At 70.5% G+C, this 112,590-nt stretch carries 104 protein-coding genes and 1 tRNA gene (2 of these 105 cut by a window edge); 54 read left to right on the top strand and 51 right to left on the bottom strand.

The genetic code is table 11. From position 1 onward, the window contains the following. Positions 1 to 2,560 carry the 3' portion of a TIGR02302 family protein gene (locus MMB17_RS11995; RefSeq protein WP_241102071.1) on the top strand. The gene continues 125 nt to the left of window position 1, outside the view, so 2,560 of the gene's 2,685 nt are visible here — the last part of the coding sequence; its start codon lies off the left edge, out of view; the stop codon is at positions 2,558 to 2,560. A gap of 71 nt (positions 2,561 to 2,631) precedes the next feature. Next, positions 2,632 to 2,817, top strand: a complete 186-nt coding sequence (locus MMB17_RS11990) for a twin transmembrane helix small protein (RefSeq protein WP_241102070.1) — start codon at positions 2,632 to 2,634, stop codon at positions 2,815 to 2,817. 197 nt (positions 2,818 to 3,014) lie between these two features. On the opposite strand, the gene MMB17_RS11985 is transcribed toward MMB17_RS11990, so the two are convergent. The 3 genes from MMB17_RS11985 to MMB17_RS11975 form a co-directional block, all read right to left on the bottom strand. After that, on the bottom strand, positions 3,015 to 3,287 hold the full coding sequence (locus tag MMB17_RS11985) for a sulfurtransferase TusA family protein (RefSeq protein WP_241102069.1): 273 nt from the start codon (positions 3,285 to 3,287) through the stop codon (positions 3,015 to 3,017). Positions 3,288 to 3,361: 74 nt separating this feature from the next. Continuing rightward, positions 3,362 to 3,769 (bottom strand): hypothetical protein, encoded by a 408-nt coding sequence (locus tag MMB17_RS11980; RefSeq protein WP_241102068.1) that lies wholly within the window; start codon positions 3,767 to 3,769, stop codon positions 3,362 to 3,364. 160 nt (positions 3,770 to 3,929) lie between these two features. Further along, the gene (locus tag MMB17_RS11975; protein WP_241102067.1) at positions 3,930 to 5,297 is read right to left on the bottom strand and encodes a glutamate--cysteine ligase; all 1,368 of its coding nucleotides are present in this window, start codon (positions 5,295 to 5,297) and stop codon (positions 3,930 to 3,932) included. 236 nt (positions 5,298 to 5,533) lie between these two features. On the opposite strand from MMB17_RS11975, the gene MMB17_RS11970 reads away from it, so the two are divergent. The 4 genes from MMB17_RS11970 (at position 5,534) to MMB17_RS11955 (ending at position 10,003) form a co-directional block, all read left to right on the top strand. Then, positions 5,534 to 6,859, top strand: a complete 1,326-nt coding sequence (locus MMB17_RS11970; RefSeq protein ID WP_241102066.1) for an APC family permease — start codon at positions 5,534 to 5,536, stop codon at positions 6,857 to 6,859. 151 nt (positions 6,860 to 7,010) lie between these two features. Next, positions 7,011 to 8,780: an N-acetylglutaminylglutamine amidotransferase gene (locus MMB17_RS11965; RefSeq protein WP_241102065.1), complete on the top strand. Its 1,770-nt coding sequence runs from the start codon at positions 7,011 to 7,013 to the stop codon at positions 8,778 to 8,780. A 133-nt stretch (positions 8,781 to 8,913) separates the two neighbouring features. Continuing rightward, positions 8,914 to 9,753, top strand: coding sequence for a class II glutamine amidotransferase (locus MMB17_RS11960; protein WP_241102064.1), 840 nt, complete (start codon positions 8,914 to 8,916; stop codon positions 9,751 to 9,753). 160 nt (positions 9,754 to 9,913) lie between these two features. Next, positions 9,914 to 10,003 (top strand) — tRNA-Ser (locus MMB17_RS11955). A 101-nt stretch (positions 10,004 to 10,104) separates the two neighbouring features. Here MMB17_RS11955 and MMB17_RS11950 read toward each other — a convergent pair. The 10 genes from MMB17_RS11950 to MMB17_RS11905 form a co-directional block, all read right to left on the bottom strand. Next, positions 10,105 to 11,034, bottom strand: coding sequence for a DMT family transporter (locus MMB17_RS11950; RefSeq protein ID WP_238311602.1), 930 nt, complete (start codon positions 11,032 to 11,034; stop codon positions 10,105 to 10,107). A gap of 22 nt (positions 11,035 to 11,056) precedes the next feature. Next, positions 11,057 to 12,328, bottom strand: coding sequence for an arsenic transporter (locus MMB17_RS11945; protein ID WP_241102063.1), 1,272 nt, complete (start codon positions 12,326 to 12,328; stop codon positions 11,057 to 11,059). A 74-nt stretch (positions 12,329 to 12,402) separates the two neighbouring features. Further along, the gene (locus MMB17_RS11940; protein ID WP_241102062.1) at positions 12,403 to 13,695 is read right to left on the bottom strand and encodes a metallophosphoesterase family protein; all 1,293 of its coding nucleotides are present in this window, start codon (positions 13,693 to 13,695) and stop codon (positions 12,403 to 12,405) included. A gap of 395 nt (positions 13,696 to 14,090) precedes the next feature. Beyond that, complete coding sequence (gene mnhG, locus MMB17_RS11935) at positions 14,091 to 14,432, bottom strand: monovalent cation/H(+) antiporter subunit G (protein WP_238311605.1); 342 nt, start codon at positions 14,430 to 14,432, stop codon at positions 14,091 to 14,093. After that, positions 14,429 to 14,713, bottom strand: coding sequence for a K+/H+ antiporter subunit F (locus MMB17_RS11930; protein ID WP_241102061.1), 285 nt, complete (start codon positions 14,711 to 14,713; stop codon positions 14,429 to 14,431). Before MMB17_RS11930 ends, mnhG begins: the two co-directional genes overlap by 4 nt. After that, entirely contained in the window at positions 14,710 to 15,210 is a 501-nt protein-coding gene (locus tag MMB17_RS11925) for a Na+/H+ antiporter subunit E (RefSeq protein ID WP_241102060.1), read from the bottom strand. Before MMB17_RS11925 ends, MMB17_RS11930 begins: the two co-directional genes overlap by 4 nt. Next, on the bottom strand, positions 15,207 to 16,811 hold the full coding sequence (locus MMB17_RS11920; RefSeq protein ID WP_241102059.1) for a monovalent cation/H+ antiporter subunit D: 1,605 nt from the start codon (positions 16,809 to 16,811) through the stop codon (positions 15,207 to 15,209). Before MMB17_RS11920 ends, MMB17_RS11925 begins: the two co-directional genes overlap by 4 nt. Beyond that, a complete protein-coding gene (locus MMB17_RS11915; protein ID WP_241102058.1) occupies positions 16,808 to 17,176 on the bottom strand; it encodes a Na+/H+ antiporter subunit C in 369 nt (122 codons plus the stop codon). The genes MMB17_RS11920 and MMB17_RS11915 overlap by 4 nt, the downstream gene beginning before the upstream one ends. Further along, entirely contained in the window at positions 17,176 to 20,106 is a 2,931-nt protein-coding gene (locus MMB17_RS11910; protein ID WP_241102057.1) for a monovalent cation/H+ antiporter subunit A, read from the bottom strand. The genes MMB17_RS11915 and MMB17_RS11910 overlap by 1 nt, the downstream gene beginning before the upstream one ends. A gap of 476 nt (positions 20,107 to 20,582) precedes the next feature. Continuing rightward, positions 20,583 to 21,038: a cupredoxin domain-containing protein gene (locus MMB17_RS11905; protein ID WP_241102056.1), complete on the bottom strand. Its 456-nt coding sequence runs from the start codon at positions 21,036 to 21,038 to the stop codon at positions 20,583 to 20,585. A gap of 234 nt (positions 21,039 to 21,272) precedes the next feature. Here MMB17_RS11905 and MMB17_RS11900 point away from each other — a divergent pair, with 234 nt between their 5' ends. From MMB17_RS11900 to MMB17_RS11885, 4 genes are all read left to right on the top strand, one after another. Next, complete coding sequence (locus MMB17_RS11900) at positions 21,273 to 21,452, top strand: hypothetical protein (protein WP_241102055.1); 180 nt, start codon at positions 21,273 to 21,275, stop codon at positions 21,450 to 21,452. Between the two features lie 52 nt (positions 21,453 to 21,504). Beyond that, complete coding sequence (locus tag MMB17_RS11895; RefSeq protein ID WP_338041786.1) at positions 21,505 to 22,122, top strand: group III truncated hemoglobin; 618 nt, start codon at positions 21,505 to 21,507, stop codon at positions 22,120 to 22,122. 533 nt (positions 22,123 to 22,655) lie between these two features. Then, positions 22,656 to 22,943 (top strand): hypothetical protein, encoded by a 288-nt coding sequence (locus MMB17_RS11890; protein WP_241102054.1) that lies wholly within the window; start codon positions 22,656 to 22,658, stop codon positions 22,941 to 22,943. A gap of 25 nt (positions 22,944 to 22,968) precedes the next feature. Further along, positions 22,969 to 23,331 (top strand): hypothetical protein, encoded by a 363-nt coding sequence (locus MMB17_RS11885; protein WP_241102053.1) that lies wholly within the window; start codon positions 22,969 to 22,971, stop codon positions 23,329 to 23,331. A gap of 13 nt (positions 23,332 to 23,344) precedes the next feature. Here the strand turns inward: MMB17_RS11885 and MMB17_RS11880 are convergent, their stop codons facing one another. From MMB17_RS11880 to MMB17_RS11750, 27 genes are all read right to left on the bottom strand, one after another. Next, positions 23,345 to 26,881, bottom strand: a complete 3,537-nt coding sequence (locus tag MMB17_RS11880; protein ID WP_241102052.1) for a CheR family methyltransferase — start codon at positions 26,879 to 26,881, stop codon at positions 23,345 to 23,347. A gap of 64 nt (positions 26,882 to 26,945) precedes the next feature. Further along, on the bottom strand, positions 26,946 to 27,956 hold the full coding sequence (locus tag MMB17_RS11875) for a chemotaxis protein CheB (RefSeq protein ID WP_241102051.1): 1,011 nt from the start codon (positions 27,954 to 27,956) through the stop codon (positions 26,946 to 26,948). A 229-nt stretch (positions 27,957 to 28,185) separates the two neighbouring features. Continuing rightward, the gene (locus tag MMB17_RS11870; protein WP_241102050.1) at positions 28,186 to 29,112 is read right to left on the bottom strand and encodes an efflux RND transporter periplasmic adaptor subunit; all 927 of its coding nucleotides are present in this window, start codon (positions 29,110 to 29,112) and stop codon (positions 28,186 to 28,188) included. Positions 29,113 to 29,182: 70 nt separating this feature from the next. Beyond that, the gene (locus MMB17_RS11865; RefSeq protein WP_241102049.1) at positions 29,183 to 29,392 is read right to left on the bottom strand and encodes a DUF1656 domain-containing protein; all 210 of its coding nucleotides are present in this window, start codon (positions 29,390 to 29,392) and stop codon (positions 29,183 to 29,185) included. Continuing rightward, the gene (locus tag MMB17_RS11860; RefSeq protein WP_241102048.1) at positions 29,389 to 31,428 is read right to left on the bottom strand and encodes an FUSC family protein; all 2,040 of its coding nucleotides are present in this window, start codon (positions 31,426 to 31,428) and stop codon (positions 29,389 to 29,391) included. Before MMB17_RS11860 ends, MMB17_RS11865 begins: the two co-directional genes overlap by 4 nt. Continuing rightward, the gene (locus MMB17_RS11855; protein ID WP_241102047.1) at positions 31,425 to 31,895 is read right to left on the bottom strand and encodes a MarR family winged helix-turn-helix transcriptional regulator; all 471 of its coding nucleotides are present in this window, start codon (positions 31,893 to 31,895) and stop codon (positions 31,425 to 31,427) included. Before MMB17_RS11855 ends, MMB17_RS11860 begins: the two co-directional genes overlap by 4 nt. Before the next feature lie 511 nt (positions 31,896 to 32,406). Next, positions 32,407 to 34,215 (bottom strand): lanthanide-dependent methanol dehydrogenase XoxF5, encoded by a 1,809-nt coding sequence (xoxF5, locus tag MMB17_RS11850; protein ID WP_241102046.1) that lies wholly within the window; start codon positions 34,213 to 34,215, stop codon positions 32,407 to 32,409. A gap of 159 nt (positions 34,216 to 34,374) precedes the next feature. Further along, positions 34,375 to 35,025, bottom strand: a complete 651-nt coding sequence (locus MMB17_RS11845) for a response regulator (RefSeq protein WP_241102045.1) — start codon at positions 35,023 to 35,025, stop codon at positions 34,375 to 34,377. Then, entirely contained in the window at positions 35,022 to 36,449 is a 1,428-nt protein-coding gene (locus MMB17_RS11840) for a sensor histidine kinase (RefSeq protein ID WP_241102044.1), read from the bottom strand. Before MMB17_RS11840 ends, MMB17_RS11845 begins: the two co-directional genes overlap by 4 nt. 199 nt (positions 36,450 to 36,648) lie before the next feature. Continuing rightward, entirely contained in the window at positions 36,649 to 40,560 is a 3,912-nt protein-coding gene (locus MMB17_RS11835; protein WP_241102043.1) for an ATP-binding protein, read from the bottom strand. Between the two features lie 168 nt (positions 40,561 to 40,728). After that, the gene (locus MMB17_RS11830) at positions 40,729 to 42,483 is read right to left on the bottom strand and encodes an ATP-binding protein (RefSeq protein WP_241102042.1); all 1,755 of its coding nucleotides are present in this window, start codon (positions 42,481 to 42,483) and stop codon (positions 40,729 to 40,731) included. Continuing rightward, positions 42,473 to 42,802: a circadian clock KaiB family protein gene (locus MMB17_RS11825; protein WP_241102041.1), complete on the bottom strand. Its 330-nt coding sequence runs from the start codon at positions 42,800 to 42,802 to the stop codon at positions 42,473 to 42,475. The genes MMB17_RS11830 and MMB17_RS11825 overlap by 11 nt, the downstream gene beginning before the upstream one ends. Continuing rightward, complete coding sequence (locus MMB17_RS11820) at positions 42,799 to 43,140, bottom strand: circadian clock KaiB family protein (RefSeq protein ID WP_241102040.1); 342 nt, start codon at positions 43,138 to 43,140, stop codon at positions 42,799 to 42,801. Before MMB17_RS11820 ends, MMB17_RS11825 begins: the two co-directional genes overlap by 4 nt. Further along, positions 43,137 to 44,864 carry a circadian clock protein KaiC gene (kaiC, locus tag MMB17_RS11815; RefSeq protein ID WP_241102039.1) on the bottom strand — a complete coding sequence of 576 codons (1,728 nt, stop codon included), beginning with the start codon at positions 44,862 to 44,864 and terminating at the stop codon, positions 43,137 to 43,139. Before kaiC ends, MMB17_RS11820 begins: the two co-directional genes overlap by 4 nt. Positions 44,865 to 45,167: 303 nt before the next feature. Further along, on the bottom strand, positions 45,168 to 46,262 hold the full coding sequence (gene ada / locus MMB17_RS11810) for a bifunctional DNA-binding transcriptional regulator/O6-methylguanine-DNA methyltransferase Ada (RefSeq protein WP_241102038.1): 1,095 nt from the start codon (positions 46,260 to 46,262) through the stop codon (positions 45,168 to 45,170). Positions 46,263 to 46,303: 41 nt separating this feature from the next. Then, complete coding sequence (locus MMB17_RS11805; protein ID WP_241102037.1) at positions 46,304 to 47,287, bottom strand: DNA-3-methyladenine glycosylase family protein; 984 nt, start codon at positions 47,285 to 47,287, stop codon at positions 46,304 to 46,306. Positions 47,288 to 47,316: 29 nt separating this feature from the next. Further along, on the bottom strand, positions 47,317 to 47,568 hold the full coding sequence (locus MMB17_RS11800; protein ID WP_338041785.1) for a DUF3617 domain-containing protein: 252 nt from the start codon (positions 47,566 to 47,568) through the stop codon (positions 47,317 to 47,319). A 229-nt stretch (positions 47,569 to 47,797) separates the two neighbouring features. Continuing rightward, positions 47,798 to 48,295 carry a (2Fe-2S)-binding protein gene (locus MMB17_RS11795; RefSeq protein WP_241102036.1) on the bottom strand — a complete coding sequence of 166 codons (498 nt, stop codon included), beginning with the start codon at positions 48,293 to 48,295 and terminating at the stop codon, positions 47,798 to 47,800. Further along, positions 48,292 to 51,447, bottom strand: a complete 3,156-nt coding sequence (locus MMB17_RS11790) for a molybdopterin cofactor-binding domain-containing protein (RefSeq protein WP_241102035.1) — start codon at positions 51,445 to 51,447, stop codon at positions 48,292 to 48,294. The genes MMB17_RS11795 and MMB17_RS11790 overlap by 4 nt, the downstream gene beginning before the upstream one ends. Before the next feature lie 85 nt (positions 51,448 to 51,532). Further along, the gene (locus MMB17_RS11785; protein ID WP_241102034.1) at positions 51,533 to 52,213 is read right to left on the bottom strand and encodes a flavin reductase family protein; all 681 of its coding nucleotides are present in this window, start codon (positions 52,211 to 52,213) and stop codon (positions 51,533 to 51,535) included. Next, entirely contained in the window at positions 52,210 to 52,710 is a 501-nt protein-coding gene (locus MMB17_RS11780) for a nucleoside deaminase (RefSeq protein WP_241102033.1), read from the bottom strand. The genes MMB17_RS11785 and MMB17_RS11780 overlap by 4 nt, the downstream gene beginning before the upstream one ends. A gap of 26 nt (positions 52,711 to 52,736) precedes the next feature. After that, complete coding sequence (locus MMB17_RS11775; protein ID WP_241102032.1) at positions 52,737 to 53,603, bottom strand: aromatic ring-hydroxylating dioxygenase subunit alpha; 867 nt, start codon at positions 53,601 to 53,603, stop codon at positions 52,737 to 52,739. Between the two features lie 64 nt (positions 53,604 to 53,667). Next, positions 53,668 to 55,089, bottom strand: coding sequence for an amidohydrolase (locus tag MMB17_RS11770; RefSeq protein WP_241102031.1), 1,422 nt, complete (start codon positions 55,087 to 55,089; stop codon positions 53,668 to 53,670). A 221-nt stretch (positions 55,090 to 55,310) separates the two neighbouring features. Continuing rightward, positions 55,311 to 56,246, bottom strand: coding sequence for an ABC transporter permease (locus tag MMB17_RS11765; RefSeq protein WP_238311639.1), 936 nt, complete (start codon positions 56,244 to 56,246; stop codon positions 55,311 to 55,313). Between the two features lie 10 nt (positions 56,247 to 56,256). Then, positions 56,257 to 57,309: an ABC transporter permease gene (locus MMB17_RS11760; RefSeq protein WP_241102030.1), complete on the bottom strand. Its 1,053-nt coding sequence runs from the start codon at positions 57,307 to 57,309 to the stop codon at positions 56,257 to 56,259. Positions 57,310 to 57,324: 15 nt separating this feature from the next. Then, the gene (locus MMB17_RS11755) at positions 57,325 to 58,935 is read right to left on the bottom strand and encodes an ABC transporter ATP-binding protein (RefSeq protein WP_241102029.1); all 1,611 of its coding nucleotides are present in this window, start codon (positions 58,933 to 58,935) and stop codon (positions 57,325 to 57,327) included. A 5-nt stretch (positions 58,936 to 58,940) separates the two neighbouring features. Further along, on the bottom strand, positions 58,941 to 60,053 hold the full coding sequence (locus MMB17_RS11750; protein ID WP_238311642.1) for a BMP family ABC transporter substrate-binding protein: 1,113 nt from the start codon (positions 60,051 to 60,053) through the stop codon (positions 58,941 to 58,943). 195 nt (positions 60,054 to 60,248) lie between these two features. Here MMB17_RS11750 and MMB17_RS11745 point away from each other — a divergent pair, with 195 nt between their 5' ends. From MMB17_RS11745 to MMB17_RS11710, 8 genes are all read left to right on the top strand, one after another. Next, positions 60,249 to 60,488 (top strand): hypothetical protein, encoded by a 240-nt coding sequence (locus tag MMB17_RS11745; protein ID WP_238311643.1) that lies wholly within the window; start codon positions 60,249 to 60,251, stop codon positions 60,486 to 60,488. A gap of 27 nt (positions 60,489 to 60,515) precedes the next feature. Further along, positions 60,516 to 61,166, top strand: a complete 651-nt coding sequence (locus MMB17_RS11740) for a Rieske (2Fe-2S) protein (protein WP_241102028.1) — start codon at positions 60,516 to 60,518, stop codon at positions 61,164 to 61,166. Beyond that, complete coding sequence (locus MMB17_RS11735; RefSeq protein ID WP_241102027.1) at positions 61,163 to 61,792, top strand: glutathione S-transferase family protein; 630 nt, start codon at positions 61,163 to 61,165, stop codon at positions 61,790 to 61,792. The genes MMB17_RS11740 and MMB17_RS11735 overlap by 4 nt, the downstream gene beginning before the upstream one ends. A 27-nt stretch (positions 61,793 to 61,819) precedes the next feature. Continuing rightward, the gene (locus MMB17_RS11730; protein WP_238311646.1) at positions 61,820 to 62,320 is read left to right on the top strand and encodes a thiamine pyrophosphate-binding protein; all 501 of its coding nucleotides are present in this window, start codon (positions 61,820 to 61,822) and stop codon (positions 62,318 to 62,320) included. After that, positions 62,317 to 62,928 carry a thiamine pyrophosphate-dependent enzyme gene (locus MMB17_RS11725; RefSeq protein WP_238311647.1) on the top strand — a complete coding sequence of 204 codons (612 nt, stop codon included), beginning with the start codon at positions 62,317 to 62,319 and terminating at the stop codon, positions 62,926 to 62,928. Before MMB17_RS11730 ends, MMB17_RS11725 begins: the two co-directional genes overlap by 4 nt. After that, positions 62,928 to 64,481: a GMC family oxidoreductase gene (locus MMB17_RS11720; RefSeq protein ID WP_241102026.1), complete on the top strand. Its 1,554-nt coding sequence runs from the start codon at positions 62,928 to 62,930 to the stop codon at positions 64,479 to 64,481. Before MMB17_RS11725 ends, MMB17_RS11720 begins: the two co-directional genes overlap by 1 nt. Before the next feature lie 11 nt (positions 64,482 to 64,492). Continuing rightward, positions 64,493 to 65,875, top strand: a complete 1,383-nt coding sequence (locus MMB17_RS11715) for an amidohydrolase family protein (protein WP_241102025.1) — start codon at positions 64,493 to 64,495, stop codon at positions 65,873 to 65,875. A 67-nt stretch (positions 65,876 to 65,942) separates the two neighbouring features. Then, positions 65,943 to 66,791, top strand: a complete 849-nt coding sequence (locus MMB17_RS11710; protein ID WP_238311650.1) for an aromatic ring-hydroxylating oxygenase subunit alpha — start codon at positions 65,943 to 65,945, stop codon at positions 66,789 to 66,791. Between the two features lie 72 nt (positions 66,792 to 66,863). Here MMB17_RS11710 and MMB17_RS11705 read toward each other — a convergent pair whose 3' ends face one another. Further along, complete coding sequence (locus tag MMB17_RS11705; protein WP_241102024.1) at positions 66,864 to 67,226, bottom strand: hypothetical protein; 363 nt, start codon at positions 67,224 to 67,226, stop codon at positions 66,864 to 66,866. 98 nt (positions 67,227 to 67,324) lie between these two features. On the opposite strand from MMB17_RS11705, the gene MMB17_RS11700 reads away from it, so the two are divergent. The 4 genes from MMB17_RS11700 to MMB17_RS11685 all read left to right on the top strand — a co-directional run bounded on the left by MMB17_RS11700 (position 67,325) and on the right by MMB17_RS11685 (position 70,554). Further along, positions 67,325 to 68,263, top strand: coding sequence for a LysR family transcriptional regulator (locus MMB17_RS11700; protein ID WP_241102023.1), 939 nt, complete (start codon positions 67,325 to 67,327; stop codon positions 68,261 to 68,263). Between the two features lie 137 nt (positions 68,264 to 68,400). Next, positions 68,401 to 68,697, top strand: a complete 297-nt coding sequence (locus tag MMB17_RS11695) for a hypothetical protein (protein ID WP_238311653.1) — start codon at positions 68,401 to 68,403, stop codon at positions 68,695 to 68,697. 40 nt (positions 68,698 to 68,737) lie between these two features. After that, positions 68,738 to 69,376 carry a YidB family protein gene (locus MMB17_RS11690; RefSeq protein ID WP_241102022.1) on the top strand — a complete coding sequence of 213 codons (639 nt, stop codon included), beginning with the start codon at positions 68,738 to 68,740 and terminating at the stop codon, positions 69,374 to 69,376. A gap of 71 nt (positions 69,377 to 69,447) precedes the next feature. Further along, complete coding sequence (locus MMB17_RS11685; protein ID WP_241102021.1) at positions 69,448 to 70,554, top strand: glycosyltransferase 61 family protein; 1,107 nt, start codon at positions 69,448 to 69,450, stop codon at positions 70,552 to 70,554. A gap of 39 nt (positions 70,555 to 70,593) precedes the next feature. Here the strand turns inward: MMB17_RS11685 and MMB17_RS11680 are convergent, their stop codons facing one another. Further along, entirely contained in the window at positions 70,594 to 73,791 is a 3,198-nt protein-coding gene (locus MMB17_RS11680) for a tetratricopeptide repeat protein (protein ID WP_241102020.1), read from the bottom strand. A 265-nt stretch (positions 73,792 to 74,056) separates the two neighbouring features. On the opposite strand from MMB17_RS11680, the gene MMB17_RS11675 reads away from it, so the two are divergent. From MMB17_RS11675 to MMB17_RS11650, 6 genes are all read left to right on the top strand, one after another. Further along, positions 74,057 to 75,835, top strand: a complete 1,779-nt coding sequence (locus MMB17_RS11675; protein WP_238311658.1) for an acyl-CoA dehydrogenase C-terminal domain-containing protein — start codon at positions 74,057 to 74,059, stop codon at positions 75,833 to 75,835. Between the two features lie 178 nt (positions 75,836 to 76,013). Then, positions 76,014 to 77,222, top strand: coding sequence for an acetyl-CoA C-acetyltransferase (locus MMB17_RS11670; protein ID WP_241102019.1), 1,209 nt, complete (start codon positions 76,014 to 76,016; stop codon positions 77,220 to 77,222). Between the two features lie 128 nt (positions 77,223 to 77,350). Beyond that, positions 77,351 to 77,878 carry a hypothetical protein gene (locus tag MMB17_RS11665; RefSeq protein WP_238311660.1) on the top strand — a complete coding sequence of 176 codons (528 nt, stop codon included), beginning with the start codon at positions 77,351 to 77,353 and terminating at the stop codon, positions 77,876 to 77,878. Between the two features lie 114 nt (positions 77,879 to 77,992). Beyond that, positions 77,993 to 80,197: an FAD-dependent oxidoreductase gene (locus tag MMB17_RS11660; RefSeq protein WP_241102018.1), complete on the top strand. Its 2,205-nt coding sequence runs from the start codon at positions 77,993 to 77,995 to the stop codon at positions 80,195 to 80,197. A gap of 102 nt (positions 80,198 to 80,299) precedes the next feature. Then, on the top strand, positions 80,300 to 80,464 hold the full coding sequence (locus MMB17_RS11655) for a YqaE/Pmp3 family membrane protein (protein WP_238311662.1): 165 nt from the start codon (positions 80,300 to 80,302) through the stop codon (positions 80,462 to 80,464). Between the two features lie 167 nt (positions 80,465 to 80,631). Further along, entirely contained in the window at positions 80,632 to 81,837 is a 1,206-nt protein-coding gene (locus tag MMB17_RS11650) for a site-specific DNA-methyltransferase (protein ID WP_276518069.1), read from the top strand. A 55-nt stretch (positions 81,838 to 81,892) separates the two neighbouring features. Here MMB17_RS11650 and mutY read toward each other — a convergent pair whose 3' ends face one another. Beyond that, complete coding sequence (gene mutY, locus MMB17_RS11645) at positions 81,893 to 83,152, bottom strand: A/G-specific adenine glycosylase (RefSeq protein ID WP_241102016.1); 1,260 nt, start codon at positions 83,150 to 83,152, stop codon at positions 81,893 to 81,895. A gap of 143 nt (positions 83,153 to 83,295) precedes the next feature. Between mutY and MMB17_RS11640 the strand changes: the two genes are divergently transcribed. The 10 genes from MMB17_RS11640 to MMB17_RS11595 all read left to right on the top strand — a co-directional run bounded on the left by MMB17_RS11640 (position 83,296) and on the right by MMB17_RS11595 (position 88,808). Continuing rightward, positions 83,296 to 83,649 (top strand): DUF1428 domain-containing protein, encoded by a 354-nt coding sequence (locus MMB17_RS11640; protein WP_241102178.1) that lies wholly within the window; start codon positions 83,296 to 83,298, stop codon positions 83,647 to 83,649. 119 nt (positions 83,650 to 83,768) lie between these two features. Then, a complete protein-coding gene (locus MMB17_RS11635) occupies positions 83,769 to 84,269 on the top strand; it encodes a DUF721 domain-containing protein (protein WP_241102015.1) in 501 nt (166 codons plus the stop codon). A 105-nt stretch (positions 84,270 to 84,374) separates the two neighbouring features. Continuing rightward, entirely contained in the window at positions 84,375 to 85,028 is a 654-nt protein-coding gene (locus MMB17_RS11630) for a DsbA family protein (protein WP_238311761.1), read from the top strand. Positions 85,029 to 85,179: 151 nt separating this feature from the next. Further along, positions 85,180 to 85,545 carry an AtpZ/AtpI family protein gene (locus MMB17_RS11625; protein WP_241102014.1) on the top strand — a complete coding sequence of 122 codons (366 nt, stop codon included), beginning with the start codon at positions 85,180 to 85,182 and terminating at the stop codon, positions 85,543 to 85,545. Between the two features lie 102 nt (positions 85,546 to 85,647). Beyond that, on the top strand, positions 85,648 to 86,403 hold the full coding sequence (locus MMB17_RS11620; RefSeq protein WP_238311668.1) for a F0F1 ATP synthase subunit A: 756 nt from the start codon (positions 85,648 to 85,650) through the stop codon (positions 86,401 to 86,403). 55 nt (positions 86,404 to 86,458) lie between these two features. After that, positions 86,459 to 86,686 (top strand): F0F1 ATP synthase subunit C, encoded by a 228-nt coding sequence (locus MMB17_RS11615; RefSeq protein WP_007566773.1) that lies wholly within the window; start codon positions 86,459 to 86,461, stop codon positions 86,684 to 86,686. A gap of 115 nt (positions 86,687 to 86,801) precedes the next feature. Beyond that, positions 86,802 to 87,398 (top strand): F0F1 ATP synthase subunit B, encoded by a 597-nt coding sequence (locus MMB17_RS11610; RefSeq protein WP_238311669.1) that lies wholly within the window; start codon positions 86,802 to 86,804, stop codon positions 87,396 to 87,398. Between the two features lie 27 nt (positions 87,399 to 87,425). After that, positions 87,426 to 87,911, top strand: a complete 486-nt coding sequence (locus tag MMB17_RS11605) for a F0F1 ATP synthase subunit B family protein (RefSeq protein WP_238311762.1) — start codon at positions 87,426 to 87,428, stop codon at positions 87,909 to 87,911. 232 nt (positions 87,912 to 88,143) lie between these two features. Continuing rightward, positions 88,144 to 88,470, top strand: coding sequence for an EthD family reductase (locus tag MMB17_RS11600; RefSeq protein ID WP_241102013.1), 327 nt, complete (start codon positions 88,144 to 88,146; stop codon positions 88,468 to 88,470). Positions 88,471 to 88,490: 20 nt separating this feature from the next. Next, entirely contained in the window at positions 88,491 to 88,808 is a 318-nt protein-coding gene (locus MMB17_RS11595) for a hypothetical protein (protein WP_241102012.1), read from the top strand. 23 nt (positions 88,809 to 88,831) lie between these two features. Here the strand turns inward: MMB17_RS11595 and pyk are convergent, their stop codons facing one another. Further along, on the bottom strand, positions 88,832 to 90,268 hold the full coding sequence (gene pyk / locus MMB17_RS11590; protein WP_238311672.1) for a pyruvate kinase: 1,437 nt from the start codon (positions 90,266 to 90,268) through the stop codon (positions 88,832 to 88,834). Positions 90,269 to 90,616: 348 nt separating this feature from the next. On the opposite strand from pyk, the gene MMB17_RS11585 reads away from it, so the two are divergent. Then, the gene (locus MMB17_RS11585; RefSeq protein ID WP_238311673.1) at positions 90,617 to 91,465 is read left to right on the top strand and encodes an outer membrane protein; all 849 of its coding nucleotides are present in this window, start codon (positions 90,617 to 90,619) and stop codon (positions 91,463 to 91,465) included. Between the two features lie 107 nt (positions 91,466 to 91,572). Here the strand turns inward: MMB17_RS11585 and MMB17_RS11580 are convergent, their stop codons facing one another. Together MMB17_RS11580 and MMB17_RS11575 are read right to left on the bottom strand one after the other, a co-directional pair. After that, positions 91,573 to 92,073, bottom strand: a complete 501-nt coding sequence (locus MMB17_RS11580; protein ID WP_238311674.1) for a DUF1036 domain-containing protein — start codon at positions 92,071 to 92,073, stop codon at positions 91,573 to 91,575. Further along, on the bottom strand, positions 92,039 to 93,352 hold the full coding sequence (locus MMB17_RS11575; RefSeq protein WP_241102011.1) for a glycerate kinase type-2 family protein: 1,314 nt from the start codon (positions 93,350 to 93,352) through the stop codon (positions 92,039 to 92,041). Before MMB17_RS11575 ends, MMB17_RS11580 begins: the two co-directional genes overlap by 35 nt. A gap of 198 nt (positions 93,353 to 93,550) precedes the next feature. Here MMB17_RS11575 and MMB17_RS11570 point away from each other — a divergent pair, with 198 nt between their 5' ends. The 3 genes from MMB17_RS11570 to MMB17_RS11560 all read left to right on the top strand — a co-directional run bounded on the left by MMB17_RS11570 (position 93,551) and on the right by MMB17_RS11560 (position 95,085). Beyond that, positions 93,551 to 94,333 (top strand): N-formylglutamate amidohydrolase, encoded by a 783-nt coding sequence (locus MMB17_RS11570; protein ID WP_241102010.1) that lies wholly within the window; start codon positions 93,551 to 93,553, stop codon positions 94,331 to 94,333. Between the two features lie 60 nt (positions 94,334 to 94,393). Then, positions 94,394 to 94,708 carry a DUF1244 domain-containing protein gene (locus MMB17_RS11565; RefSeq protein ID WP_238311677.1) on the top strand — a complete coding sequence of 105 codons (315 nt, stop codon included), beginning with the start codon at positions 94,394 to 94,396 and terminating at the stop codon, positions 94,706 to 94,708. Positions 94,709 to 94,818: 110 nt separating this feature from the next. Beyond that, the gene (locus MMB17_RS11560; protein WP_238311678.1) at positions 94,819 to 95,085 is read left to right on the top strand and encodes a DUF2312 domain-containing protein; all 267 of its coding nucleotides are present in this window, start codon (positions 94,819 to 94,821) and stop codon (positions 95,083 to 95,085) included. 69 nt (positions 95,086 to 95,154) lie between these two features. Here the strand turns inward: MMB17_RS11560 and MMB17_RS11555 are convergent, their stop codons facing one another. Next, positions 95,155 to 96,420, bottom strand: a complete 1,266-nt coding sequence (locus tag MMB17_RS11555) for a D-amino acid dehydrogenase (RefSeq protein WP_238311679.1) — start codon at positions 96,418 to 96,420, stop codon at positions 95,155 to 95,157. 11 nt (positions 96,421 to 96,431) lie between these two features. After that, a complete protein-coding gene (alr, locus tag MMB17_RS11550) occupies positions 96,432 to 97,541 on the bottom strand; it encodes an alanine racemase (RefSeq protein ID WP_241102009.1) in 1,110 nt (369 codons plus the stop codon). Positions 97,542 to 97,709: 168 nt separating this feature from the next. On the opposite strand from alr, the gene MMB17_RS11545 reads away from it, so the two are divergent. Next, entirely contained in the window at positions 97,710 to 98,165 is a 456-nt protein-coding gene (locus MMB17_RS11545; protein WP_241102008.1) for an Lrp/AsnC family transcriptional regulator, read from the top strand. 193 nt (positions 98,166 to 98,358) lie between these two features. Here MMB17_RS11545 and trpB read toward each other — a convergent pair whose 3' ends face one another. Then, positions 98,359 to 99,600, bottom strand: coding sequence for a tryptophan synthase subunit beta (gene trpB, locus MMB17_RS11540; protein WP_238311682.1), 1,242 nt, complete (start codon positions 99,598 to 99,600; stop codon positions 98,359 to 98,361). 162 nt (positions 99,601 to 99,762) lie between these two features. Between trpB and MMB17_RS11535 the strand changes: the two genes are divergently transcribed. Next, positions 99,763 to 99,951: a hypothetical protein gene (locus MMB17_RS11535; protein ID WP_241102007.1), complete on the top strand. Its 189-nt coding sequence runs from the start codon at positions 99,763 to 99,765 to the stop codon at positions 99,949 to 99,951. A 41-nt stretch (positions 99,952 to 99,992) separates the two neighbouring features. Here the strand turns inward: MMB17_RS11535 and MMB17_RS11530 are convergent, their stop codons facing one another. Continuing rightward, positions 99,993 to 100,886, bottom strand: coding sequence for a LysR family transcriptional regulator (locus MMB17_RS11530; RefSeq protein WP_238311684.1), 894 nt, complete (start codon positions 100,884 to 100,886; stop codon positions 99,993 to 99,995). Positions 100,887 to 101,038: 152 nt separating this feature from the next. On the opposite strand from MMB17_RS11530, the gene atzF reads away from it, so the two are divergent. The 7 genes from atzF to MMB17_RS11495 all read left to right on the top strand — a co-directional run bounded on the left by atzF (position 101,039) and on the right by MMB17_RS11495 (position 109,624). After that, positions 101,039 to 102,838 carry an allophanate hydrolase gene (atzF, locus tag MMB17_RS11525; RefSeq protein ID WP_241102006.1) on the top strand — a complete coding sequence of 600 codons (1,800 nt, stop codon included), beginning with the start codon at positions 101,039 to 101,041 and terminating at the stop codon, positions 102,836 to 102,838. A 151-nt stretch (positions 102,839 to 102,989) separates the two neighbouring features. Beyond that, on the top strand, positions 102,990 to 104,084 hold the full coding sequence (locus tag MMB17_RS11520) for a BMP family ABC transporter substrate-binding protein (RefSeq protein ID WP_238311686.1): 1,095 nt from the start codon (positions 102,990 to 102,992) through the stop codon (positions 104,082 to 104,084). A gap of 128 nt (positions 104,085 to 104,212) precedes the next feature. Then, positions 104,213 to 105,325, top strand: a complete 1,113-nt coding sequence (locus tag MMB17_RS11515; protein ID WP_241102177.1) for an ABC transporter permease — start codon at positions 104,213 to 104,215, stop codon at positions 105,323 to 105,325. Positions 105,326 to 105,332: 7 nt separating this feature from the next. Beyond that, positions 105,333 to 106,256, top strand: coding sequence for an ABC transporter permease (locus tag MMB17_RS11510; protein ID WP_238311687.1), 924 nt, complete (start codon positions 105,333 to 105,335; stop codon positions 106,254 to 106,256). Positions 106,257 to 106,281: 25 nt separating this feature from the next. Continuing rightward, entirely contained in the window at positions 106,282 to 107,310 is a 1,029-nt protein-coding gene (locus tag MMB17_RS11505; RefSeq protein WP_241102005.1) for a formamidase, read from the top strand. Further along, positions 107,307 to 108,026 carry a biuret amidohydrolase gene (biuH, locus tag MMB17_RS11500; RefSeq protein WP_241102004.1) on the top strand — a complete coding sequence of 240 codons (720 nt, stop codon included), beginning with the start codon at positions 107,307 to 107,309 and terminating at the stop codon, positions 108,024 to 108,026. The genes MMB17_RS11505 and biuH overlap by 4 nt, the downstream gene beginning before the upstream one ends. A 56-nt stretch (positions 108,027 to 108,082) precedes the next feature. Next, positions 108,083 to 109,624, top strand: coding sequence for an ABC transporter ATP-binding protein (locus tag MMB17_RS11495; RefSeq protein ID WP_241102003.1), 1,542 nt, complete (start codon positions 108,083 to 108,085; stop codon positions 109,622 to 109,624). A 15-nt stretch (positions 109,625 to 109,639) separates the two neighbouring features. Here the strand turns inward: MMB17_RS11495 and MMB17_RS11490 are convergent, their stop codons facing one another. Next, positions 109,640 to 109,849: a hypothetical protein gene (locus MMB17_RS11490; RefSeq protein WP_238311691.1), complete on the bottom strand. Its 210-nt coding sequence runs from the start codon at positions 109,847 to 109,849 to the stop codon at positions 109,640 to 109,642. A gap of 546 nt (positions 109,850 to 110,395) precedes the next feature. Here MMB17_RS11490 and MMB17_RS11485 point away from each other — a divergent pair. The 3 genes in view from MMB17_RS11485 to MMB17_RS11475 are tightly spaced (at most 14 nt apart) and all read left to right on the top strand, a layout consistent with a single transcriptional unit that may run on beyond the window. Next, positions 110,396 to 111,142, top strand: a complete 747-nt coding sequence (locus MMB17_RS11485; RefSeq protein ID WP_241102002.1) for an ABC transporter ATP-binding protein — start codon at positions 110,396 to 110,398, stop codon at positions 111,140 to 111,142. A gap of 14 nt (positions 111,143 to 111,156) precedes the next feature. Next, complete coding sequence (locus MMB17_RS11480; protein ID WP_241102001.1) at positions 111,157 to 112,383, top strand: ABC transporter substrate-binding protein; 1,227 nt, start codon at positions 111,157 to 111,159, stop codon at positions 112,381 to 112,383. Beyond that, on the top strand, positions 112,380 to 112,590 hold the beginning of the coding sequence (locus MMB17_RS11475; RefSeq protein WP_241102000.1) for an ABC transporter permease. It continues 629 nt past the right edge of the window; 211 of the gene's 840 nt are visible here — the first part of the coding sequence; the start codon lies at positions 112,380 to 112,382; its stop codon lies beyond the right edge, outside the window. The genes MMB17_RS11480 and MMB17_RS11475 overlap by 4 nt, the downstream gene beginning before the upstream one ends.

The following is a 112,590-nucleotide window of genomic DNA, read 5'->3' as shown; positions in this document are numbered from 1 at the left end:
GCGCAGCCTCGGGGTGCTGCTCCTGTTCCTGGCCTGCTCCTGGCTCGGGCTCTGGCTCGATCTCGGGCCGAGCGCCCGGATCGCCGGGCTTGCCCTCTTCGCCCTGTTCCTCGCCGCCGCCGCCCTGCCGCTCCTGCGGGTCGGGCGCCCCGACCGGCGCGAGGCGCTGGCCCGCCTCGACCGGGAGGCGGCGCGCGCAGGCGGCCTGTCCCACGATCCGGCCTCGACCCTGGAGGACACCCTCGCCGTAGGCCAGACGGACCCGGCGACGCGGGCCCTGTGGGCGCTCCACCAGCGCCGCGCCGCGGCGCGGATCGCGCGGCTGAGGGTCGGCCCGCCTCGACCGGACATGCCCCGCCACGATCCGGTGGCTTTGCGCGCGGGCGTCATCGTGGCGGCTTTCGCCGCCTTCTTCGTGGCCGGCCCGGAATGGCGCGAACGCGTCGGCGCGGCCTTCGACTGGCGCGCTCCGCCGCCCTCCGCCCCGAATTTCCGCATCGACGGCTGGATCGACCCGCCGCTCTATACCCGGCTGCCGCCGCTCATCGTCACCATGAGCGGCGCGGCCGCCGAGACCGAGCAGCGCCTGCGCGCGCCGGTCAATTCCACCCTGATCGTGCGCATCGCCGGGCATGGCGAGGCGACCCTGACCCCGAACGCCGCCCTGATACCGGTGACCCGGGAGGGGAACGGCAAGGAGAAGGACGCCAAGGGGGCGGCCTCCGCCCCCGCCGGATCCGGTCGTGTGCCGGCCCCGAGCGAGGCGCGCTCGGACCTGCGTGAGGAGCGTTTCCGGCTCTCCGGCGGCCTCGCCGAGCTCTCCGTGGCCACGCCCGGCGCCGCACCACGGCGCCTCGTGATCGAGGCGATCCCCGACAAGCCGCCGGAGGTACGCCAGATCGGCGGCCTGGAGGCGAATGGCCGAGGCACTTTCAACCTGACCTACCGCGCCAAGGACGATTACGGCATCGCCTCCGCGGAAGGGATCGTGGAGCCGCTGAAGGGCACCCGTTCCCTGGTGCCGCCGCCGCATCTGTCCCTGGCCCTGCCCGGCGATCCCTCGGGCGAGGCGGACGTGAAAACGCTGATCGACCTCACCGACAATCCCTGGTCCGGGGCGCGGGTGCGGCTCTCCCTGGTGGTGAAGGACGAGGCCGGCCAGGAGGGGCGCACCGCCCCCACCGAGGTCGTGTTGCCCGAGCGGCCCTTCACCCAGCCCCTGGCCCGCGCGCTGGCCGAGGAGCGCCGGCGGCTGGTCACGGCGCCGGACGAGGACCGCAAGCGGGTGCAGACGGCCCTCGATGCCCTGCTGATCGCCCCCGACCGCTTCACGCCGCAGCCGAGCGTGTTCCTCGGCCTCAAGACCGCGACCCGGCGCCTACGCGCCGCCGACGAGGATGCCGACCTGATCGAAGTGGCCGACCTGCTCTGGGAGATGGCCCTCAAGATCGAGGACGGGGATCTCTCCGACGCCGAGAAGGCCCTGCGGGCGGCCCAGGACCGCCTCAAGGAGGCGATCGAGCGCGGCGCTTCCGACGAGGAGATCGCCAAGCTGACCCAGGATCTGAAGCAGGCGCTGGACAAGTTCATGAAGGAGTTCGCCGACAAGCAGCGGCAGAACCCGCAATCGCAGCGCCAGCAGCAGGCCGAGCAGAATCAGCGCAACGCCAAGACAGTGACCCCCGACGACCTGCAGAAGATGCTCAAGGACATGCAGGAGGCCATGCGCCGGGGCGACACCGCGGAGGCGCAGCGCCTGCTCGAGGAATTGCGCAACGTGCTGGAGAATCTGCAGAGCGCCCAGAACGGCCAGCGCCAGAACCAGTCCAGCGCCGAGATGAACCGCCAGATGCAGGAGCTCGACCAGATGTCGCGCGACCAGCAGGAGCTGCGCGACCAGACCTTCAAGGAAGGCCAGGAGCGGCGGGACGGCCAGCAGCGCCAGGGGCAGCCGCGCCGGAGCCAGGGCCGGACCCAGGGCCAGCCGGAGCAGCAGCAGGGCCAGAACGGCCAGGGCGAGCAGGGCCAACAGCAGGGCAACGGCCCATCGCAGCAGGGCCAGCAGGGGTCGGGGCAGCGCCAGCAGGCCCTGCGCCAGCGCCTGGAAGACCTTCAGCGCCGCATGAAGGAACAGGGCCTGCAGGGCGAGCAGGGCCTCTCCGATGCCGAGGACGCCATGCGCGAGGCGGAGGATGCGCTGGGCAAAGGCCAAGACGGCCGCGCCGTCGACGCCCAGGGCCGCGCCCTCGAAGGCCTCAAGAAGGGCGCCGAGGGCATGCAGCAGCAGATGCAACAGATGGCCGAGGGCGAGGGGCAGGAAGGCCAGCAGCCCAGCGACAATCCCGGCCAGCAGGGCCAGTCGAGCTCCTCCGAGGACGATCCCCTCGGCCGCCCGACCAAGGGGCGGGACATGAACGGCCGGGTGCGCGTGCCCAACGCCGACGAATCCGCCGTGCAGCGCGCCCGCCGGATCATGGACGAGCTGCGGCGCAAGCTCGGCGACCCGACCCGGCCCCAGGAGGAGCTCGATTATTTCGAGCGCCTGCTGCGCCGGAACTGACGCGCTCCTGCCCTTCGCCGCCGCGCATGGCATAAGCGCGGCCGCCTCCACCGCGAGAGATCCGACTCCCGATGTCTGCCGACACCCTCGTCCTGATCGCCTGCCTCGCGGTGGCCATCGTGCTGCTCTTCGGCCTCGTCAACATGTTGCGCGGGGGCAGCGCGAATCTCTCGCAGAAACTGATGCGCCTGCGCGTGCTGCTTCAGTTCTTCGCCATCCTGTTCATCATGGGCGTCATCTGGTGGCGGGGCGCCTGAGGCAGGGGCATCGACAGATCCGCGCGTTTTTCACGCTTGTGGCATGGCGCGAGGAACCGCTCACGAGGGGTGACGCGGTGCGGTGCGAAGCAGCCGGCGCCTCCCTTCGTCGGGCACGGCAATGCAGCGATGAGGAGGGTGTCCGCACGCCGATCCATCCTCGCCGCGCGATGACAAGGGAGCCGGTGGCTGCGCATTCAGGCGGCGGGGTGGCTCGCCTCGCCCGGACGGGGAAGCCGCAGGAGGAGGAAGCGGAAGACGGCCCCCTCACGGGATTGGTCCTCGACCCGATCCCCCTCCTCCCGGACGGCGTTGGGGATATCAAGGCCGGCCAGGGGATCGCTGGCGCGGACGACGAGGCGCTGGCCCGGCCTCAACCCCCGCAAGGCCTTGCGGGTGCGCAGCGCCGGCAGGGGGCAGCGCAGGCCGACGAGGTCGAGTTCGAGGGCGGGGGCGTCAGCCGAGGGCATGCCGGCCCGATAGCATGAAAACGCCCCGCCGCCTCGAGGGCAACGGGGCGCGATCGAAGCGTCCGTAGGGCGGCTCAGTAGCCCCAGCCGTAATAGCCCGGATAGCCGCCGTAGTAGCCGTAGCCCACCGGGCGCCCGTAGTAGCCGTAGCCGACGGGACGGCCGTAATAGCCGTAACCATAGGCCGGGTAGCCGTAGCCGCCGTAATAATAGTCCCGGCGGGCGGCGCTCGCCGCGAGGGCGCCGCCGATCAGGCCGAGGGCAGCGCCGGCGAAGAGAGCGCCACCGACGTTGCCGCGGCGATAGCCGTAGCCGCCGTAATAGCCCCGGCGCCAATGGACTTGGTCCACGGTGCCGTTGGCGCCGCCAACGAGACCCTTGCCCGCGGCGGGAAGCGGCGCAGCCTGGGCGGGGACGAGGGTGGTGAAGGTCATCGCCGCGACGCCGAGGCCGGCGACGGCGAAGGTGCGAATGCGCGACATGGGAGCAGAACTCCGTCAGTGAATCTTCCACCCCACAAACGATAACCTATGACAAACCGTTCCTGTGTTTGCGCCTGCCTCACGCGCGGGCGCGCGGTTCCGGTGCCGAACCGCACATGACGGGCAGGCGGGAGGGGAGGAAAAGGGACGGAAGCGCGCCTCAGAACGTGCAGGTGTCGAAGGCCGGATCGACGGAGCGCTCCCAGGGTCCCTCGTAGGAGGCGAGCAGATCCTCCGCATGGCTGCGGCCGGCGGCGACGATCTCTTCCAAGGGCTGAAGGTAGATTGTCTCGTCGCGACCGGAGGCGTCGCGGCGCGACCGCGCCTGCAGGCCCCGCCGGGCGATGGCGATGGCCTCTGCCGCGACCGTACCGAGGCAGCGCCCGTCGATACAGACTTTGAAGCCGAGGCGAGGCACTCCGGAGCGCATCGCCTCTCGCTCCGAAGCGCTCCAGCCCTTCACTAGATCCCAGGCCGCGTCGAGGGCCGCCTTGTCGTAGAGCAGGCCGGTCCAGAAGGCGGCCTGAGCCGCGATCATCCCCGCGTCGCCGACATCGGCCCCGCGCATCTCCAGGAAGCGCTTGAGCCGCACCTCCGGGAACACCGTGGAGGCGTGATTCGCCCAGTCCGAGACCGTGGCGCGCTCGCCGGGCAATTGCGCCAGCCGGCCGGCCATCAGGTCGCGGAAAGAAGCGCCGGCCACGTCGTGATAGGTCTCGCCGCGCTTCACGAAATACATCGGCACGTCGAGCAGCCAGTCGACATAGGCCTCGTAGCCGAAGCCCTCGTCGAAGGCGAAGGCGAGCATGCCGGTGCGGTCGGCATCGGTGTCGCGCCAGATCTCCGAGCGGCGGGAGAGGAAGCCGTTGGGGCGCCCGTCGGTGAAGGGCGAGTTGGCGAAGAGCGCGGTGGCGATCGGCTGCAGGGCGAGGCTGACGCGCATCTTGCGGGCCATGTCGGCCTCGCTGCAAAAATCGACGTTCACCTGCACGGTGGCGGTGCGCAGCATCATGTCGAGGCCGAGGCTGCCGACTTTCGGCATGTAGGCATGCATGATGCGATAACGGCTCTTCGGCATCAGCGGGGTCTCTTCCCGCGTCCATTTCGGGCTCATGCCGAGATCGAGGAAACCGATACCGAGGGGATCGGCGGCGCGCTTCACCGCGGCGAGATGCTCGGAAAGTTCGGCCACGGTGGCGTGCACGTCGGGGAGCGGCGCGCCGGAGAGCTCGAACTGACCGCCGGGCTCGATGGAGATCGCGCCGCCTTCGGCGCCTGCGAGCCCGATGATGTTGCCCGCATCGAGGATCGGCTCCCAGCCGGTCTCGCGGCCGAGCCCTTCGAGCAGGGCGCGGATGCCGGTGTCGCCGCCATAGGGCACCGGCTGTCGGGTCGCGCGATAGAACGGGACCTTCTCGTGCTCGGTGCCGATGGCGAACGAATCCGCGGGTTTTTCCCCGGCGGAGAACCACTCGATCAGCTCGTCCCGCGTGGTGAGCGGGGTGGTGTCGGACGTATCGCGCGCCATGCGCTGCCTCGCCGGGAAACGTCGATCGTTGAAGACGGACGCGCCGGAGCCCGCCTCCGGGCGGTGACCGGCGGCGGCCGCTCGGAATGTCGTGTCCATAGAGGAGGCTTCAAGTGCGGACAACGCGGCCGCGCTTCGCATAGGTGAACGACACCGGAAGCATGGCTCCAAGGACACGCCTCGCAGGCTCCCGGCAGGGGGTGACATCGGGCGCCCACGCGACAACCCTCGATCGCATGAGGCAGTTTCGGCGCACCCTGACCGGCTTCCAGGCCTTCGCGCTCTCCCTGGCGATCATCGCGCCGACACTCGCCATGGCCTTCAACGTCTCCCTGTCGGTGCAGGCAGCGGGACAGGCGGCGCCGCTCGCCTTCCTCGTCGGCGGGGCGGCGATGGGGCTGATCGGCCTCTCCTTCGTCGCTTTCAGCCGCCGGATCGCGAGCGCCGGATCGGCCCAGGCCTATGTCGGCGCCGTATTCGGCCGGCGCTGGGGGTTCGTGGCGGGGTGGGGACTGCTGCTCGCCTATCTTGCCTTCCTCGCCTCTGCGACCTCGCTGATCGGCGGCTTCCTCGCGGTGGGGCTCGCGCATCTGGGCCTCAGCCATCCCTGGCTCTGGCTCGCCATCGCGCTCTCCGGGGGCACCCTGGTGATCGTGCTGGGCGGCCGGGAGATCCGGCAGGCCACGGCGGTGATGCTCGCCATCGAAGTGGCGGCGGTGCTGGCGATCGTGGTTCTGGCCGGGGTGATCCTGGCGAGCGTGCCGCTGACGGCCGAGCCGTTCCGGCCCGATCCGGCGCGCGGTCTCTCCGGGCTCGGCTTCGGCATGGTCTTCGCCGTGCTCTCGCTCGCCGGCTTCGAAGGCGCGGCGACGGTCGCCGAAGAGACCCGCGACCCGCATCGGGCGATTCCCCGCGCAATCCTCGGCTCGCTGATCGCAGCGACGCTGCTCTACGCGCTCGTCTCCTACGCGCAGGTGCTCGGCTACGGGCGCATGGGCATCGAAGCCCTCGGCACGGCGCCCGCACCGCTCGACACGCTGTCCGAGCGTTACCTCTCCCGGAGCTACGGCATCTTCCTCGACCTCGCCGCGGGCGTCAGCTCGCTGGCCTGCGCGCTGGGCACGGCGACCGCGGCAGCCCGCATCCTCTACGCGCTGGGCGGGGCCGGCCTCGGGGCCCGTTTCGCCGAGATCGATCCCGCCCACGGGGCGCCGCGAACCGCGATCCGATTCGTCGGCGGCCTCAACCTGCTCCTGCTGATCGTCTTCGGGAGCTTCGCCGGATCGCGGGCCTTCAGCGAGGCCTGTGCCACCACCGCCACCCTGGTGCTCATTCTTGTCTACGTGGCCGTGGGCCTCGCCCAGGGCGTGCTGGCGGCGCGGGAGCGGCGCTGGGGCTGGAGCGTGACGGGTTTTGCGGGGAGTCTGCTCCTGGCTTGGCCGCTCCTCAACAGCCTCTACCCACCGCCCGCCTGGCCCGGCCCGCTCTGGCCGCTCCTGGTGCTTGCCTGGATGGGCGCCGGCCTCGCCCTCGTCCGCCGCGCGACACCGCGCGAAGCCTAGAAACCGGCCTGAACGGGCGGGCAGGCCCGGACATCGCGCGGGCGATCCCATGCCGGGGCAATCGCGGACGGATGGGAACACCCGGCGCGCGCTCCCGTTCTGCCGGTCGAGGTTCGTCCCTTCGGGCGGCCACCGAAGGCGAGCGTGAGCGATGTGCGGCATCTGCGGAGAGATCAGCTTCGACGGCGCGGCCGATCCCTCGGCGATCCGCGCGATGATGCGGGAGCTGCACCCGCGCGGGCCGGATGCCGGAGGGATCCACGGCCAGGGCGGGGTGCTTTTCGGCCATTGCCGCCTGAAGATCATCGACCTGTCGGAGGCGGGTCAGCAGCCGATGGTCGATCCCGAACTCGGGCTCGCCATCGTCTTCAACGGCTGCATCTACAACTACCCGGCCCTGCGCGAGGCGCTGACGGCGATCGGCTACCGCTTCTTCTCGACCAGCGACACGGAGGTGGTGCTCAAGGCCTATCATGCCTGGGGCAAGGATTGCGTGACGCGCTTCCTCGGCATGTTCGCCTTCGCCGTGCACGAGCGCGATTCCGGCCGCGTCGTGCTTGCCCGCGACCGGCTCGGCATCAAGCCGCTCTATTACAGCGAGGCGCGCAAGCGCTTCCGCTTCGCTTCCTCGCTGCCCGCACTCCTGGCGGCCGGCGACGTCGACACCGCGATCGACCCGCGCGCGCTCCACCACTACATGAGCTGGCACGCGGGCGTGCCGGCGCCGCTCACCATCCTGAAGGGCGTGCGCAAGCTGCATCCGGCCACCATCCTGACGATCGAGCCCAACGGCGAACGCCGGGAAGAGACCTACTGGACGCTCACCATCGGCCCCCGCGACGCGGACCGCGGGATGAGCGAGGCCGATTGGCGCGACGCGGTGCTCGACTCCCTCGGTACGGCGGTGGAGCGCCGCCAGATCGCCGACGTGCCGACCGGCGTGCTGCTCTCGGGCGGCCTCGATTCCTCGATCATCGTGGCCCTGCTGGCGAAGAAGGGGCAGACCGGCCTGAAGACGTTTTCGGTCGGCTTCGACGCCGTGAACGGCGTCGAGGGCGACGAGTTCAAGTATTCCGACATCATCGCCCGGGAATTCGAGACCGACCATACCAAGCTCGTTGTCGATGGCGCCCGCACCCTCGACGCCCTGCCGCTCGCGATCCACGCCATGGCCGAGCCGCAGATGAGCCACGACGCCGTCGCCTTCCTGCTGCTCTCGCAGGAAGTATCGAAGCACGTGAAGGTGATCCAAAGCGGCCAGGGCGCCGACGAGGTCTTCGGCGGCTATCACTGGTATCCGAAACTGATGGGCTCGACCGATCCGGTCGGCGACTACGCGAAAGCCTATTTCGACCGCGACCACGCGGAGATGAAGCAGGCGCTCGCCCCGGACTTCGTGAACGGCGATGATAGCCGCGACTACATCGCGGCGTTCTTCGCCGCCTCGAACAGCCGGAGCGCCATCGACAAGACCCTGGAGCTCGATCAGCGCATCATGCTCGTCGACGATCCGGTCAAGCGGGTCGACAACATGACCATGGCCTGCGGGCTCGAGGCGCGGGTGCCCTTCCTCGACCACGAGCTGGTGGAACTCGCCGCCCGAATCCCGGCGGAGCTGAAGGTGAAGGGCGAGGGCAAGCACATCCTGAAGGAGGCGGCCCGGGCGGTGGTGCCCGCAGAGGTGATCGACCGGAAGAAGGGCTATTTTCCCGTTCCCGCCCTCAAGCACATCCGCGGCCCGTTCCTGGACTACGTGCGCGACGTGCTCGACGAGCCGGCGGCCCGGCAGCGGGGGCTGTTCAACCGCGCCTATGTCGACCACCTGCTGGCCGACCCGGACGGGACCCTGACACCGAAGGGCAATTCCAAGCTCTGGCAGGTCGCGCTGCTGGAGGCCTGGCTGCAGAGCCACGGCATCTGATCCTGCACCGACCGCGTTGCCCCGGCAGGCAGGCCGCCCGGGGAAATCGCCCGCGCTCAAGCTGACGCGGTTTCTCCACGATCGTCGCCGAAGGGCGGCGGCCTGAGGCCGGACGACGAGGGAATCGACCCGCATGTGCCGCTGGATCGCCTATCGGGGCCGCACCATCCCGCTGGAGCATTACGTCACCGAGCCGGCCCATTCCCTCGTCTCGCAGAGCATCAAGGCGCTCGAATCGACGGCGGCGACCAACGGCGACGGCTTCGGGCTGGGCTGGTACGGCGACCATTCGGAGCCGGGCCGCTATCGCGAGGTGCAGCCGGCCTGGTCGGACGACAACCTGCGCTCCCTGTGCCGCCACCTGCATTCGCACTTGTTCTTCGCCCATGTGCGGGCGGCCACCGGCACGCCGATCACCCGGCCGAACTGCCATCCCTTCGCCTGCGGGCCCTGGCTGTTCATGCATAACGGCTACATCGCCGACTGGGCCCGTCTGCGACGGCCGATCGAAGCGCTGATCCCGGACGAGCTCTATCCGGCCCGTGCCGGCTCCACGGATTCGGAGGCGATGTTCCTCGCCCTGCTCGGCAGCGGGCTGATGGGGCCGGAGCCCCACCACGACCCCGTCGAGGCCACCGTGCGGATGCTCTCCGCCCTGACGGAACTGGTGGGCGGCAGCGATGGCGGCCTGCCCTTCCGCTTCACCGCGGCGCTCGCCGACGGCCGCGACCTGTACGCCTTCCGCTACGCCGCCAACGAACCCGCCAACAGCCTGTATTACCGCCAGTCCGAGGACGGCGTGGTGGTGGCCTCCGAGCCCCTCGACCAGGACCACGCCACCTGGGTCCCCGTGCCGGGCAACAGCGTGCTGATCGCCCGCAAGGACGAGCGGGTCGAGATCGTCGGCCTGCAGGATTATGGCCTCGCCCCCCGAGCCGGCCTGCCCCGCCTGCAGCTTCAGGCGAGCGCCTGAGCGCGTCGGCCTGCCGGAAGCGCTTATGCAATCCCATTCGGAAGGCCGATCACGGCTTGCAAGCGGCGCCGCCCGCCTGTAGACGCACCGGATCCGCCGCCCGGTTCGCAGCGAGGCTCAGCCCCAAAAGGCCGCCAGCCCCCGACCGGCCTTCGGATCAGGAGGGGTGGCCGAGTGGTTGAAGGCGCACGCCTGGAAAGTGTGTATACCGGCAACGGTATCGCGGGTTCGAATCCCGCTCCCTCCGCCAGATCTTCTTCCCATCGCAACGTCATTCCCCCTCGATGACATGAGCCCCCGAGCCCGTCACGGCCTTCGGGATACGGGCCGATCCGCATCGCCTCCGGCTCGTCAGAAGAGCGAAATGAGGACGATACCGGCCACCATCAGCGCGGCGCCGCCGAGCCGCGACGGGCCGGCCCGCACCTGCTTCATGCCGACCCAGCCGAAATGGTCGAGCGCCACCGAGGTCAGGAGGTTCGCGGTGATCAGGAGGCCATTGAAGGCGCCGGCGCCAACCTTGTCGACGAAGAGCAGGCCGGCGAACACCGCCACCGCGCCGGTGAGACCGGCGAGCGGCATCCACCAGCGCACACCCTCGATGTCGCTTCGCTGCGGCAGCGGCTTCGGGCGCAGCAGGAAGACCAGCACGAAGACGAACACCACGGGCAGGAACGAGACGAGCGCCGCGAGCCACGGGTTCACCAGGGCACCGCGCAGCTGCGCGTTCCAGACGACGCCGATGGCCTGGAGCGCGCCCGCGACGACGATGAAGGGGTAGAGCAGCCTCGGGTTCAGGCCATGGCCGGCCTCCTTCGCAGCTCCCTTGTCGGGGGTGACCCGGGCGATGAAGGTCACGCCCACAGCCATGAGCAGGCCCCCGAGCCAGGGCATGAGCTTGAAGCCGCCGCCCTGCAGACCGAAGAGGCCGAGGGAATCCATCGCCAGCGAAGTCAGGATGTTGGCGGTCAGCGTCAGACCGTTGAAGGGGCCGGCGCCGACCTTGTCGACGAAGGCGAGGCCGCCGAACACCGCCACCGCGCCCGCCACGCCGCCGAGCGGCGCGTACCACGGCATGGCCGCGAGGCTGTTGAGGCTCGGCAGCGGCGTCGGCATCAGCAGGAACAGCGTCGCGAAGACGAAGACGATGGGCAGGAAGGAGACGGAGGCCGCCAGGAACGGGTTGACCAGGCGCCCACGCAGCTGTGCGTTCATGGAATTGCCGAGCGCCTGGAGGGCGCCCGCCACGATGATGAAGGGATAGAGCAGGGCGGCGGTCACGCGGGCACTCTCCGGGGCGGAATCAGACGAGGATCAAAGCGGCGAGTGCCAGGGCGAGGGCCGGCGGCATCACGAGGAATCCGAGCTTCAGGAAGGCGAAGGCCGACACGTCCTCGCCCTCGCGGCGGATCGCGGTGAGCCAGAGGATGGTCGCCAGGGAGCCGGTGACCGAGAGGTTCGGCCCGAGATCGACGCCGATCAGGATCGCCCCGGCGACCTTTTCCTGCACATGGGCCGCCTGAACCGCCGCACCCGCCAGGAGGCCCGCGGGCAGGTTGTTCACGAGGTTGGAGCCGAAGGCGACGATGGCCCCGCCGGCCCAGGCGGTCGCGTCGGGATCGCCCTGCGCGGCCCGCTGCAACAGGTCGGCAAGCATTTTGAGGACGCCGGTCTTCTCCAGCGCCTCGACAAGCACGAACAGGCCCGCCACCAGCGGCAGCACGCTCCAGGACACGTCCTTCACGACCTCCACCAGGCCGCCGCGGTTGATCAGGAGGACGACGAGGCTGGTGGCGAGGCCGGCGATGAAGGTCGGCAGGCCGAGCTCGAGACCCGCCGCGGAGGCGCCGATCAGCGCCGCGCCGGTGGCGACGATGCCGAAGGCGGCGACCTTGCCGCCGAGCACGAGGCCGGGTGTCTCGACGTCGGTGGCGACCGTCTCGCCCTTGAGCCGCGCGCTCTGGGTGAGGCGCAGGGCGACATAGGTCGCCACGATGGCCAGCACGGAGGGAAGGGTGAAGGTCGCGAGCCAGCGCCCGAGAGGGGGCATGTGTTCCGCGAACACGACGAGGTTGGCGGGGTTGGAGATCGGCAGCACGAAGCTGGCGGCGTTCGCGATGAAGGCGCAGACGAACAGGTAGGGCAGCGGCTCCTTGACCCCGGCCGCCTTGGTGGCGGCGAAGACGGCGGGCGTCAGCACCACGGCGCAAGCGTCGTTCGACAGGAACACCGTCACCACCGTGCCGACGGCGTAGACGAGCAGGAACAGCCGGGTCGCCGAGCCCTTAGCGGCCCGCACAGCATGGGCGGCGAGCCAGTCGAACAGCCCCTCCTTCCGGGCGATCTCCGAGAGCAGCATCATGCCGACGAGGAACAGGTAGACGTCGGTACCCTTGGCGACGCCCTGCAGGGCCACCTGCCAGGGCATCAGGCCGAGGACGACGAGCAGGAGGGCGCCCAAGGCCGCCCAGATCGCCTCGGGCCAGGAAAAGGGGCGCAAGATCACGCCGAGGGTCGCCAGTGCGGCGATGATCCAGGTCGTCAGGTGGAGGGGAAGCCCCCAGGCGGCAGCCACGATCGTCGTCTCTCGTCATCGGGAAGGGTGAGTGGCCGGCGCATGGCCGGCGCGGGTGTCTCGGAGCGTGCCGCTTACCATTGGCGTCCGGCCCGGTTGGGGCCGAGCTGGTCGCCGCGCACGCCCTTCTGAAGCCAGGCCCGGATCCGGAAAGCATCGCTGCCCGGCCGGTCGGGGATGGGCGGCTCACCCAGGGGACAGGCGGCCATGTCGGGCGGCTCGATCACGTCGGTGTCGACGAAATCCGGCCCGTGTCCAGACCAGCGCGCGTCCGCCGCCTCGACCTGGAGGCTTCTCGCGCCCGGAGGCCAGGGGATCCGGGCCTCGAAGCTGCGGGCCGAGACGCGCTTCATCGGAACCCAGGCCCCCCTGTCGACACGGCAGCGGCAGACGAGCGGCTCCCGGTCGGAGAGCACGAGAGCACGCACACGGATGCGTCCCCGTGCATCACGGGTCATTCCACTGCTCAGCGGCGTGGCCGGCCGGGTCGCGAGCCGGCAGTCGGCGGGGCTGGTGATCAGGACGAAGGGCGGCGTCCGGTCCAGCGCCCGGAAGCGCCAGCTCGTCACGGGGCCGTCGATGGCCAGGACCGCGTAGCCGACCGAGCCGTCCTCATTCTGGCCGACGGAGCGCGCCGCCGCGTAGAGGGTGCGCCCGTCATGCGCCAACTCGTTGTAATGGGTGTGGCCCATCTCCACGAGGCGCACCCGGCCCTCCCAGATCAGCCCGGCAACGTCCAGTCGATCCCCCAGCACGCGCAGGTCGTCAGGATAGGTGTGCATGAACACGGCGCAGGGCTGCCCACGATCGGCCGCGGCCGTGATCTCGTCCGAGAGCCAGTCGGTTTGCGGGCAGCCGAGGCGGAAGTCGAGGCCGATGCCTTTGCGGCCGAAGCCGGCGCTGACCATGTCCAGGAACAGGCAGCGCACGCCCGAGAATGTCTCGGCATAGTAGTATTGCGAAACGTCCTGCTCGACCTCAGGCTGGGGGAGGACGTTGATGACCGGATCGTGCCGGCCGCCCTGTCGGCTTCCCGCGACGGCCAGGAACAGCTCGTGAAACGCGCTCATCGAACCGTGCTGGCGGTCGTGATCGCCCGGAATCAACCGGATGGGCAGAGCCGGATGACTCCTCAGGGCCGCCTGTAGAACCGCGTATTGGCCAGCCCGCCCGTCTTCCGCGATGTCGCCGGGAAAATAGACGAAGTCGAAGGCGTCGCGGGGCGCGATCCCCGCGATCTGGTCGAGGATGGCAGCGAGGTCACGGGCATTGGCCTGATTGCGGCCCGTCAGGTGAAGGTCGCCGACATGCAGGGCGACGAAGGGATCGCGTCCTTTCGCTTTCGCCTTCGGGCTCGCGGTGGCCATCTCAGGCACCCGAGCTCACGACGGTGCACACGAACAGGCTGCCGGAGGCCGGACAGGGGCTCCGCTTTTCCATCTCGCAGGCTCCGTCGTTGATTGCCCCGGCCCTGCCGGGACGCAGCGCTACGATGCGCAGCCGCGGCTCAAGTTGCGGCCGCCGGCCTCGTTCCCGAACGATCCATCACAAATCTGTGATCGCAAACGAAATAAAGAATATAGCCTCGAAACCAGCAACACCGGAGAGATCGCAAAAGAATTGGCGGATCCATCTACTTGAAATCGCTGATACCGGGCGTGCTTGCGCCGCAGGGCCTCCAGTCGGCCTCCCCTCAATCGGATGGCGAGAGCATCGCGCCGTCATCGCAGAGCTGAAACCGAAACCGTCGGCGGAACGGGCCTCACACCTCCGGCGGGGCGCCGGCATTGCCCTCGTGCCGATCCCGATGTGCGGCGGCGCGGGCGAGCAGCAGCAGGGTGACCGGCGTCGTGACCGTGAGGAACACGCCGATCAGGGCATCGCGCAGAACGATGCGCCCCTCGATCAGCGACAGGAGCAGCATCGAGGCGCACAGGATCAGGGCCATGCCCAACGTCGCCCCGAGCGTCGGGGCATGGACGCGCTCGTAGAATGTCTTCAGGCGGATGAGGCCGAAGGCCCCCGTCAGCGAGAAGCCGGCGCCAGTGAGCGCAAGCAGGACCACGAGCCAGGCGGCCCAGGCAGGCAGTTCGGCACCGCTCACTGGATCACCTCGCCCTGCATCAGGAACTTGGCCAGCGCCACGGTGGCGGTGAAGCCGATCATGCCGATGATCAAAGCCGCCTCGAAATAGAGGCTGCTGCCGGTGCGCATGCCGTGGACCACGATCGCGAGCATGCCGTTGAGGTAGAAGGTATCGAGGCCGAGGATGCGGTCCTGGGCGCGGGGGCCGCGCAGCATCCGCCAAGCGGCGAGAGCCATCGCCAGGACCAGCATCCCCTGAGCGAGGCCGAGGCCCCAGTCGAGCACGGTCGCGGCGCTCATGCCAGAACTCCTGCGAAGATCGCCATCAGGGGACGCTCGTAGCGGTCCTTCACCCGGCGGACCCATTGGTCTTTGTCGGTATCGTCGAGCACGTGCATGAGCAGGCACCCGGTGTCGGAATCGTACTGGACCCAGAGCGTGCCGGGCGTGGCGGTCAGGATGATCGCCAGCGCCGTGAGGCCGAAGGGCTCGCGCATGTCGAGGGGGATGGTGATGAAGCCGGTGCGCCGCTCGCCGCGGCGCAGGCCGAGGATGATCCGGGCGACGTCGATATTGGAGCGGACCATGTCGTAGAGGACGGTCACCAGCAGCCTCACCGCCGTGCCCGGCGCGCGCAGCCGCGCGGTTCGGGGGCGCAGCGCCCGCATCACCGCGGGGACGGCGAGGCCGACGAGGAGCGCGAGCAGCACGCCGCCGCGTGTGGGCGGGGCGTTCAGCAGCAGCCATGTCAGGGCGAGCCCGGCCGACAGGAACGGATAGGGCAGGATGCGGCTCATGATCCGCCTCCCTCCGGGCCGCCGAGGACGGCACGGACATAGTCCCCCGGCTGGGTAAGCCAGCGCACGGTCTCGTCGGCATAGGCCAGGGCCGGGCCGCCCCACAGGGCGAGCGCCACGCAAGCGCCGAGCAGCCCGGCCAGGGCGATGAATTCAGGCGCGCGCAGTAACGGCGGCGGGTCGTCGCTCGGCACCCAGAGGCTGAAGATGCCCAGCCGCACCAGGGGCATCAGCGTGCCCAAGCTGGACAAGGTGAGGGCTGCGATCAGCCCCCAGGCCGAAGCGGTCATGGTTCCGGTGGCAAGGCCTGAAAACATCGCCAGCTTGCCGACGAAGCCCGCGAGCGGCGGAACCCCGGCAAGCATCAGCGTGCAGAGCAGGAAGCTCACGCCGAGGATCGCCACCGCGGCGGGAATGGCGCGGCCGATCTCGGTGGCGCCGGCATCGTCGAAGGGGTCGCGGTACTCGTCGGCGAAGACGGGCTGGACGGCCTCCGCCGGGTCGCGGCCCCGCTGAAGGACCTCGGCGAGCAGAAACAAGGCCCCGGCGGCAAGCGTCGAGCCGACGAGGTAGTACAGGGCCCCCGAAAGCGCCCCACCGCTGCCGGTGCCCAGGGCCGCGAGCACCGTTCCCGAGGAGATCATCACCCCATAGCCAGCCGCTCGGGTGAGGTCCCGCGCGGCAAGGATGCCGATGGTGCCGTAGGCGATGGTGGCGAGCCCGGCGGCGAGGATCCAGCTTAGCCCGAAGCCCTCGGACAGGCCCGTCCCGAACAGGAGCCGGCTCAGACGCAGCACGACGTAGACGCCGACCTTGCTCAGGATCGCCAGCACCGCCGCCGCCGGTGCGCTCGCCGCCGCGTAGGTGGTCGGCAGCCAGAAGCCGAGGGGCCAGGCGCTGCCCTTGATCAGGAAGGCGATACCCAGAATCGCGCAGCCGACTTCGAACAATGCAAGGTCGCCCGCGGACGGTGCCGTGAGCCGCCGGGCGAGGTCAGCCATGTTGAGGGTGCCGAGGGTCCCGTAGATCAGGCTGACGCCGATCAGGAAGAACAGCGAGGCGACGAGGTTGACCGCGATGTAGCCGAGCCCCGCCCGGATCCGCGTCTCGCCCGAGCCGTGCAGGACGAGCCCGTAGGAAGCCGCCAGCATCACCTCGAAGAACACGAACAGGTTGAACAGGTCGCCGGTGAGGAAAGCGCCGTTCACTCCCATCAGCAGCAACAGGAACAGGCCGTGGAAGCGCGGCCCCGCCCGGCCCCAGCGGGCGAAGGAGAAGACGAGGGCAAAGAGCCCGAGGGTCGCGGCAAGCGCCAGCATCATTGCCGAGAGCCGGTCCGCCACCAGCACGATGCCGTAGGGCGCGGCCCAGTTGCCGAGGCGGTAGACCTCCGGCGCGTGGCCCGCCCGGCCGACGAGGACGAGGGCGACGCCGAGCAGGACCAGGACCGTAGCGAGGCTCAGGCCCGCTTTCAGGCGATGCCGGCGCTCGTCCAGGAGGAACATCGCCCCGGCGACCGCGATCGGCAGCACGATCGGCAGGACAACGAGGTGCTCCGACCAATGGCTCACGACGGCCGCGTTCATCGCGGAGGCGTTCATGGATGCGGATTCCCGGGATGCGGCTCCGCTTGGTGCGGCTCGCGGCCATCCACATGGTCGCTCCCGGTGACGCCGCGGGCGGCGAGCAGAACGACGAGGAACAGTGCGGTCAGCGCGAAGCCGATCACCAGCGCGGTAAGGACCAGGGTCTGCGGCACCGGATCGTCGACGGAAACGATGTCGGCGCCGGCGCCGAGTACCGGCGGGGCGCCGACCGTCAGCCGGCCCATGGCGAAGATGAAGAGGTTGACGGCGTAGCTCAGCAGCGAGAGCCCGAGCACGACCTGGAAGGTGCGTGGGCGCAGCATCAGCCAGACGCCGGCAGCGGCGAAGACGCCGATGCCGAGGGACAGCACGAGTTCCATCAGGCGTGCTCCTTGCTGGCAGCCCGCTCCATCTCGGCCTCCGTGGCGCGGGTGCGGCGCAGGGACTGGTGGGCGAGCGCCACCAGCATCAGCGCGCTCGCCCCCACCACCAGCACCATGATGCCGAGATCGAACAGCAGGGCGCTCGCCACCGGGACCTTGCCGATCAGCGGCAACTCCCAATAGGCGAAGTAGGCGGTGAGGAAGGGGCGCCCGAACAGCCAGGAGGCCGCACCCGCCGATACCGCGACCAGCAGGCCGACACCGATCCAGGCGATCGGCTGGATGCGCAGGCGCTCCTCCACCCACTGCGCACCGCAGGCCATGTATTGCAGGATGAAGGCGACGGTGAGCGCGATGCCCGCCGCGAAGCCGCCGCCGGGCAAGTCGTGCCCGCGCAGGAACAGGTGCAGCGCGAGCAGGACGATGAAGGGGAACAGCCACGTCATCACCATCCGCGGCACCAGGAGGGCATCAGCGGTGGTGTGGCCCGGCTCGCGGCCCTCCCGAGCACGGTCGTAGGCGTCATGGCGCAGTTGCTGGGCCGGCCGCTCCAGGCTGTCGGGGGCCGGGCGGAACCGGCGCAGCAGCGCGAAGACGGTTAGGCCGACGATACCGAGCACACAGATCTCGCCCATCGTGTCGAAGGCCCGGAAATCCACCAAAAGCACGTTGACGACGTTGCGCCCGCCCGCCTGCGGATAGGCCTCCTCCACGAACCAGCGGCTGATGCCGTCCACCGCCGGCCGGGTCATGACCGCGTAAGCGAGGCCAGCGAGGCCGAAGCCGGCAAAGATCGCGATGCCGAGGTCGACGAGGCGACGGCGGCGCGCCCGCGCCTTCTCGGAGGCCGGGGCGGGAATGGCCTCGTCGCGCTTGGGCAGCCAACGCAGACCGAGCAGCAGCAGCACCGTTGTGACGATCTCGACGAGGATCTGCGTCACCGCGAGATCGGGCGCCGAGAGCCACAGGAAGGTGAGGCTGCTCACGAGACCCGCCCCGCCGACGAAGATGGCCGCGGACAGCCGGTGGTATTTCGCCCGTTCCGCAGCGCCGACCGCGCAGGCCGCGCCGACCAACCACATGAGGGCGAAGGCGGGATCGAAATCGGTGACCCGGCCGGGGGCGAACAGGTCCAGCCCGCGTGCGACGCCCGCCGCGATCGCCGCCAGCAGGGCGGCGAGGAACAGGATGCGCAGTTGCGGCTGCAGGCGCTCCGCGCCGAGCTGAGCCTCCAGAGCACGGGCCGCCTTGACGAGGCCGGTCATGCCCCGCTCGAACAGCCACCCGCCGTCAAGCCGGTCCATCAGCCAGGGCCCGCCGCGGGGATTGGTGTTGATGCGCCGCCCGAACACCCCATAGAGGGCGACCCCGCCGACCAAAGCCACGATGCTCATGACGAGCGGCGCGTTGAAGCCGTGCCAGATCGCAAGATCGTAGTCCGGCATCCGGGCGCCGAGCACCGCGTGCGCCGCGCCGGCGAGCACCGGCCCGATCGTGAGGTTCGGAACGAGGCCGATGGCGATGCAGGCCAGGACGAGCAGCTCGATCGGGATGCGCATCCAGCGCACCGGCTCGTGGGGCGCGTGCGGCAGATCGTGCGGGGCCAGCCCGAAGAAGGTCTGGCGGATGAAGCGCAGGGAGTAGAGAACGGTGAAGGCGGAGGCCAGCGTCGCCAGGAACGGTAAGGCAAGGTTGAGCTGGTGCCCACCCGCATTGTCCGCCGCCTCCGCCAGGAACATCTCCTTGGACAGGAACCCGTTGAGGAGCGGCACGCCCGCCATGGCCGCAGCGGCAACCATGGCCAGGGTGCCGGTGTAGGGCATCGCCCGCCACAGACCACTGAGGCGGCGCATGTCCCGCGTCCCGGTCTCGTGGTCGATGATCCCGGCCGCCATGAACAGCGACGCCTTGAAGGTCGCGTGGTTCACCGTGTGGAAGATCGCCGCCACGACGGCCAGCGGCGTGTCGAGGCCGAGCAGCAGGGTGATCAGCCCGAGATGGCTGATGGTCGAGTAGGCGAGCAGGCCCTTCAGGTCGTGCTGGAAGATCGCGCTCCAGGCGCCCACCAGCATCGTCGCCATGCCGGCGCTGCCGACGATCCAGTACCATTCGTCGGTGCCCGAGAGCACCGGGAAAAGCCGGATCATCAGGAAGATGCCGGCCTTCACCATGGTGGCCGAATGCAGATAGGCGCTGATCGGCGTCGGCGCCGCCATGGCCCGCGGCAGCCAGATGTGGAACGGGAACTGCGCCGACTTGGTCAGCGCCCCGGCGAGGATCAGGATCAGAGCCGGCGTATAGAGTGGGCTCGCGCGGATCGAATCGCCCGCAGCCAGCACGGCGTCGAGGTCGTAGCTGCCGGCGATGCGACCGAGGAGCACCGCGCCGACGAGCAGGCAGAGGCCACCGGCCGCGGTGATGGTGAGCGACATCCGCGCGCCGTCCCGGGCGGAGGCGTTGTCGGACCAGTAGCCGATCAGCAGGAACGAGACGATGCTGGTCAGCTCCCAGAACACCACGAGCTGGATCAGGTTGCCGGAGAGCACGATGCCGAGCATCGCGCCGACGAAGGCGAGGAAGTAGCAGAACAGCCGCGGCACCGGGTCCGCCGCGGCCATGTAGTAGCGGGCATAGAGCACCACGAGCGCGCCGATCCCGAGCACCAGCATCGCGAAGAGCCAGGACAGCCCGTCGAGGCGCAGGACGAAGCGCACGCCCAATGTCGGCAACCATTCGACCACCCAGGTGACGGGACCGCCGTGGGCAATCGCGGGATAGAGCAGCCCGATGCAGGCGAGGCTCACCAGCGTCACGCCTCCCGCGACGCTCGCGGCAACGTTGCGCGCCTGTCGCGGCAGGCAGATCGCGACGAGGCTGCCGAGGAAGGGCAGGATCGCAGCAGTGGCGAGGAGCAGCTGAGGCGGCATCAAATCCGGCGAGAACGGCGGCGGGCGGGCATGGACAGGGGGACATGGACAACGCCTTCCTCGGGCGGGACCGATGTCCAATGGGTGCGGAAGCGCTTCGGACGGAGCGACGCCCGGGTCGGACCACGGATGCCGCGCCTAAGGTATAGGGACGAGCAGGCGTGACGGCGAGGGAAGCGGGCCCGGTTTCATGGGGGCAGCGGCCCATTTGGCGCCGTAGACCTCAGAAGCGGGGCGACACCGGCCGGGACGTCCGATCCGGTCCCTTCTGGCGCGAAGCACCCGTTTGCGCGCCCTGCTTAGGGGCAACGCGTGTCGCGGACTGATTCCCGCCGCGGTCATACGCCGGTTGTCCGGCTCGGCCCGAAGGCCGTGCGCAGGACCGGCCATTTGTCCTTCGGGATGTGACATGGCGCGCAGAGCCATGTCGGGTGCCGGCATTCAACCGGCAGAAGATGGGACTGGCAGTGCGGCCTTCAGCCGGAGGGCGGCGTGAGGATCAGCCTGCCGCAAAAAACGTCTTTCTGATCGTTGATGCTCGCGCAGCCATAGTCCTGCTCCCCCGCCTTCAAGGTCCGCAGGCACAACACCCCCCTGCCGTTCTGCTTGACGGTGTAGCCGTCACCGCTGGCGACGTGGGCGAGATCGCCATTGTGGTGGAGCACCTGATCGTTCTTGAATTGGTTCGGCGATGTGATGATCACCGGCGACTTGGCGTGGCTCGAGATGTTGATCGTGACGTTCGTGTCTGCCGGCAGGCGCAACTCGGCCGGCGCGCAGACCGCCTTCCCATCCTTGTCGCTGATCATCAGGTCCACGGACGGCATGGATGCGCTGGCGGGCGGCGTGTCCGGCTTGCCCTGAGCCGCCGCCGGGCTCACGGACAGGATCGCCGCCGCGAAGCCCATTCCGAACAATCCGACCTTCGGCATCTCAATCTCCCGGACCACGCGACACGCAGGGTGGGAAGGCCGATGGCGAAGCCCGAGTTCCTGCCCGCGACGTCCTGCCCGCGCCCCTCCTCGGCGCATCATCCGAGCCCGGAGCAGGCCGCCGCGAAATCGCCGCTCCACCGGAACGGTCGCGGTGGAAGCCGGCATTCCCTGCGAGAGGCGCGGAGGCCGATACACCGCCGGAACCGTCGTCACGTCGAGCGGAGGCACGACATGGACGTTCAGAACATGCTTCGGAACGCGATCACGGCCGAGCTGAAGCGTCAGGCCGAGATCGATGGAGAGGCGCTTTCCGTCGGGGCCGTAGAGCCCGGCTTCCTCACCGGCGACCGGCCCATCGATCTCGACGCACTCATCATGGTCATCACCGGCGCCGTGGCCGGCGGCTCATGATCCAGCCCGCAGGGACCCGCACGATCCGATCCGAAGGTGTCAGGCTGGCGGCTTGGGCACGCTTGTCCCGCTCAACCGCACCACCGACATGCAGGATCGGATCGCACCCGGCACGGAAAGCGCGCCCACGCCCGGCGCTGACCTCGGATGCGCGTCCGCGTCGGACCACGAGCGACGGAAAGCCATGTCTTCCAGAAAATTGAGGGTGACCGGGAGCAGCCCGGAACGCCGGCCGGAGATTTCCGCCGAGATTGCCGCGCGTACGGGCATCGACGACTCTCTGATCGAGAGGCTCGTGCGCGCCTTCTACGGCCGGGCCGCAAAGGACCCGCTCCTCGGCCCGATCTTCGATCGCCACGTCGCAGACTGGGAGGCCCATATCACCAAGCTCTGCGACTTCTGGTCATCGGTCGCGCTGATGACCGGGCGCTATCAGGGCACGCCCATGACGACGCACATGCCCCTGCCGCTCACCCCGGAAGCCTTCGACCGTTGGCTGAACCTGTTCTCACAAGCCGCGCGGGAGGTGTGCCCGGAGGTCGCCGCGAACCACTTCATCGAGCGCGCGCACCGCATCGCCAGCAGCCTGGAAATGGGCGCCGCGACCCGGCGCGGCGAGCTCGTCGCGCCCCGCCAGCCGCCCGGAGCCGTTACCGCACGGGATCCGTGAGGCGGAAACCTCGCCATGTCCGCCTCCCTGCTCGTGGCGCGAGGCCGAGCGGGAGGATTCAGCGCCGGAGCACGCCGCCCGAGCGTGTGACCGTTCCGTCGGGCGCTCCCTCGCGCCGGTACTGGGCGATGGCCGCATCCACGATCTGCTCCTGATGGGCAGCGAAGAGCGTCATAACGTTGCCGCTCGGATCGCCGGCGAGGGCGTGAATGGCTTCCAGGGGTCAGCCTGCGATCATCCGTGATCGAGAAGGACACGTGATCATGCATCGCCTTGTCGATCCCCGCTTCAAATCCGGATATTCGCATGCACCTTGATCCATTCTCGTGGCTTTCCACGGGAAGCCACGAGGATAGGCAAGGTTTGGTCAGGCCAAAGCGCGAGCCTCGGCATCGCCTGATGCGTCGGGAGGACAGCGGACAAGGGGCCGCATCAGAGAAACTTGGCGGCAGCACACGGAATTGATCCAGCATCGCACATGCCGGTCTGATTTCAGGATCAGCCGAAGAACATTCGCCAGGAAAGATAGGTCAATGCACCGCGTGGTTCTCAGCGTCACCGCCCTCGTTTGCCTGCTCTCGGGCGCCGCGAGCGCCCAGACGCCGCCGCCGGGCATCCCGGGCAGACCCTATCCGCCGGGCACCATTATCCAGCGCCAGACCAACACTACGGGCAACAGCGTCGACTACGTCATTGCCCCCGGCGCGACAGGCGCCGACACGATCACCACCAACTCGGCAGCCGGCGGCAATGCCGGACAGCCCGAGCGGGCGATCCCGCAGGGCAGCGGAGGAGGCGGCACCGGCGGCAGCAGCCGCTGACGCCGCGCCGCGGAGGAGCTCCCCGATGTCATTGCGCTCCGAGACGCCGCCCCCGCCGGCCAACCGTATTCCGGAAGCTCCGCCTCCCTCCGAGCGCCCGACCGCCGCGCAGTTGAAGGAGGCGATCGATGCGGGGCGTACCGGGGACAAGATCCCGGCCCACGATCCGGGATTGTCGCCGCTCGGAACCGACGACGAGGCGGCCGGTGCGCCGCCGAGCCCGTCCCGCGTCGCCCTGGCACGGGAGGAGGAGAGCAGCCCGCGGCGCCGACGCGCCGCGCGGATGCAGACGGGCCACGGCCGCAACCGGGGCGTCCTTCTCGCCTATGCCGGCATCATCCTGGCCATCGCGATCATCCTGGGGTTGGCCTTCTGGCTCCTGTCTTAGCGGGCGTGGCCCGCTAAACCTGCCCACCGCCCCCACGCCGGCCGAGGGGCAGATCGACCACGCAGCGCAAGCGGGACGCATCCAGCTCAAAGCTGGTCTTGGCACCGAGGGCGTAGGGCAGCGCCTGCTCGATCAGTTCGCGCCCATAACCGCCATGCGCCAGGGGCGCCTGCCGGTCCGGAAGCTGTTCGAGGCCGGTCTCCAGCCATTCCAGCCTGAGCCGTTGGCCATCCTCCTCCTCGCGCACCGTCCAGGTGACGTCGAGCCGCCCCTGCTCCGCACCGAGCGCGCCGTATTTCCGCGCATTCGTCGCGAGTTCGTGGATGGCGAGTGCCAGGGTCTGCACTGTGGAGTTCCGCAGCCGTGCCTCGGGCCCTTCGAGGCGAATGCGGTCACCCATCGCGTGGGCGCCCAGGGCCTCCAGTTCCGAACGCAGGAGACTGCTGATGGTGATGCGCTCTTCATCGGCCCGCGAGAGGAGCCCCTGCACGCGGGACAGCGCTTCCAGGCGCTCGTTGAAGGCTTCGTGAAAGCCTTCCAGGTCAGTGCTGGACGCTCGGGTCTGCCGCGCGATCGAGCGCACCACCGCGATCAGGTTGCGGGTGCGATGCTGCAGCTCGGCCACCATCACCTCCTGCCGCTCTCGCAGCCGGCGCAGGTCGTCGATGTCGGTCGAGGTGCCCAACCATTCGAGGATGCGCCCCGCTTCGTCGCGCAACGGCATGGCGCGTGTCTGGAACCAGCGGTAGCGGTCCTCCTCCGCGTGGCGGATGCGGCCTTCCATCTCCAGTCGCCCCGTCTTTTCGGCGGTCGACCAGAAGGCCAGGGCGGCTTCGCGATCGTCCGGATGGAGGGCCTTGAGCCAGCCCATCCCCCGGCTCTCCTCGGCCGCCTGGCCGGTGAAGGCGTTCCATTGCGGGCTCGTCCAGGTCCAGTGGCCCTCCCCGTTCGCCCGCCAGATGAGCTGTGGAACCCCTTCGATCAGGGCGCGCAGACGCGTCTCGCTCTCCCGCAGCGCTTCCTCGGCACGCTTCCAAGCGGTCACGTCGACGAAGGTCATCACGACGCCGGCGATGTAGTTGTCGATGCTGCGATAGGGCAGCACCCGTACCATATAGCGCGCGTCGGTCTCCGGGTTGCCGACCTCGCGCTCGACCAGGTTGAGCGTGCGCAGGACGCGCCGGGCGTCCTCCAACAACTCCTCGTAGGTCACGCGCGCCTTGATGTGGCTGATCGGCCGGCCCTCGTCGGAGCCGATCAGGTGGAAGATCTCGGCAGCCGCCGGGGTGAAGCTCGCGATCTTCAGATCGTTGTCGAGAAAGACGCTCGCGATCTGGGTGCTCTCGATCAAGTTCTTCAGATCGCTGTTGGCCCGCGAAAGCTCGTGCACCCGGTGGCCCAGCTCGCCGTTGACGGTCGTTAGTTCCTCGTTGATCGATTGCAGTTCCTCCTTGGAGGTCTGCAGCTCCTCGTTGGCGGCCTGGAGCTCCTCGTTGAGGGCCTGGTATTCCTCGTTGGAGGCCTTCAGCTCCTCGTTGGTGGTCTCGAGCTCCTCGTTGGTCGCCTGCAGCCTGTCCTTGGTGGTGCGCAGCTCCGCCTCGAGCCGCTGGGTGTGGTCGGCCTGTTCCGCCGAAGCGTTGGCGCCGATCCCGGCCTGCAAGAGGCGCGGGCCGTCCCGGAACAGCACGAAGAAGCCCCGCGGCGAGCCCGGTCCTTCCTGCACCGCCTCGACCACAAGATCGACGATGAGGCTCCCCCCGTTCTGGCCCACGCGCAGGTCTTCGACATGCACGGTGCCCCCCTCCCCCGCCGCCTTGGCGAGGGCGGTGCGCAGCTCGAGCCGCAGGTCCGGATGCGCGAGCTGCAAGACATTCAGGCTTGCCGCGCCGCCGGCAGGATCGATGAAGCGTCCCAGGCGGCCGGAAAAGTGGAGGACGTTGTAGCCCTCGTCGACGATGACGTAGGCCGGCGCATAGCGCTCCGCGAAGCGTTCGGCCCGCCGCGTCAGGGATGCGCCGGCGACGAGCGGCGGTTCGGACCCTGTGCTGGGAACGCTGGGTGGGAGCTGGCCGGCGGTCGGAAACGGAAAATTCGGCAGCGTCCGCGTCGCGCTTTCCTGGCGGCGGAAGATGCGGGAGCGGTGGCCGACGGGGGCGAAGAGCTTCGGGTGGCGCGAGACATTCTCGGAACTTCCGAGGAAGAGGTACCCCTGCGGCTTCAAGGCGAAGTGCAGGAGCGGAATGACCTGGCTTTGAAGCTCGGCATCGAGATAGATCAGCAGGTTGCGGCAGGAGACGAGGTCGATCCGGGAGAAGGGCGCGTCCTTCACGATGGAATGCTGCGAGAAGATGCACATCTCCCGCAGCTCCTTGACCACGCAGTAGGTGTTCCCCTCGCGCACGAACCAGCGGGCGAGCCGCTCCGGCGTCAGGTCCTGGGCGATGCTCTCCGGGTAGCGCGCGGCCCGCGAGGCGGCGAGCGCCCGCCCGTCGAGGTCGGTGGCGAAGATCTGGATCTGCGGCACCACCTCCAGGCTCGCCATGTGCTCGCGCAGGAGGATGCCGAGGGAATAGGCCTCCTCCCCCGTGGAGCAGCCGATCACCCAGACGCGCAGCTGGTCGCCCCGCCCCTTGCCGGCGAACAGCTTCGGGATGACCTCCCGTTCCAGAAGCGCGAATTCCTCCGGGTCGCGGAAGAAGCGGGTGACGCCGATCAGCAGGTCGTTGAAGAGCTGCTGCACCTCCTCCGCCTTGGTGCGCAGCACCTCCAGATAGACATGCACGTCGTCGACCTGGACGACCTGCATCCGGCGCTGCACGCGGCGGATGAAGGTGCCCGGCTTGTATCCGTGGAAGTCGTGGCCGGTGCGGTTGCGCAGGATCGCGGCGATGGACGACAGCGCCGAGGCGACGTCGTAGTCGGCGGCCGGGTGCAACGAGCTCACGCCGCCGCGGGCGAGATCGGCGACATAGGCCGTGATGCGCTCGGCGAGCCCTTCGACGGTGAGCACCATGTCGGCGAGGGCGGCCGGGTCGGTGCTGACGGCGAGATGATGCGTCCGGCTGTCCTCCGTCTCCTCCGCCAGGGCGAGGCCGCCCGCATTCTTGATCGCCTTGGCGCCGAGCGTTCCCTCGGAGGCGGTGCCCGCGAAGATGACGGCGAGGCTTTGCGCCTCCTCGACCTCCGCGAGCGAGGTCAGGAAGCTGTCGATGGTGCCCCGCTCCCCGACCTGCTGCTGGGCGGGCCTCGTGCGGAACAGGCCGTCCCGCAGCGTCACGATGACGTTGGCCTCCGGCAGGTAGGTGCGGCCGTGCTCGATCGGCGTGCCGTCCGCGATCGGGGTCAGCGTGCGGCCGCTCTCCTGCGCGACGCGGGCGAAGCGCTCCTCGTCCAGGGCCTCGCGATGCTGGAGGATGATGGCGACGGCCGCATCCTCCTGGGGCGGCAGCAGGGTCAGCAGCGTCTCGAGCGAGCGGGTGCTCGCGCCGGAGGCGCAGAGGGCGATGAAGACCGTGGCCCCGTCCAGGCGGACATTCTCCGTGGGCGGCATCCCTGTCATCGTGTCTCCATCCCCTCGCCCGCTTCGGCCGTGAAAGCACCGGGCCGGCGCCGCGTCACGAGGCTTCGTCGGCGGTGCCCGCGGGCCGCAACGAATGCAGGACGGCACGGCGAAGCGTCTCGGCATAATCGCGATACTCGCTGGCGCGGGCCTCGTACATCTCCGCCACTGCGCGCCGGCCGGTCCGACGGCCGTCCTCGGCCATGCGTTGAACCAATTCCGCCCGCTCCTCGATGATCCGCAGAGCGACGCGCAGGGCTTCGTCCACGCGATCCTCCTTCTCATAGGCGAGCGCCTCGGCCGTGAAGGCGTGGCCGACCTGGCAGCGGAAGCGGAGCGGCTCGCCCGCCTTGACCTGCGAGAGCACCCCGCCGCAATCGGGGCAGGTGAGAGCGGCGGGGTCCGCGATCCGCGCCAGCCGCGCCGTGTCAATGCGCCCCCCGGTGGCGATGTCGATCTCCATGCGCAGCTCGTCCGGCACGGGGACCTGCGCCCCGGCGCTCTCGTGCACGAGATCGACGACGGTGGGGCCGATCTTGGCGCTCGGCACGCAGAGATCGACGGTGGTCGCCTCCATGGCGCGCCGGGGCATCTCGTCCGCCGTCGCCTCTTGGGGATCCTGCACCACGGTGAAGCCGCCGCAGCGGCGGACGGCGTTCAGGCCCGCGGCGCCGTCCGAGAGGAGGCCGCTCAGGATGATGCCGATGACGCGGGGCCCGTAATGCACCGCGGCGGAGCGGAACAGGGGATCGATGGCCGGACGCGACAGGTTCTCGCGCGGGCCGCGCCCGAGCCGGAGATGGCCGTCATGGAGGAGGAGATGGGTGTCCGGCGCGGCGACATAAACCGTCCCGGGCTCGACGGGCATGCCCTCCTCCGCCTGCCGGACCGGCAGGGCGCAGGTGCCGGTCGCCAGAGAGGCCAGCATGCTGCTGCCCAGCGTCGGCATGTGGACGACGACGAGAACGGCCGCCGGCAGGTCGGCCGGCAGGCTGCCCAGGATGGCGCGCAGCGGCGCGAGCGCTCCGCTCGATCCCCCGATCACGATGATGTCGCGGTTGGTCATGAACGGCCTCGCCGATCCGGGCGGTCGTAGGCGAAACCGGAGGGGGAGATGGGTGTTCCTCTTCGTGGGACGCCGGGTCGCGCCCTCAGCTGGTCCGGCGGCGCAGCTCCTGGCGCGCGATCCCGGCGAGAGGCAAGCTTCGCGCGGGCCGACCCGGGAGCACAGCCGCACGTCGATTCTTGCGGGCCGGATCCACGACGGCGCGGATCCGCGTGCGGCGGCGCGGACTCTAGCGATCCGCGGCCGTCCTCCGCCAGAGCGCGAGCGGGTCGAAGGCGCGGTCCCGGCCGCCGGCCTCGACCGCGACGGTCGCCGTGCGGCCGGCGACGAGGCGCAGGCCCTCCGGCAGGGGATCCAGGGCGATCCGCACCGGCACGCGCTGGGCGAGGCGCACCCAGGCGAAGGTCGGGTTCACGTTGGCGAGCAGATTGGAACCCGCCGTGCGCTCCCGGTCCTCGATGCCGCCGGCGATGCTCTCGACCCGCCCGGTCAGGAGGGCGTCCTCGCCCATCAGCCGGATGCGGACCCGGTCGCCGACATGGATGCGCGGCAGCTTGGTCTCCTCGAAATAGCCCTCGACCCGCAGGGTGTCCCCGTCGATCAGCGCCATCACGCCCCGCCCGGTGGTGACGTAGGTGCCCGGCCGCAGCTCCATGTTGGTGATGCGGCCGTCGACGGAAGCCTTCACCGCCGAGCGTTCGAGATTGAGCTTGGCGAGGTCGCGGTCGGCCAGGGCCTGGTCATAGGCGGCCTTCGCCTCCAGATCCGCGGCGCGGGCCGCCTCGACCTTCTGCTGGGACACGGCGGCGTCGCTCAGCTTGCTGTAGCGGGCATAGTCGGCGGCGGCCTGCTCCGCGCTGGCGCGCCGGCCCTCGACCGTCGCCTCCGCCTGACGCAGGGCCAGGGTGAAGCGTTCCGGGTCGATCCGGAACAGCACGTCGCCGCGCGTCACCAGCTGGTTGTCCTCGACCAGAACCTGGGTGACGAGGCCCGAGACGTCGGGCGCCACCGCGACCACATCGGCCCGCACCCGCCCGTCCCGGGTCCAGGGCGCCTCCATGTAGTAGTCCCACAGGCCGAGCCCGACCACGAGGGCGAGGGCGACCATCGCCAGGGTGACGAGGAGGCGGGACGCGAGGGCGAGAAACCGTGTCATGGGAGGCGCCGGGATGGGAGGGACCGGGACGGCGTAGGACGGGGAAAGCCGGGACGGGCGGGTGCGGGGCTCACGGGAGCAGCGGGCGGGCGAGGGCGACGACGACGCCGAGCAGCACGACGGAGAGGGCGAGATCGAAGAGCGGCCGGTGCCAGACCAGCCGGTAGAAGCCGAGCCGGGCCAGCCGCCGCCGCAGGAGCAGGCTCGCCAGGAAGGCGATCAGCATCCAGGCCGCGAGGCTCGGGACGAAGACGCCGTAGAGGTCGAGTTCGCCCGTCATGCCGCGAGCCCCGGTTCGGTGAAGGAGGCGCTCGGCCGGTAGGGCGGCGCTTCGGGAAACAGCCCGCGGCGGATGCCGACGAGCCCCAGCAGCCCTGCGCGATGGGCAGCCTCGCGCGGGGCGGCCGCCGCCGCGTCGATCGCCCCGTCGATGGTGGCGAGCAGGTCCTCCGGCGGCCGGGCGGCGGTGCCGTGGAAATGCCGGGCCAGGGCGGCCAGCAGGCGCTCGACCGCCGCACGCGCCTCCGGGGCGAGGTTGCGGCGGTCCCGGCGCAGCTCCACGACGTTGATGCCGACCCGCACCTCGGCGACGAGGTCGGCGGTCCATTCCGCATCCTCCGCCGGCAGGGCCGCCAGGCGCGGCGCGATCAGCCCGACCCGGTCGAGCATGATCGCCGCGAGTTCGAGCCCGTTCTGCGCCCCCTGCCGCTCGGCCGCCCGGGCGAGGCTGCGGCGGTTCACGGCGCGCAGGCGGCGGGCGGTCCATCCGGCCCCGACCGACCGGACGAGGCGGGTGACGAGGGCCGCGATCCACATCCCCGCCACCACCGCGACGGCCGAATTGGTGAAGGCGGCGAAATCGCCCGTGTAGCTGCCCTGGAGCGCGATCATGGCCGAGCCGTTGACCGCCGCACCCAGCGCCAGGGGCGCCGTCCGCGGCTGGGTCATGAAGACGCCGCACAGGATGAGGCCGGGTGCCAGGGCGAGGGCCAGCATCTCGAAATTCGTCGCCAGCGGCAGCACGCCGAACAGGTAGAGGCCGGCCGCGACGCCGCCGACCAGGGCGGAATTCGCGAAATCGACGATGAAGGGGGCCGGGTCGTCCTGGGCGGCGAAGAAGCAGCAGCCGACCGCCGCCATCATCGGCGCGCCCGCGCCGTCCGGCCAGCCGGTCGCGATCCAGATCGCGCAGGTGATCACGATCGAGACAAACACGCCGATGGCCGACATCAGCGCCATGCCGTGGTCGCGGTGGCGGATGGTGCGCGCCTGCGCCGTGTAGCGGAAGGCCAGCGCCTCGGTGACCGGGCTCCCCTCGGCGACGTGCCGCTGCAGCAGCCGGGCGTCCTGGCGCAGATCGATGAAGTCCTTCAGGCGGGCGACGAGGCTCGCCACGACGAGATCCGTCCAGGACGGGGACTCTTGCAAGGCGGGCGAAGCCGCCTCCGCCGCCGCGCGCAGGCGCGCCGCCACGGCCGGCTCCGTGCTGCCCGAGGCAAGCCAGGCGGCCATGTCGTCGAGGAGGGCGCGCAGGCGCGGCGGCAGCGCCCGGGCCTGCTCCAGGGCCGCGATGCGGTCCGCCACCGCGGAGACGATGGGCAGGAACATCAGCATGTGCTGGCGCAGGGTCGCCATGGCCTCCGCCGAGCGCTCGGCGCCGGTCCGGTCGTAGCGCAGCGGCGTGGCCAGCGCGTCGAGGGCGACGGCGTCGGAGGCGAGGCGCAGGCGCCTGGCCATCGTGTCCCCGCCGGCGCCGGCCCGGCCGAACACCTCGGCGACCCAGGCCCGGGCCTCGCGCAGCCAGAGATCGAGCCGCGCGGCGATCGCGGGGGCGACGGAGCGGGGCAGCACCACCGTGTTGACCAGGCTGGCGCAGAGGATCCCGAGGGTGATCTCCTCCGCCCGGGCCACCGCCGTGTCGAACATGGTGCCGGGCTCGCCCACCGCCGGGAAGCCGATCAGCGCCGCCGTGTAGCCGCCGAGCATCATCAGGTAGCTGCGCGGCGTCCGGTCGAGCAGGGAGAAGTAGAGGCAGATCGCCACCCAGAGGGCGATGGCGAGGGTCAGGAGCTCCGGCGCGTCGGCGAGGTTCGGCACCAGCACGACGCTCACCGCCGCGCCGAGCAGCGTGCCGCAGACGCGGTAGAGCGCCTTGGAGCGGGTCGCCCCCGCCAGGACCTGGCTGGTGATGTAGACCGTGCCGAGGGCCCAGTAGGGCCGCGGCAGGTCGATCCACATCGCCAGGTAGAGGGCCAGCATCGCCGCCCCGAAGGTCTTGAGGGCGAAGACCCAGTCGCGCCCGCCGGGAAGGGTCATTCGGCCCCCTCCCCGCGGGACAGGCCGGTCTCCCGGGCGTAGCGCTGGACGGCCCGGAACACCCGCAGGCTCGCCTCGAGATCCGCCTCGCTCACCCCGGCGAAGACCGCCGCGCGCAGGCGGGCGAGATCGGCCTCCATCGTCGCGACCACCCGGCGCCCGGCCGGGGTGAGGCTGAGCACCTTGGCCCGGCGGTCGGTCGGGTCCTCCTTGCGCAGGACCAGCCCGGCCGCGCAGAGCTGGTCGAGCAGGCGCACCAGGGACGGCCCCTCGATGCCCACGGCCTCGGCGAGGGCGTTCTGGCGGGGCTCGCCCGCCATGCGGCCGATCAGCAGCAGCGGCAGCGCCGTCGCGTCGGAGATCCCGTGCGGCTGCACCGCGCTGTCGGCCACGCGCCGCCATTGCCGCCCGGCGAGCAGCAGGGCGTGCGTGTAGGTCTGGCGAAGCAGGACCGGATCCTCGGACATTCGGCTCTCCGCACGGGATCCGGATCGGGCGGAGCGCCGTGAACGGCGATTAGATAGGCTTCTATCTATTATCTTGCAATCGGCTTGTGCGGGGGCCGGCTCAGGGTCGTGCCGGTACAGCAGGAGGGCCGCGCGGCCGAGGCCGAACAGGCCCGAGCATCGTGGCGCTCTGCGCCACATGCGGGCCGCCCTCGGCGCCGAGCGTTCCCGTCAGGTCCGGCGGCGCGTCCTGCCCGGACGGCCTCCGGCGTCCGCAGCGGCGGCGCGGGCAAAAAAAAGCGGCGAGTTCACGAGGAACTCGCCGTGTCCGTGTTCTCCGATAAACGAGGGGCGGAGGAATGGCACCGGAGAAGGGTTACGGAACAGTCTGTCGCAAACATCCCCTCAAGCTCTGGAGGCGCACCGGAGGGCACGCCGGGTTTTCGTGTTGAGACGAAAGCCCTGGGTCACATCACGACCGGCACCGGAGCGCCGGCCGCTTCCTCGTCACTCGGCTCCGTGGAGCGCGAGATCAGTTCGGCAGCGCGAAGGCCGTCACCTGGCCGCCGAGATTGGTGTACTGGGACAGGCCGGCATAGCCGCCCACCGCGCCGAGGCCGGCATTCGGGTCGGTCAGGCCGGCCGCGAGGCCGATGCCCGCCCAGCCGCCGACACCCGACAGAAGGGCGATGTACTGCTTGCCCTTGTGCTCGTAGGTCATCACGTTGCCGATGATGCCCGACGGGGTCTTGAACTTGTAGAGTTCCTTGCCCGTCTTGGCGTCGACGGCCTTCAGGTAGCCCTCGAGGGTGCCGTAGAAGACCACGTCACCGGCGGTGGCGAGCGCACCCGACCACACCGAGAAGGCCTCCGGGTTCGACCACTTGATCTTCCCGTTGATGTTGTCCCAGGCGATGAAGTTGCCCATGCCGCCATGGCTGTTCGGCGCGGGATACATCGACAGGGTGGCGCCGACATAGGGCTGGCCCGGGGTGTAGCTCACCCGGAAGGGCTCGTAGTCCATGCAGACGTGGTTCGTCGGCACGTAGAACAGCTGCGTCCGCGGCGAATACGAGGCCGGCTGCTGGTCCTTGGTGCCGAGGGCGGTCGGGCAGATGCCCTTGGTGTTGGTGTCCTCGCCGTTCTGCTCGGTCGAGTACTTGGACACGACCAGCGGGCGACCATAGGTCTTGGAGCCCTTGTCCTGATCGATCTTGGTAGCCCAGTTCACCGCCGGGTCGTACTTCTCGGCGACGAGCAGCTCGCCGGTGGCGCGATCGAGGGTGTAGCCGAAGCCGTTGCGGTCGAAGTGGGTCAGGAGCGGACGCTCCTTGCCGTCAACCTTCTGATCCGTGAGGATCATCTCGTTGATGCCGTCGTAGTCCCACTCGTCGTGGGGGGTCATCTGGTAGACCCACTTGGCCACGCCCGTATCCGGGTTACGCGCCCACACCGTCATCGACCACTTGTTGTCGCCCGGGCGCTGGGCCGGGTTCCAGGTCGAAGGGTTGCCCGAGCCGTAGTAGAACAGGTCGAGCTTCGGATCGTAGGAGAACCAGCCCCAGGTGCAGCCGCCGCCGGTCTTCCACTGATCGCCTTCCCAGGTCTTCAGCGAAGAGTCCTTGCCGATCGGCTTGCCGAGCTGCGTCGTCTTCTCGGGGTCGACGAGGAGCTGGTCGTCGGGACCAACCGAATAGCCGCGCCAGATGCGCTTGCCGTCCTTGAGACTGTAGGCGGTGACGTGGCACTGCACGCCGTATTCGCCGCCCGCGATGCCGACGATGACCTTGTCCTTCACCGGCATGACGGTGGCGGTGTTGGTCTCGCCCTTGGACGGGTCGCCGTTCTTGACCGACCAGTTGACCTTGCCGGTCTTGGCATCGAGCGAGACCAGCGTCGTGTCCGCCTGGTGCAGCAGGATGGCGCCGTCGGCATAGGCCAGGCCGCGATTGACCGTGTCGCAGCACATGACCGGGATCACGGACGGATCCTGCTTCGGCTCGTACTTCCAGATGATCCGCGCCTCGTTGTCGAGGTCGAGGGCATAGACGATGTTCGGGAAGGGGGTGTGAACGTACATGATGTTGCCGACGACGAGCGGGGAGCCCTCGTGGCCGCGCAGCACACCGGTGGAGAAGGTCCAGGCGACCTGGAGCTTCTTCACGTTGCCGGCGTTGATCTGGTCGAGCTTGGAATAGCGGGTGTTGGCGTAGTCGACGGTCTGGAGCACCTGCTCCGCCGGATTGGCCGTGTGCTTGAGAACGTCCTCATTGGCGAATGCCGCCGTGTCCAGCAGCAGGCCGGCGCCGAGGCCGACAGCCAGCAGTGAAGCGTGCTTCATCTTTCCTCCCGGGATGTCCATCGTCGCCCTCGGCCGTTGAACCGAGCCGTATCGATGCTTGCCCCGGGATCTCATTAAGTTCTTAGGACATTCGCGGCGTAGGGAGGACTTCCCGAAAACGACTGGGAAGATTTCCCGAGATATCCGCCGTGCACAGCCTCATTCGAAGGGCTGGCGCTGAAGCAGGCCCGCCGCGACCGCGATCCAGACGAGATCGGCGTCCGTGTGCACGCTCAGCTTGGACTTGATCGCCGAGTGGTAGTTCTGGACCGTCTTGAGGCTGAGCGAGAGCGACTGCGAGATCGCCTCCGAGGTGCGCCCCGAGGCGATGAGCCGGAGGATCTCCAGCTCGCGCGGCCCCAGATCCTCGACCGGGGAGCGGCGCCCGGACAGGCGCTCGGCCCCGAGCTCGCGGGCGATGTCGTCGCTCAGCGCCCGCTCCCCGCGTGCGACGGCGGCCACCGCCGCGATCAGCTCCTCGGGCTCGCTGCTCTTGGTCACGTAGCCGGAGGCGCCGGCCTCGAAGGCCTTCGAGGCGAAAGCCGTGCTCTGGTGCATCGTGAAGACGAGGATGCGGGCGTTCCGGTCGAAGCCGCGGATCAGACGGATCGCCTCGATCCCGCTGGCGCCGGGCAGGCTCAGATCCATCACGACGATGTCGGGGGTGACCTTGCGGTAGAGGCGGTAGGCCTCCGCCGCGTTCTCCGCCTCGGCCGTGATCGTGTAGTGGCCCTGCCGCTCCAGGAGCTTGCGATAGCCGGCGCGCACGACCGGATGATCGTCCACGAGCAGGATGGTGATGCCGTTCACGCCAGACTCTCCGCCGAGGCGACCGGGATGCTCGGCCCGAGGGGGATGAGCGCGGCGATGCGCAGGCCCGCTCGGGCGCGCCCGATCGCCAGGCTGCCGCCGAGCGCGGTGATCCGCTCCCGGATGCCGAGGATGCCGTGGCCGGAGACGGAATTGAGCTGGTCGGGCGCCCCGCCCCCGTCATCCTCGACGGTGAGGCGGAGGATGCGCGCCGGATCCGTCTCGCATTCGACCCGGACGAGGACCTCCGTCGCGGCGGTGTGGCGGGCCACGTTGGTCAGGCATTCCTGCGTGACGCGGTAGATGCTCAGGGCGGCGGCCGTCGGGACGGCGACGAGGCTCCCGGCGATGTCGAGGCGGATCGTCGGCGCGCGCGGCTCCTCGGCGGCCTGGCCGGACCGGCTCAGGGTGCGCGCGTTCCAGGAGGCGACGAGCTGGTTCAGGCTGCCTTCGAGGCCCAGCTCGTCGAATTCCGGCGGCCGCAGGCGGGAGAGCGCGCCGCGCAACGTGCCCATCATCCGCTTGGCGAGGAGCCCCAGCTCCCGGGCATCCTCGGCGATGTCCGGGCGATCCTTATGCGTTCCCTTGACGATCGCCGCCGAGAGCGCACCGGCGGCGGTCAGGCATTGGCCGAACTCGTCGTGGAGATCGCGGGCCAGCGCCCGCCGCTCCTCCTCCTGCACCATGAAGAGGCGGCGCGTCAGGTTCGCCCGCTCGGCGGTGGTACGGGCCAGGCGCTCGCTCAGATCGTTGAAGGCCCGGCCGATCAGGTTGAATTCCCGCGCCGAGAAGGGCGGAAGCCGCGCGGACAGGTCCCCGAGTTCCAGACGCCGCAAGCCCCTGAGGATGACGCCGGCCGGGCGCAGGGCATTCCCGATCACCAGCGTCACGAGCAGCCCGATCCCGGCCGCCATGGCCGCGGCGACGCCGATGACGACGCTGACCTGGTGCCACGCGGCCTGGAGCGCGGCGACGGGATCGGCCTCGACGGTCACCGTGCCGAAGGTGCGCCCGTTCAGGGTGAGCTCCTGCGCCACCGGGGGCGCCGCGCCGAACACCCCGTCATAGAGCCGGGCGAACCAGACGGGCGAGGCCGCCTCCGCATCGGCGCCGCGGCCGCACAGGCGCTGGGGCGCCTCCTCGGCCCAGGCGAGGCTCACGCAGTAGCCGGGGCTGATCACCCGCAGCACGTCGGCGCTGCGCCAGTCGGGAAAGGCGTATTTCGCGTCGCGCCCGGCGCTGCCGCGCCAGGTCAGCTCGCGCCAGCTCAAGGCCTTGACCTGCTTGATGACCCGCAGCGCCGAGTGACGCGCCTCGGTCTCGATGCTCCGCTTGGAATCGAACATCACCCAGGCGGCGGCCACCGTCAGGCAGAGCAGCACGGCGGCGGCCACCTGCAGGACGAGGCTGAGCAGGAGGCGCATCGATCCGTTGTTCCTGCCCTCGACCGTGAAGTCCCCGGGCGGCGTCCAGCAACCCGGCCAGCAACGCTCCCTTAGCGGAAGCACAGCGGCGGCACCTATTCGTTTATCCTCTTCCTGAGCTGCATCGGGCGCGCACGGAGCCTCCGATCGGGGCCCAAGAGACGCTTTCCCGCGCCGACGACATGGCTCCGGCACCGGCTCAGAAGGCGGGACGGCCGCGGCGCTGGCGCCGCTTCCGGACCGTGGTTCTGATCACCCGGGCCAGCTCCTCGGCCGAGTAGGGCTTGCGCAGGAGCTCGAAGCCATGGGTGTCGTCCTGAGCCAGGACGTGGCTGTAGCCCGAGGTCAGCACCACCGGCAGGGCGGGCTGCCGCGCCCGGATGAAGCGGGCGAGCTCGATGCCGCCCATACCGGGCATCACCACGTCCGAGAACACCGCGTCGAACCGGTCGAGATCCTTCTGCCACTCTGCGAGCGCTGCTTCCGCGTTCTCGGCCCAGACCGGCGTGTGGCCGAGATCCTCCAGGATCTGCGTGCAGAAGCGGCCGACCTCCAGATTGTCCTCCACCACCAGGATGCACAGGCCGGTTTCCTCGCCCGGCCCCGCCTCTTCGATGCGGGGCGCGGCTTCCGCAGCGGGCGCGGGCGCCTGGGGCAGGTAGAGGGTGAAGGCGGTCCCCTCCCCCACCGCGCTCTGCACGCTGACATCCCCGCCGGATTGCTTGGCGAAGCCGATCACCTGGCTCAGGCCGAGGCCGGTCCCCTTGCCGACCTCCTTGGTCGTGAAGAAGGGCTCGAAGATGCGCGCGAGGTTGCCCGGCGCGATGCCCGATCCCGTGTCGATCACCGAGACCGCGATGAAGGGGCCTGCCGCGCCCGCATGGCCGCGGATCGGCGGCATCGGGCCGCCGGCCTCGAGGCGCAGGGTGAGGGTGCCCTCCCCGTCCATGGCGTCGCGGGCGTTCACCGCCATGTTCACGAGCGCCGTCTCGAACTGGCTGGCATCGGCGCGCACGAAGCAGGGCGCCTCCGGCAGTTCGGTGACCACGCGGATGCGGGCTCCGGTGACCGAGTCCAGCATGTCGGAGATGCTGTCGAGCCGGTCGCCCACATCGAACACCTCCGGCTTGAGGGCCTGGCGGCGGGCGAAGGCGAGGAGCTGGCCCGTGAGCTTGGCCGCCCGGTCGATCGTGTTGGAGACCGCGTCGAGGTAGCGCCGGCGCCGCTCCTCGTCGAGGTCCGGCCGCCGCAGGAACTCGACGGAGGAGCGGATGATGGTGAGCAGGTTGTTGAAATCGTGCGCCACGCCGCCGGTGAGCTGGCCCACCGCCTCCATCTTCTGCGCCTGGCGCAGCGCTTCCTCGGCCACGGCGCGCTCGGCCACCTCCTCGGCGACCCGCTGCTCCAGATGGTCGTTCAGGGCCTGGAGCTGCCGCTCGACATGCCGCTGCCCCGTGACGTCGATGATGACGCCGGCCAGCCGCTTGCTCCCGCCCGGCATCTCGGAGGGCTTGCCCTGGGCGAGCACGATCCGCTCCTGCCCGCTGCCGATGACGCGGTATTCCGCGCGATAGGGCGTGCCCTCGGCGATGGCCTGAGCGATGGCCTCCTTCACCCGGCCGCGATCCTCCGCATGGATCCCCGCCAGGAAGGGGGCGAGGGGCAGGCCCGCGGCCTCGGCCCGCTGCCGGTCGACGCCGTAGATCTCGGCGATGGGGCCGAGCACGGCGACCTTGTCGGCGTCGATCTCCCATTCGAACACGCCGACGCCCCCCGTCGACAGCGCGATCGAGAGCCGGTCCTGCGTGATGCGGAAGCGCTGCTCGCTGGCCCAGATGGCGCGGCTGGCCTCGCGGCGGACATCGGCCATGCGGATGTTGGCGTTGATCCGGGCGAGCAACTCGCGGGCGGCGAAGGGCTTCACCAGATAGTCGTCGGCCCCGGCATCGAGGCCCTCGACCTTGGCCTCCTCGCCCGCCCGGGCGGAGAGCATGATGACCGGGACGCCCGCGGTGGCGGGATCCTGGCGGATGGCGCGGAGCAGGCCGAAGCCGTCGAGCTTCGGCATCATCACGTCCGTGAGCAGCATGTCGGGCGGGGACCGCCGGGCCGCCGCCAGCGCCGCCTCGCCGTCGCCGACGGCGGTGACGCGATAGCCCTGGTTCTCGAGGAGCCGCGCCACGTAGGCCCGCATGTCGGCATTGTCGTCGGCGAGGAGGATGTGTTTGCCGACATCCGTCCGCGCGGTGCCGTCGGCCGCCATCGCCCCGAGATCCGCCGTGGCGAGTTCGCCCGCGGCCTCGAGGCCCGAGGCCGTCTCCGGCAGCCATTGCAGGGCCTCTTCGAGATAGGCCTGCGCCCAGGTCGCGGCCCTCGTCCCGTCGCCCGTTTCGCGAACCTGCGCGGCCGGGAGATGGGCCTGCCCGAGCGGCAGCGTGATCGCGAAGGTGGTCCCCCGGCCGACCTCGCTCTCGACGGCGATCTCGGCCCCGTGCAGCCGGACGAGCTCCTGCACCAGCGCGAGGCCGATCCCGCTCCCTTCGAAGCTGCGCCCCTGCGCGCCCGCGACCCGGTAGAAGCGCTCGAACAGCTTCGGCAGCTCGGTGGCGGGGATGCCGATCCCCGTATCGGCGACCGAGACCCTGGCGCACCGCGGCTCCGCCACGGCCTGCACGGTCACGGTGATGCCTCCGGTCATCGTGAACTTGAAGGCATTGGAGAGCAGGTTGAGAACGATCTTCTCCCACATCTCCCGGTCGACGAAGGCGATCAGGGAGGCGGGATCGCAGCGGATCTCCAGGGAAAGGCCGGCCCGCTCGAGGGCCGAGCGGAAGCTCGAGGCGATCTCGCCGGTGAAATGGCAGAGATCGACCGGCTCGTAGACGGCCTGGACCCGCCCCGCCTCGATCCGCGAGAAATCCAGCAGGCTGTTCACGAGGCGCAGCAGGCGGATGCCGTTGCGATAGGCCAGCGCCACCTGCGTGCGGACCGTCTCCGGCAGGGGCTCCCCGGACAGGACCTCTTCGAGCGGCCCCAGCATCAGAGTCAGCGGGGTCCGGAACTCGTGGCTGACATTGGAGAAGAACGCCGTCTTGGCGCGGTCGAGCTCCGCCAGGGCCTCGGCGCGGCGGCGCTCCTCCTCGTAGGCGTCGGCGCTGGCGATGGCCGCCGCGATCTGCCCCGTGACGAGGCCGAGGAAGGAGCGGTAATCCGCGTCGAACAGGCGATAGGGATTGAGGCCGACGATCAGGACGCCGCCGCGGCCGGTATCGCTGCTCGCCGGCAGGGGCAGCAGGGCGGCCTGACGCGTCGGGCGCTCCCAGACCCCGCCCGCATCCGTGAGCCCGTCCGCGTCGCGTCGCCCGAGCAGACGGATTTCGCCTTCGCGCATGACCGCGCCGATGGGCCAGGGGTCGTCCTCGCCGAGCCCGATCCGGTCCGGTGCGAGGGCCGATCCGGGCGCGAGCCCGATCGTGCCCGCGCATTCGGCGATCTCCTGCCCGGGCTCCAGGAGGTAGAGAAGCGCGAAGGTAATGTCGTACGGATCCCGGGCCAGCGCGCCCATGCTCCGCTCGCAGGCCTCCCGCCAGGAGCGCGCCACCACGGTCTCGGCCGCGAGGTCGCGCAGCAGCGCGAGCTGCCGGTCGCCGATGACCCGGTGGGTGTCCTCGCTGTTGGCGCAGATGATGCCGCCCGGCTCGCCGTCGTCGCCGGGGATCGGGCTGTAGGAAAACGTGTAGTAGGTCTCTTCCGGATAGCCGTTGCGCTCCATGACCAGGAGCTGCTCTTCGACGTAGGTCCCCTCGATCCCGCCCATGGCCGTGGCGAGGAGCGGGCCGATCTCGCTCCAGATCTCGCTCCAGACCTCCGCCGTGGGCCGGCCCAGCGCCCAGGGATGCTTGCCGCCGATGATCGACTGATAGGCGTCGTTGTAGAGAAAGGTGAGCGCGCTCCCCCAGCCGATCCAGATGGGCTGGCGGGACATGAGCATGATGCCGACCGCCGTCTTCAGGCTCTGAGGCCAGGCATGGGCCGGTCCGAGGGGCGTCGCGGCCCAGTCCTGCGCACGAATGAGCGCGCCCAGCTCGCCGCCGCCTGCCAGGAAACGCAAAGCCGGATCTTGCCCGGGGAGCACACGATCATCCACTGCGGGTATCAAGCGGTTGGAGTCCGGAGGCCTGAACGGTCACGCGCACGCGCGTGCGGATGGAAGCGGGTCGACAAGGCTCAAACCCACGGGCGGAGCGGCCCGGTTCCGTCGCGCGCTCGAAGTGCCGCGTCATGTCCGGGCACGCCGCCCCTCCGCGATGACGCGGCCGAGGACGCGGGCGAGCTGCTCGACGGAATAGGGCTTGTGCAGCAACTCGAAGCCGTGCGTGCCGTCCCGGGCCAGCACGTGGCTGTAACCGCTGGTCAGGACGATGGGCAGGGACGGCAGCCGGCCGCGGATCTCGTTGGCGAGATCGACCCCGTCCCGGCCGGGCATGACCACGTCCGAGAAGACCACGTCGAAGCGGAAGGGGATCTTCTCCAGTTCGTCGAGGGCGGCCTCGGCATCGCGGACCCAGATCGTCGCGTAGCCGAGCTCCTGGAGCGTGTGCGTCGCGAAGCTGCCGACCTCCGCATTGTCCTCGACCACCAGCACGCAGATGCCGCGGCCGTCGACGGGAATCTGGGACGGATCCTCCTCGGACCTCGACGGGACGTCCGGTGTCTCGGCACGCGGCAGGTAGAGCGTGAAGGTCGTGCCGCGCCCCACCTCGCTCTGCACCAGCACCTCGCCGCCCGATTGCTTGGCGAAGCCGAAGACCTGGCTCAGCCCGAGGCCCGTGCCCTGGCCGATCCCCTTGGTCGTGAAGAACGGCTCGAAGATCCGCTCCAGGATGGCGGGCGGGATGCCGGAGCCGGTGTCGCCGATTTCCACGGCCACGAAGGTGCCCGGCACCGCCGCCTGGCTCAGCGTCGCCGGGATTCCGTCCACCGAGCGCACCGAGATCGCCAGCTCGCCCTCGCCATCCATGGCGTCGCGGGCGTTGACGGCGATGTTGACGATGGCGGTGTCGAACTGGCTCGGATCGGCATGGATGCAGCAGGGCCGTTCGGGCAGCCGGGTCACCACGCGGATCCGCGCCCCGGTGAGGGTGGCGACCATGTCGCCGATCGCGGCGACGCTCGCCCCGGCGTCGAAGGTCTCCGGCTTGAGCGCCTGCCGGCGGGCGAAGGCGAGGAGCTGGCCCGTCAGCTTCGCCGCGCGGTCGACCGTGTCGGAGATCGCCTGGACGTAGCGGCTCCTGCGCTCCTCCGGCAGATCCCGCCGCTTCAGGAGGTCGGTCGAGGACTTGATGACCGTCAGGAGGTTGTTGAAGTCGTGGGCCACGCCGCCGGTCAGCTGCCCCACCGCCTCCAGCTTCTGGGATTGGCGCAGGGCGTCCTCGATCCGCTCCCGCTCCGAGATCTCGGCCCGCAGGCGCGCATTGGCCTCGGCGAGCTCGTACATGCGGCTGCGCTCCTCGCTCAGATCGGTGAGAACGCCGCAGATCAGGGTGCCCTCCCCGTCCCGCTCCAGCCGGTTGAGCGAGAGGTAGACCGGCCGCAGCGCGCCCGCGCCGTTATGAAGCGCGATCTCGCCGCGAACCGGCGCGCGCACCGCCTCCGCGAGCAGGCGGGCGAGCGCCGCTTCGTGGCCGGGCTCGACGAAGGCGCGCAACGAACGGCCGATCAGGGTCTCCTGACGGAGGCCGAGGATCTCAGCGAAGCGCCGGTTGCAGTAGAGAACCATGGCATCCGCGTTGAGGGTGAAGGCCCCCTCCTGAATCTGCTCGATCAGCACGCGGTAGGGCCGGTCGGCATTCTCCAGGGTGTAGACCAGCTGCTCGCCGCCGGCGCCTTCCACCACGACGGCGTCGAAATCGCCGCGCCGGATCGCTGCCAGAGTCTCCTCGCTCTCCTCGAGGCGGCCCTCCAGCTCGCGGATACGAGCCCGATAGGCGGCCGGATCCGGCCCGTCCGGCGGGATGAAGGTCTCAGCGCTCATCGGCATCGTCCGTCGGCGAAGCGTCGAGACCGAGCCCCTTCAGGATGCGCTGCACGTCGGAGAGGTCGCCGGCGATACGCCGCACGGGCCCCGGGCGGATCCGCACCAGGGTCGGCGCGGCCAGGATGCGATCCGCCTCGGCCAGTTGCTGCTGCTGGTAGATATCGACGATCTCCAGGTCGTAGGCGTCGGTCAGCCGCGCGTCGCAGGCCTGGCGGACCGCCTCGATCACCTGCTGCGACCGCAGCGAGGTGCCGGCGATGAACAGGCGCAGGAGGTAGCGGCCCCCGGTCTCGGTGGACGGGGTTGGGGTGCTCAAGGCAGGTCCGCCTTCGGCCGGATGTCCAGGCCAACGAGCACCTTCTCCGTGTTGGACAGATCGCCGATGATGCGCTTCAGCGGCGAGGGCAGGCGGCGCACGAGCGTCGGGATCGCGAGGATCTGATCCCCGGCGGCGAGTTGGGGAGTCTTCATCAGGTCGATGACCTCGATGTCGTAGCGGCCGGCCAGATGCTCCTCGCAGAACCGTTTCAGGTTCGACATGGCAGCGAGCGACTTGGCGGTCTGTCCGGCAACGTACAGGCGCAGGTGATAGTGCCCCGGATCGAGATCCGCCTCGGACACGGCGTCGTTCACGTCGGGCATCTCGTCACTCATCGGGCCGCACTCCGTCGCGCGCGCATGTCGCGACGCTCTGTCTCGAGTTGCACCTCGCGGGTCTCGCTCTCGGCGCGCAGAAGGCTTTCCTCTTCCTCCGCGGCCGCCAGCCCCGCATGAAGCTCGGCGATCTGGCGCTCGATGGATTGGCGCCGCCGCACCAGGTCCCGCTGCCGGCGCTCGTTCTCCTGCTGGCGCCGGAGATCGGCGGCCCGCTCCTCGGCCTCCCGGGCCGCGCGGGCGGTGCCGGTGAGGACGCCGGCCGGGCCGATATAGGCGTCGACCAGCTGCACGCCTTCTCCGGACATCAGGAACTCGCGGACCTGATGCGAGTGGCTCATGCCGCGCGACTTGATGACGTAGAGGGTCCGCGTGCGCTCGCCGTTCGCCTCGACGTTGAGCAGCTTCACCCAGGAATCCATCAGGGATGAAACGCCCAAATCGTCGGTCTGGTCCATGCCCCCGTCGTCGCGCAGGCTCGTGAACACCGCCGTGATGCCGCGGCTCTTGAGCAGATCGACCATGCGCAGGATGGTCGCCTGCATCTCGTTCAGCGGCCCGCGCAGGGCCGAGAGCGGATCGATCGCGACGAGGCTCGGCTGGAAGCGGTCGATGTCGCGGTGCATGCGCGCGAGATGCATCTCGAGGCCGAACAGGGCCGGCCGTGCCGCCTCGAAGCGCAGGAGACCCGCCTCGACGTGCCGCTTCAGGTCGAGGCCGATCGAACGGGCGTTCCGGCAGATCTGCGCGCCGCTCTCCTCGAAGACGAAGGACATGCAGCGCTCGCCCCGGCGGCAGGCCGCATCGACGATGCTGGCGCTGATCGTGGTCTTGCCGGTGCCGGCCTCGCCCGAGATCAGGATGCTCGACCCGCGATAGAACCCGCCGGGCTCCAGCATCTGGTCGAGGCCGGCGATGCCCGTCGAGACGATGCCGCCGGGGGGCGTGTAGTTGAGATCCGCCGAGGTGACCGGCAGGACGCTGATCCCCTCCGCGTCGATCAGGAACGGGTACTCGTTCGTGCCGTGGGCGGAGCCGCGATACTTCACCACCCGCAGGCGGCGCGTGGTGATCTGCTCCTCGACGCGGTTGTCGAGGAGCACCACGCAATCCGAGACGTATTCCTCGAGACCCTGGCGGGTCAGCGCGCCGTCGCCGCGCTCGCCCGTGATGATGGCGGTCAGGCCGCGATCCTTGATCCAGCCGAACAGCCGGCGCAGCTCGGAGCGCAGGATGGTCTCGTTGCTGAAACCGGAGAACAGGGTCTCGATGGTGTCGAGGACCACGCGCTTGGCCTTGACCGAGTCGACGGCGAAGCCGAGGCGGATGAAGAGGCCGTCGAGGTCGTATTCCCCGGTCTCCTCGATCTCGCTGCGCTCGACACGGACATGGTCGATGGCGAGCCTGCCCTCCGCGACCAGGCCGTCGAGGTCGTAACCGAGGGAGGCGACGTTGGCGGCGAGGTCCTCCGCCCGCTCCTCGAAGCTCACGAACACCCCCGGCTCGTCGAACTGCGTGGCGCCGTTGACGAGGAAAGTCGTCGCGAACAGCGTCTTGCCGCATCCGGCCGCGCCGCAGATCAGGGTCGGCCGCCCCGCCGGCAGGCCGCCGAAGGTGATCTCGTCGAAGCCGGCGATGCCGGTCTTCACCTTCCGCAACGGGGGGAGCAAGTCAGGTTCGCGTGCCACGATGGATGTCTCTGCGGTCACTGGCCCCTCGAACATAGCGCGGCGGTCCGATCCGGCGCGGCAGCGCGGGCCGGCTTCGCTGCAGCCGGTGAAGGAGCGGCTTTCCGGGACGGGGTAGTGTCGGGTCGCAGCGATGGCGTCGGCAGGCGCCTTCGAGGCTTCTTCCGCCGAGTCCGCCCCGCGATTCAACTAAGAATTGCAAAAACCGTGAGGAATACAATACCGGCGCGATCGCGACGGGCCTCCTCGATGGCGTCCGGGGATCTCGCCGTGCTGCTCTCGGGACCGAAGCTGGCTTCGGGCGCTCTCCTCACGACGTGGCGGGCGCGGCGGCGGCGCTCATCGGGCCACCCCTTCCCGGGCCAGGAGGTCGCGCTTGCGCTCGACGCCCCAGCGGTAGCCGGAGAGGGCGCCGTCCGAGCGCACCACCCGGTGACAAGGGATCGCCACGGCCAGCGTGTTGGCACCGCAGGCCATCGCCACCGCCCGCACCGCCGCGGGCTCGCCGATGGCGCGGGCGATCTCCGCATAGGTCGCGGTCCGGCCCACGGGGATCGCGCGCAGGGCCGCCCAGACTCGCTGCTGGAAGGCGGTGCCGCCGATGTCGAGGGGGAGGTCGAGCCCCCGGGCCGGCGCCTCGACGAAGCCGATCACCTCCGCCACCCAGCGCTCGAAGTCCGTATCCCCGCCGGTCAGCTCCGCCTTCGGGAAGCGGTCCTGCAGGTCGCGGACCAGGGCGTCGGGATCGTCGCCGAGCAGGATCGCGCAGAGGCCCTTCTCCGTGGCCGCGACCAGGATGGCGCCGAGGGCGCAGGCGCCCACCGCGAAGCGGATGCGCGCGCCGAGGCCGCCCTTGCGGTAGGCGGTGGGGCTCATGCCGAGCCGCTCGGAGGCCTCGGCATAGAACCGGCTCGGCGCGTTGTAGCCGGCCTCGTAGACGGCCTGCGTCACGGAACCCGCCCCCCGCAAGCCCTCGGCGACCCGGCTTGCCAGGCGCGCCCGCGCATAGGCTTTCGGCGTGATGCCGGTGACGGCACGGAACACCCGGTGGAAATGGAACGGGCTGAGGCCCGCGGCCTTGGCGAGGACGTCGAGGGACGGCATCGTCTCCGCCGCATCGATCAGGCGGCAGGCGCGGGCCACGGCCTCGGTCTGGCGCTCGGTCAGGGAAGCCTCGTTCGGCCGGCAGCGCCGGCAGGGGCGGAAGCCCGCCGCCTCGGCCGCCGCGCAGCTCGCGTGGAAGGCGACGTTCTCGCGCCGGGCCGGACGCGAGGGGCAGCTCGGGCGGCAATACACGCCCGTGGTGCGGACGGAATAGACGAAGCGCCCATCGGCGGCCGGATCGCGGGCGGCGAGCGCCGCCCAGCGTGCCGCGTCCTCGGCCGGCGGCGCGAGGGCGATCGTCGGCTCAGTCTTCGGTTCGGCGATCCGCATGGGGGAACCTCCTTCGCGGCGGGGCGCCCCGCGGCGCCCGCTCATGGGGTCACCTTTGCGCCCGCGCCGCCCGGCCCGCATCCCGCGGCTTGCTCCGTAATCCGCTTCGTCGCGGCCTTCCCCGGATCGGCTGCGAGACGGGCCGCATCATGCGCCCAGAGATGCAGGACCGCATAGGCGCGCCACGGACTCCAGGCGGCCGAGCGCGCCTCCAGGGCCTTGGCGCTCGGGCGCCCGGCCGCATCCTCCAGCGCCCGCAGCAGGCCGAGATCGCCGGTGGGGAGGGCATCCCCCGCCCGCAGCGCCCGCATGGCGATGTACTGCGCCGTCCAGTCGCCGATGCCGCGCAGGGCCTTGAGGCGGGCAACGGATGCGGCGAGGCCCTGGCCCGGGGCGAACAGATCCGGCTCGGCGATCACGGCGGCCGCGAGCGCCCGGATCGCGGCGGCGCGGGCGCAGGGCATGTTGAGGGCGAGCGCGATATCGGCCTCGACCAGGGCCTCGGGCGACGGAAACACATGGCTCAGCCCGGCTCCGCGCGCCGGGGCCTCGGGGGCGAGGGGTTGGCCGAAGGCCGCGACCAGCTTGCCGGCGAGCCGGGTGGCGGCGGCCACCGAGACCTGCTGGCCGAGGACGGCGCGCACGGCGAGCTCGAACCCGTCCCAGGCCCCCGGCACGCGGATTCCCGGCCGGGCCGCGACGAGGCCGGCCATGAAGGGATCGGCGGACAGGGCCGCGCCGATGGCGGCCGGATCGGCGGCGAGATCGAAGACCCGCGCGATCCGCGCCGCCGCCTCGGGCATCGCCTCCGGCCGGTCGAGGGAGAGGAGGACGGACGCGTCCTCTCCGCGGACGAACTGGAGGAGCCCGTGCCGGCCGCCGAGGGCGATTGTGCGGGCGTAGCAGCCCGGGCCGGCCGCCTCGACGCCGGGAATGGCGCGGACGGCGAGATAGGCATGCACGCCCTCCCAATCGTAGGGCGGCGTGAAGGGGATGCGCAGCGTCGAAGCCGGGGATCGTTCCATGGCCTGTATCTTGGGCTGCCGGGCCGCGCTCACAGCCCCGGGCGCCCGCCGGCCGCGCAGGTGCCGATGCGGCGGCCGACCTGAATCTCGGTCATGGTCATGGTCTTGCCGCCCATCTGCATGGCGATGCGGCCCTGGACGCTGTCGGGCGCCAGGACATCGCGCGCCGTCGCTCGGGCAGCGTTCCGGCCCTCGCAGGCGGTGTCGAAGGTCAGCGTGTTTCCCGCGCGGCGCGCCGGCGCCACGGGGCAGCGGGCAAGGGGGTTGTTGTCGCTCAGCACCGCGAAGCCGGGGTTTTCCGCGCCCGCCTGCCCATCGAGGCAGAGCCGGGCGGTCTTCCGGGCAGGGCGGGCAGCTCCAGCGTCACCGCGATCTCGTAGAGGCCGCTGTCCAGCGTCCCCGGCTCGCCGAGCCCGATCGAACCTGCTCGCTCCATGGCCAGCCCTCCCCTTTCACAACAGGGGAGCACGGCCGAGGCGCAGGCGCGATCCGTTTCTTGCTCCCGAATCTTCAGACCGGCGCGGGCGCCTCGGCAGCCTGTGCGGCGCGCCACCGCTCCTGCACGGCGCGGGCACCGCGCAGGATCGAGGCGTAGCCGGTGCAGCGGCAGAGATGGCCTGCGAGCGCCGCACGGAGCGCCGCCTCGTCGGCCTCCGGATCGCGCCGGAGCAGCGCCACCAGGGCGATGGTGAAGCCCGGGGCGCAATAGCCGCACTGGAAGGCGTTCTCCGCGACGAGCGCGGCCCGCACCATCTCGGCCTCCGGCAGGGTGTCGAGCCCCTCGGCGGTCACCACCTCGGCGCCGTCGAGCCGGTAGGCCGGCACCAGGCAGGCATTGGCCGGCGCGCCGTCGACGAGGACGAGGCAGGCGCCGCAGCGCCCGATGCCGCAGCCGGGCTTGGCGGCGGTGAGCCCGTGATCCTCGCGCAGGATGTCGAGCAGGCGCTGATCGGGCGGCCCGGCGAGCGCCTGCTCGCGACCGTTCAGGCGAAAGCACGGCGTGGTCATGCCCGGATCTCCTTGGCCGCCATGGCGTCGAGCAGGGTCTCGGGCGGGATCGGCGTCACGACGGGCCAATGGCCGATCGCGTCGGCGATGGCGGCCGTGATCGCAGGGGTAACGGCGCCGATGCCCATCTCGCCGACGCCGCGGGGGCCGTAGGGATCGCCCGGATCGAGATCGGGAAGGGCGAGGACGCGGCTGCCCAGCGGGGCATCGGCGATGCCCGGCAGCATGTAGGTGTCGAGATTGGCCGTCAGCGGCCGGCCGGCCTCCATGCGCACGTCCTCGTGCAGGGTGAAGCCGAGGCCCTGCACGCCGCCCCCCTCGATCTGGCCGAGATAGGCCGCCGCATCGAGCACCGGCCCGGCGGCGGTGTGCTGGTGCAGATCGAGCACGCGCACCAGGCCGGTCACCCGATCGATCGCGACCCGGGCGAGGGTGGCGCCGAAGGCGAAGAGATAGCGGGCATTGCCGGCGGTGTACGCGGTCTTGGGATAGTCGAAGGACGCGGATTCCCGGGGCCGCGCCGCCTCCGGGAGGCGCGCGGCGAGTTCGGCGAAGGGCAGGAGCGGCGTCCCGCTGTTGGAGCGGGCCTCCCGGATTCCGCCGGGGCCGAGGGCGAGATCCTCCGGCGCGCGGTCGAGCAACCGGGCCGCGGCGGCGAGGAGCCCCCGCCGCAGACCCGGCCCGGTCGCCTCGGCGCCCTTCCAGACCACGAAGGTGCCGCGGGAGGCGGTGGTGGAGCCGGAATCGGGCGTCGTGCCGGTATCGCCGATGATCGGCCGGATATCCTCCCGGGCGATGCCGAGGCTCGCGGCGACGGCGCTGCGGATCGCCGTCTGCAGCCCCTGGCCGATCTCGTCGAGACCGTAGAGCGCTTCGATGGCGCCGTCCTCGGCGAGCCGCAAGGTCACCTCGGCACGGTCCTCCGGCAGGGAGCCGAGGCCGTTGCCCTGGTAGTTCAGGGCCATGCCGACGCCGATCCATTCGCCGGTCTGCTCCCGCGGCGCGTCCCAGAGCGGGCTCGCCGCCGCGGCGTCGAGCATCTCGGCGAGCCGCTCGCTCGGGCCGACGCGCTGGCCCAGGAAACCGGGGTTGCCGACCGCGCGCAGGTTCAGCCGGCGCATGGCGACGGGATCGAGCCCGACCTTCTCGGCGAGGCGGCCGACCTGGCTCTCGATGACGAAGGTCATCTCGTTGGCGCCGAAGCCGCGGAAGGCGCCGCCGGTGCCGTTGTTGGTCGCCACGAGGCGGCCCCGCGCCTCGACATGGGGCACGGCATAGGGGCCGCAGGAATGTTCGAGCGCGGTCTCGACCACGCCGGGGCTGAGGGAGGCATAAGCGCCCCCATCGGCCACGAGATCGACCGCGACGGCGACGAGGCGGCCTTCCGCGTCGCAGCCGGTGCGCATGCGGATGCGCGTCGGGTTGCGCTTCGAGCCGGCCAGGACCGATTCCGCCCGGTCGAGATGCAGCCGCACCGGCCGGCCGCACTTGAGGGCGAGCAGGGCGAGGGCCGGCTGCACCGTGAGCTCGTCCTTGCCCCCGAAGGCACCGCCGGTCGGGCTCGTGACGACGCGGATGCGCGCCTCCGGCCAGCCGAGGATGCGGGCGAGCTGGAGCCGGTCGCGGGCGCCATGCTGGCCGCCGGCCCGCACCGTCAGGGACCCGTCGGACTCGACCATGGCCCAGCCGCCCTCGGTCTCCATGAAGCCGTGCATCTGGCGCGGGGTGACGTAGGTGTCCTCGACGACATGGGCGCAGGTCGCCAGCGCCGCTGCCGCATCCCCGCGGCAGAAGCGGATCTCCCGACGCAGATTGCCCTCCGGGTGGAGCTGCGGCGCGTCCGGGGCGAGGGCGGCCTCCGGCGTGTCGAGGACGGGCAGCGGCTCGTAGGTCACGCGAATGCGGGCGAGGGCGGCCTGCGCCGTCGCCGCGTCCACCGCCGCCACGGCCGCGACCGCATCGCCGGCGTAGCGCACGAGGCTGTCGCAGAAGGCCGGCTGGTCCTGCACCATGATCCCGTAGCCGTTGAGGCCGGGCACGTCGCGGTAGGTGACGACGGCCACGACGCCCGGCAGCGCCTCGGCCTCGCGCGTGTCGATGGCGAGGATGCGGGCATGGGGCAGCCCCGCCCGCAGGATGCGCCCGACCAGCATGTCCGGCCGGCGGGCATCGGTGAGATAGGCGAGCCGCCCGTACACCTTGTCGGGGATGTCCGGGCGGATGTGCCAGGCTTCCGGATCCGCCGCCTTGGAGACGACGACCTCGCCCGGCGGCGGCGCCTTCGGTGTGGGCCGGCGGGACGGCCTTTCCGCAATGGAGCGGGCGGGCAAAGCCTCCGGGCCGCCGAGCCCGGCGACGAAGGCGTTGGCGGCCACGCAGCGGCGATAGCGGGCGCTGCGAAAGGCGTCGTCCGGCGCCTCGATCTCCGCGAGCAGGGCCGCGTGCAGGCCCGCCCAGTCGATGGCCGCGAGAGGGCGATCGAGAAGTTGCGCCTCGGCGCCGATCAGCCGACGCGGCGGAACCCGGCCGCCACCCACCGCGAGGCGCGCGCCGACGATGCGGCCCTCCGCGAGGCGCAGCAGCCCCGCCGTTCCGATCATGCTCGGGGTGAAGGCGGCGCGCAGCCCGGTCTTGCGCTGGGTGAAGCGATCCTGCGCGCCCTGGGCGCGCAACCGGACGGCGAGGATCAGGCTGTCCGGTGCGGGTGGGGCGGCGAGCCAGGCGGCGAGGCTGCGCCGTTCAAGGCCGCCCGGCCTGCGCAGATCCAGCACGGCGTCGAGGGCGAGAAGGGCCGGCAGGGCGCAGCCGGCACGGCCGGCGATGTTGCCGCCGAGAGTCGCGAAGGTGCGGATGCCGGGAGCCGCGATGCCGCGGATCGCCTCGCGCAGGAGCGGCAGGTCCTGCGCGACCACCGGATCGGCCTCGATCACCGCGAGCGGCGTCGCCGCCCCGATGCTCACCTCCGCCCCGGCTCTCGTGACGCCCTGCAGGCCGGCGATCCGCGACAGGTCGACCAGCACCTCCGGCCGCTCCACGCCCGCGGCCCAGTCGAGCTGGAGCGCCGTGGCGCCCCCCGCCGGCCGGGCGGCGGACCCGTATCGCGCGAGCAGCGCGACCGCCTCGTCCGTGTCGCGCGGTTGCAGAATCCTCATGCCGTCGGCGCCTGCCCTTCGCGGAGTTTCCGGCAAGCTCGACCGCAAGCGACGTGCCAGGGCGCGCCGCCTCGGAGCCCCGCGGCTAGGCCGGCTCCGTCCCGCCCTTGCGCGCCATCCAGCCTTCGAGCGTCGGCGTCGGCATCTCGAAGCGGTCGCGGATGGTCGAGCAGGTCGAGCCGCCGAGGCGGGCGATGGCGTCGAGCCGGGACGGATCGATCCGCAGGCGCTCCGCGTCGACCACCTCGGCCTGGAAATGCGCGTAGACGATCTCGCCGAGGATGATCTGGCGCGCCTTGCCGATCTCCAGGGTGGTGTGGCGCCGGCACTCGAAGGCGGCGGGTGCCTCGGCGATCCAGGGCGCGGCGATCACCGTGCCGGGCACGGCGGTGAGCCCGGCTTCGGCGAGCTCGTCGGTGCCCGCGGGAAAGCCCACGGCGCAGACATGCATCGCCTCGGCGATGGCGTGGCTGACGATGTTGACGGTGAAGACCTCCGTCAGCCGGATGTTGCCGGCCGTGTCCTTGAAGGACATGTCGGGATGGTTCTCGACGCCCAGCGCCAGGATCGGCGGATCGTGCGACAGACAGTTGAAGAACGAGAACGGCGCCGCGTTCACCCGGCCCTCGGGATCGACCGTCGTCACCAGGGCGATGGGCCGCGGCACGATCGCCCCGATCATCAGCTTGTAGCGGTCGCGGGGCGAGAGCACGCGGAAATCGAACGTCACCGTCCCCGCAGGCGCAGCGGTTGTCCCGCCGGTCATGCCTGCCCATCCTGCGGGCCGGAGGAGGCCCGCAGCCGCGCGCCCCAGGCATCGAGGATGGCGGCGGCCTGCGGCGCGCCATGCTGCTCGGCGGGCAGCGACCGCTGCGCGACCGGGGCGCCGGCCTCCGCCCGCAGGGCGTCCGGGTCGACGGGATGGCGCTGCGCCCGGGTCAGCCCCGCGAAGGCGGCACCGGCATCGTCCATGGAGGCGGCATAGTATAGCCGGGAAATGCCGACCACGGTCATCGTCGCCACGCAGAGGGCGCAGGGCTCGCAGGAGGTGTAGAGTTCGCAGCCCGTGAGATCGAGGCATTGCAGGCGCGAGCAGGCGTCACGGATCGCCTCGACCTCGCCGTGGGAGGTCGGGTCGAACCGCGCCCGGGCGTGGTTCAGCCCCTCGCCGACGATCTCCCCGTCGCGCACGATCACCGCGCCAAAGGGCTCGGTGCCGGGCTCGGTCAGGGCGCGCTCGGACAGCGCGATCGCCCGTTTCATGAAGCGTTCGTCGTACATCCGCGTCCTCATCCCGGCTGGCCGCTGGTGCCGAAGCGCAGGCCCTTCTCCTTGAGCCAGCGCCGGTAGACCACGGAGGACTTGTCGGCGCGGGTCGGGATCTCGTGCCGGGGCTCCAGCGGCAGGCGCAGGGGGCGCTGGTTCTCGACGATGATGCGGTCCTGCAGGAAGATGACCTGCTCGAAGTTCAGAAGCGCGGTGTGCGTCGAAACGTCGTCGACGAGGTACATCACCGCCTGCGCCCGGCAGAGCTCCTCCTCCATCGGCTGGATGAACAGGGCGATGGCGTCGAGGCGCGTCGGCGCGGTCGGGCAGACCCGGTAGAGCATCACCACGAAGGGCGAGGGCACCCGGTAGGTCAGCCGCACGAAGTCGCCGCTCGACTCGGTGGCCGCGATGCGGGGCTGGAAGAAGGTGCAGTTGGTGGCCCAGACCTCGTCCACGTCCCGCCGGATCTCGGAGGCGTAGGCCGGCACCTCCGTATGCGGCTCGGCGCCGAGGATATCCGTGTGGACGAAGGGGAAATGGGCCATGTCGAGGAAGTTCTCGACCACGCGGGGCGCCGAGGTGCGCAGCTTCACCCAGCCGCAGGGCACGAAGCGACGGTCCGCCTCGGCGGCCTCCTCGATGACGAGGAGGTCGCGGTTGGGCTGGCCCAGCGTCGTCCAGAGGCAGCCGTAGCGCTCCCTGGTCGGCAGGGCGGGGCCGAGGCTGCCATCCGCGGCCCGCTCGCGCACGAGGAAGGCGCCGTCCTCGCGCCGCTCGGAGACGATGTCCTGGCCGAGAAGCCGCGTGACGCGGGGCCGCGCCGTCACCTCGGCCGCGGTCTCGATGGCGTACCACTCGTTCAGGGCGACGGGGTCGGTGGTCTTCATCGCTCGGTGCTCCTCGGGCCCCGGGTGTCTCGAACGGCACGGCCGACGGGCGGTCGCGGCGGCGTCACAGCGGCTTCCCCGGGGCCGCGCCCGAGGCCGCGAGCGCCGCCTCGGCCTGCGCGAAAAGCTTGCCTTCGTCGAGGCCGACCAGCTCGCCCTTCCGCCAGACGATGCGGCCGTTGATCATGGTCAGGTCGACGGGGGCGCCGATCCCGACCCGCGGGATCAGGCTCAGAGGATCGTGGCGCGTGCCGACATAGTCCATCCGGCGCGTGTCGATGGCGAAGAGATCGGCGGCCATGCCGGGCGCGAGCCGGCCGATATCGTCGCGGCCGAGCACCTGCGCGCCGCCGGCGGTGGCGTAGCCGAGGAAATCCGCCGCCGGCGGAACGGGATGGGCGCGCTTCGCGGCGACGAGACACTGCAGCATGTAGGCCGAGTGCAGGCAGTGCATCAGATTGGAATTGTCGTTCGAGGCGGCGCCGTCGCAGCCGAGGCCGAGCTTCACGCCGAAAGCGGCCATGGCCGGGATGTCGGTGACCTCGGCGCCCACCAGGTAGACCGGCTCCGGGCAATGCGCGACGCCGGTGCCGCTGCGCGCGAGGGTGCGCAGCTCGTCGTGGGTCAGCTCCCAGCAATGGGCGTAGAAGGCGTCCGGCCCGGCAAAGCCGAGCTCCGCGCAGTAATCGACCGTGCGCATCCTGTGGCGCGCCTGGATCACCGCGCTCTCGCCCTCGCCGACATGCGTGTGCATCATCACCCCGCGGTCCCGCGCCAGGGCGACGGATTCCACGAAGGTCTCGCGGTAGCAGTTCACCGGCTGGCAGGGCGCCACCACGACCCGGCGCATGCCGAAGCGCCCCGCCTCGTGATAGCTGTCGATCAGCCGCGCACAGTCGCTGATGAATTCGTCCGTGGTCTCCAGCATCGCGTCGGGGATGGTCGAGCCTTCCGACTTCGGCAGGGTGTTGCCGCCGCGGCCGGCATGGAAGCGCAGGCCCAGCAGCTCCGCCGCCTCGAACTGGCGGTCGATCAGGCGCTTCCCGGCATGGCGCGGAAAACAGTACTGATGGTCGAGCGCCGTGGTGCAACCATGCTTGATCAGTTCCGCCATGGCGGTGACCGAGGAGTGGTAGAAGCAGTCCTCGTCGAGCCGGGAGAAGACCGGATAGATCCGGTCGAGCCATTCGAGCACCGACAGCCTGGTCCAGTCGAGCTCGGCGCGGTTGCGCACGAAGCACTGGAAGAAGTGGTGATGCGTGTTCACGAGGCCCGGATAGACGAACCACCCATCCGCGTTCGTGACCGCGACGCCCTCGGCGAGCGGCCCATCGGCCAGCCCCTGGCCGATCGCCGTGATCGCCGGGCCCTCGATCAGGATGTCGACGTCGCGCAGCACTTTGGGTCCGCTGCCGTCGTCGCTCACCACGGCGGCGCAGTTCTTCAGGAGATGGCGCGTCGTCTCACGCGCGGACGGGATCGGCATGGGAAGGATCTCGGGGACGCTCAGGACAGTCAGTCTTCGGTTTTCAGGCGCGCGATCTGCTGGAATTCGCGGGTGTCATGGGTGGCGAGGACGCGATCCGGGCTGAGGCATTGCGCGGCGATCGGCCGATCATGGCCACCGATCGGGAGGCCGCGGCGCTCCAGCCCGGCATTCGCACGGGCTGAGAGAGAACCGTGTCGCAATTGCGCGAGTCACACCGCTCACCGCACGTCGCGGTGATAGGGGCGGGCCAGGGCGGCGGGCTCGGCGAAGAAGGGCTTCAGCCGCTGCCAAGCGACCACGGGCAGGATGATGAAGGCGATGGTGCCGAGATAGGGCAGCATCGAGAGGATGGCCGGCGCCACCGGCCAGCCGCGGGCCTGGCCGACGAAGCCCAGGGCCGTGATGATGCCGAAGATCAGCGCCGCCCCCACCGCCGTGAGCGGCCGGTAGCCCGCGAAGATCACGAGCGCCACCGCGATCCAGCCGCGGCCGGCCACCACGCCCTCCGACCAGGACGGCACGAAGGCGAGGGTCAGATAGGCGCCGGCCCCCCCGGCCAGGGCCGCGCCCAGAGCCACGTACCAGAACCGGATCGCGGTGACGGGGATGCCGGAGGCGTCGGCGGCGGCCGGGTTCTCGCCCACCGCCCGCATGTTGAGGCCGTGGCGCGTCTTGAACATCAGCCAATGGATGGCCACCGGCAGCAGACCGTAGATCAGGTAGACGAGCAGGTTCTGCGAGAACAGCGCCTGCCCGACCACCGGCAGGTCGCTGAGATACGGGATCGGCACGCGCTCGAACACGGCCCTGGCCGGCGAGCCCGCATAGGGGCGCCCGAGGGTCGCGGCGAGGCCGGTGCCGAGCAGGGTGAGGGCGAGGCCGCACAGGACCTGGTTCGCACGCATCAGGACGGTGGCCAGGGCGAACAGGCAGCCGAACAGGAAGCCGGCGGCGAGCGCCGCCAGGAAGCCGAGCGTCGGGCTCGCCGTCGCCGAGACGGTGGCGATGCCGGTGAGCGCGCCCATCGCCATCAATCCCTCGACGCCGAGATTCACGACGCCGACCCGCTCGGCCAGAACCTCGCCGAGGGCGGCGAGCGCCAGAACGCCGCCCGCCAGCACGGCGGTGGCGAGAATGCCGGTGATGATCTCCATGGCGATCCCCTCAGGCGGCCCGCGCCGGCTGGCGCACGAGCTTGTAATGGGCGAGCTCGTCGCCGATCGCGGTGAAGAACAGGATCAGGCCCGTGGTCGCGAGCACGGCGCTGGTATTCAGGCCCTGGGCCGACAGGATGATGCCGGCGTTCAGCAGCGTCGCCATCAGCGCCGCCGTGGCGAGCACCGCGAGGCAGGAGCCGCGGGCGAGCACGGCGACCATGATGCCGAGATAGCCGTAATTGTTGGAGATGCCGCCCTGGAGACGGTGGGCGGTGCCCGACAGCTCGATCATGCCGGCGAGCCCGGCGATGGCGCCGGAGAGCAGCATCACCGCGATGATGCGGCGGCGCACGGGGATGCCGGCATAGATCGCCGCGCCCGGATTGGCGCCGGCGACGCGGACCTCGTAGCCGAAGCGGGTGAAGCTGAGGAGCAGGGCCACCCCGATCGCCACAGCGACCGCGATCGGCAGGCCCCAATGCAAAGCGTCGCCGAGGGCCGGCATCTCGTAGGGCACCCGCGCCGTCGCCGCGAGGGCGGCGCCGGTCTTGTCCCGCCAGGGCCCGGTCGCGACCCAGGCCACGAGCAGGGCCGCGACGAAGTTGAGGAGCAGGGTCGTGATCAGCTCGTTCACCCCGGCATAGGCCCGGGCCAGGGTGGGCAGCAGGATCCACAGCGCCCCGGCCACCATGGCCGCGGCGGCCATGGCCGGGAGCATCGCGGAATCCGGCCCGTCCAGGTGAAGCCCGACCGCGGTCGCCGCCAGGGCGCCGACGCTGAACTGGCCCTCGCCGCCGATGTTCCACAGCCCGATCCGCTGGGTGATCGCGACGGCGATGCCGGTGAGGATCAGGGGCGTGAGCAGCAGCCCCACATCCTCCAGGCCCTCCATGGAGCCGGTCGCCGTCGACAGGAAGTCGGCCCCCATGGCGACGGGCGCCCGGCCGGCCACCGCCAGCACGAGGCCGACGCAGAGGAGCGCGATCAGGATCGCGAGGATGCGTCCCGTCAGGGCCGCGGCGGCAGTCGCCGAGGGCATGCGTTGGAGGCGCCAGTTCATCGTGTCGATCCGCCGTTACGCTTGCATCTGCCGCTGCCCGCCCATCATCAGGCCGAGCGTCTCGATATCGGCCTCAGCCGCAGGCACGGTGCCCATGATCCGCCCGTTGAAGAGCACGGCGATGCGGTCGGAGAGTTCGAGCAGTTCCTCCAGCTCCTCGGAGAACAGCAGCACCGCCTTGCCCTCGTCGCGCAGGGCCGCGATCAGCGAGAGCAGGGTGTCGATGGCGCCGACATCGAGGCCGCGGCTCGGATAGGCCGCCACGAGGACGCGATCGGCGATGCGCACCTCGCGCCGGGCCACCAGGCGCTGCTGGTTGCCGCCGGAGAGGTTGCGCACCGGCATCTCGAAGCTCGGAATCGCGACCTCGGCCGCCTTGGCCATGGCGCGGGCGACCCGGCCCGCCGCCCGCGGCCGGAACAGGCCGAAGCCCCCGATCGGCGGTTTGCCGTATTCCCGCAGGACCGCATTGTCCGTGATGCTCAGGGAGGGCGCGAGGCCGGAGCGCAGGCGGTCCTCCGGGATGTGGCCGATGCCGAGTTTGGCGAAGGCCGCCGCGTCCCCCGCCTTCGCCGCCTTCCCGTCGACGAGCACCGTGCCGGCCGTGATCGGGCGCATGCCGGTGATGACCTGGCTCAGCTCGCGCTGGCCGTTGCCGGCGACGCCCGCGATCCCGAGGATCTCGCCGCCATGCAGGCCGAGGGACAGGTCGTGGAGCGCCGGAAGGCCGCGATCGTCCAGGGCGTGGATGCCCTTCAGCTCGACGAAGGGCCGGGGCGAGACCGCCAGGTCCGGCCGCCGCGCCCGCGCCTTGCGCAGGGTGATCTCGTGCCCGACCATCAGCGCCGCGAGGCTGCGCTCCGTGGCGCCCGCGGCCAGCTGCGTCGCCACCTTGCGGCCGCCGCGCAGCACGCTGATGCGGTCGGCGATCTCGATCACCTCGTCGAGCTTGTGACTGATGAAGATCACGCCGTTGCCCCCCTCGCGGAAGGCCCGCAGGGCGCGGAACAGCTCCTGCGCCTCCTGCGGCGTCAGCACGGCGGTCGGCTCGTCGAGGATCAGGATGCGGGCCGAGCGCGCCAGCACCCGCAGGATCTCCACCCGCTGCTGCTCGCCGGCGGAGAGGTCGCCCACCCGCGCATCCGGCCGCACCGCGAGGTTGAAGCGCTCCGCCAGCGCCCGGGTGCGCTGCTCCAGCACCGCGGCGGAGGCCCGCCAGGGCGTCTCCGGCCAGCCGAGATGGACGTTCTCGGCCACGGTGAAGGCCGGCACCAGCTTGAAATGCTGGTGGACCATGCCGATGCCCGCCGCGATCGCCGCCTGCGGGGTCGGCAGGTCCTGGGCGTAGCCGTCGATGATGATGCGCCCGGCATCCTGCTTGTAGATGCCGGTGAGCACGTTCATCAGCGTGGACTTGCCGGCGCCGTTCTCGCCGAGCAGCGCATGGATCTCCCCCGGCATCACGTCGAGATCGACGGAGTCGTTGGCGAGGACCCCGGGGAAGGTCTTGGTGATGCCCTGCAGCTCGACCAGGGGCGGCGTGCCGGGCGGATACCCGGTCCTGCCGTCCTCGGCCTCGATCGCGGGGAGCGGGGCTTCCGCCCGGGCGAGCGCGAGGGCATTCATCGGGATCAGGCTCCGAGACCGGCCACGCCTTCGATCGACCAGTCCCAGCTGTAGAGCTCCATGTCGGTCATCGCCTTGCCGGCCGGGACGCGGACCTTGCCCTTGTTGTCCTTGAGCTCGCCGGTGAAGGGGTTGTAGCCGGCGAGCATCTTCTCGCGCACGGCGTCGGCCTGCTTGGCCACCGCCTCCGGCACGCTCTCGCCCCACTTGTCGCGGTCGATGCCCCCGCCCAAGGGCAGGATGGTGCCCGTCGGCTGCCAGGTGCCGGCGAGGCGCTTGGCGACCTGATCGACGTAGAACTTCTTCCAGTCGCAGACGACGGAGCTGACATAGGCCTTCGGCCCGAAGCGGCGCATGTCGGTGTTCCACATGGCCGCCTTGATGCCGCGCTGCTCCGCGACCTGTAGATAGCCGGCCTCGTCCATGATGCCGAAGAGGAAGTCGCAGCCGTTGTTGGCGAGCGCCACGCCGGCCTGGGTCGCGGCCTGGGGGTCGAACCAGGAATTGATGGTGACGACCTGCAGCGTCGCCTCGGGCTTCACCGAGCGGGCCCCCATCAGGAAGGCGTTGGTGGAGGCGTAGCAGGAGGCGACGGGGAAGGAGGCGACATAGCCGAGCTTGCCGGTCTTGCTCATCAGGCCGGCGGCGACGCCGATCACGTAGGTCGGGTACCAGTGCGCGAGGTAGTACCAGCCCTGGTTCTCGTCGACGGTGGAGCCGTTGGCCTCCATCACCGCCACGCCCTTGGCGCGCTTGCTCACGTCCTTGAGGAAGTCGCCGTATTGCGAGGTGGCGAAGATGATGTTCGCCTTCTGCGAGACGAACTGGCGGAAGGTGCGGGTCGCGTCCGCGGAATAGGGGATCGACTCGACGAAGAGCGTCTTGGCCTGCGGGAAGGCGGCCTGGACGGCCTTCATGCCCTGGTCGTGGCTCCAGGTCCAACCCTCGTCGTTGACGGGGCCGACATGCCCGAAGGCGATGACCGCATCCTTCTCGGCGACGGGGGCGAAGCTGGCGGCCTGTGCCTGCCTGAGGGTGGGCGGGAGCAGAAGCCCGGCCCCGGCCGCGGCCCCGAGCCCAAGGAAGCGGCGCCGGTCGGGCGTCAAGATCTTTGCCATCGATGCAGTCCCCGTGGCGGGCGCTGGTTTCGCGCCCTGTGCAGGGACCGGAGCGGCAAGAAGCGTGCCTATTCCGGGGAAGCGGGGCCCCCACGGGAAATCCGCCCGGCCCGCATCCCGGCCGCGTTGGTGCAAATCCTGCGATGCGCCCCCGGCCGCGCCCTCTCGGGGCACGGAAGCCGGAGTCGAGGCTCAGTGCAAACCTTCACGACCATCGTTTTCACCGGCCGCTTCCGGCCGGCGAGCTTTCGCGCCTTCGCCGAACACCGCGCCCATCTGCTCGATCTCGGCGCGCGCTTCGTCGAGGCGGGCCCGGAGCGGATCACGGTCGCCGTGTCCGGTCAGCGCGACTTCGTCGATGCCTTCGAGATGGCCTGCAGCCTCGGACCGATCGATTGCCTCGTCCTGGAGGTCGAGCGCGCAGATGCGTCCTAACACTTTGGATACAAGGAGATTTCTGGCATGAACGAGACGCCGGGGTGGTACGCCCTCGCCCTCTCCGCGGACCTCGATCCGGGCACCTCCACCGGGACGCGCCTGTTCGGCAACGAACTCGTCGTCTGGCGCGATCAGGCCGGCGCGGCCCATATCTGGGAGGACCGCTGCCCGCATCGCGGCATGCGCCTCAGCTTCGGCTTCGTGCGCGGCGACCACATCGCCTGCCTCTATCACGGCTGGCAATACGACACCGCCGGCCAGTGCCGCTACATCCCGGCCCATCCGGATCTCGAGGTCAGCCCGATGATCCGCACGCGCACCTACCGGAGCGTGGAGCGAAGCGGCCTGATCTGGGTGGCCTGGGAGACGGAATCCGATCCGCCGCCCGAGACTGCGGCGGAGTCGCTCACCGTCCTGCGCAGCCTGACCCTCGACGTGCCGGCCGCGAGCCTCCCCGACGCCTTCGCCGTGACGGAAGAGGCGGACGGGCTTCTGCGGGGCACCCTCGCCGGGCTTCCCGTGCGGCTCGCGGTGCAGCCGCTCGCGCCGGCGCAAAGCGCTGCCCACATTCTGCTCGACGGTCCGAGCGATGCCTTTACGAGCGCAGACCGTGCACGGGCCGCGCATGCCTGTGCAGCACTCCGCTCCGCGCTCGAAATGCGGGCAGCGTCATGAGCCCGATCCTCTACGACTACGAACTCGACGAGAACGGCTACAAGGTCCGGCTGCTGCTCGGCGCCCTCGGGGTCGCCCACGAGACGGTGGGCGTCGACATGTTCCCCGGCGCCGAGCAGACGCGCTCGCCGCTGATCGAGCGCAATCCGCTCGGCACCCTGCCGATCTTCGTGGACGGGGAGACGGTGCTGCGGGAGGCGGAGGCGATCCTCGTCTATCTCGCCCGCCGCCACGATCCGGCCGGGACCTGGCTCCCCGGGGAGCCGGGCGCGCTGGGGCAGACCATGGCCTGGCTCGTCTTCGCCGCCCGGGACCTGCACGCCGCGACGCTCGCCCGCCGGACCGCGATGTTCGACGTGCCCGGCGACGCCGCTTCCCTGGAACAGGCGTCGCGGGCCGCCTTCAATGCCATGGAGGACCACATGGTCCTGCGCGGCATCGCCGGCGGACGCTGGTTCGTCGGCGAGAGCGCGACCATCGCCGACCTCGCCCTGTTCCCCGCCTTCGCGCTGAGCCGCGACCACGGCATCGACCACGAGGCCTACCCGGCCCTTCGCCGCTGGATGCGCGCCGTGCGCACTCTGCCGGGCTTCCGCACCATGCCCGGCATCCCGGACTACCACTGAGGATTTCATGACGATGAGAGTGTTCCCATGACGCCGGGTGCCGTCGACGCGGTCCTGCGGGGACTGAAGAAGGCGGGCGTGTCCGTCGCCTGCTACCTGCCGGATTCCCTGTTCAAGCCGCTCTATCCGGCGCTCGACGCCGATCCGGACATCCGCACCATCCCCGTGACCAACGAGGGCGAGGGCGCCGCGATCTGCGGCGGCGTCTTCCTCTCGGGCAAGCGCGCCGTGCTGGTGATGGAGAATTCGGGCCTGCGCGCCTCGGTCGAGCCCCTCGCCCGGATGGGGCTCGGTGCCGGCATCCCGGTGGTGATGCTGATGAGCTACCGGGGCGAACTCGGCGAGAACAATTGGTGGGCGATCCCCCACGGCATCACCATGGAGCCGGTGCTCCAGGCCCTGCGCGTGCCCTATCGCGTGGTGCGCGAAGAGGCGGAGGTCGAGCGCAGCATCGAGGACGCCTACGCCTCGGCCTACGCCTCCTACTACCACACCGCGATCGTTCTCGGCGGGAGCCTCGTGCGATGATGACACGCTACGACTGCATGAAGCTCCTCAGCCGCCGGCTGAAGGACGAGCTCGTCATCCTCTCCCTCGGGGGCAGCGTGGACGAGTGGTACGACGCCGCCCCGCACATGCGCGCGGCGAGCCTGTTCCAGCAGCAGCTCGGCTGCGTGACGCCCCAGGCCTTCGGACTCGCCGCGGGCCTGCCCCATCGCCGCATCGTTTCCCTCGACACGGATGGCGGCCTGCTCTTCAACCTCGGCATCCTGGCGACGCTGGCCAACGAGCAGCCGAAGAACCTGTTCGTCGTCGTCTGGGACAACCAGTGCTACCAGTCGATCGGCGGCCCGCCGACCCACACCGCCAAGGGCCGGGTCGATCTCGCCGGCATGGCCCGGGGCGCCGGCATCGAGCACGCCTACACGGCCCGCGACCTCGACTCCTTCGAGCGGCATTGCGCCGAGGGCCTTGCCGCCGACAGCCCCTACATCGTCGTCGCCAAGGTGGACGGCACCGTGCGGGCGGGCATCAAGCGCAAGCACAGCGACGGGCGCGAGGACAAGTACATCTTCGTGCGCCATGTCGAGGCGACCGAAGGCATCGTCATCATGGGCCCGAGCGAGCACAACTGATGCTCACCGACGCCGATGAGGGACTGAAAGCCGCCTACGACATCATCGTCGTGGGCGCCGGCACCGGCGGCTGCGTGGTGGCCGGGCGGCTCGCCGCCGCCGGCCTCCAGGTGCTGCTGGTTGAGGCCGGCCCGCGGGACGAGGCGCATCCCGCCGTCGCGGATGCGGGCGCCTGGGTGAGTCTGCTCGGCGGCCCCCTGGATTGGGGGCTCGCCTACGCGCCGGGGCCGCAGATCGGCGGCCGCGTGGTCCCGATCCCGCGCGGCCGGGTGCTGGGCGGTTCGAGCAGCATCAACGCGATGCTGTGGAACCGCGGGCACCGCGCCGATTACGACGCCTGGGCCGCCGCCGGCGCCCCGGGCTGGGACTTCGACAGCATCCTCCCCTTCTTCAAGCGGGCGGAGGACTGGGAGGGCGGCGAGACGGCCCTGCGCGGCGCCGGCGGGCCGCTGCGCATCGAGACCGCGCGCGATCCCCATCCCGTCGCCCGCGCGCTCGTGGAAGGGGCGGCCGAGCTGGGCTTCCCCGTCCTGGCCGACGCCAACGGGCCGGACATCGCGGGGGCCGCCTTCGCCAACCTGAACCAGCGGGCCGGACGGCGCTGGAGCGTGGTGGACGGCTATATCCGCCCCCTCGCCGGCAACCCGAACCTCACGGTGCTGACCGGCTCCGCCGCCCTGGAGCTCACCTTCGAGGGCTCGGCCTGCACCGGCCTGCGCCACAGCCTCGACGGCCGCATCGTCGAGACGCGGGCGCGCCGGGAGGTCGTGCTGGCGCTGGGCGCCATCGAGACGCCGCGCCTGCTCATGCGCTCCGGCATCGGCGATCCGGAGGACCTCGTCCGCCTCGGGCTGCCCCGGCGCCTGGCGCTGCCCGGCATCGGGGCGAACCTGCAGGACCATCCCCTGCTGATGGGCGTGAATTTCCGCGTCGAGAATGCTCTCGGGCCGGTGCGGGACAATGGCGGCGGGGCGCAGCTCAACTGGCGCAGCCGCGACGGGCTCGCCGTGCCGGACCTCCACGCCTTCGTGGTGCAGGGCCCCCATGCCGGCCCGGAGATCGCCGCCGAATACGGCGTTTCCGGCCACGTCTTCGCGGTCTCGCCGGGGCTGATGGGCTCGCGCAGCGTCGGCTTCCTGCGGATGGAGAGCGCCGCCCTCGACGGGCCGGTCACGATCCAGCCGAACTATCTCGCCGAGGCGGCCGACCGCGACGCCCTGGTCGCCTCCCTCGACACGGTGCTGGCGCTCGCCGACACCGCGCCGTTCCGACGGCTCGGCGCCGTTCCGCTCTCACCCCCGCGGCGGCTGACGCGTGGGGAGGCCGGGCGCTTCGTGGAGCGGACCTGCTCCACCTTCTTCCACACCTGCGGCACCTGCGCGATGGGCACCGGACCGGCCGCCGTGGTCGATCCGGCCCTGAACCTGCATGGGGCGACGGGCCTCCGCATCGCCGACGCCTCCGTGATCCCGCTCATCCCGACCTGCAACACGCAGGCCCCCGTCGTCATGATCGCCGAGCGCGCCGCTGACCTCGTCGCGGCCGCCGCCTGAAGAGTATCGTCATGAGTACCGATCGCATCCTCGCCGCCGACCTCGTCCTGACCATGGATGCGGAGAACCGCGTCCTCACCGACGGTGCCGTGCTGGTGCGGGGCAACCGCATCGGCGCCGTGGGCAAGCGGGAGGAGCTGGTCGCGGCCCATCCCGCCGCTGCCCTCGTGCGCCTGCCCGACCGTCTGCTGATGCCGGGCCTCGTGAACGCGCACATGCATTCCGGCTTCCTGCGCGGCACCGCCGAGCACCTGCCGGTCTGGGACTGGCTGCGGCTGCACATCAACCCGATGCACCGGGTCCTGAACGCGCAGGAAGCCGAGGCGGCCTCCTGGCTCTGCTACGCGGAGAGCGTGCTCTCGGGCACCACGACGACCCTCGACATGTGGCGCTTCATGGAAGGCAGCGCCAAGGCCGCGGAGGGCCTCGGCAACCGCCTCGTCTGCGTGCCCTATGTCGGCGAGCACGCGGATTACGACTATTTCGACCGCCTCGACGACAACGAGGCCCTGATCGAATCCCGCCACGGCAGCGCGGAGGGACGCATCTCGGTCTGGGTCGGGCTGGAGCACCTGTTCTACGCCGACGAGGCGGGACAGCGCCGGGCCATCGAGCTGGCGAAGCGGCACAACACGGGCTTCCACACCCATTGCAGCGAGGCGGAAGTCGAGGTCGCCGAGTTCGAGCGGCGCTATGGCTGCCGGGCGATGTTCGCCCTCGACAAGCTCGGCTTCTTCGAGGCCCCCAAGGCGCTGATTGCCCATGCGGTCTGGCTCGATCCGGCGGAGGTGGCGCTGATCGCGGGGCGGGGCGTCGCAGTGGCGCATAACCCGGTGAGCAACATGAAGCTCGCGAGCGGCATCGCCCCGATCGAGGCCATGCTGAAGGCCGGCGTCGCGGTCGGGCTCGGCACCGACGGCGAGAAGGAGAACAACAACCTCGACGTGTTCGAGGAGATGAAGACCGCCTCGCTGCTCGGCAAGCTCAAGAGCCTCGACGCCGCCGCCCTCGATTCCTGGCAGGCCCTGCGCATGGGCACGATCCTCGGGGCGAAGGCGCTCGGGCTCGATCACGAGATCGGCTCCCTCGAGGCCGGCAAGAAGGCCGACCTGATCGCGGTTCGTACCGACACGCCGCGCATGACGCCGCTCTTCGGCGAGGGGTCGTATTTCAACCTGCAGCACAATCTCGTCCACGCGGTGCGCGGCTCGGATGTCGACCTCACCATGGTCGACGGACGGGTCGTGGTGCAGGACGGCCGCCTGCTCGGCACGGATCTGCGCGGCCTGATCGACCACGTGCGCAGCCTCGCGCCGGACCTCTTCGCCCGCCGCGCCGCCTGGCTCGCCGAGCACGAGACCGGCACGGTGCAATGGACCGGCCCCGGCGCGTGAGGCCATGGAACGGAGCCGGCGCGGGCGGCGACGCCCCCGCGCCGGGAGAGCGAGGAGGGACAGGGACATGACGCTCGAACCAGCGATCCGGGATGAATGGTATGTGGTGGGCGCACTGGCGGAGTTCGGCCGAGGGGAGACGCGGACGCGTCTCCTCGGCAGCGACCTCGTGATCGAGGCCGGATCGGAGGGCGATCCTCCGTCCGTGCGCGAGAGCGGCGGCCGGGCGCTGCCGGTGCGCTGCCGCTACGGCTATCTCTGGACGAGCCTCGGGGATCCCGCCCGCGAGCCGCCCGCGATCCCCGAGACGGAGGAGACGGACCGGCGCCACGTCGTCTGCGGATCGGTGCAGGTGCGCGCCTCGGGCCTGCGGATCATCGAGAACTTCCTCGACATGGCCCATTTCCCCTTCGTCCACACGGACATCCTGGGCGCCGAGCCGCATACGGAGGTGCTGCACTACACCACCGAGATCCGGCGGGACATCGACGAGGTCTGGGCGACGAACTGCCAATTCTTCCAGCCGCAGGCGGCTCTCTCGGCCACCACCGGGATCATGACGCAGTACCAGTACCGCGTCGCCACCCCGCACGTGACCATGCTCTACAAGACCTGCCCGAACGCGGCGAACCGCTGGGACGTGATCTGCCTGTTCGTGCAGCCCCTCGAACCGGGGCTCTGCAAGGTGCACCCGGTCATGTTCCTGATCGACGACGTGTCGCGGCTGTCCGATCTGGTGGGCTTCCAGCAGCTCATCTTCCTGCAGGACCGCATCATCCTGGAAAACCAGAGGCCGGTGCTGCTGCCGCTGGAGCCGAAGGCCGAGATCCCGACCCGCGCGGATTCCTCGTCGGTCGCCTATCGGCGCTGGCTGAAGGAGAAGGGCGTCGTCTACGGCACCACCCTCGCCGCCTGAAAAGAGAGCGGCCTCTCCCGGCCGTGCGGGCCGGGAGAGGCCTTCGTTCCTGCCGTCATGGTCGCCGGCCGCTCAGTTGATGGCGGCCGCTTCCTTCACGACATCCTGTCCGGGGCGCGAGACGCGGACCCGATCGCCGACGCGGCTGATCTCGACCGCTTCGGCGGCGTTCCCCTCGGCGCGGGGGGTCGAGAAGGTCACGCTCTGGTCGGCGGCGAGCACCGTCTCGAAGCGGACGGCCGGGGCGGCGGCGCGCGGCGCCAGGGTGACGACGACGCGGTAGCCCTTCGCCTCCGGGGTATAATAGGCGACGCCCGAGAGCGTGCCGAGATCGACGCTGCCGGCCTGAACGGCCCGGATCTCCGCGGCATCGGCGGCCGAGAGGCTGCCGGCCAGGGCGAGGGTGGCAGCGAGGATGGTGTTTCGGATCGTCATGGTCTTGGATCTTTCCCTTGTCGCCAGGGCCCGATGCCCTTGCGTCTGGGGCGAATATGCTGTGCACCGCAGCATGTATCAAATCGATCCGATTGCTGATGACTATCGATCATAATGATCTGAGCAAGCTCGATCTCAACCTGCTCGTGGCCCTGGACGCCCTGCTCGCCGAGCGCAGCGTCACCCGGGCGGCGGCCCGGATCGGCATCGGCCAGCCGGCCATGAGCGCGAGCCTCGCGCGTCTGCGCCGCCTCTTCGACGACGACCTGCTGACCCGGGTGCCGGACGGGATGCGGCCGACGCCGCGGGCGCTCGCCCTGGCCGAGCCCCTGCGCGCGACCCTGCGGCAGGTTCAGGCGCTGGTGCGCCGGGACGAGGCCTTCGACCCCGGGACCGTGGAGCGGACCTTCACCATCAGCCTGCCGGACAGCGCCGAGATGCTGCTCGGCACCCGGCTCCTGGCCTATCTGCGGGCGGAGGCCCCGGGCATCCGCCTGCTGCTGCGCAGCTTCGACCGCAGCCGCATCCTGGAGGAGCTGGACACGGACCGGATCGACCTCGCCATCGGGCTCTCCTTCGAGGGCCAGCTCCACCACAAGCAGCGCCTGCTCTACCGCGACAGCTATGTCTGCCTGTTCGATGCGCGCCAGGTCGGGCTGACGCCGCCGATCTCCCTGGAGGATTACCTGCGCTTCCCGCACATCCTGACGAGCCTGCGCGAGACCGCGCATGGCGTCGTCGACGATGCCCTGGCCAAGCTCGGCCTGAAGCGGACGCTGGCGGTGACGACCCCGCGCTTCCTCGTCGTGCCCTTCCTGGTGCGCTCCGCCCCGGTCATCACCACGATGCATGCCCGGCTCGCCCACGACTTCGCCGGTGCCCTCGGGCTGACGGTGAGCCCCGTGCCGGTCCCCCTGGACGACGTGGCGATCTCCATGGTCTGGCACGCCTCCTACGACGACGACCCGGCCCATCGCTGGCTGCGGCAGGTCCTGGTCCGGCTGGCGGAGGAGACGCCGCCGGCGGCGATCGCGTAGCCCCGATCCGCAGGAACCCCCTGGCGGTCATGCCGATTGGCTTGACCATAGGGGGCGAACGCCCCGGGCGGAGCGAGGGAGGCGATCCGATGCCGCAAGCGGGACGAGCCGGGATGGGGAGAACGGGCCGGAGGCTCATGGCCGGCGCGATCCTGTCGGCGATCCTCTCGGCCATGGCCGCGGGCGCGGTCCAGGCGCAGAGCGCCGCCAACCCCAACGACCAGCCGACCGCCGGGACGCTGCCGCCCGGCACAGACACCGTGAAGGGCGACGGGCACGCCGCCCATCGCCCGACGGGCGACGTCTCGGCCCCCAGCGCCATCCGGCCCTCCACCACCGTCGTCCCCTCCGGCAAGGGCAGGGCGGAGCGCACCAACCCCCTCGATCACCTCTCAGACCGCTTCAAGACCCGCAGCGGCACGGACGACCGATAGGCCGGCGCCGCCCGGACCACCGACACGAGGGAGGAAACCCATGGGATTGCTCGATCAGGTCATCGGCGGCGTGGTCGGCCAAGTGCTCGGCCGCGGACAGCAGGGCGCCCTGTCGCCGATCGTGAAGGCGCTGCTGATGCTGCTCCTCGCCAAGGGCGCGAGCGGCGGCTTCGGCGACATCTTCGGCCGCGGCCATGCCGAGGCGGAGGGCGGCTCCCCTCCCCCGCCGCCCCGGCAGGACGGGGGCGACCTCGGCGGCTTCGGCGATGCGCCCCGCGGCGGCCCGGCGCCCGACGACAGCGATTTCAGCGATCTCGCGGGCATGCTCGACGGGCCGGGCGAGCGCGCTCCGGGCGCCGGGCCCTACGCGCATCTGGACCGGGAGCCGAGCGAGGAATCCGGCAGCGCCGGCGGATTGGACGGCCTCGTCGAGAGCTTCCGCCGCAGCGGCCTCGGGGACGTGATCGAATCCTGGATCGGTCCCGGCGGCAACCACGCCATCGCCCCGAGCCGGCTCGCCGACGCCCTCGGGCCGGATACCCTCGACAGCCTGAGCCGCGCCACGGGCCTCTCCCGCGACGATTTGCTGGCCCAGCTGGCGCAGGCGCTTCCGGGCGTCGTCGACCGGCTGACACCGCAGGGCCGTTTGCCCAGCGAAAGCGAACGCCGCGGCTGGTGAGGCCGCCCTTCCTCTTCTAAGACGCGCGCATCGACCCGGCCTCCGGGAGAAACCCCGAGGCCCGGCCATCGATGATGCGCAACGTGACCGTCGTCCCGACGCAGGAAATCCTGCAGAAGCCGGGCGGCGCCTTCTTCCGCGGCGGCCCGATCTGGCCCTGGTGGGCCCTGCAGGTGCGGGCACGGCAATGCCGCGGCCTTCTGCCCAGGCCCGTCGATTCCCGCCCGCGCCCGGCCGGCCCGCCGGAGGCGATCCACGACGAGGGCGCCTGGTGCGGCCCCATCGTCGAGCATTACGGGCACGCCATCGCCGATTTCGGCATGCGCATCGCGGGCTCCGTCACGCGGTTCCCGGCCGGGATGCCCCTCGTCTTCTGCGCGCCGGCCGATCCGGACTTCCGCGAGCCGGGCTATTTCCGGGAGATCCTCGCGCAGCTGCGCGTCGACCCGGCCCGGGTGCTCGTCGTGCGCCGGCCGACGCTGTTCCGGCGCCTGCACGTCCTGCCCCAGGCCGAGCGGATGGACGGCGGCGGCCCGAGCGAAGCGCATCTCGACCTGATGGACCGGCTCACCGGCGATGCGCGGGCCGTGCCGAAGGACATCGGCGTCCTCTACGTGTCCCGGGCCGGGCAGCTCACCGGGCGGCTCGCGGGGGAGAGCTATCTCGATACGGTCCTGACCCGGGCCGGGGTCCGGGTCTTCCACCCGGAATTCTCGGGCCTGCCCGAGCAGGTGGCCTTCTATGCCCGCGCCCGCTCCCTCGTCTTCGCGGAGGGCTCGGCGATCCACACCCTGCAGCTGATGGGGTACCTCGGCGTCGAGATCGCCGTGCTGGTGCGCCGGCCGCGCCAGCGGATCGCGGAGGCCTCCCTGCGGCCGCGGGCCGATCGCCTGCGCTATCTCGATGCCCTGCACGGCATCGTCTACGGGCGGCGCCGCTCGGGCCAGACCTACCCGACGCGGGGCATCTCGGTGCTGCGCGACGACAAGGTCATCGCCTGCTTCCGCCAGGTGGGTGTCGATCTCGCGCCGTTCTGGGACGGCGACGCCTTCCGCGCGGCACGCGATGCGGACATCGCGGCCTGGATGGATTTCACGCGAAAACTCGCCCTGCATCCCCGGGCGATGGAGACGGCGCAGGCCTGCCTCCGCCATCTCGGGATCACGATCGAAGCCTGAGCCCGATCGCCAGTCGCCCCCTGCCCCGGCTGGCCGGGGTCAGACGCCCGCCTCGCTGCGGCGACCGGTGGGGGTGAAGGCCGAACTCGGCACGCTGCCGGGGGGCGTTGCTCCGATCAGGCTCATCGGAGCGGTGGCCGGGATCTTGGCGACGGGCGCCTCGTTGGCCGCGGGCTCGGCCTTCAGGGGCGTGAAGGTCGCCGCCGCGGCCTTGGCCGCCGCGAGATCCTTCGCGCTGAGCTTGGCCGCAACGTCGTCGCGCTTCTTGCCCGCTTCGTCGTCGCCCTGGGCCGCCGCGGCGGAGAACCAGGCATAGGACTGGACGAGATCCTGCGAGACCCCGAGGCCGCGGGCATAGAGCACCGCGAGATTGTACTGGCTGTCGCGCACGCCGTGCTCGGCCGCCTTGCGGAACCAGGTCGCGGCGGCGGCGAAATCCGGCTTGCCGCCGGCGGTCGGGTTCTCGGCGTGGACCACGGCGAGGTTGTGCATCGCCCGGATGTTGCCCTGGTCGGCCGCGCGGGCATACCAGAGCTTGGCCTGGGCCAGGTCGCGGGTGACGCCGGTGCCCTTGTCGTAGAGGCTGCCGAGCTTGAACTGGGCCGGGGCGTAGCCTGCCTGGGCCAGGCTCTGGAACAGCTTGGCTGCGAGCGCCGCGTCCTTCGTCAGGCCGCGCCCCTCGGCTTCCCGCTCCGCGAGCTCCCAGATCGCCGCGCCGTCGCCGTCGAGGGCGGCCTGCTTCAGCCGGGCGAGGCCGGGGGGGATGCCGGCGAGATCCGGCGCGAGCGCCGCGACCGTGGTGACCCGCGGCACCGCGCTGCGGCCCTTGTTGGACGGGGCCGGATCGGCCGCTTCCGGCTTGGCCTCGCTCGCCACCGGCTTGGCCGCGCGGTCCTCCGCTGGCGCGATCGACTGCGTCGTCGTCGGATCCGGGTTTGCCGGGCGTTCCGCGGCGTCCTGTGCCGGCGCCGACCCGGCGGGCGCCGGCGCCGTGGCGGCGGTGGCGGCCGGCCCCTCCGGCGGCGCGGAAGCGGCGACCGGGGTCTGAGCCGGCGCCTCCGGCTCGCCCATCGTCACCGTCCAGGCCTGGAGGGCGCCGAGCACGAGCACGATGGCGGCGAGCCCGAGCAGGAGCGGGCGCCGCCGCTTGCTGATCTCCGCCCGGAAGGCGGCCGTGCGGCCATTGCCGCCCACCGGCATCGCGGGGGACGCGGCGTCCGCGCGGCCCGGCGCCTTGCCGGCACCGGCCTCCCGGTTCCGGCCGGGCGCTCCCACCTCCGCGGCGATGTCAGCCTGGGCGGCCTGGGCCGCGCGGCGGGCCGCGGCGATGAAGCTCGTCTTGATGTCGCCGCCGCTGGGCGCGCCCGCGGAGGACGCAGCGGCTCCGCGACCCGGCTGCGGGCGGGCGGCGCCGGGCTCCAGGAGCTCGTCGCCGAGATGCCCGATCTCGGTGGGGATGCGCGGCCGCTCCAGCCGCTTCGCCTTGGCGGCTCCCTCGTCCGCGGCGGAGGCACGGGGGGCGGGCTTCGGCGCGGAGGGCTGCGGAGCGGCGGGGGTGTCGGATCCGAGGCGGGCGAGGAGCCGCTCCAGAGCCGTGTTGACGTTGTCCATGGTCGCGAACAGGCGCGCATCGGCCGCGTTCTGGCGCGCGCGCAGATCGGCGAGGTCGGCCCGCAGGGCCTCGCTGCCGGCGCCCTCGTGGCCGGATTGCAGCGCCTCGGCCACGGCCTTGCGCGCCGCTCGCTCCAGCGCGGCCTCCACCGCCCCGCCGTCGCGGAGCGCCGAGACCTGGGCGATCAGGTCGCCCATGGTGCGCTCGATCGTGGAGAGGGCCGGGTCGCCGCCGCGGCTGTCGAGACGCTGGGCCAGGGCGACGACCTGGCTCTCCAGGGCGTCGAGATTGGCGTTGCCGCCCGATTCCAGCCGGTCAATCTTCTCGGCCAGGTCGTGCAGCATGCCGTGGATCGAGGAGAGCTGGCCCTGCTGCGGCGCCTGGCTCCGGCGCAGCGCCTCGCCGAGATGGTCGAGCCGGCCGACGATCTCGCCGACGGAGTTGCTCGCCTGCTGCTCGCCCATGCGCTCGGCGAGCGCCTCGATCCGGTGCAGGAGCTCGGTCTCGCCCGGGCGGTCCATGCCGCTGCGGATCTCCTCGAGCAGCGGCTTCAGCTCGGCCACGCCCGCATCGGCGGCGCGGACCTGAAGCTGCGCGATCTGATCGCTGATCGCCTGCAGGCCGTGGGTGAGCCCCTGGATCCGCTCTGGGCCGGCCAGGCCGCCGAGCAGGCGGCGAATCTCGTCGAGTTCGGTGAACAGCCCGTCGAGGGCGTCGCGCTCGGCGAAATTCGCCGGCGCGCCGGTGGCGAGGCGGTCGACCTTGTCGGCCAGCCGCTCCACCTCGCTGGAGAGCCGCGCATGCACGTTCTCGGCGACCTCGTCGGCCAAGCGCCCGACCTGGACCCGCATCAGCTCGATCGGCGCGGAGATCGCGGCGAGGTCGGAGGGTTCGCGCGCCCGCTGGATGTCGGAGGCGAGGGCTCGCATCGCCTGCTCCAGGGCGCCCACGTCCCGGCCCGTGGCCAGGGTGCCGATCGAATCGCGCAGCTTGCCGGTTTCCTCGCGCAGGGCGCTGATCGCGGGCGAAGGCGCGCCGGGCACGGGCGCCGGGGCAGGCGCGGCGCTCGCATCGAGCTCGCGCTGACGCTTGCGCACCTCCTCCACGGCGCTGCGGACCTCGCTCAGCAGCGGCTGGCCGCGGCGGCCGAGGGCCCGCGGCCGGCCGATTTCCTCGCCGAGCTCGCTCACCCGCTTCTCGAGGGCGCCGATCGCCTCCGCGGCGGCCTGGGAGGAAGCCTGGCGCTGCTCGGCGATGGTGCGGTCGAGGGCGTCGAGGCGCCGCATCATCTCCGCGATCGAGGTGCCGACGGCATCGGCCACGGCCTCGTCGGACGTCGCCGAGGCGGGTGTCGGCGCCACGGCCGGTTTGGGCGCCGCACGCTCGCGGGTCGCCGGGACCCGGGCCGCGAGGTGCTGGTTCGGCGGAACGGTGGAGCGGGCGCGCTTGCGCGGGGTGGCCTTGGTACCGGCGGCGGCCTTGGCGGGAACCGACTCGGTCGCCCCCTCGACCACGGAGGCGATCCACGACTCCACCGGCACCCCGGCGCGATGGGCGACCTCGCGGGCGGCTTCGAGCACCTCGGGATCGAGGCCCTCGAGAGTGGGGTTCGCGTTGCGACTCATCGTCAGACCCGGGGTCGGCGGCTTGGGCTCCGGTCCGAAAGGCAACCCAGACTCGCGCCGAAGGCTGCCGCAGATCGGACCCATTGGCTGCGACCTTTAACAATCTTGGTAAACGGCCCGTTAAGTCGCCTGGGAAAGACCGTTAAGCTTGTCGGGGCAGGCGCGCCGTACCCCCTTTACCGCGGCCCGGGAGATAGTTTACATATGAACTAAATCGCGTGGTTCCGGGTCGCCGACGAGGCGGGGCCGGACGGGAGGAGCGGACATGCCGAGCTATCGTGCGCCGGTCGAGGACGTGGTGTTTCTCTTGAACGACGTGCTCGGCTTCCACCGACACGACAACCTCCCCGGCTTCGCCGACGCCTCCGCCGACGTGGTCGAGGCCGTGCTCAACGAGGGCGGCAAGCTCGCCGCCGAGGTCCTGGCGCCGGTGAACCTGAGCGGCGACCAGGAAGGCTGCACCCGCCACGAGGACGGCCGCGTGACGACGCCGAAGGGTTTCCAGGAAGCCTACACGGCCTATGCCGCGGGCGGCTGGATGGGCCTGTCGGTGCCGGAGGAATATGGCGGCCAGGGCTTGCCGCACGTCCTCAACACGGCGATCCAGGAATTCGCCTCGGGCGCGAACCTCGCCCTCGGCATGTATCCGGGCCTGACCCAGGGCGCCATCGCGGCCCTGCTCGTGCACGGCTCCGAGGAGCAGAAGCGCACCTACCTGCCGAAGATGGTCGAAGGCGCCTGGACCGGCACCATGAACCTCACCGAGCCGCATTGCGGCACGGATCTCGGCCTCCTCAAGACCAAGGCGGTGCGCAACGCGGACGGCTCCTACAGCCTCACCGGCACCAAGATCTTCATCTCGGCCGGCGAGCACGACCTGTCCGAGAACATCGTTCACCTCGTCATCGCCCGGATCGAGGGCGCGCCGGCCGGCACCAAGGGCATCTCGCTCTTCGTGGTGCCGAAGTTCCTGGTGAACGCGGACGGCTCGCTCGGCGAGCGCAACGGCGTGTCCTGCGGCTCCCTGGAGCACAAGATGGGCATCCACGGCAACGCCACCTGCGTCATGAACTACGACGGCGCCAAGGGCTGGCTCGTGGGCGAGGAGAATCGCGGCCTCAACGCGATGTTCGTGATGATGAACGAGGCACGGCTCGCGGTCGGCGTCCAGGGCCTCGGCCAGTCGGAGGTCGCCTACCAGAACGCGGTGGCCTACGCGAAGGAGCGCCTCCAGGGCCGCGCGCTCACCGGCCCGAAGGCGCCGGACAAGGCCGCCGACCCGATCATCGTCCACCCGGACGTGCGCCGCACCCTGATGCAGATCCGCGCCTTCAACGAGGCGGCCCGCGCCCTGATCCTCTGGACGGCCCTGCAATCCGACATCGCCCACCGCTCGCAGGATGCCGGCGAGCGCCGGGGCGCCGAGGACCTGCTCGGGCTGCTCACCCCCGTGGTGAAGGGCGTGCTGACCGACCGCGGCTTCGCCAACGCCGTCGAGGCCCAGCAGATGTTCGGCGGTCATGGCTATATCGAGGAATGGGGCATGTCGCAGTTCGTGCGCGATGCCCGCATCGCCATGATCTACGAGGGCGCCAACGGCATCCAGGCGATGGACCTGATCGGCCGCAAGCTGCCCAAGGACGGCGGCCGGGCGATGATGCTCTTCCTCGGCGAGGTGCAGACCTTCATCAAGGACCACGCCGAGACCGAGGCGATGAAGCCCTATACCGGCCCGCTCCAGGCCGCCCTGAACGATCTCCAGGGCGCCGTGATGTGGCTGATGCAGAACGCCATGGCCAAGCCCGACCATGCCGGGGCCGGCGCCACCGACACCATGCATCTCCTCGGCCTCGTCGCCCTGGGCTACATGTGGGCCCGGATCGCCAAGGCCGCCCTCGACAAGGCGGGGGACCCGCGCATGGAGGCCAAGCTCGTCACCGGCCGCTTCTTCATGGAGCGCATGCTGCCCGAGACGGCCCTGCGCCTGACCCGGATCAAGGCGGGGGCGGACACCACCATGGCGCTCGCCGCCGAGGCGTTCTAACGAAGGTTCAACCCTCCCCCCTCCGCGGGGGAGGGTGCCCTGCGGATGCAGGGCGGGAGAAGGGCCGGCCAAGTCTTTCCGGAGGCGGGGCTCCCCTCTCCCGACCCCCTTCGGGGGCCACCCTCTCCCGCAAAAAGGGGGAGGGAGTGCGCGCAAAACGGACACGAGGAAGCGCAGGATGGCCGAGGCTCTCATCTACGATCACGTCCGCACCCCGCGTGGCCGCGGCAAGCCGGACGGGGCGCTGCACGAGGTGACGGCGCTCCGCCTCGCCGAGACGGCGTTGCGCGCGTTGAAGGAGCGCAACAACCTCGACACCCGGGCCGTCGACGACGTGGTGCTCGGCTGCGTCGATCCGGTCGGCGAGGCGGGCGGCGACATCGCCCGCGCCGCCGCCCTGGTGGCCGATTACGGCCCCCACGTGCCCGGCGTGCAGATCAACCGCTTCTGCGCCTCCGGCCTCGACGCGATCAACTTCGCGGCGGCGCAGGTGATGGCCGGCCAGCACGACCTCACCGTCGGCGGCGGCGTCGAATCCATGAGCCGCGTCGGCCTAGGCGCCTCGGGCGGAGCCTGGCCGGTCGATCCCGCCATCGCGGTCAAATCCTACTTCATGCCGCAGGGCGTCTCGGCGGATCTGATCGCCACGAAATACGGCTTCAGCCGCGACGACTGCGACGCCTACGCGGTCGAATCGCAGAAGCGCTCGGCCAAGTCCTGGGAGTCGGGCCTGTTCAAGAACGCGGTCGTGCCGGTGAAGGACATCAACGGCATCACCCTGCTCGACCGCGACGAGCACATGCGGCCCTCCACCGACATGCAGTCGCTGGCGGCCCTCAAGCCTTCCTTCGTGCAGATGGGCCAGATGGGCGGCTTCGACGCCGTGGCGATCGACGCGCATCCGGACGTGGAGGCAGTGAACCACGTCCACCATGCCGGCAATTCCTCCGGCATCGTCGACGGCGCGGCCGCGGTGCTGATCGGCTCGAAGGAGGCCGGCGACGCCGCCGGGCTGAAGCCGCGGGCCCGCATCCGCGCCTTCGCCAATATCGGCTCGGACCCGGCCCTGATGCTCACCGGCCCGGTCGACGTGACCAAGAAGGTGCTGGCCCGCGCCGGCCTCAAGCTCTCCGACATCGACCTGTTCGAGATCAACGAGGCCTTCGCCTCCGTGGTCCTGCGCTTCCAGCAGGCCTTCGATCTCGATCCGGCCAAGGTGAACGTGAACGGCGGCGCCATCGCCATGGGCCATCCGCTGGGCGCCACCGGCGCGATGATCCTCGGCACGGTGCTCGACGAGCTGGAGCGCACCGGCAAGGAGCGGGCGCTCGTCACCCTCTGCATCGGCGCCGGCATGGGCACGGCCACGATCATCGAGCGGGTTTGATCGGCGGGCGGCCCGCGGACGGTCCCGAGCCGGCTCGCGGGCTTTGCCCGAAGGTCACAATCGCTGCTAAGGCGGCTCACCCTCGCGCCGGATCCCGGCGCCATCGTGAAAAAGGGAGAAACGCCAAGATGCTGACGACGACGATGCCCAGGAAGACTCGTTTCAAGGCGCTGCCGCTCCTCGCCGCCCTCGCCCTCACCGCCGCCCCCCTGGCGGCGCGCGCCGACGAGACCGCCGACAAGGTCGCCGTGGCCAAGGAGATCGTCGACAAGACGGTGCTGAAGACCCTCGACACCGGCTTCAGCGGCGCGCTGGAGAAGACCGTCGCCCCGATGAAGGACGACAAGGCCGAGCAGGTCCGCAAGGAGGCCCGCGCCGAGTTCGACAAGCAGCGCACCGCCCTGCTCGACGGCATCTCGAAGCAATACGCCGAGAAGTTCAGCCTCGATGAGCTGAAGCACGTGCTCCAGATCTACGAGGACAAGACCTACCAGAAGTTCCAGGCCGTCAACGCCGACCCGAAATCCGAGGTGAACCTCATCTCGCAGGCGGCGGTGACGAAGCTCCTCAACCTGCTGACGCTCGCCGCCGCCGGCGACCAGCAGGGCGGCATGCCCGGCCCGGTTCCGGTGCCCTCGCCCGCGCCGGCCAAGTAGGGCCGGCACGGTCACCCTTCGCCGCCCCGGCGGCCGGCCGGAGCGGGCTTCCGCTCCGGCGAGATCTCCAGAGAACCGTCCCGGCCCCGCGGCCGGCCCATCCGAGGATACGCGATGAGCGCCTACACGAATTTCCGCTTCGAGACCGATGCCGACGGAATCGCGCTCGCGACCTGGGACATGCCCGGCCGCTCGATGAACGTCATCACCATGGAGGTGATGGAGGATCTGGAGCGGATCATCGACGCCGTCGTCGCCGATCCCGCGATCAAGGGCTGCGTCGTCACCACCGGCAAGGACACCTTCTCCGGCGGCGCCGACCTCACCATGCTCCAGGGCCTCGGCGCCGAATACGAGCGGCTGAAGGCCAGCGACGGCGAGGAGGTGGCGATGCGCCACTTCTTCGAGGCCTCGCGCCGCCTCAGCCTGGTGTTCCGCAAGCTCGAGACCTGCGGCAAGCCCTTCGCCGCCGCCGTCCAGGGCCTCTGCCTCGGCGGCGCCTTCGAGCTCGCCCTCTCCTGCCATTACCGGGTGCTCGCCGACGACGAGGCGACCCGCGTCGGCCTGCCGGAGATCAAGGTCGGCCTCTTCCCCGGCGGCGGCGGCACCCAGCGCGTCGCCCGCCTGATGCAGACCGGCGACGCCCTGCAGATGCTGTTCAAGGGCGAGCAGCTGCGCGCGCTCATGGCCAAGAACATGGGCCTCGCCCACGAGGTCGCCCCCCGCGCCGAGATCGTCGAGAAGGCCCGCGCCTGGATCCTCGGCGGCGGCTCGGCCGTGGCGCCCTGGGACGTGCCGAAATTCAAGGCGCCCTCCGGCAAGGTCTACTCCCCCGCCGGCATGATGATCTGGCCCCCGGCCAACGCGATCTACCGCCGCGAGACCCACGACAACTACCCGGCCGCCAAGGCCATCCTGGCCTCGGTCTACGAGGGCCTGCAGCTTCCGATGGACCTCGCCCTCAAGGTCGAGAGCCGCTACTTCGCCCATATCCTGCGCACCAAGGAGGCGCAGGCGATGATCCGCACCCTGTTCATCTCCATGGGCGAGCTGAACAAGGGCGCGCGCCGGCCCAAGGGCGTCGAGAAGACGAAACTCGCCAAGATCGGCGTCGTCGGGGCGGGTTTCATGGGCGCGGGCATCGCCTACGTCACCGCGGCCGCCGGCATGGAGGTCGTTCTGATCGACCGCGACGTCGAGGCCGCGGAGAAGGGCAAGGCCTACGCCCACAAGCTCATCACCGGGCAGATCAACCGCGGGAAGGCCAAGACCGCCGACCGCGACGCCCTGCTCGCCCGCATCCAGACCACGGCCGATTATGCCGACCTGTCCGGCTGCGACCTCGTGATCGAGGCGGTGTTCGAGGATCCGAAGGTGAAGGCCGAGGTGATCGCCAAGGTCGAGGCCGCCATCCCCGAGACGGCGATCTTCGCCTCCAACACCTCGACCCTACCGATCTCCGGCCTCGCCAAGGCCTCGTCGCGGCCCGAGCGCTTCATCGGCATCCACTTCTTCTCGCCGGTCGAGAAGATGCTGCTCGTCGAGATCATCAAGGGAGCGGCCACCGGCGAGCAGGCGATCGCGACGGCGCTCGACTATGTCCGCGCCATCAAGAAGACCGGCATCCTCGTCAACGATTCCCGCGGCTTCTTCGCCAATCGCTGCGTCCTGGCCTATGTCCAGGAGGGCCACAAGATGCTGATGGAGGGCGTGCCCCCGGCGATGATCGAGAATGCCGGCAAGATGGCCGGCATGCCGGTCGGCCCGCTCTCCCTCAACGATGAGGTGGCCCTCGATCTCGGCCTGAAGATCCTGAAGGCCACCGAGGCGCAGCTCGGCGAGGCCGCCATCGATCCGGACCAGAAGCGTCTTCTCGTCGAGATGGTCGAGCGCCGGGATCGCCTCGGCCGGAAGAACAAGCGCGGCTTCTACGATTACCCCGAGAACGAGCCGAAGCGGCTCTGGCCCGGCCTCGCCGAGCTTCAGCCGACCCGCCTCGACCCGGATTCCCTCGACGTGGAGGAACTGAAGAACCGGTTCCTGGTGGTCCAGGCGCTCGAGGCCGCTCGCACGGTCCAGGAAGGCGTCATCGACGATCCCCGCGAGGCGGATGTCGGCTCGATCCTCGGCTTCGGCTTCGCGCCCTTCACCGGGGGTGCCCTGTCCTATATCGACTTCATGGGCGCGAGGGGCTTCGTGGAGCTCGCCCGGTCGCTCGAGGCCAAGCACGGCCCCCGCTTCGCGCCGCCGGACAACCTGGTCTCCATGGCGGAGACCGGATCCCGGTTCTACGACGCGCTGTCGAAGAAGGCGGCCTGAGCCGCCCTCCCCGACAAGGCGACAAAGGCCAAGCTTTTTTCATCGGGGCGGAACCCTCTTCCGCCCCGGCTGTTCATGCGGCGACGCACAAGGAGCCTTCCCGTGTCGAACATCGTCCGCATCCTGCTCGCCCTGTTCCTGCCGCCGATCGCCGTGCTTTTGACCACGGGCATCGGCCTGCAGTTCCTGCTGAACATCCTGCTGACACTGCTCGGCATCCTTCCGGGCTCGGTCCACGCCCTCTGGCTGATCCTGCGCGATCGCTGAAGCCGGCCTTCGGCACGGCGCCCATCAAGGCGCCGAGCGGGCGCCGGGGCGGAACCCGGCAAAAATTGCAGCCCCAAATCGAGACGCACGAACCCAGCGGAGCCGTTGCGAATCTTTACCCTGAACCGGGCATGGTCGCGAGGTCAGTCGCGTAACCGGTGTTTGCCATGGCTTCCCCGCGTACCGCGGCCGCCGGCGCCACCGCCCGGAAACAGGTCTCGCGTACCGGGCGGATCGCGTCGGCGCCGCGGATGGGTCTTGCACCCTCCGTCCAGCGTCTCCCCAGCAACTTTCCGCTCGACGAGATCCTGATCGGCGATTGCATCGCCGCCCTGGAGCGCCTGCCCACGGCGAGCGTCGACTGCGTCTTCGCAGACCCGCCCTACAATCTCCAGCTCGGCGAAGCCGGCCTGATGCGGCCGGACCAGAGCGTGGTCGACGCGGTCGACGACGACTGGGACAAGTTCGCGAGCTTCGACAGCTACGACGCGTTCACCCGCGCCTGGCTGTCCGAGTGCCGCCGGGTGATGAAGCCGAACGCGACCCTCTGGGTGATCGGGTCCTACCACAACATCTTCCGGGTGGGCAGCGCGTTGCAGGATCTCGGTTTCTGGATCCTTAACGACATCGTCTGGCGCAAGGCCAACCCGATGCCGAACTTCCGCGGCAAGCGCTTCACCAATGCCCACGAGACCCTGATCTGGGCCTCCCGCTCGGCGCAGTCGAAGAGCTACACCTTCCACTACGACGCGCTGAAGGGCGGGAACGAAGACCTCCAGATGCGCTCCGACTGGTTCATCCCGCTCTGCACGGGCGAGGAGCGCCTGAAGGACGCCGCCGGGCGCAAGGTGCATCCGACCCAGAAGCCGGAGGCCCTGCTCGCCCGCACCCTGCTCGCCGCGACCAATCCCGGCGACGTGGTGCTAGACCCCTTCTTCGGCACCGGCACCACCGGCGCGGTCGCCAAGCGCCTCGGCCGCCACTTCATCGGCTGCGAGCGCGATCCCGTCTATGCAGAGGCCGCCCGCCGCCGGATCGACGCGGTCGAACCGCTTTCCCAGGCCTCCCTGCTCGTCGCCCCGACCAAGCGCTCGGAGCCGCGGGTGCCGTTCCTGAGCGTGATCGAGGCGGGGCACCTGCGCCCCGGCGAGACGCTCACCGACGAGCGCCGTCGCTTCACGGCGGTGGTGCGGCCCGACGGCAATCTCGGCGTCGGGCCGGTGATGGGCTCGATCCACAAGGTCGGCGCCCTGGTTCAGGGCCTGCCCGCCTGCAACGGCTGGACCTTCTGGCACGCCGAGCGCGGCGGCAGGCTCGTCTGCATCGACACCTTCCGCGCCGCGTTCCGCAGCGCGGGTGCGGCCGCCGAGTAGGAACACGGGGGCATCGTCTCTTCCGAAAGCCGGCCACCACCTTCGGGACGATGCCCTATCGGCTGCCCGCGGGCTTGGGCGGCTTCTTCACGACCCGGGCGAGCTGTGAGGGCCGGTTCGAGACCGGCTTCTGCAGCGGCCCGCGCCGGGCCGGGCGCTCCGGCTCGGCCGGCGTCGCGAGGTCGGGCGCGGGCGCGGCGACGGGTGCGCTCGGGGCCTCGCCCGCGGGCTTGGCCAGCGCATGGGCCAGCACCTTCTTCATCACCCCCGGCAGCGGCTCCTCGTCGAGGCGGTCACGGGGCGTGAAGCGCATGCCCTCCGGGGCGGGCGCGCCCGCGGCCAGGCGCGCCGCGAACACCGTCAGCTCCAGCGGGAAGTGGGTGAAGCCGTGCTTGACCAGGCCCGGCAGGCGCTTCCAGCGGGCGTCGATCGGCGCGTCGAGCAGGGCCTTGGCGGGATCGTAATCGGGTAGCCAGGCGCTCGTCGGCGGCTCGGCCATGGCCCCGAGCAGCCCCTCCGCGGGACGCGTCCGCAGAAGCACCGCCTCGTCCCCCGCGCGAACGGCGACGAAGGCCGCGCCACGGCGCAGCACGCCCTTCTCCTTCTTCAGCTTGCGCGGGAACGTCTCCTGCAGCCCCTCGGCCCGGGCCAGGCAGGGCCGCATCCAGGGGCAGAGGGCGCAGGCCGGGCGCTTGGGCGTGCAGATCGTGGCGCCGAGATCCATCAGCGCCTGGGCGAAATCGCCGGCCCGCCGCTCCGGCACGACCGCTTCGGTGAGCGCGCGCAACGCCGGCCGGGCGGCGGGGATCGGCGTCTCGACAGCCCGCAGCCGGCTCATCACCCGCTCGACATTGCCGTCCACCGCCGCCGCCTTCCGGTCGAAGGCGATCGCCGCGATGGCGCCCGCGGTATAGGCGCCGATGCCGGGGAGCTTGCGCAGGCCCGCCTCGGTGTCCGGGAAGGTGCCGGCTTCGGCCACCGCCTTGGCGCAGGCGTGGAGATTGCGCGCCCGCGAGTAGTAGCCGAGCCCGGCCCAGGCGGCCATGACGCTCGATTCGGGCGCGGCGGCCAGAGCCTCGACCGTGGGAAACAGCGCCAGGAATTTCGCGAAATACGGTTTGACCGCCGCGACGGTGGTCTGCTGCAGCATGACCTCCGAGAGCCAGACGCGGTAGGGATCCGGCGTCTCCCCCGGCAGGGCCCGCCACGGCAGCACCCGGCGGTGCCGGTCGTACCAGTCGAGCAGATCCGTCGCGAGCGATCCGCCGGGATCGGTGGCTTCGGCTTGCGGGGAGGACGCGGCGGGCGCGGGCATGGCCCGTCCATAGCGGGCCGGCCCGAGCCGTCAAAGCGCCCGCACGCCACCCGGACCGGCCGCCGGGAAAATTTTGCGCGACCGTGTCGGAGCCGCGCGGGGCCGCCCGTCCTCCGGGCCTCGACCCCGAGGAGGAGATCCCGATGCCCTATGTCGACGGCTTCGTCGTGCCGGTGCCGAAAGCCAAGCTCGATGCCTACCGGGCGCTCGCCGAGACGGCGGCGTCGATCTGGAAGGAGCATGGCGCCCTCGCCTTCGTCGAGTGCATCGGGGATGACGTGCCCCAGGGCGAGCTGACCTCGTTTCCCCGGGCGGTGCAGGCGGAAGAGGACGAGGTCGTCGCCTTCTCCTGGATCGTCTTCCCCTCCCGCGAGGCGCGGGACGCGGTGAACGCCAAGGTGATGGCCGACCCGCGCATGGATTGCGATCCGGCGACCGCGCCCTTCGACGCGAAACGGATGATCTATGGCGGCTTCACGCCGCTGCTGGGGCTGTGACGGCGGCATCGTCCAAAGGATGCGTCGGCCCCGGGAAGCCGCTCCCGTCCGGCCCCGGTCTGCGCTAAGCTGATCCGCTCCGGCGCCAGGGTGGTGCCGGAGCGAAACCGGATGCTTCCATGGCGCGCGTCAAGCCGCTCGCGGACCTGATCGAGAGCTGCGTCGGGCCGGCCTTCGCCGCCCAGGGCTTCGCCTCCACCGACATCCTGGCCGCCTGGCCGGAGATCGTCGGAGAGCGGCTCGCCCGCTTCTGCCGCCCGGAAAAGCTCGAATGGCCCCGCCGCCGCCGGGCCGAGGGAACGGCGCCGGAATCCGGCACCCTCGTCGTCTGCGTCGAGAGTGCCTTCGCCATCGACTTGCAGCACCTCGCTCCCGTGGTGATCCAGCGCGTCAACGCCCATTACGGCTGGGCCTGCATCCACCGGATCTCCCTGCGCCAGGGCCGGGTGAGCCCCCCGACACGCCGCGCGCTCGCCAGAAATCTCGATCCGGCGAAGCGCGGCGAGGTGGCGCTCGCCGTCTCGCGCATCGAGGAGGGGGGCCTGCGGGATGCCCTCGACCGGCTCGGCCTCGCCGTGGTCGCCGAGCAGCCCGGCGGCAGAACGCCCAAGATTCGGTGAGGAGCGGGGGCGCGGCATGGGCTGCGCTTGCCTTCTCGCGAACCCGGGCCTACCGCCTTCACCTTGAGAACGAGCTTTCGCGAGCGAAGGGAGCGCATGCGCACGATGATCACCCGGCGCGATACCATCAAGACCGTCGGCCTCGCCGCCGGCGCGGCCCTCCTCATGCCGCGCCTGACCCTCTCGGCCCTGGCTCAGTCCGTCGACGAGGCCGCCCTCGCCCAGCCCGGCCCCCTCGGCGACGTCTGGCTCGGCAACAAGGACGCCAAGGTCACGATCATCGAATACGCCTCGATGACCTGCTCCCATTGCGCGCATTTTCACGCGACGACCTGGCCGGTCCTGAGGGAACGCTACATCGACACGGGCAAGGTGCGCTTCACCCTGCGGGAGTTTCCCCTCGACCCGCTCGCCACCGCCGCCTTCATGCTCGCCCGCTGCGACGGCGACGCCAAGTACTACCCCATCACCGACCTGCTCTTCGACCAGCAGCCGAACTGGGCCTTCGTGCGCAAGCCGCAATCCCCCGTCGATGCCATGGAACAGCTGCTGCGCCAGGCCGGCTTCTCCAAGGAGAAGTTCGAAGCCTGCCTGAAGGACCAGAAGATCTACGGCGCCATCAATGCGGTGAAGGCACGGGGCCTCGACACCCTCAAGGTCGAGTCGACGCCGACCTTCTTCATCAACGGAACCAAGTATTCCGGCGCCATGTCCATCGAAGAGATGGAGAAGATCATCAAGCCGATCCTCGGCGCCTGAGGAGCCCCGACCCGATCCGAAAAGCCGAATATTATCAATTGTTTAACATCATGGCGGCGCGCCTTGACACCCAAGATGGGCGAAACTATGGTGCGCCGCGCCTGAGGGGCGTTTCGGTTCCCTTCGCTCTCGACATCGTGAGTTTTCGCCGTTGAACGGCAACGAAACAGGTGACGGGCGCGAGGACGGGGCGGACGCCGGAGGCGACCTTTCCGCGAGGCTCAGACGTCTCGAGACGCAGCTTGAACGGAAGCGGCCTTCCGCTGCTCCCGGTCATTCCACGCGTGCCGATTCATCGGGGGGCCCGTCACCGCTCGGCCAAGCCATGCGGCTTTCGACCGAGTTCGTGGCAGGCGTGATCGCGGGAGGAATCCTCGGCTGGATCTTCGACCATCTCCTGGGCACGAGGCCCTGGGGGTTGATGATCTTCCTGGTGCTCGGCTTCCTCACCGGCATCTACAACGTCATGCGTCTGTCCGGCTTCGGCGGGATGGGGGGCGTAAACAAGAAACCTTGAGCGGAAGGGCTTGAGGACGCGCTCGCTTCGTGTATGGCGTCACGCGAGCACGGGCGCAGCGGGTTCTTCCGCGGCGCGAGAACAAAGGGCGGAAGCGGTCTTATGGCGGTCTCGATCGACCCGATCCACCAGTTCGAGCTTCATCCGCTCGTGTCGCTGGGCCATATCGGCAACCAGCAGCTCGCGTTCACGCAGTCGGCGCTCTACATGTTCGCCGCCGTGGGCGTCATCGCCCTCATCACCATCGTCGCCACCGCCTCGCGCTCGGTCGTCCCGGGCCGCATGCAGGCCCTGGCCGAGGTCTTCTACGAATTCATCGCGGACACGCTGCACCAGGCCACCGGCGACGGCGGCAAGCGCTTCCTGCCCCTGGTGTTCTCGCTGTTCATGTTCGTGCTCATCCTGAACCTGTTCGGGATGATCCCCTACGCCTTCGCGGTGACGAGCCACCTGATCATCACCTTCGGCCTCGCCGCGCTGGTGATCACCGTCGTCGTCGCCTACGGCCTGATGAAGCACGGCACCCACTTCCTCGGGCTGTTCGTGCCGTCGGGCGTGCCGAAGCCGCTGCTCGCCATCCTGGTGCCGATCGAGATCATCTCCTTCATCTCGCGCCCGATCAGCCTCTCGGTCCGTCTCTTCGCCAACGTGCTCGCCGGCCACATCGCGATGAAGATCTTCGCCTTCTTCGTGGTGCAGCTGCTGCTCGCCGGCGCCTGGAGCGTGCTCTCGCCGCTGCCGCTCTTCCTCACGATCGCCCTCACCGCCCTGGAATTCCTGGTGGCGGCCCTCCAGGCCTACGTCTTCGCGACGCTGACGGCGATCTACCTCAACGACGCGCTTCACCCCGGCCACTGATCCGGTCGATCCACCCGCCGCAACGAAAATCGTTCAAGACACTCAGGAGTTCATGATGGATCCCGTCGCTGCCAAGTACATCGGTGCCGGTCTCGCCTGCCTCGGCATGGCGGGCGCGGGCATCGGCCTCGGCAACCTGTTCGGTCAGTTCCTCGCCGGCGCCCTGCGCAACCCCTCCGCGGCCGACGGCCAGCGCGCCACCCTGCTCCTCGGCTTCGCGCTGACGGAAGCGCTCGGCATCTTCTCGCTGCTGATCGCCCTGCTGCTCCTGTTCGCGGTCTGATCCGTCACGGGGCCGGCCGCCCGGGCGCATCGCCCGGGGGCCGGCTCTTTTCCGCCAAGGCGCATCGGTTGCCCCGCCTCCTGCGGGGCGCCCAGTTTCCGTCCCGGACGAGGCAATGGCCGAGCATCATCCCCTCACGACCCCCTCGCCGAACGCGGACACCAAGATCGATCCGCATGCGGGCGCGCATACCGAGCATCCCTCGGGCGGCCACGGGGGCGCCTTCCCGCCCTTCGAGAGCCACACCTTTCTCTCGCAGCTCATCTGGCTCGCGCTGGCCTTCGGCCTGCTCTACTACCTGATGGCCAAGGTGGCGCTGCCGCGGATCGAATCGATCCTGCATGACCGTTCGAACCGGCTCGCGGCCGATCTCGACGAGGCCCAGCGCATGAAGTCCGAGGCCGACGCCGCGGGCGAGGCCTACGAGAAGTCCCTGCGGGAGGCCCAGGCCAAGGCCCAGGCGATCGCCCAGGAGACGCGCAACGCCCTCTCCGCCGAGTCCGATGCCAAGCGCAAGGCGCTCGAGGCCGAGCTGAACCAGAAGCTCGCCGCCTCCGAGGCGACCATCCGCAGCCGCACCGCCGAGGCCATGGGCAATGTCCGCACCATCGCGGGCGAGACGGCTTCCGCGATCGTCGAGCGCCTGACCGGCACCGCGCCGGACACCGCGAGCCTCGACCGCGCCCTCGACCGGGCCTCCCTGGCCCACTGATCCCGACGAGACCTCGAGACGAGCATGTTGCTGACAGCGGAATTCTGGGTCGCCGTCGCCTTCGTGGTGTTCATGGCGATCGCCTGGAAGGCGGGCGCCTTCGGCATGATGACGAAGGGCCTCGACGGCCGCGCCAAGCGCGTCCGCAACGAGCTCGACGAGGCCCGGCGCCTGCGTGAGGAGGCCGCCGCCGTGCTGGCCGACTACAAGCGCCGCCGCACCGAGGCCGAGCGCGAGGCCGAGCGCATCGTGGCGAATGCCCGCGAGGAAGCCCAGCGCGCCGCCGAGGAGGGCCATGCCCGCCTGAACGACTTCGTCGCCCGCCGCACCAAGTCGGCCGAAGCGAAGATCGCCCAGGCCGAGGCCCAGGCCGCCGCCCAGGTCCGGGCCGCCGCCGCCGACGCCGCGGTGAAGGTCTCGGAGACGATCCTGCGCGAGCGTCTCAGCGGCGATGCCGCCCAGGCCCTGGTGAAGTCCAGCCTCGGAGAGGTGAAGGCCCGCCTGCAGGCCTGAGCCGAACCGCTCCGACGTGACGAAGACGAGCCGCCCCCTCCGGGCGGCTTTTCTTTTGGCCGCCGCCATGCTGGTCGTTGCGGGCACCGGCCCCTAACTCCGGCAGCGCGGACGCGGTCGTATCTGCCCGCTCCGCTTCCGGAGACGGTCGGCCGGCCCATCCTTTCCCGGGGCCTGAAAGGGTGCAGGGTCCCGGCTCGAAGAAAAATCCCACCCGAGAGGAAGACGACCCATGACCCTGGTTTCGGTGATGTATCCGGGCGGTGCCGATGCCCGTTTCGACATGGACTACTACCTGACCAAGCACATGCCGCTGGTGGCCGAGCGCTGGTCGACCCTGGGCCTGAAGGAGGCCAAGGTGGTCAAGGGCGTCGCGACGCCGGACGGTGCCCCCGCCCCCTATCCGGTGATCGCCCTGCTGACCTGGGATTCGGCCGACGCCTTCTCGGCCGCCGTCGCCCGGCACGGCGCCGAGATCTTCGGGGACATCCCGAACTTCACGAACACCCAGCCCTCCGTCCAGATCAACGACGTGGCCTGGACGCATCCGGCGCAATAGGACGAGGCAGGACGCGGGCGATGATCGACATCATCAAGCAGGTTCAGGAGAAGAATCCGGGGCTCGGCACGACCATCATCGTGCTGCGCGCCGATTCGCGGGCGCTCGCGGGACCGGACCGGCTGACCCCGGAGGCGCAGGCTTGGCTCGACGCCAAGGCGCCGGATGCGCACCTCGTGCAGGAGACGATCTTGCTCGCGCCCTATCCCGGCGCCGCGCCGGTCGAGCGCACGGTGACCGTCCTGTCCTTCAAGGATGCGATGCAGCTCGCCGCCTTCGCGACGGCCTGGACGGCCGATCCGATCCCGGACGAGGAGGAGAAAGAGGAGAGCGCCTGAGGCGCCCTCCCCTCTTCGAGGGGTCAGGCCCGCTCGGCGTGCTCGCGGGTCACGAAGGCGATCCGGATCATGTTGGTGGCGCCGGGAATGCCGAAGGGCACGCCGGCCACCACCGCGACCCGGTCGCCGATCTCGGCGAAGCGCTCGCGCACCGCGAACTTCGCCGCGCGGAAGGCCATGTCGTCCACGTCGCTCGCATCCTTCGTCACGATCGGATGCGTGCCCCAGACGATGGCGAGGCGGCGGGCGGTCTCCCGCTTCGGGGTGAGCGCGATCACGCTGGCATTGGGCCGCGAGCGGGCGAGGCGCTGCACGGTCGAGCCGGAATGGGTCCAGGCCATGATCGCCCGCAGGCCGAGGGCGTCGACGATGGAATGCGCCGCGGCGGCGATGGCGTCGGAGGCCGTCGCCTCCGGGCTGGAGCGCTGGGCGGTCAGGATCGACCAGTAGAGCGCGTCCTTCTCCACCTGCTCGGCGATGCGGCTCATGGTCGTGATCGCCTCGACCGGGTACTGGCCCGCCGCGCTCTCGGCCGAGAGCATCACCGCGTCCGCGCCCTCGTAGACGGCGGTGGCGACGTCCGACACCTCGGCGCGGGTCGGCACCGGAGCCGTGATCATCGATTCGAGCATCTGCGTCGCGACGACCACGGGCTTGCCGAGGCGGCGCGCGCCGCGAGTGATGCGCTTCTGGACGCCGGGCACCTGCTCCAGGGGCATCTCCACGCCGAGATCGCCGCGGGCGACCATGATGCCGTCGGAGACCTCGATGATCTCGTCGAGGCGGGCCAGAGCCTGCGGCTTCTCGATCTTGGCCATCACCAGGGCGCGGCCGGCGGCGACCTTCTTCACCTCGGCCACGTCCTCGGGCCGCTGCACGAAGGAGACGGCGATCCAGTCGGCGCCCGCGTTCAGCCCCGCCTCCAGGTCGGCGCGGTCCTTCTCGGTCATGGCCGGCAGGGGCAGCACCGTGTGGGGCAGCGAGACGCCCTTGCGGTTCGAGATGCGGCCCGCGACGTCGACGCGGGTGACGGCGCGTCCCTCGCTCACCTCGGTGACATGCATCCGCAGCTTGCCGTCGTCGACGAGCACCTCGTGCCCGACCTCGAGGGCCGTCAGGATCTCGGGATGGGGAAGGTAGACGCGATTCGAATCACCCGGCGTCGGGTCGGAATCGAACACGAAGCTCTGCCCCTGGACGAGCTCGACCCCGGTCTCGGCGAAGGCGCCGACGCGGAGCTTGGGCCCCTGCAGGTCGACGAGGATGCCGATCGGGCGCTTGGCCTCGCGCTCGATCGTGCGGATCACCTCGATCTTCTCCGGCAGCTTCTCGCGCTGGAGATGGCTCATGTTGATGCGGAACACGTCGGCGCCCGCCTGGAACAGCTTGGCGATCATCTCCGGCGTGTCGGAGGCCGGACCCAGGGTTGCGACGATCTTCGTACGGCGTGCGCGCTTCAATCCCGCCTCCATGTCCGTAGGACCCGCCGGTGCAGGGATACCGGGAGCGGGAACGGCTCGGCGAAGGGGAGGCCCGTGAGAAGGTGGGCGGATCGCCGTGCGAGTGCTGCGGTCAAAAGCCTCGCCGGCCCCGCGCCGTCAAGGGCCGAGTGCGGGGCTGCAACCACGGATGCGTGAACCGCGAGGGCGGAGGCCTTGCCGGCAAAGGAAATGCGAAAGGCCGCAAAATGCGACTCGGACCGGCTTTCGGGAAGGGTTCTCGGCGACCTGTGGCGCACAAGTCATAGGTGAAGAGTCAAGCTCTGCCGTAACCTAGGGTCAGATATGCCTTTCGAGGAAGCTCACCCCATGAAGAAGCTGGTTCTGACGGCCGCGGCCGTCGCGCTCCTGACGAGCGCCGCCTCGGCCGCCGATCTGCCCCGCCGCGTCGAGCCGCCGGTCGTCTTCACGCCCGTCCCCGTCTTCACCTGGACCGGCTTCTTCGCCGGCGTCGAGACGAGCTACAGCTTCCTCGACCGTCAGCGCTACACCACCACCGGCATCGACACCGCCAACATCACGGCGATCAATCTCGGCCAGCGCGTCGGCGCGGTCCGCTCCCGCGACATCGACGGGCTCGGCAGCCTCGGCGGCGGCTTCGGCTACAACTATCAGTTCACCCCCGGCTCCGGCATCGTGGTCGGCGCGGCGCTGAACGTCGACTGGACCGACATTCACAAGAACACCGTCGCCATCGGCAATCTGGGCGACCCGAGCGTCTATCGCTCCAGCCTCGAGTGGCTCGGCACCCTCAACGGCCGCGTCGGCTACGCCTTCGACCGGTTCATGATCTACGGCACCGGCGGCCTCGCCTTCGGCTATGCCGAGAACAGCGCCGCCTTCTACGGCAACGACCTCACCCTCCGTTATGCCGGCGGCGACATCAGCTTCCGCACCGGCTTCGCCTATGGCGGCGGCGTGGAATACGCCATCCCCGAGGACAGCTTCCTGAACTACCTGAGCGTCGGCAAGTATCTCGGCATCAAGTCGAGCGCCGTGACCCTCAAGGCCGAGTACCTGCACTACGACCTCGGCTCCCGGAACGTGCTCGTCGCCAATACCGGCCTGCCCGGCGTGTTCGGCACCGGCTACAATGTCCGCTTCAACAACGAAGGCAACATTATCCGCGCCGGCTTCAACTACAAGTTCGGCGAGTAAGACGTCGATCCTCGACGCGTTCGACGGCGGGGGCGGGTGTTCCGAAAGGGGCGCCCGCCCTCTTCGTTTGGGCGCCTTGCGGCGAGGTCAGGAAGACCGGCCCGCGGTTACGGCTCGCCGCTCAGCGGCTGGCCGGGATCGCCGAGCTGGATCGTCCAGCTCTTCTGCTCGCCGGTATCGACCTCGATGAAGCCGTTGCGGTCGTAGCCGCGGGCGAGGCAATCCTCGACGCCGCGGATCGTGAAGGCGGTGTCCTTGGTGCACATCATGGCGCGCCCGCTCCACTCGCCGCCGCGCGTGTAATCGACCGCGAAGACGTAATAGAAGCGCGCGGCCAGCGCCCCGCGCAGCAGCGTGGCGCAATCCTTCGGCTTCAGATCCCACCAGCCTTCCGTGACCCAGCCCTGGGGGTCGCGGTAGCCGAGGGTGACACCGACCTTGCTGGCGGTCTGGTTGCACAGCCGCAGATCCGCCTGGGCCGGTCCTGCCAGGATGCACAGGCCGGCCGCCCAAACGGCGAGGGGGGCGCGACGCCGGCGGCCGCCCCCCTGCTTCACGACATGTTCGAACAAGTCAGCCGACGAGGATGATGCGGCAGTCGTTGACATTGGTGCGGGTCGGTCCCGGCTGAACGAGGTCGCCGATCGTCGCGAAGAAACGCGTCGAATCGTTGTCGGCGAGCATCGCGGCCGGGTCGAGACCGGCAGCGCGGGCGCGCTCCAGCGTCGTCGCATCGATCAGGCCGCCGGCGGGGTCCGTGGCGGCGCCGCGGCCGCCATCGGTGCCGTCGGTGTCGGCGGCGATCGCGGCAATGCCCGGGGCGCCTTCGAGCGCGATCGCGAGGGCCAGGGCGTATTCCTGGTTCGGGCCGCCATCGCCCTCGCCGACGATCGTCACGGTCAGCTCGCCGCCGGAGATCAGCGCGACCTTGCGGCCGGCCGCCTTCGCCTGCCGGGCGAGGCGGGCATGCTCGGCGGCGACCGCGCGGGCCTCGCCTTCGAGGTCGGAGCCCAGCATCTCGACCTCGTAGCCGGCCGCCTTCGCCGCCGCGGCGGCAGCCTCGAGGGCGTCGATCGGGCGGGCGATGATGCGGTACTCGGCCCGGGCGAAGGCGGCGTCGCCCTCCTTCGGGGTCTCGTTGGCCGGGTCCGTCAGCAGGGCGCGGGCGGCCTCCGGCAGGGGGATCCTGCGGCGCTCGCAGATCGCCAGCGCGTCGGCGAGGGTCGAGGGATCGGGCACGGTCGGGCCGGAGGCGATCACCGAGGGATCGTCGTGGGGCACGTCGGAGATCGCAAGCGTCAGGATCCGGCGGGCGTTCCTGGCCGCGACCGCGAGCCGGCCGCCCTTGATCCGCGAGAGGTGCTTGCGCACCGCGTTGATCTCGTTGATCGGCGCGCCCGAGCGCAGCAGCGCCTTGGTGATCGCCTGCTTCTCGGCGAGCGTCAGATCGCCCGCCGGGGCGATCCAGTTGGCCGAGCCGCCCCCGGAGAGCAGCACCAGCACCTCGTCGTCCGGACCGGCCGCAGACGCGATCTCGAGCGCCCGCTTCGTCGCCTCGATGCCGGCGGCGTCGGGCACGGGATGGCCGGCCTCGACCATGGTGATGCCCGGCGCGTCCTCGCCGTAGCCGTGGCGCGCCACCGCGAGGCCGACGATGCGGTCCTCGGGGACGCCGTGCTCCTCGCGGTAGAAGCGGCTGGCGACGGCGGCCATGCTGCCGCCGGCCTTGCCGGCCCCGAGGATGATCAGGCGGCCCGGCGTCGGTGCCGGGAGATGGCCGACCAGGCATTTGCGCGGATGGGCGGCGGCGATCGCGTCGTCGAGAAATCGGTTCAGGAGGCTTCGCTGGTTCGCGGTTCCCGGATCCTGGTGTGCGGGCGCGGTCATGCGGGGCCTCCTCCTCTCAGGTGCGTCGTTATAGATGATGCTTACCCTGCAAACCGCTGTGCCCGAGGCTCGGCGCCGCGGCAAGCCGGAAACGGCACCGTTCCCGCATGACCTGCCCGCATGGAGAGCGGGCCGGCCCTCCCCCTCCGCCTCGCCCTTCCGCCTTGGCTCGGCGCCGTTCGAGCCCAGATAGCTGCCATGACGTCCTCAGCCGCCCTGCCCCGCACCGACCCCCTTCCCCCCGAGCAGCCCGTCGAGACGATCCCCGGCCATCCCGGTCGCGGGCTCCTCGTGCTCTGCGACCATGCCTCGAACTTCGTCCCGGACGACCTCGGCCGCCTCGGCGTGCCGGAGCCGGAATTCGCCCGGCACATCGCCTACGACATCGGCGCCGCTGCGGTGACCCGGCGCCTCGCCGCGCTCCTCGACGTGCCGGCGGTGCTCACGACCTTCTCGCGCCTCGTCATCGACCCGAACCGGGGCCGCGAGGATCCGACCCTGGTGATGCGCCTGTCGGACGGGGCGATCATCCCCGGCAATGCCCGCATCGACGCGGCCGGCATCGCCGAGCGCATCCGCCGGTTCTACGCGCCCTACGACCGGGCCGTGGACGCGGCGATCGCCGCGGCGCAGGAAACGGGCCCGCCCCCGATGATCCTGACGATGCACAGCTTCACGCCGTTCTGGCGCGGGGTCGCCCGCCCCTGGCAGGTCGGCATCCTCTACGACGGCGACGAGCGCCTGAGCCGGCCGCTGATCGAGGCGCTGCAGGCCGATCCCGCCGGGCTGACGGTCGGGGACAACCAGCCCTATGGCGGCGGCCTGCCCGGCGACACCGTCGACCGCCACGCCACCGCCCGCGGCTTGCCCAACGCCCTCGTCGAGATCCGCCAGGACCTCATCGCCGGCGCCGAGGGCCAGGAGGAATGGGCGCAGCGCTTCGCGGCCCTGCTGCGGCCGATGCTGGCCCGGCCCGCTTGACGCGCGGCGCCGCCGCGCCGACCTGAGGCGCGAGACATCGCAGAGGCGCGAGGAACCAGAATGTCCGACATCGACCCCGCCACCCGGACCGAGCTCGAAGCCGCGGTGTTCCGCCGGCTCGTCGCGCATCTGCGCAACCGGACCGACGTGCAGAACATCGACCTGATGAACCTCGCCGGCTTCTGCCGGAACTGCCTATCCAACTGGCTGAAGGACGCCGCCGACGAGCGGGGCCTCCCCTTGAGCAAGGACGAGAGCCGGGAGCAGGTCTACGGCATGCCCTACGAGGCGTGGAAGCGGCTGCACCAGTCCGAGGCCAGCCCGGCGCAGCAGGCCGCCTTCGCCGCGCAGGCCAAAGGGCCGGACGGCCATTGAGTTCGCCGGCCCGGCGGGACCCGCGCAATGACTCGGTAAGCCTGACGGGCTAGGTAGGCCGTTCCGGCGTGCCCTCGGGGCGCGCCCCCATATTTCAGGGAATTCCCGTCATGGCCGCCTCCCCCGCCCCCGCCGTCGATCCGTCCTCGGTCGCCGCCGACCAGCTGAAGAGCATCATCGAGCGCATCGAGCGCCTCGAAGAGGAGAAGGCCGGCCTCGCGGGCGACATCAAGGATGTCTACGCCGAGGCCAAGGCGAACGGCTTCGACGTGAAGGTGCTGCGCAAGATCATCTCCATGCGCAAGCGCGACCACGCCGAGCGCCAGGAGGAGGAGGCGATCCTCGAACTCTACATGCAGGCCCTCGGCATGGTCTGATCCCTTTTCCGCTCGACGAGAGCGGAGACGGGATCGGCAAGCCTGCGCGGCGTCTCTGGCCGGAGCCGGTCAGGAGGCCAGCCGGTACCGGGCGACGGCGAGATCCGCGCCGTCGATCTCGGGGCTGCGGCCCGAGACGAGATCGGCGAGCAGGCGGCCCGAGCCGCAGGCCATGGTCCAGCCGAGCGTGCCGTGCCCGGTATTGGTGTAGAGATTCGCGAAGGGCGTCGGGCCGATGATCGGCGTCCCATCCGGCGTCATCGGCCTCAGGCCCGTCCAGAAGGTGGCGCGGCCGAGATCCCCGCCCCGCGGGAACAGGTCGCTGACCGAATGGGCGAGCGTCTCGCGGCGAGGCCCCCGCAGGGTCCGGCTGAAGCCGGCGAGCTCCGCGGTGCCCCCGACCCGGATCCGGTCGCCGAGCCGGGTGATCGCGACCTTGTAGGTCTCGTCCATCACCGTCGAAACGGGGGCGGCCTCCGCATCGATGACCGGCAGGGTCAGGGAATAGCCCTTCACCGGGTAGACCGGGAGCGCAATCCCGAGCGGGCGCAGGAGCGCCGGGGTGTAGCTGCCCATGGCCGCCACGTAGACATCGGCGGTGAGCAGGCTGCCCGAGGCGGTCTCGACGCCCGCGATCCGATCACCCTCCCGGACCAAGCGTTTGATCGCGGTGCCGTAGCGGAAATCGACGCCGAGCTCCGCGCAGAGCCTTGCCAGGGCCTGCGTGAAGAGATGGGCATCGCCCGTCTCGTCCCCGGGCAGGCGCAGGCCACCGACGAACCGGTCGGCGACGCGCCCGAGGGCCGGCTCCGCCGCGATGCAGCCGGCGGGATCGAGCAGCTCGTAGGGCACGCCGTAGGCGTCGAGCACCCGGGTGTCGTCGCCGACATGGTCGAGCTGGGCCTGCCTGCGGAAGAGCTGCAGCGTGCCGCGCTCGCGGTGGTCGTAGGCGATGCGGGTCTCGGCCCGCAATTCCCGCAGCACGTCCCGGCTGTATTCGGCGAGGCGCACCATGCGCCCCTTGTTGCGGATGTAGGCCTCCTCCGTGCAGTTCGCGAGCATGCGGGCGAGCCAGCCGTAGAGGCGAGGTTCGAGGCGCGGCCAGAGCACCAGCGGGCGATGGCGCATCATCAGCCATTTCAGCGCCTTGACCGGGATACCGGGCGCCGCCCAGGGCGCGGAATAGCCGGGCGAGACCTGGCCCGCATTGGCGAAGCTCGTCTCCAGCCCGGCCCCCGGCTGGCGGTCGATCACCGTCACCGCATGGCCGGCCTTGGCGAGGTAATAGGCGGAGGTGACGCCGACCACGCCGCCGCCGAGGATCATCACATGCATGGACAGGCTCCTCAGGCGTCGGTGTAGAGGCGGTGGAAACGGTGGCCGAGGCGCGTCAGGACCTCGTAGCCGATGGTGCCGGCGGCCCGCGCGACCGCATCGACGTCGCGCCGGGGACCGATGACGTCGACGAGGCTGCCGACGGCGATGGCGTCCCGGGGCACCTCGCTCACGTCGAGGACGACGCTGTCCATGGAGACGCGCCCCACGACCGGCAGGCGGATCGCGCCGTACCAGGCTTCCCCGCGGTCCGAGGCGCTGCGCAGGAAGCCGTCGGCATAGCCGATCGCCACCGTGGCGAGCCGGGTCTCGCGGCGGGTCGCCTGCGTGTGCCCGTAGCCGACCGCGACGCCGGCCGGCACGTCGCGCAGCTGCATCACCCGCGCCTGCAGCCGCACCACCGGCCGCATCGGGTTCGGCCGCCCCGGCTGCGGGGCGAGGCCGTAGAGCGCCGCCCCCGGCCGGACGAGATCGGCATGGAAGCCGGCCCCGAGACAGATTCCCGACGAGGCCGCGAGGCTCCCCGGCAGGCCGGGAAAGAGCCGGCGGGCTTGCGCGAAGGCGGCGCGCTGCGCCTCGTTGGCACCGTTGCCGGGATCGTCGGCGCAGGCGAGATGGCTCATCAGCGCCTGCAGGTCGATGCCCTCCCGGGCGGCGGGATCGGCGGCGAGCGCTGCGAGCTCCGGCGCGGAAAAGCCGAACCGGGTCATGCCGGTATCGACCTGCAGGATCGCGGGAAGGCGCCGCCCGAGCCGCCGGGCCAGCGCCTGCCAGGCGGCCCGCTGCGCCGGGTCGTTGAGCACGGGCACGAGGTCGCCGGCCACGCATTCCGCCTCGGATCCCGGCGCGGCGCCGTGGAGCACGACGATGCGCGGGCCGTGGCCGAGCAGGGCGCGCAGTTCGAGCCCCTCGTCGAGATGGGCCACGAAGAAGTCCCGGCAGCCCGCCGCCGCGAGGGCCGGGGCGATGCGGGCGATGCCGAGGCCGTAGGCATCGGCCTTCACCACCGCGCCGCAGATCGCGGGCGCGGCAAGCGCCGCTAGGCTCCGGTAATTCGCGGCCAGCGCCGCGAGGTCGATCGTCAGGATGCCGCCGGAGCGCGCCGCACGACCCTGCGCCAACCTCAAGGCATCGAAACGAACGGGCACCAAGGCGGGACTCAATCGCAGCCGTCGGAGGCCGCAGAGATAGCATGGCCGTGGGCGGCATTTCCCGCCGATCTGCGACAGCCTATGCCGTTCGATCTATAATCCGCGGCATCTTCTTCGATATCACGGCAGATCGTTCGAATGGTCCATCTCGACGCCATCGATCAGGAGATCGTCCGCATCCTTCGCGACGACGGCCGGATCAGCAATGCGGACCTCGCGGCGAAGATCGGCCTCTCGCCCTCCTCCTGCCTGCGCCGCGTCCGCGCCCTCGAACAGAGCGGCGTGATCCGCGGCTATGCGGCCCTGATCGATATGGGCTCGGACCGCCCGGAACTGGTGGTGCTCACGCAGATCTCGCTGGAACGGCAGACGGAGGATTTCCTGAACCGCTTCGAGGCGGCGATCCGGCGCTGCCCGGAGGTGCAGGATTGCTACCTGATGACCGGCAGCGCCGATTATCTCGTGAAGCTGCACGTCAAGGGCGCGCCGGATTACGAGCGGGTGCACAAGGAGGTGCTGTCCCGCATCCCCGGCGTCGCCCGCCTGCAATCGAGCTTCGCCATCCGGACCGTGGTGACGCCGCAGGGCCGTTGACCGCCCGGATCCCGCATGTCGTCCTGCCGCGGGACGCCGCGGGCGTTCACCGCATTGACCGGGCGCTAACCGGTCCGTGCGAAGGTCCGTCCCAGGGCCACGTTGCGTATCGGCCTGCGTCGCGGTCGCCCGCGACACGCCCCGCTGCCTCTCCCGGCAGCGGGGCCGCGTCGTTTCGGGGACCTGAAACGCCTCAGATCGTCTGGCCGAAGATGCGCGCGACCTGGGGGATGTCCTTGTCGCCGCGGCCGGAGAGGTTGAGCACCATCAGGTGATCGGCGGGCTTGGTCGGGGCGAGGTCGATGACCCGGGCCAGGGCATGGGCCGGCTCCAGCGCGGGGATGATCCCCTCCAGCGACGAGCAGAGCTTGAACGCCTCCAGAGTCTCCGAATCCGTGGCCGAGAGATAGGTCACGCGGCCCATCTCGTGCAGCCAGGCATGCTCCGGCCCGATGCCGGGATAGTCGAGGCCCGCCGAGATCGAGTGGGCGTCGGCGATCTGGCCGTCCTGGTCCATCAGGAGATAGGTGCGGTTGCCGTGCAGCACGCCCGGCCGGCCGCCGGTGAGGGAGGCCGCATGCAGGCCGCTCTCGACGCCGTGGCCCGCCGCCTCGACCCCGTAGATCTCGACCTCGCGGTCGTCGAGGAAGGGGTGGAACAGGCCCATGGCGTTGGAACCGCCGCCGATGCAGGCGATCAGCGAGTTCGGCAGCCGGCCTTCCAGGGCCAGCATCTGCTGCTTGGTCTCCTGGCCGATCACCGACTGGAAGTCGCGCACCATGGCCGGATACGGATGCGGGCCGGCCACCGTGCCGATGCAGTAGAAGGTGTCGGCGACGTTGGTGACCCAGTCGCGCAGGGCCTCGTTCATCGCGTCCTTGAGGGTGCGCGTGCCCGACTGGACCGGCACCACCTCGGCGCCCAGCATCTTCATGCGGAAGACGTTCGGCGCCTGCCGCTCCACGTCGACGGCGCCCATATAGACCACGCATTTCAGGCCGAAGCGGGCGCAGAGGGTGGCGGTGGCCACGCCGTGCTGGCCGGCGCCGGTCTCCGCGATGATCCGCGGCTTGCCCATGCGGCGCGCGAGCAGGATCTGCCCGAGCACGTTGTTCACCTTGTGGGAGCCGGTGTGGTTCAGCTCCTCGCGCTTGAAGTAGATCTTGGCGCCGTGGCCCGCGGGCGCCTGCGCCCGGAGGTGCTCGGTCAGACGCTCGGCGTAATAGAGCGGGCTCGGCCGGCCGATATAGTGGGTGCCGTAGCTCTCCATGTCCGCCGTGAAGGACGGGTCGGCCTTGGCCTCGGCATAGGCCTTCTCCAGGTCGAGGATCAGCGGCATCAGCGTCTCGGCCACGAAGCGGCCGCCGAAGATGCCGAAGCGGCCGCGCTCGTCCGGCCCGGTGCGGAAGGAGTTCGGTTCGGGGGCGAGGGTCACGGGTACGGATCCTTGGAACGGGACAGGTCGGCTTTCCCGGCTGCCTAGACCTGTCGGCGCATCATCGCAATGCGACCGGCGCACCCTCGGGTGACGAACGGCGGGCACCGGATGGTGTTAGGGTCGCACCGATCCGGCGCACCTTGCCGCACGAGGCGATCCATGACCGTGGACATCAACGATTACGTCGCCCGCGACTCCGACGAGAACACCATGACGGTCCTGAAGGTCGAGGGAGACCGGGCCCTGTGCAGCTGGTACCCGGACGGCGAAGTCGAGGGCGATCCGGTCGAGGAGTGGATCCCGCTGGCGGAGCTCACCGTCCTGCAGAAGGCCCTGCGCCCGCGCTGACGCGGGCGCAGGGCCTTCCGGGGCTTGGCGAGGCTGCCCGGTCAGGGGTCCTGGTTCAGGCGGTTGGCGAGCTGGTCGGCAAATTTCGCCGCGGCCACCGAGAGCAGGCGGCCCCGAAGCTGGGCCAGCACCATGGTCATGGGCTCGAGATCGGCCGGATCGATCGGGCGGCTGCGCAGCCGCTCGTCCTGCGGGATGCCGATCTCGACCTGCAAGCCGACCAGATCCTGCCGCAGCGCCAGGTTGCGCAGGAACTCGTAGGAACTCGATTCCACGGCCGTCATCAGGTCGAATCCCCGGCGGCCGAAGGCATGGGCGATGTGGTGGCGGATGGCGAGGGAGGCATCCGGAAGCGCCAGCGCATAGGAGAGGCAGTCCCGCAGGCGGATCGGGCCGGTCCCCGCCGCGAGCGGGTGCTCGGCCCGCATATAGGCATGGATCGGCTGGCGCCCCGCATACAGGATGTGCAGCTCCGCCGAGGGCGGCGGTTGCAGCACCAAAGCGAGGTCGGCCTCGAAGGTGGAGAGCGCCGCGATCGCCTGCCCGTAATCCCGCACCTGCACGCTGAACCCGACCTGCGGGAACTTCGTCCGGTAGATCTCCGCCTCTTCCGGAATCAGCCGCGTCACGAAAGCCTGGCTGCAGGCGAGCCCGATATGGCCGCGGCGCACGCCGGACAGATCGGCGATCTGCGAGCGGACCCGCTCCAGATCGGCGTTCCGGTCACGGATGTGCCGCACCAGGAGCTCGCCGGCCGCGTTCAGGCGCATCCCGGTCGCCAGCCGTTCGAAGAGCGGCGTTCCGAGCTCGAACTCCATGTCCTGGATCTGGCGCGTCAGGGCCGAGGGCGTGAGGTTGAGACGCTCCGCGGCACGGCGGATCGAGCCGCTGCGGGCGACTTCGAGGACGTAGTTCAAGGGGCGCAGATGCTTCATGACCGCTTCGCTCCGAGGCGGTGACCTGCCAGAGTGTTGACCTATACGCAACAGGTTGGTCGCTAGATGGCACTCGTTTGCAACTCTGCTTGCCCCTAGGGTTGGCGCCATCAGCCGAGCGGCTCGCGGGCCCCGGCTTCGAGGAGCCCTCCGTGCCGCCCTTCCCGACCATCCCCGCCCTGCACGCCGCCTATGCCGAGGGCCTGACGCCGCGGGCCGTGGTGGCGGCGTTCTACGAGCGGCTGCGGGGCATCGACGATCCCGGCATCTTCCTGGCGCTGGTGCCGGAAGCGGAGGCGCTGGCGGCCGCCGAGGCCCTCGGGACCTTCGCGCCGGAGACGAAGCCGCTCTGGGGCGTGCCCTTCGCGGTCAAGGACAATATCGACGTGGCCGGATTGCCGACCACGGCAGCCTGCCCGGACTTCGCCTATGTGCCGGAGGAGACGGCGCCGGCCGTGCAGCGCCTTCTCGCGGCGGGCGCGATCCTCGTCGGCAAGACCAATCTCGACCAGTTCGCGACCGGGCTCGTCGGGGTGCGCACGCCCTATCCCGCACCGCGCAATGCCTGCGATCCGGCCTATGTGCCGGGCGGCTCCAGCAGCGGCTCCGCGGTCGTGGTCGGGCACGGTCTCGTCGCCTTCGCGCTGGGCACCGACACGGCGGGATCGGGCCGCGTGCCGGCCGGGCTCAACAACGTCGTCGGCCTCAAGCCGTCCCTCGGCTCGGTCTCGAACCGCGGCATGGTGCCGGCCTGCCGGACCCTGGACACGATCTCGGTCTTCGCGGGCACCGTGGCGGATGCGGATACCGCCTTCCGGGTGATGGCCGGCTACGATCCCGAAGATCCCTGGTCGCGGCGGCTGCCGCTTCCGCCCCGGCCCACCGGCCTGCCCCCGGGCCTGCGCCTCGGCGTGCCGGATGCGCAGGGCCGCCGCTTCCACGGCGATGGGCAGGCGGAGCAGGCCTTCGATGCGGGCCTGGAATGTCTGGCCGGCCTCGTCGGCGAAACCGCGCGGCCGATCGACTTCGCCCCGCTCTTCGCGGTGGCGGAGCTGCTCTATACCGGCCCCTGGGTGGCGGAGCGCTACGAGGCGATCCGCCCCGTCATCGAGGAGCGGCCCGAGATCCTGCACCCGACGACGCGGACCGTCATCGCCCATGCGAAAAGCTACGCGGCCGCCGACGCCTTCGCCGGCCTCTACCGGCTCGCGGAGCTGCGCCGGGCGGCGGAGCGCATCTTCGAGGACGTGGACGTGCTCGTGGTGCCCACCTACCCGCGTCCCCGCACGGTCGCGGATCTCGCCATCGACCCGATCGGGCCGAACAGCGAACTCGGCACCTACACCAATTTCGTGAATCTGCTCGATTGGTGCGCCCTCGCCGTGCCCGGCCCGCGTCGCGAGGACGGCCTGCCCGCCAGCCTCACCCTGCTCGCCCCGCGGGGACAGGACGGGCTTCTCGCCGCCCTCGGCGCCCGCCTTCACGCGGCGGCGGGCGTCACGCTCGGCGCCGGAGACGTCCCGGCCCCGGCGCCGGCGGACGGCCCCGCGCAGGCGGCCCCCGGAGAGATCGAGATCGTCGTGGTCGGGGCGCATCTGTCGGGCCTGCCTCTCAATCGCGAATTGACCGATCTCGGCGCCCGTTTCCTGCGCAGCGGCCCGACCCGGCCGGATTACCGCCTCTACGCCCTGGCCGGCGGGCCGCCGCAGAGGCCCGGCCTCCTGCGCGTCGGGGACGGAGCGGGCGCGGCGATCGAGACCGAGGTCTGGGCCCTGCCGCCCGCCGGCTTCGGCCGCTTCGTCGCGGGCATTCCCGCGCCCCTCGGCATCGGCACCGTTCGGCTCGCCGACGGCACCGCGCCGAAAGGTTTCCTCGTCGAGGCCGAGGGCGTGACGGGCGCCGCCGACATCACGGAATCCGGCGGCTGGCGCGCCTTTCTGGCAAAGGCCTGACAGTGCGGTCGGGCCGCCGGCGCGCCGGCACGGCCGTTGCATTCTCAGCAACGGGCCACTCGGAAAGTAGCACTCGTTTGCAACGATCCCGCCGATTAGGCTTCTCTTCGTCCCAAGTTTCCCGTCAGATCCCACCCTCAGGAGCGCGTCGATGATTGCCCGCCGTACAGTTCTTGCCGGTCTCGGCGCCGCCGGCCTCGGCCTCGCCACGCGCGGGCGCGCGTTCGCCGCCGGGAACGTCACCGTCGGCTTCATCTATGTCGGGCCGAAAGACGATTACGGTTACAACCAGGCCCATGCGCTGGCCGCCAAGGCGCTGAAGGGCCTGGACGGCGTCGAGGTGACCGAGGAGGAGCGCGTCCCCGAGACCAACGCGGTCGAGAAGACCATGGAGAGCATGATCAATCTCGACGGGGCGAGCCTGCTCTTCCCGACCTCCTTCGGCTACTTCAACCCCTACCTGCTGGCCGAGGCCAAGAAGCACCCGAAGATCCAGTTCCGCCATTGCGGCGGCCTCTGGACCGACAAGGACCCGAAGAATGCGGGCTCGTATTTCGGCTACATCGCCCAGGGCCAGTACCTGAACGGCATCGTGGCCGGGCACATGTCGAAGTCGAAGAAGATCGGCTTCGTGGCGGCCAAGCCGATCCCGCAGGTGCTCAATAACGTCAACGCCTTCCTGCTCGGCGCCCAGAGCGTCGATCCCTCCATCACCTGCCAGGTGATCTTCACCGGCGAGTGGTCGCTGGCGGTGAAGGAGGCGGAGGCCACCAACGCCCTGATCGACGGCGGCGCCGACGTGATCACCTGCCATGTCGACAGCCCGAAGGTGACGGTCGAGACCGCCGCCCGCCGCGGCGCCTTCGTCTGCGGCTACCATGTCGACCAGTCGGCCCTGGCCCCGGAGAAGTACCTGACCGGCGCCGAATGGAACTGGCTGCCGATCTACAAGGGCTTCGTCGAGGACGTGAAGGCCGGCCGCACGCCGCCGAACTTCGTGCGCGGCGGCCTCGCCGACGGCTTCGTGAAGATGAGCCCCTATGGACCCGCCGTGAGCGAGGCGGCCCGCAAGAACGCGGACGCGGTCAAGGCCGAGATGCTCAAGGGCGGCTTCGAGATCATCAAGGGCCCGCTCAAGGACAATACCGGCAAGGAGATCCTCGCCGCCGGCAAGGGCCTGCCCGAGAAGGCGGTGGAGCTCGAGAGCACGAGCTACCTCGTGGCCGGGGTGAAGGGCTCGGTGTAAGGCGGCGAAGACCCTCCCCCCGCCGGGGGGAGGGATCGACCGGCGCGGCTGGCACGGTTCCTGCCCCGCCCGTTGCAACCCCGGGTTAAGGAACGCCGAACGTGGTCGCGGACGCTGCCCCCTCGCCGATGAGCGTCGCCCCGCCCCGGGCTCCGGCCGGCCTCCAGGCCCGCGCCTGGCTCGCGCGCCGCTCCGAAGCCCTGGCGATTCCCCTCGGAGCGGCGGTCGGCGGCTTCCTGCTCTTCAGCTTGTTTTTGCTGGCCTTGGGCAAGTCCCCCCTGGCCCTGGCCGACCTCGTCTGGCGCGGCGGCTTCGGCTCCGCCTTCGCCCTCCAGAACAGCCTGCAGCGGGCCGCGCCCCTGCTCTTCGCCGCCCTCTGCGTAGCGCTGCCCGCCCGTCTCGGGCTGGTGGTGATCGGCGGCGAGGGCGCGATCGTGCTCGGTGGCCTCGCCGCAGCGGTCATCGCGCAGCCTTTGAGCGGGGCATCGCCCCTCGTCGCCCTCCCGGCCATGGCGCTCTTCGCCATGGTGGTCGGCGGGATCTGGATCGGCGCGGTCGGCTTCCTCCAGGCCTATCGGGGCGTGAATGCCACCATCGCCAGCCTTCTGATGTCCTACATCGCCATCGCCGTTTCGAACCACCTGATCGAGAACGTCTTCCGCGATCCGGCGAGCCTCAACAAGCCCTCCACCTACGGCATCGGCGACGCCAACATGATCGGCCAGATCCCGGGCGTCGGCGTGCATTGGGGCCTCGGCTTCGGCATCCTCGCCTGCCTCGTCGCCTACCTGCTGATGGACCGCACCACTTTGGGCTTCGCCGCCCGCATCGCCGGCGGCAACGTGCGCGCGGCGCAGATCCAGGGCCTGCCGGTCGGCCGCCTCATCGTCGGCTTCACGGCGCTGGGCGGCGCCTTCGCAGCCCTCGCCGGCTTCTTCGAGGTCGCCGCCGTGCAGGGCAACGCCAACGCGACGCTCGCCGCGGGCTACGGCTACACCGGTATCCTCATCGCCTTCCTGGCGCGGCAAAATCCTCTGGCAATCCCGCCGGTTGCCCTGCTGCTCGGCGGCATCGAGGCCTCGAGCGGCCTGATCCAGCGGCGGCTGCAACTGCCCGATGCCACCGTGCTGGTACTGGAAGGCCTGCTCTTCCTCGTCGTTCTGGTGAGCGAAACCTTCTACGGCCGCTTCAAGATCTTCAATCCGCATCTCTGGGCGCAGAAGCAGGCGGCGGGAGCGTGAGGCGGCGATGAGCAACGATCTCGGCCTCTGGAACGTGCTGCTCGCGGTGATCGGCGGGGCGATCCGCGTCTCGACACCGTTCCTGTTCGTGAGCCTCGGCGAGACCATCACCGAGCGCTCCGGGCGCATCAATCTCGGGCTCGAAGGCACCCTCGTCTTCGGGGCGATGTCGGCCTATGCCACCGCGGTGATGACCGGCTCGCCCTGGGCGGGCGTGGCGGTGGCGGGCCTCTGCGGGGCCGGCTTCGGACTGCTGCACGGCTATGTCTGCAGCTTCCCTCGGGTAAACGACATCGCCATCGGCATCGCCCTGATGCTGTTCGGCTCCGGTCTCGCCTTCTTCCTCGGCAAGCCGTTCATCCAGCCCTCCGCCCCGCCCCTGCCGGCGATCTCCTTCGGCTTCTGGTCGGATCTTCCGCAGGTCCAGGCGGCGCTGCGCGTCAATGTGCTGTTCCTGATCGGCGCGGCGATGGCGGTCTTTCTGTGGTGGGCCTTCCGCAACACCAAGGCCGGGCTCATCATCCGCGTGACCGGCGACAGCGCCGATGCCGCCCGGGCCATGGGCTACGACGTCGACCGTGTCCGCCTCTACGCCACGGCGGCAGGCGGCGTCCTCGCCGGGATCGGAGGGGCCTATCTCTCCCTCTACTATCCCGGCTCCTGGAACGAGGGCATCTCCTCCGGCCAGGGCCTGATGGCGGTGGCCCTCGTCATCTTCGCCCGCTGGAATCCCCTCGCCTGCTTCGGGGCCGCGCTCCTCTTCGGCGGCGCCGGGGCGCTCGGCCCCGCCCTGCAATCGGTCGGCATCAGCCAGGGCTACTATCTGTTCTACGCCGCCCCCTACGTCCTCACCCTCGCCCTGCTCATCGCTACCTCCTCGCCCGACCGGGCGCTGGCCGGGGCGCCGGGCGAATTGTCCCTGTCCAAGTAAAGCGTCCAGGTTCAAGGAGTTCTCGATGAATGGCCTCGGCGGACTGAACAAATCCCCGAACGGCGTCGTCATAGGCCTCGTGCAGCTTCAGTTGCCGACGGTCGTCACGAAAGCGGACCTGAAGGCACAGACCGACCGCATCGTCGCCATGGTCGCGAAGGCACGCGCCAACATGGCGGGCATGGATCTCGTCGTGTTCCCCGAATACGCCCTGCACGGGCTGTCGATGGACACCAACCCCGAGATCATGTGCTCCCTCGACGGGCCCGAGGTCGCGGCCTTCAAGAAGGCCTGTATCGACAACAAGATCTGGGGTTGTTTCTCCATCATGGAGTTCAATCCCGGCGGCTACCCGTACAATTCCGGCCTGATCATCGACGATACGGGCGAGCTCAAGCTCTACTATCGCAAGATGCACCCCTGGGTGCCGGTCGAGCCGTGGGAGCCGGGCGACCGCGGCATCCCGGTGATCGAGGGACCGAAGGGCGCCAAGATCGCCCTCATCATCTGCCATGACGGCATGTTCCCGGAAATGGCCCGGGAATGCGCCTATAAGGGCGCCGAGATCATGATCCGCACCGCCGGCTACACCGCCCCGATCCGCGAATCCTGGCGCTTCACCAACCAGTCCAACGCCTTCTGCAATCTCATGGTCACGGCCAACGTCTGCATGTGCGGCTCGGACGGCGTCTTCGACTCCATGGGTGAAGGCATGATCGTCAATTTCGACGGCTCGATCATCGCCCACGGCACCACCGGCCGGGCAGACGAGATCATCACCGCGGAGGTGCGGCCGGACCTCGTCCGCGAGGCGCGCCTGCACTGGGGCGTGGAGAACAACATCTACCAGTTCGGCCACCGCGGCTACACGGCGGTGAAGGGCGGGGCCGGCGATTGCCCCTACACATACATGCACGACCTCGCCGCCGGCCGTTACCGGCTGCCCTGGGAGGACCAGGTGAAGGTCGTCGACGGGACGAGTTGCGGCTTTCCCGCCCCGACCCGTTCCTATGGTGAGCGTCAGTCCCCCCAGGCCCAGGAGGCGGCGGAATGAGCATCCTTCCCTTCCCGTCCCCGGAAGTCTCGGTCTCCGGCACCTATGTCGCGTCCGAGCCCTATCCCTGGCCCTATGACGGCTCGCTCAGGCCGGAGAACACGGCCCTCGTCATTATCGACATGCAGACCGATTTCTGCGGCAAGGGCGGCTATGTCGACGCCATGGGCTACGACTTGGCGCTGACCCGGGCGCCGATCGGGCCGATCGGCCGCCTGCTCGAAGCGGCACGGGCGAAGAGCTACCACGTCATCCACACCCGCGAGGGGCATCGGCCGGATCTTGCGGACCTGCCGGCCAACAAGCGCTGGCGCTCCCGCCGCATCGGCGCGGGCATCGGCGATCCCGGCCCCTGCGGCCGGGTGCTGGTGCGCGGCGAGCCCGGCTGGGAGATCATCCCGGAACTCGCGCCTCTGGCCGACGAGCCGGTCATCGACAAGCCCGGCAAGGGTTCCTTCTGCGCGACCGACCTGGAGCTGATCCTAACGACACGGGGCATCCGCAACCTGATCCTTACCGGCATCACGACGGATGTCTGCGTGCACACGACCATGCGCGAGGCCAACGACCGCGGTTTCGAATGCGTGATCGTCTCCGACGGCACCGCTGCGACCGATCGCGGCAACCACGAGGCCGCGCTCAAGATGGTGACCATGCAGGGCGGGGTCTTCGGCGCCGTCGCCTCCTCGGAAGCCATCCTCGCCGCAATAGGCTGATGCCCCTTCCCTCCCCCGCGTGGGGAGGAGCCACCTGGGCACGATCGGAGAGACCGATGAGCGAGACACCGGAAGAAGCCGCCATCGGCGTCGAGACCATCGGCATGACGAAGCGCTTCGGCGGCTTCACGGCGCTGGATGATGTCTCGATGAAGATCGAGGCGGGTGGCTTCCATGCCCTGCTCGGCGAGAACGGCGCCGGCAAGTCCACCCTCGTCAAATGCGTGATGGGCTTCTACGCGCCGACCTCCGGCTCCGTTCTGGTCGATGGGCGCGAGGCCGAGATCACCAACCCGAAGGGTGCGCAGGAGCGCGGCCTCGGCATGGTCTACCAGCACTTCACCCTGGTGCCCTCGCTTACGGGCGCGGAGAACCTCGTCATCTCCCGGGCCGACGCACCGAAGGTGATCCATTGGGCGACCGAGCGCGAGCGCCTGTCTGCCTTCATGACCGGCATGCCGTTCAAGCTGAACCTCGACCGGCCGGTCGCGGAGCTGGCGGCGGGCGAGAAGCAGAAGCTCGAGATCGTCAAGCAGCTCTACCTCAAGGCCCGCTTCCTCATCCTCGACGAGCCGACCTCCGTGCTCACCCCCGGCGAGGCCGAGGAGGTGCTGGGGCTGCTGCGCGCCATGACCGACAAGGGCGATCTCACCGTCCTGATGATCAGCCACAAGTTTCGCGAGGTGGAGGCTTTCGCCCGCTCCCTGAGCGTCCTGCGCCGGGGCCGGCTCGTCGGCGGGGGCGCGGTCGGCACGCTCTCGCGCGCGGACATGGCGGCGATGATGGTGGGCGAGCGCGTGACCCGCGCGCCCGCCGCCCGCATCGGCACCCCGGACGAGGACCGAGAGGTGCTGCAGGTGGAGAGACTGACGGCGACCGACGTGTCGGGCCTGCGCCACATCGTCATCGACGACCTGCGGGTGCGGGCGCGGGAGGTCGTCGGCATCGCCGGCGTCTCCGGCAACGGCCAGAAAGAACTCGCCGATGTGCTCGGCGCGCAGCTGCGCGCCACCGGCGGGCGCGTCGTGGTGGCAGGTACGCCCTATTCCGGCAGCCGGGCCGAGAGCCGGGCGCGCAAGGTCCGCTTCATCCCGGAGGAGCCCCTGCGCAATGCCTGTGCCCCCCTGATGTCGGTGGCCGAGAATATCGGCTTCCGCGCTTTCGACCGCCGGCAGGACGATCCCGCCCGGGCGCCGACCTTCTGGCTGGACCGGGGGGCCCTCACCAAGCGCGCCCACGAGCTGATCGGCCGCTTCGGCGTGAAGACCGCCTCCGCGGCCGCGCCCATCGCCACCCTGTCGGGTGGCAACGTTCAGCGCGCGGTGCTCGCCCGGGAGCTGACCGACCCGGTCGACCTGCTGATCGTGGTCAATCCCTGCTTCGGCCTCGACTTCGCCGCCGTGTCGGAGATCCGCAGCCGCATCATCGCCGCGCGCAACGAGGGCGCGGCCGTCCTGCTCATCAGCGAAGATCTCGACGAGATCCTCGAGCTCTCGGACAGGGTGCTGGTGATGTCGGAAGGCCGGATCGTGCACGAGACGCTGGCCGCACAGGCCAACATCGCCGAGATCGGCCGCTTCATGGCCGGCCATCACTGAGTTTGCGGAGAGGCCTCAGTAGATCAGGCCGGCCCGCTTCAGTTCGCGCTCGACCTCGTCGCAGGCCGCATCCAGCGGGTCGTCGTTGCTGGCCAGCGGCGGCATGAGCGGCGTCATGGGGGCGAAATCGAAAAGTTCGGGGGGCGCATCGACGATGCGGGCGCCGCCAGTCTCCGGCTCCGTATCCTGCCGCCGGGTGAGGCCGGGGAACAGCTTCGACAGCATGCGCGCCTCCTGAGAGACAAACCGGGCATTGGTTCTGCCGGTTCCGGCCCGGCATGGCCTGTCGAGCCGAGAGTCTGCCGCGCCCATCCTGTCTGCAGCGGCGCAGCGTTTCAACCCCTGCGAGCATCTTCGCGCCAGCGCTCCGCGAGGCGGGCAGCCGTTGCCGGGGCGGAGCGATCGCTTCATCGCAGCTTCGTGAAATGCGGCGGCGGCAAGCTGTGCTATCGATCGATCATAGCGTTTCACACCTGACCTCCGCCCCGCAGCCTCATTTCGGCTCGCGGGGTTTTTCTTGTGGCCGACCGGCTTCTCTCCGGACTCGCTCCAGGGCCTCTCCGCCCCGCGAGGACAGCGTCGGGCGCAATTTGGCCCTCCCAGGCGTTTTCATCCCAGAAAATCGTCCCAAATCTTCAGAGCAATTTGGATTCATCGTTCATTGACCTGATCAAGCTCCCCGAACATCCTTGTATGCATGCGGCTCCATCGCGTGCGTCACCGGAACTCCGAGCCGGTGGCGCGCAGGAGTGCGACCAGTGTTCAGGATCGATGGTCTCTTCCGAACCTCGCATCGCTCTCCAGGCCGTCGGCTTCCGCCACGGGGCGAGCCCCGTGCTCGGCCATGTCGACCTGTCCATCGCGGAAGGGGAGCGCGTCGGCATCCTCGGGCGCTCGGGGGTGGGCAAATCGACCCTGCTGCAGATCTTGGCGGGCCTTGCGGCCCCTTCTGCCGGCACCCTGCGGGTCGATGGCGCGGCCGTACGCGGGCCGGTTCCAGGCTGCACAGTCATGTTCCAGCGGCCCGCGCTGCTGCCCTGGGCCAGCGTCCTGGACAACGTGCTGCTGCCCGCCCGCCTCTCCGGCCGGCTGGCCCGTGATGGGGCTAGCTGCGCGGCGGAAGCGCAGCGCCTGCTGGACGATCTCGGCCTCGCCGAGCGGGCGCAGGCCAAGCCTCACCAGCTCTCCGGAGGCCAGCAGCAGCGGGCGGCGCTCGCCCGGGCGCTCGCGAGCGCGCCGCGTATCCTGCTCCTCGACGAGCCCTTCTCCGCCCTCGATCCCGAGATGCGCGCGAGCCTGCGGGCCGATGTGCTGCGCCTGTCCCGCGCCCGCGGCCTCACCCTCGTGATCGTCACCCACGACCTCGCCGACGTGGCGGCGCTCGCCGAACGCGCGGTGGTGCTCGGCGGCCGCCTGGCTCGGGTCACGGCGGACTTCTCCCTCGGTGCCGATGCGGAGGCCGAGTTGCGCCGACGCTTTGGCTCCCCTCCCGACGCGACCGGCCGCCACGCCGCCTGACCCCGAGCCTCTCGATGACCGCCCCCGACGACATCTCCGCCCTGTGGACGCATGAATGGGCTCGCGCCGACTGGAGCCGGCGCGACACCCTCGATGCCCTCGCCCGCGGTGGTCTCGCTGCCCTCCTGGGCGGCGGTGGCCTCGCACTCTCCGGCAAGGCAGCCCATGCGGCCGACGACGAGACCGTGCGCATCGGCTACCTGCCGATCACCGACGCCACCGCCCTGCTGGTGGCCCACGCCAAGGGTTACTTCGAGGAGGCGGGCCTCAAGGTTGCCGAGCCGACGCCGGTGCGCTCCTGGTCGGCCCTGGTCGAGGGCTTCGCGGCGGGCAAGTTCAACCTCGCCCATCTGCTCAAGCCCATCCCGGTCTGGATGCGCTACAACAACAAGTTCCCGGTCAAGATCCTGGCCTGGGCCCATACCAACGGGTCGGGCATCGTCGTCGGCGGCAAAAGCGGCATCGCCGACTTCAAGGGCCTCACGGGAAAACGCGTCGCGGTGCCCTACTGGTACTCGATGCACAATGTCGTGCTGCAATACGCCCTGCGGGAATCCGGCGTGACCCCGGTGATCCGCGGCGAGGCCGGCCCGAACGAATGCGCCCTTCAGATCCTGGCACCGCCGGAGATGCCGGCGGCGCTGGCGGCGGGTAAGATCGACGGCTACATCGTCGCCGAGCCCTTCAACGCGCTGGGCGAGATCAAGGCTGGGGCGCGGATGCTGCGCTTCACCGGGGACATCTGGAAGAACCATCCCTGTTGCGTGGTCGTCGCCCATGAGCGGCAGGTGGCGGCGAACCCCGAATGGACGGGCAAGGCGGTCGACGCCATCGTACGGGCCCAGGCCTATTGCGTGAAGAACCGCGAGGAAGTCGCCCGCCTGATCTCCAAGGAGGGCCGCGGCTACCTGCCGATGCCCGCCGAGGTGGTGGTGAAGGCGGTGACCGATTACGGGCCGGCCTACGAGCAGAACGGGGCGATCCGCCACCGTGACTGGGCCGCGCAGCGGATCGATTTCCAGCCCTGGCCGTATCCTTCCGCCACCAAGCTCATCGTCGAGGCCATGGGCAAGACCGTGGTCGAGGGCGACGCCACCTTCCTGAACGGGCTCGACCCGGATTTCGTGGCCAAGGACCTCGTCGACGACCGCTTCGTCACCGCCTCTCTCAAGCGCTATCCCGAATGGCCGGGCGCAGCGGATGCGGCCGCGCTCACCCGCCAGGAAGTCCTGAGCCTGTGAGCGGCGGCGCGACCGATGCGGCGCTCGCCGTCGAGCCGGGGACCGCACCGGCCCGGCCGCGCCTCGCCCTCGACGGTCTCGTCGCCCGTCTGGCGCCGCTGGTGGGCTTGTTCGGCCTGCTCGGCCTCTGGTTCGCGGGCGGACTGATCCTGGAGAGCGTGCCGGCCTACTCCGCCTTCGCCGGCTTCGCACCGGGGCCGGCCCTCA

The sequence above is a fragment of the Methylobacterium organophilum genome, from assembly GCF_022533465.1.
GTDB classification, from domain to species: domain Bacteria; phylum Pseudomonadota; class Alphaproteobacteria; order Rhizobiales; family Beijerinckiaceae; genus Methylobacterium; species Methylobacterium organophilum.
The sequence above is the reverse complement of the archived record's forward strand: the minus strand, read 5'-3'. Positions and strand labels throughout refer to the sequence as shown.

Bases quoted from the DNA above. Each gene is read 5' to 3' on its own strand.
- MMB17_RS11805 (WP_241102037.1), bottom strand. From the start codon at position 47,287: ATGGAACGATCCCCGGCTTCGACGCTGCGCATCCCCTTCACGCCGCCC.
- MMB17_RS11600 (WP_241102013.1), top strand. From the start codon at position 88,144: ATGACCCTGGTTTCGGTGATGTATCCGGGCGGTGCCGATGCCCGTTTC.
- MMB17_RS11680 (WP_241102020.1), bottom strand. From the start codon at position 73,791: ATGAGTCGCAACGCGAACCCCACTCTCGAGGGCCTCGATCCCGAGGTG.
- MMB17_RS11670 (WP_241102019.1), top strand. From the start codon at position 76,014: ATGGCCGAGGCTCTCATCTACGATCACGTCCGCACCCCGCGTGGCCGC.
- MMB17_RS11890 (WP_241102054.1), top strand. From the start codon at position 22,656: ATGCACCGCGTGGTTCTCAGCGTCACCGCCCTCGTTTGCCTGCTCTCG.
- MMB17_RS11860 (WP_241102048.1), bottom strand. From the start codon at position 31,428: ATGACCCTTCCCGGCGGGCGCGACTGGGTCTTCGCCCTCAAGACCTTC.
- MMB17_RS11830 (WP_241102042.1), bottom strand. From the start codon at position 42,483: ATGAGCGCTGAGACCTTCATCCCGCCGGACGGGCCGGATCCGGCCGCC.
- MMB17_RS11780 (WP_241102033.1), bottom strand. From the start codon at position 52,710: ATGAAACGGGCGATCGCGCTGTCCGAGCGCGCCCTGACCGAGCCCGGC.
- MMB17_RS11640 (WP_241102178.1), top strand. From the start codon at position 83,296: ATGCCCTATGTCGACGGCTTCGTCGTGCCGGTGCCGAAAGCCAAGCTC.
- MMB17_RS11975 (WP_241102067.1), bottom strand. From the start codon at position 5,297: ATGGCGCGCGATACGTCCGACACCACCCCGCTCACCACGCGGGACGAG.
- MMB17_RS11705 (WP_241102024.1), bottom strand. From the start codon at position 67,226: ATGACGATCCGAAACACCATCCTCGCTGCCACCCTCGCCCTGGCCGGC.
- MMB17_RS11490 (WP_238311691.1), bottom strand. From the start codon at position 109,849: ATGCTGTCGAAGCTGTTCCCCGGCCTCACCCGGCGGCAGGATACGGAG.
- MMB17_RS11820 (WP_241102040.1), bottom strand. From the start codon at position 43,140: ATGAGTGACGAGATGCCCGACGTGAACGACGCCGTGTCCGAGGCGGAT.
- MMB17_RS11610 (WP_238311669.1), top strand. From the start codon at position 86,802: ATGGCCGAGCATCATCCCCTCACGACCCCCTCGCCGAACGCGGACACC.
- MMB17_RS11790 (WP_241102035.1), bottom strand. From the start codon at position 51,447: ATGAGGATTCTGCAACCGCGCGACACGGACGAGGCGGTCGCGCTGCTC.
- MMB17_RS11920 (WP_241102059.1), bottom strand. From the start codon at position 16,811: ATGAACGCCTCCGCGATGAACGCGGCCGTCGTGAGCCATTGGTCGGAG.
- MMB17_RS11595 (WP_241102012.1), top strand. From the start codon at position 88,491: ATGATCGACATCATCAAGCAGGTTCAGGAGAAGAATCCGGGGCTCGGC.
- MMB17_RS11960 (WP_241102064.1), top strand. From the start codon at position 8,914: ATGTGCCGCTGGATCGCCTATCGGGGCCGCACCATCCCGCTGGAGCAT.
- MMB17_RS11615 (WP_007566773.1), top strand. From the start codon at position 86,459: ATGGATCCCGTCGCTGCCAAGTACATCGGTGCCGGTCTCGCCTGCCTC.
- MMB17_RS11885 (WP_241102053.1), top strand. From the start codon at position 22,969: ATGTCATTGCGCTCCGAGACGCCGCCCCCGCCGGCCAACCGTATTCCG.
- MMB17_RS11660 (WP_241102018.1), top strand. From the start codon at position 77,993: ATGAGCGCCTACACGAATTTCCGCTTCGAGACCGATGCCGACGGAATC.
- MMB17_RS11925 (WP_241102060.1), bottom strand. From the start codon at position 15,210: ATGAGCCGCATCCTGCCCTATCCGTTCCTGTCGGCCGGGCTCGCCCTG.
- MMB17_RS11750 (WP_238311642.1), bottom strand. From the start codon at position 60,053: ATGGCAAAGATCTTGACGCCCGACCGGCGCCGCTTCCTTGGGCTCGGG.
- xoxF5 (WP_241102046.1), bottom strand. From the start codon at position 34,215: ATGAAGCACGCTTCACTGCTGGCTGTCGGCCTCGGCGCCGGCCTGCTG.
- MMB17_RS11480 (WP_241102001.1), top strand. From the start codon at position 111,157: ATGACCGCCCCCGACGACATCTCCGCCCTGTGGACGCATGAATGGGCT.
- MMB17_RS11740 (WP_241102028.1), top strand. From the start codon at position 60,516: ATGAACGAGACGCCGGGGTGGTACGCCCTCGCCCTCTCCGCGGACCTC.
- MMB17_RS11505 (WP_241102005.1), top strand. From the start codon at position 106,282: ATGAATGGCCTCGGCGGACTGAACAAATCCCCGAACGGCGTCGTCATA.
- MMB17_RS11730 (WP_238311646.1), top strand. From the start codon at position 61,820: ATGACGCCGGGTGCCGTCGACGCGGTCCTGCGGGGACTGAAGAAGGCG.
- MMB17_RS11570 (WP_241102010.1), top strand. From the start codon at position 93,551: ATGACGTCCTCAGCCGCCCTGCCCCGCACCGACCCCCTTCCCCCCGAG.
- MMB17_RS11735 (WP_241102027.1), top strand. From the start codon at position 61,163: ATGAGCCCGATCCTCTACGACTACGAACTCGACGAGAACGGCTACAAG.
- MMB17_RS11495 (WP_241102003.1), top strand. From the start codon at position 108,083: ATGAGCGAGACACCGGAAGAAGCCGCCATCGGCGTCGAGACCATCGGC.
- MMB17_RS11675 (WP_238311658.1), top strand. From the start codon at position 74,057: ATGCCGAGCTATCGTGCGCCGGTCGAGGACGTGGTGTTTCTCTTGAAC.
- MMB17_RS11765 (WP_238311639.1), bottom strand. From the start codon at position 56,246: ATGGAGATCATCACCGGCATTCTCGCCACCGCCGTGCTGGCGGGCGGC.
- MMB17_RS11620 (WP_238311668.1), top strand. From the start codon at position 85,648: ATGGCGGTCTCGATCGACCCGATCCACCAGTTCGAGCTTCATCCGCTC.
- MMB17_RS11520 (WP_238311686.1), top strand. From the start codon at position 102,990: ATGATTGCCCGCCGTACAGTTCTTGCCGGTCTCGGCGCCGCCGGCCTC.
- MMB17_RS11535 (WP_241102007.1), top strand. From the start codon at position 99,763: ATGACCGTGGACATCAACGATTACGTCGCCCGCGACTCCGACGAGAAC.
- MMB17_RS11575 (WP_241102011.1), bottom strand. From the start codon at position 93,352: ATGACCGCGCCCGCACACCAGGATCCGGGAACCGCGAACCAGCGAAGC.
- MMB17_RS11910 (WP_241102057.1), bottom strand. From the start codon at position 20,106: ATGCCGCCTCAGCTGCTCCTCGCCACTGCTGCGATCCTGCCCTTCCTC.
- MMB17_RS11580 (WP_238311674.1), bottom strand. From the start codon at position 92,073: ATGTCAACGACTGCCGCATCATCCTCGTCGGCTGACTTGTTCGAACAT.
- MMB17_RS11915 (WP_241102058.1), bottom strand. From the start codon at position 17,176: ATGGAACTCGTGCTGTCCCTCGGCATCGGCGTCTTCGCCGCTGCCGGC.
- biuH (WP_241102004.1), top strand. From the start codon at position 107,307: ATGAGCATCCTTCCCTTCCCGTCCCCGGAAGTCTCGGTCTCCGGCACC.
- MMB17_RS11865 (WP_241102049.1), bottom strand. From the start codon at position 29,392: ATGACGGGCGAACTCGACCTCTACGGCGTCTTCGTCCCGAGCCTCGCG.
- MMB17_RS11905 (WP_241102056.1), bottom strand. From the start codon at position 21,038: ATGCCGAAGGTCGGATTGTTCGGAATGGGCTTCGCGGCGGCGATCCTG.
- MMB17_RS11990 (WP_241102070.1), top strand. From the start codon at position 2,632: ATGTCTGCCGACACCCTCGTCCTGATCGCCTGCCTCGCGGTGGCCATC.
- MMB17_RS11725 (WP_238311647.1), top strand. From the start codon at position 62,317: ATGATGACACGCTACGACTGCATGAAGCTCCTCAGCCGCCGGCTGAAG.
- MMB17_RS11760 (WP_241102030.1), bottom strand. From the start codon at position 57,309: ATGAACTGGCGCCTCCAACGCATGCCCTCGGCGACTGCCGCCGCGGCC.
- MMB17_RS11545 (WP_241102008.1), top strand. From the start codon at position 97,710: ATGGTCCATCTCGACGCCATCGATCAGGAGATCGTCCGCATCCTTCGC.
- MMB17_RS11770 (WP_241102031.1), bottom strand. From the start codon at position 55,089: ATGCCGATCCCGTCCGCGCGTGAGACGACGCGCCATCTCCTGAAGAAC.
- MMB17_RS11695 (WP_238311653.1), top strand. From the start codon at position 68,401: ATGGCCGGCGCGATCCTGTCGGCGATCCTCTCGGCCATGGCCGCGGGC.
- MMB17_RS11510 (WP_238311687.1), top strand. From the start codon at position 105,333: ATGAGCAACGATCTCGGCCTCTGGAACGTGCTGCTCGCGGTGATCGGC.
- MMB17_RS11985 (WP_241102069.1), bottom strand. From the start codon at position 3,287: ATGCCCTCGGCTGACGCCCCCGCCCTCGAACTCGACCTCGTCGGCCTG.
- MMB17_RS11965 (WP_241102065.1), top strand. From the start codon at position 7,011: ATGTGCGGCATCTGCGGAGAGATCAGCTTCGACGGCGCGGCCGATCCC.
- mutY (WP_241102016.1), bottom strand. From the start codon at position 83,152: ATGCCCGCGCCCGCCGCGTCCTCCCCGCAAGCCGAAGCCACCGATCCC.
- MMB17_RS11875 (WP_241102051.1), bottom strand. From the start codon at position 27,956: ATGACCAACCGCGACATCATCGTGATCGGGGGATCGAGCGGAGCGCTC.
- kaiC (WP_241102039.1), bottom strand. From the start codon at position 44,864: ATGTTCGAGGGGCCAGTGACCGCAGAGACATCCATCGTGGCACGCGAA.
- MMB17_RS11855 (WP_241102047.1), bottom strand. From the start codon at position 31,895: ATGTCCGAGGATCCGGTCCTGCTTCGCCAGACCTACACGCACGCCCTG.
- MMB17_RS11940 (WP_241102062.1), bottom strand. From the start codon at position 13,695: ATGGCCACCGCGAGCCCGAAGGCGAAAGCGAAAGGACGCGATCCCTTC.
- MMB17_RS11710 (WP_238311650.1), top strand. From the start codon at position 65,943: ATGACGCTCGAACCAGCGATCCGGGATGAATGGTATGTGGTGGGCGCA.
- MMB17_RS11635 (WP_241102015.1), top strand. From the start codon at position 83,769: ATGGCGCGCGTCAAGCCGCTCGCGGACCTGATCGAGAGCTGCGTCGGG.
- MMB17_RS11700 (WP_241102023.1), top strand. From the start codon at position 67,325: ATGACTATCGATCATAATGATCTGAGCAAGCTCGATCTCAACCTGCTC.
- MMB17_RS11755 (WP_241102029.1), bottom strand. From the start codon at position 58,935: ATGAATGCCCTCGCGCTCGCCCGGGCGGAAGCCCCGCTCCCCGCGATC.
- MMB17_RS11560 (WP_238311678.1), top strand. From the start codon at position 94,819: ATGGCCGCCTCCCCCGCCCCCGCCGTCGATCCGTCCTCGGTCGCCGCC.
- MMB17_RS11690 (WP_241102022.1), top strand. From the start codon at position 68,738: ATGGGATTGCTCGATCAGGTCATCGGCGGCGTGGTCGGCCAAGTGCTC.
- MMB17_RS11715 (WP_241102025.1), top strand. From the start codon at position 64,493: ATGAGTACCGATCGCATCCTCGCCGCCGACCTCGTCCTGACCATGGAT.
- ada (WP_241102038.1), bottom strand. From the start codon at position 46,262: ATGCGGATCGCCGAACCGAAGACTGAGCCGACGATCGCCCTCGCGCCG.
- MMB17_RS11880 (WP_241102052.1), bottom strand. From the start codon at position 26,881: ATGCCGCCCACGGAGAATGTCCGCCTGGACGGGGCCACGGTCTTCATC.
- MMB17_RS11720 (WP_241102026.1), top strand. From the start codon at position 62,928: ATGCTCACCGACGCCGATGAGGGACTGAAAGCCGCCTACGACATCATC.
- MMB17_RS11685 (WP_241102021.1), top strand. From the start codon at position 69,448: ATGATGCGCAACGTGACCGTCGTCCCGACGCAGGAAATCCTGCAGAAG.
- MMB17_RS11840 (WP_241102044.1), bottom strand. From the start codon at position 36,449: ATGCGCCTCCTGCTCAGCCTCGTCCTGCAGGTGGCCGCCGCCGTGCTG.
- MMB17_RS11970 (WP_241102066.1), top strand. From the start codon at position 5,534: ATGAGGCAGTTTCGGCGCACCCTGACCGGCTTCCAGGCCTTCGCGCTC.
- MMB17_RS11515 (WP_241102177.1), top strand. From the start codon at position 104,213: ATGAGCGTCGCCCCGCCCCGGGCTCCGGCCGGCCTCCAGGCCCGCGCC.
- MMB17_RS11565 (WP_238311677.1), top strand. From the start codon at position 94,394: ATGTCCGACATCGACCCCGCCACCCGGACCGAGCTCGAAGCCGCGGTG.
- MMB17_RS11930 (WP_241102061.1), bottom strand. From the start codon at position 14,713: ATGAGCGCCGCGACCGTGCTCGACTGGGGCCTCGGCCTCGCTCAGGGG.
- MMB17_RS11585 (WP_238311673.1), top strand. From the start codon at position 90,617: ATGAAGAAGCTGGTTCTGACGGCCGCGGCCGTCGCGCTCCTGACGAGC.
- MMB17_RS11900 (WP_241102055.1), top strand. From the start codon at position 21,273: ATGGACGTTCAGAACATGCTTCGGAACGCGATCACGGCCGAGCTGAAG.
- MMB17_RS11980 (WP_241102068.1), bottom strand. From the start codon at position 3,769: ATGTCGCGCATTCGCACCTTCGCCGTCGCCGGCCTCGGCGTCGCGGCG.
- MMB17_RS11485 (WP_241102002.1), top strand. From the start codon at position 110,396: ATGGTCTCTTCCGAACCTCGCATCGCTCTCCAGGCCGTCGGCTTCCGC.
- MMB17_RS11785 (WP_241102034.1), bottom strand. From the start codon at position 52,213: ATGACCGGCGGGACAACCGCTGCGCCTGCGGGGACGGTGACGTTCGAT.
- MMB17_RS11870 (WP_241102050.1), bottom strand. From the start codon at position 29,112: ATGACACGGTTTCTCGCCCTCGCGTCCCGCCTCCTCGTCACCCTGGCG.
- MMB17_RS11665 (WP_238311660.1), top strand. From the start codon at position 77,351: ATGCTGACGACGACGATGCCCAGGAAGACTCGTTTCAAGGCGCTGCCG.
- MMB17_RS11555 (WP_238311679.1), bottom strand. From the start codon at position 96,420: ATGCATGTGATGATCCTCGGCGGCGGCGTGGTCGGCGTCACCTCCGCC.
- MMB17_RS11650 (WP_276518069.1), top strand. From the start codon at position 80,632: ATGGCTTCCCCGCGTACCGCGGCCGCCGGCGCCACCGCCCGGAAACAG.
- MMB17_RS11630 (WP_238311761.1), top strand. From the start codon at position 84,375: ATGATCACCCGGCGCGATACCATCAAGACCGTCGGCCTCGCCGCCGGC.
- MMB17_RS11530 (WP_238311684.1), bottom strand. From the start codon at position 100,886: ATGAAGCATCTGCGCCCCTTGAACTACGTCCTCGAAGTCGCCCGCAGC.
- MMB17_RS11775 (WP_241102032.1), bottom strand. From the start codon at position 53,603: ATGAAGACCACCGACCCCGTCGCCCTGAACGAGTGGTACGCCATCGAG.
- MMB17_RS11795 (WP_241102036.1), bottom strand. From the start codon at position 48,295: ATGACCACGCCGTGCTTTCGCCTGAACGGTCGCGAGCAGGCGCTCGCC.